We start from the raw sequence: 108199 nt of genomic DNA on the forward strand, positions 1-108199 counted from the left end.
GGATGCAGCAACTTCACCTGATGGCCGAGCGATTGCGCCAGTCGCCCCCAATAGTGCGCTGTGCCACAGGCTTCCATCACCCACTCGACCGACTCGGTCTGCTCCTGTATATATCGCCGGAACGCCTCTCGGTTCAGCCGCTTGCGCTGCACCACCTGGCCGGAACGGACACTCTCGGCAACTTGGTAAACGGACTTGGCCAGATCAACTGCAATTCGCTTCATCACGACACTCCCAATTTCAGTCACCACCGTTCTCGGTATAGAACTGTGGCGCGGAGAGAGTCCATTACAGCATTCAAACCGTTCGCTCCGCTCACTGGGACGGGCTAAAGCCCGCCCCTTAACCAAACGTTAGAGGCCACATCAATGTCAGGCGCTTACCATATCAGACTAATGTTCGAATGGGGCGGAGGTTCTTTGTGGTGTGGAAATGAAGCAGCACTAAAAGAATTTGATGTCGGCCCAGTGGAAGACAAATTACTCCTAAGCAATGCAATGCTCGAACGGTTAAATGCATTATCGCAGTGGCACGACACCGCCTTAAATTGGGAATATCCACCCGATCCAGGCCCTTGGAGCACCGATGAATATGCAAAGTTTGAGGCCGAAGCACTAAATTTCTTATCGGAGCTTCAGGCAGAGCTTGGTCCTGAATTTGAAGTAGTTTATGAACCGAGTTAAGTGGCATCTAACTAGTGATTCAAATCGCTCGCTCCGCTCACTGGGACGGGCTAAAGCCCGCCCCTTAACCAAACGTTAGGCGATCAGCATGCTCTACCTTGAATACTCAAAATTCGCCTGTCCATCTTGCGAGGGAACTATCGATGTTGCTCGAAATACTCAGCAGGATTTGATCCATCGTCTCGAAAAGCCAAAGCCTTTTCTCTGTCCTCATTGCGGAGCACAAGTTATTCTCGATCCGAAAACCACATTATTCCGTGCCGGGCTAATTGGGTTTATTTTGTTGCCATCTTTACTGCTTTTAGTTTTTGGGATGACCGTTGCTGTTTGGATAGCAATGTTTCTATCCGGGATGTTGTTGATCTACACCTTGCTATCAAATAAGCTTGTATGTGTTGAGGAAGGAAAAGAACAAAGGATGAATAAAAATTCATGGTCAATAAGTATCGAGCCAAATTGGCAGATGACTGAAGACTCAGAGTGCATCACGATTTATAACGACAATGGTGTTGGCGCGCTTCAAATAAGCTCAGCACGTAAAAGCAGTGGCATGGTTACGCAAGAAGACTTGGATTTTTATAATAAACCCGAATGGGGCGTGCCAGAGAAATGTGTTGCCGGAGAGTTTTCTGGTCAGCGATACACCTTTGCAAAAGATGGGCATTATTGGACTTGGTGGATAGTGGGAAAGAACTCTACATTGCTCCGCATAACTTACAATTGCCTTTCTGGTAATGAATCATTTGAAGATCAAAGTGTAAAATCCATGTTAAATAGTCTCAAATATGAAAGCGCCTAACAAATGGTTCAAATCGTTCGCTTCGCTCACTGGGACGGGCTAAAGCCCGCCCCTTAACCAAACGTTAGATCTACAGCCAAGTACAAAATATGGAGCCCCTAATGGAAGTTGAATACAGGACAGCAACACCTGATGATACGGCTGAATGCATCGCACTAAGAGGAAAGACGAGAGAAAACGCTTTCTCTATCGAACAACTGGAAGAGCTCGGTATTACTTTAGAGAGTTGGCAGGCAGGAATCAGCAATGGCTCCTTACGAGGTTACGTCGGCGTTAGTGAAGAAAAGATTATTGGCTATTGCTTCGGTGATAGCGAAACTGGGGAAATTGTTGTTTTGGCGCTGTTGCCAGAATATGAAAATAAAGGTGTTGGCAAAGCTCTATTAAATCAGATGGTTGAGTCTTTCAGCTCTTTAGGGTTTGAAAGACTTTTTCTTGGATGCTCATCCGATCCGAAAGCTCGGTCATATGGCTTTTATCGACACTTAGGCTGGCGTTCCACTGGCCTGTTTGATGATGCGGACGATGAGATACTTGAATATTTCCCTAAAAAATAGCGGGATCATTTGTCACCATCTAACAAGTGGTTCAAACCGTTCGCTTCGCTCACTGGAACGGGCTAAAGCCCGCCCCTTAACCATACGTTAGGTACAAGTCGTCATGCAGCTGCGCATCAAAAATAACAATGACGCTCCACTGCTAGTAATTTTAGAACCATGGGCAACAGAGCATGTGGTGGCCCCACAAGATTTCATTCAACTCAAACCGTATGGCAACATTCCTAATGGTGCATTTTTCACCTTTGAGCATCATTCGGCTTTTATCACTGTTACTCCTGAGTGGAACGGCGCCTTGGTACATGTTTACTCTTCCACAGGCAAACTCATTGATTAACCAGGATTTCTCAGAGGTACCTGAACCTAACTAGTGGTTCAAGTCGTTCGCTTCGCTCACTCGGGACGGGCTAAAGCCCGCCACTTAACCAAACGTTAGGTGCTAAACAATGGACGTAAGCAAATTACTTGAGGATGTCAAAGACATTGAAAGCTTTTTGGTCTTTGCACGGGCATTAGCAGCAGATCGTACTGCATCTGTTGTACAGGAAAAGGAAAATTCGAGTTCCCCATATGGCCCCGATGCTAATGGCTGGAAAAACACCACCATCGAGTCTTTTCTTGAAAGTGCAATAGCATGGGCTGAAGCTAGTGATTTCGGTATAACTCAAGGTCTCTCTCTGTCAAATCCGTGGAAGCAGTTTGCTGTTTTTCTTTACTGCGGGAAAATTTATGAGTAAGCACCTAACTATACGTTCAAATCGCTCACTTCGTTCGCTGGGACCGGCTAAAGCCCGCCCCTTAGCTTAATCGTTAGACACCACAGGGAAGTTATGCGCAAGACCATAAATATCGCAATCGTAGTCGCAATCTCGATAGCCCATTACTCAATCATGGGTTACTTGGGTTATGACCCTGCGCCTGAGTACGAAAACTTAATGGCTTGGTCTTTCGCACTCATGGTTGCGTTGTGGTGTCTGGATGACGCAAAGAAATACAACTTCCATCGCCCTTATGAATTTGGCGCTTTTATTTTCTTCCTCTGGCCCGTCGTATTGCCGGCGTATCTCATTCATACGCGAGGCTGGCGCGGCGCGCTCGTATTTTCGGCCTTTCTATTTATAGCGCTGTTGCCTTACATTTGCGGCTGGATTTCTTACTACGCAAGTCCTGCTTACGGCGAGTATGGCGCCTAACATATGATTCAAACCGCTAGCTTCGCTCACTGGGACTGGCTAAAGCCCCCCTCTTAACCAAGCGTCATGACTACTTAATATGGATGTTATCCCATGAAATATATTTTATTTCTCGTAGCTTTATTCTCTTTCTCCGTCCAAGCAGACGTATTTTTCGAGGCAGAATATGGCGAGCAACCGGATCACTTAACACCAGTTGATTATCCACCCGACGAATATGATCGAAAAATTATAAATAAGTTATTTCTTACGGACGGGAAGTTAGGGCGATTCATATCTCGCCCATCTTTTGGGGTAGAGAGCTGTGTTTCTGTGTATGAATATTCCCCTGAAACAGAAGAAATCGACGGAGCTTCACGTAACACTCAAAATAATGGTAAGAAATTTTTTATTACGGTTACTCGGGCTGCCGATAGTATTTGGCACTCAATGCCTCAGAGTAATAGAGAAGAAAAGGACAAACAGGTCGAGGTCATACGCACAGACCGCGAAATCAGCCTGCATCTTGCAGTCGCGATTCAACGGGCATGGGGGCGTATGTTGCAGCAAACTAAATATCCTGCCAAAGCATCATTAGGACTAGACGGAACCACTTACCAGTTTTCTGTCTGGGTTAAGGGTCTCGGTGATCTTAACGGTGAGACGTGGACACCCGATAAAGGCTTACCTGCAGAAATGGTTGCTATTGGAAATGAGCTTGCTGAATTTGCTGAAAACAAAGCAGCGAATGAAGAGCGTCTTCTTAGACGCTTAAAAGAGTTTGAAATCAAAATACCGCAGGCATAACAATTAGTTCAAATCGTTCGTTTCGCTCACTGGGACGGGCTAAAGCCCGTTCCTTAACCAACCGGTAGGCACAGCCATGGCCATAATCGAATGCGAGCTGACAATCAAATCACCTCCTGCCGAAGTCTATAAGGCATCACAAGACTATTCTGTTAGGTACCAGTGGGACCCCTTCCCTGAAAAAATTGAACTCTTAGGCGGGGCAACAGAAGCTGGTATTGGCGTGAAGACACTCGTAATAGCCAAATCAGGTCTAAGAATGGAGGTTCAATTTGTCCAAGTCGATCCTCCAACGACAGCTGCCATTATCATGACCAAAGGTCCGGCATTTATTAAAAGCTTTGGAGGTAGCTGGGTATTTAAACCTCTCAGCCAAAACTCAACAAAGGCGAAATTTCGATATTCAATAAAAACAAAGGCATGGGCAATCCCACCAGTTTCCGAATACATAGCATCTCTGTATTTCAAGAAAGTAGTCATGGCAAGGTTAATCGGCCTCAAGACATACTGTGAACGGCATGCCTAACAACTGTATATGGACTCCCCCCACAAGTAGTGAGCAAAGCTTTCCTTTGCACCTGTCATCAGCGCGGCTGCATTCGTATATCCGGCCTGTTCTGGGCTCTTTCGCTCTGGTCATTCTGTAGTTCGCACAGCGGGAGCCAAGGGTTCAATCGCCCCTGGGATCATCATTTTTATCGGCCTTGTTCGGCTGCAGGATTTGCTACCCTCCCCCAGCACTCCCTGCGAAATGGCACCATGATCGGTAGGCCTATTCCCATGTCCCAAGCGCAAGAAACCTCTCGATTCCAGGCAACCCTGCTGCGCCCTCGCCTGCCGGATGGCGAGGCGTTCTGGGCGTTCGTGGTGCTGCCCAAGGAGGCGAGCGACAAGCTGCCGAGACGCGGCAGAACCAGCGTGGACGGCAGTATCAACGGGCATCCTTTCCAGGCCAGGCTCGAGCCGGACGGCCAGTTGAGCCATTGGCTACGGGTGGATAACGACCTTCTGCAGGCGACAGGCGCAGCTATCGGCGACCTGGTAACGCTGGAGATCGCCCCGGTAGAGCAGGAGCCCGAGCCGCAAGTGCCGGTGGATCTGGCTGAGGCCTTGGTAGCCGCACCCGCAGCCCGCGGCGTCTGGGACGCGACCACGACTATCGCGCGCCTGGACTGGATCCACTGGATCGAGTCGGCCAAGCAGTCCAAGACCCGTGCCAAGCGTATCGCCGATGCCTGCAGCATGCTGGGCGAAGGGAAAAAGCGGGTTTGCTGTTTCGATCAGTCCGGCTATTACAGCAAGGCCTTGCGCGCTCCCGAGGCAACGGAGTGATCGAGCCGAATATCATATCCAGCAGGTCAGAGAGCCAAGCGCCGCAGACCGTGCATTGGGCGCATTGATGAGACAGCTCGCTATGGCTGGGCTGGTTGCGGTGCTGTCCGGCTGCAACGCCGTCATGCTTGGCAATGTTGTAACCGGCTGCGCCATGAGGCCTGCGCCCGTGCTAATGCCCGAGGAGCTACCAGTCGCCAGGGCGGGAGAGCCCTATGAAGTACGCCTGGATGTCATCAACGCCAGTACTCCCATCAGCAAGCTTCTGGTCGCCCCGTCTCAGCCCTTGCCCGATGGCCTTGAGTTGCTCCATGTCCGGCCAGAAACCCATGGCGTCATTCGGGGCGTCCCGATTCGACCAGGTCGTTATGAGGTGCGGGTGTACGGTAATACCTTCGGAACCCAGTGCACCGGCCAGGATCTCGAGCGGCTCTATCGATTGGAGGTGCGGTAGCGACCGGGGCGCCCGCCTCAGAGCCGCAACCAACCGACCTTTCAGGACGCACCGAACACCCAGTTTCAGGTACATCGGTCTGTCGCCAGAGCGTACCTGGCGCCGCCGCGATAACCGGCCGCAGTTCGCTCTGCCATATACAGAAACATTTGCGTTGGCGGCGTGGCCGGTTATGCCCTAAATATTAAATCGATGACGCCAATTCCCGGCAAAGGCCTGCCACGATGTTCACGACCCGACTGAAGCAAGAGTTAAAGGAGTTGCGCGAAGAACTGTCGCTTTTCGAGCAAGTGCGCGACAGCCTCGACAAAGAAATGATCGCCGCCTCCCTCGACCCGCAGGGGCGCTTCCTCTCGGTCAATGCCAATTTCGAGAAAGAGATGCTCTACCGTGCCGATCAGATTCTCGGCCGCCCTCTGCTGGAGCTGATACCGAATCACCTGCGTAACCAGGACTTCTTTCACCGGGTTCGTCAGGCCCTCGAACGCGGCGAGCACCTGGCCGGGGTAATCCGTATCAAACGGGGCAATGGCGAGGAGGCCTGGCTTCGCTCGATCCTGCAGCCGATACGCAACAGCCAGAATCAACTGCAGTCCTTCTCGATCTATGCCAGCGACCTGACGCGCACCATCGAGACTTCGCGCGAACATGAAAACCTGGTCAAGGCGCTGCAACGCTCCACCGCCGTGATTGAGTTCAATCTCGACGGCGAGATCGACACCGCCAATCAGCCCTTCCTCGACGCCATGGGTTACAACCTGGCGCAGATACAGGGCAAGCATCACCGCATCTTCTGTGATCCTGCAATGGCCAGCTCGCCGGAGTACCAGCGCTTCTGGGAGCAACTGCGCCGCGGCGAATTCGTCGCCGGGCGCTTCAAACGAGTCGATGCCTATGGCCGGGAAGTCTGGCTGGAAGCGTCCTACAACCCGGTCACCGACGCGCAGGGCAATCTCTACAAGGTGGTGAAGTTCGCCACCGTGATCACCGACCAAGTCAACCGCGAAACCGCCGTGGCCGAAGCGGCGGGCATCGCCTTCGAGACCTCGAAAGGCACGGACGACAGCGCCAAGAACGGCGCGGCAGTGGTGCAGCAGATGCTCGATGCCATGCGTGAACTGTCCGCGCGCATGCAGGAAGCAGCACAGGGCATTGAGGCACTGGACAAGCAGTCGCAGATCATCGGTTCCATCGTCAAGAACATCAGCAGCATTGCCGATCAGACCAATCTGCTGGCACTCAATGCCGCCATCGAGGCGGCGCGCGCCGGCGAACAGGGTCGTGGTTTCGCGGTGGTCGCCGACGAAGTCCGCCAACTGGCTTCGCGCACCAGCGCAGCGACGGAAGAAATCACCCAGGTGGTCGGGCAAAACCAGCAGTTGGCCGAGCGCGCGGTAGGGTTGATAGGCCGAGGTAAGACTCAGGCCGAGCTGGGCCTGGAGCTTTCATCCCAGGCTGGCCAGGTGATCGCCGAAATTCAGGACGGCGCCAAGCATGTGGTCAGCGCGGTGGAGCGCTTCGCGACGCAGTTGTAGCAGCGATCTCCGTTGATGGTCGCCCAAGCTGTTACCTGGGCGAACGCTCAGCTGCAACGGCTGCACTCAGTCGTATAACCGCACCCTGAAACACGCGCCGCCCAACTCGGAGTCTTCCAGGCTCAACTCGCCGTCGTAGCTCTCGACGATGTCTTCCACCACCGCCAGGCCGATGCCTTGCCCCGGGTTCTGCGCATCCAGGCGCTCACCGCGCTGCAGCACCCGTGCACGCTGCTGCTGCGGTACGCCAGGGCCGTCATCTTCGATGGTGATCAGGCAGCCGCCGGCCAGGGGTTGCAGCCTCACGCGTACGCGATGCAGGCACAAGCGGTAGGCGTTCTCCAGCAGGTTGCCGAGCAGCTCCATCAGCGCGCCACGTTCCATGGTGATCTGGCTGTGCTCGGGCACTTCCAGCGTCGCGTCGACGCGCTTGTCGCGATAGACCTTGTCCAGCGAGCGGCACAAGCCGTCAAGCACCGGCCAGACCTGCTCGCGATGGCGAACCAGGCCACTGCGGCGCAGGCTGGCACGTTGCAACTGATAACCGACCTGCTGGCTCATGCGCTCGATCTGCGCCTGCATCAGCTGCGCCTGCTCGCGATTATCCGGTTGCACGGCAAGGGTTTCGCCGATGCCCTGCAACACGCTCAGCGGCGTTTTCAGGCTGTGCGCGAGGTCTTCCAGCGAGTCACGATAACGCTCGCGCTGACGCCGCTCGCTGTCGAGCAGACGGTTGAGGGAATTGGTCAGACGCAGCAGTTCGCGCGGGTGTTCGTCACTCAGACGCTGGCGGGTGCCCGCCTCCACGCCATCGAGCTCGTCGCTTAAACCTCGCAAGCTGCGAAAGCCCCAGGTCAGGCCAAACCAGAGCAGGCCCAGCAACACCAGCAAAGCAATGCCAAGCCACAAACGCAACTGCCAGGCAAAGCCGTTGAACAGCCCCTGGTATTCGCTCGTCGGCTGCATGGTCACGATGCTCAGGGCGGTTCTGTCGCCACGCAGCAGGTCCACTTCCACGTCGTATACGAAGTATTCCTGGCCGCTGTCGTCGCGAATCCGCACGAATTCGTGGCCGCGACCGTCGTAGCGTGGCAGGTAGCGCACCAGCTCGTCGATGGAGGAGCGTGAGCGCCAGATCAACTGGCCTTCACGGTCGAAGATGAAGCCCAGCAAGTGTGAATCGAGGTTGTCGAATTCCTCGTCCGGCATCTTGTCCGGCATGTGCAACTGGCCGTCATGGATGCGTGCGGCAGAAATCAGCGCGGCCGCATCGGAGGCCAGACGTTTCTCCACGGTCTGCTCCAGGGCCATGAGAAACACGCCCTGCAGCACCGGCATCAGCAACAGCATGAACAACATTGCCAGCGCGGCACTGGCCAGCATCAAACGTAGCCGCAGGGAGGCGAAACGCATACGCAGCTTGCGTAGAACGGCGCGCGCTCGACTCACTTGCAGCGCTCGTTGAACATGTAGCCCTGGCCGCGCACGGTTTCTATCGGTTTGCCGCCCAGCACTGCCTCCAGCTTGCGCCGCAGACGACCTACCAGCACTTCTATGACGTTGGGGTCACGCTCGTCGTCGCCCGGATAGAGCTGTTCCATCAGACGCTCCTTGGCCACCACCTGCTGATGATGCAGCATGAGGTACTCGAGGATGCGGTACTCGTAGGCGGTCAGCTGCAGCGACTGCTCATCCACCGTGGCCTGCTTGCGATTGAGGTCCAGCACCAGGGAGCCCGCTTCGATGGTCGATTTGGTGAACCCGGAAGAACGTCGCAGCAGCGCGTTCAGACGTGCTTCCAGCTCCTCGAACTGGAACGGTTTGACCACGTAGTCGTCGGCACCGCAGGAAAGCCCTTCGACCTTGTCCTGCCAGTTGCCGCGCGCGGTGAGTATCAGGATCGGAAAGTTCTTGTCCTGGCTGCGCAGCTCACGGATCAGGTCGATACCGCTCATACCAGGCAGACCGAGGTCGACCAGGGCCAGGTCATGATTGAAGGACTCAGCTCGGTACAGTGCTTCTTCGGCGGTGCGCACGGCATCCACCACATGCCCGTTTTCGCTGAGGCGAGTGAACAGATGGTGACGCAGCAGCGCCTCATCCTCCACCACCAGCAATTTCATGAGACTCCCCCTATTAAGTTGTGCGAAGGCCGGGCAAATCAGTCAGCGTGAAAACTACTGCGCTCGGCCATGCTGCGTTAAAACCCGGCTCAGAATGCTCATTTACAAGTCGTAAACTGCGCTTCTTCGCCGGCTTTTACCTTGCCTGACCTTCGCTCGCTACGTTTTCACTCGGACTGATGCCCGGCCTGGTAACGCTATGCCGCCATTAGAAGGCGAAGTTGGCGCCGAGGTAGAGCTGCGAGCTGCTGTGCAGGTCCAGCGACCCGGCCTTGCCTTCACCACGCGGTGCCATTTCTGTGCTGGCGTTGGTACGCAGGTAACGATAGCCGGCTTCGATCGATGTATTGCTGTTCAGTTCCTGCAGGATACCGGCCTGCAAACCCGCGGCAAATCCGATGTCGCTGTCACGGGAGAAGCCACGGCTCTCCTGCTCGAGCTTGACCAGGCCGGCGGTTACACCACCGAACAGCTTGGTGTTGTTGCTGCCCAGCGGTACGAACATGTCATAGCTGCCGAGCAGATTCTGCTGACGCAGTTTGTAGCCATTGTGACTGTCCGAGACATTCTCGTAGGTCGCGTAGTAGCGGCCATCGGCGGTCTTCTGGCCAGCACGGATACCCCAGGTGCCCTCGCCATCGATCACCTTGTCCAGCTTGGGATTGCCGAGGTTGGCATTCAGCGCGTTGGACTTCTGGATGTTGTTGTCAGTCTGCCCCCAGGTCAGGCCGACGAAATTGTCGTTGGCCTGGGCAGCGGTTGCGCCCAGGGCCAGGCAGGTAGCGAATGCGATGCGGTTCAGGGTGATTTTCATTGAATCGTTCCTCTCGTTGCAGTTTTGATCAACTCGGCAACAAGTCTGCGAGAAGACTACTGAATCCCCGCTGAACCCTCCTTGAACCTGCACTGAACAGCCGACAAACAGCCTAAATACGCCGCACCAGAGCGCTCGCGACGATGAACAACGAAGCCAGAACGCCGAGCAATGCCAGCCAGCCGGCGTGTTCCCAGACATAACCACCGACGTAGCCCACCAGACTGGAGCCCAGGTAATAGGCACACAGATACAGTGCCGAGGCCTGCGCCTTGGCGCCCTGCGCATGGGTACCGACCTGACCGCTGGCAACCGCGTGGGCAGCGAAGAACCCCAGCGTGAACAATGCCAGCCCAACCACCGCAGCACTCAGCCAGGGCGCAGCGCATAGCGCCACGCCCAGCAGCATCAAGCCGATGCCGCCATGCAAGACCTGACGCGCGCCGAAGCGCGGGACCAGGCGCCCGGCCCAGCCAGCGCTGAGAATGCCGAGCAGATAGACGGTGAACAGCAGACCGATCACCGTCGCCGACAGATTGAATGGCGCACCGGCCAGGCGAAAGCCGACATAGTTGAACAGCGCGACGAAGCCGCCCATGAGCAGGAAGGCCAGGGCGAACAGCACGCGCAGACGCGGGTTGCTCAGGTGCAGGGCGAAGTTGCGCAGCAGCCCACGCAGGGACAGCGGCTGAGCCGTGAAATGTCGCGAGGGCGGCAACAGCCAGAGAAACAGGCCCAACGCCAGCAGCCCGAGCCCGGCAATTCCACCAAGGGCCCAGGGCCAGCCACCCAGATCACTGAGCAAACCCGCCAACAAACGCCCGAGCAGCCCACCCAGCGCCGTACCACCGATATACAGCCCCATCGCCGCCGGCAGCGCTTCGGGGTCGAACTCCTCACCGACATAGGCCATGGCCAACGCGGGCAAACCGCTCAGCGCCAGCCCCAGCAGAGCGCGCAGAATCAGCAGGCTGCTCCACTCCTCCACCAGTGCGCAGGCGATCCCCAGTATCGCCGCCAGGCCCAGCGCGGCAGCCATGACCGGCTTGCGCCCCCAGCTCTCGGCCAGCGCACCGGACACCAGCAGGCACAGCGCCAGGCTCAGAGTCGTCAGCGACAATGCCAGGCTGCTGCTGGCAGCCGATACGCGGAAGTGTGCGGCCAGCAGCGGTAGCAGCGGCTGCACGCAATAGAGCATGGCGAAGGTGGCGAAGCCGGCGCAGAACAGCGCCAGCGTGGCGCGCCGATAACCGGCGCTGCCACGGCTGAGATGGGAAGCGGACATGGGCAGAACGACTCACGAAGCATGATGCGGGCAAGCAATGGATCACAACCCGAAAGCCGATCCAGCGGCGCATGCCCGCGAATGAATTCAAGAACAAATATTAGCACGCTATCGATAATTCCGAGCACGCCTCCCCAGTCTTGAACAATCCACCCTGGCTTGATTCAGCTCAACGGACTTTGCCCTTACTAAAGCTAAGGTCTAGCCTGAGATACGGAACACAATGGAGCCGAGCGAATGGATACCACGCCCGAGGGCAGAGCCACGAAAGGCAAGGAAACCCGCCTGTTCGTCTTTCTCGTCGTCTGCCTCTTCCCCCTCCTTTCGGTCGCCCTGGTCGGCGGCTACGGATTCATCATCTGGTTCATGCAGATGCTGCTGGGACCGCCCGGACCACCCACCTGATCTTCTTTACCAGACGGAGCCAAGGAACATGGCCGCCCCCCTGCATATATCCAGCCTGCTGGTACACGTACGCCCCGAACTGCTGAGTGCGGTGAAGGCCAACCTGCGCCAACTCGAAGGCCTCGAACTGCATCAGGAGAGCCCTCAGGGCAAGCTGGTGGTGGTGCTGGAGACCGAACACGAGCGCCACATCCTCGCGCGTATCGAACAGATCAACGCGTTGCCGGGCGTGCTCAATGCCGCGCTGGTCTACCACGAACTCCTCGAAACAGAAGGAGACTCAGAATGAAGCTTTCCCGCCGTGAATTCGCCAAAGCCAACGCTGCTGCCATCGCCGCAGCGGCCGCCGGCCTGCCGTTCGTCAGCACTGCCAGCAACCTGATCACCGAGGCGGACATGACCCGCCTAGACTGGAACAAGGCGCCCTGCCGCTTCTGCGGCACCGGCTGCAGCGTGATGGTCGCCACCCGCGACAACCGCGTGGTGGCCACCCACGGTGACGTCAAGGCCGAGGTCAACCGTGGCCTCAACTGCGTCAAGGGCTACTTCCTGTCGAAGATCATGTACGGCGTCGATCGCCTGACCCAGCCGCTGCTGCGCATGAAGAACGGTGTGTACGACAAGCAGGGCGAATTCCAGCCGGTGAGCTGGGACCAGGCCTTCGACATCATGGCGCAGAAGATCAAGCAGGCCATGGCCGAGCACGGCCCTGAGGCCGTCGGCATGTTCGGCTCTGGCCAGTGGACGGTGTGGGAAGGCTATGCGGCCAACAAGCTGATGAAGGCCGGCTTTCGCAGCAACAACATCGACCCCAACGCGCGCCACTGCATGGCCTCGGCGGTGATGGGCTTCATGCGCACCTTCGGCATGGACGAGCCGATGGGCTGCTACGACGACATCGAGGCCGCAGATGCCTTCGTGCTGTGGGGCTCGAACATGGCCGAGATGCACCCGATCCTCTGGAGCCGGGTCACCGATCGCCGCCTCAGCCAGCCAAATACCAAGGTCGCCGTGCTGTCCACCTTCGAGCACCGCAGCTTCGACCTGGCCGATATCCCGCTGGTGTTCAAACCGCAGACCGATCTGCTGATCCTCAACTACATCGCCAACCACATCATCGAGAGCGGCGCGGTGAACAAGGAGTTCGTCGGCAAGCACACCAAGTTCGCCCGCGGCGCCGACGACATCGGCTACGGCCTGCGCGCCGACAACCCGCTGGAAATGCAGGCCAAGAACGCTGCCAAGGCCAACACCTGGGAAGACATGTCCTTCGAGCAGTTCGCCGCCTTCGTCAAACCCTACACCCTGGAGCGCACCGCCAGGGAAAGCGGCGTGGCCGCCGAGCGCCTCAAGGCCCTGGCCGAGCTGTACGCAGACCCCAAGCGCAAGGTCATGTCGTTCTGGACCATGGGTTTCAACCAGCACACCCGCGGCGTCTGGGCCAACAACCTGATCTACAACCTGCACCTGCTCACCGGCAAGATCAGCGAGCCGGGCAACAGCCCCTTCTCCCTCACAGGCCAACCTTCGGCCTGCGGCACCGCGCGCGAGGTGGGCACCTTCTCCCATCGCCTGCCCGCCGACATGCTGGTGGCCAATCCCAAACACCGCGAAACCGCCGAGAAGATCTGGAAGCTGCCATCGGGCACCATCCAGGAAAAGCCCGGCTTTCATGCCGTGGAACAGAGCCGCAAACTCAAGGACGGCGTGCTCAAGGTCTACTGGACCCAGGTCAGCAACAACATGCAGGCCGGCCCCAACGTGATGCAGGAGATCCTCCCGGGCTGGCGCAATCCGCAGGCCTTCGTCATCGTCTCCGACGTCTACCCCACCGTCTCGGCCCAGGCCGCCGACCTGATTCTGCCCAGCGCCATGTGGGTGGAGAAGGAAGGTGCCTATGGCAACGCCGAGCGCCGCACGCAGTTCTGGCATCAACTGGTGAAGGCGCCGGGCGAGGCCAAGTCCGACCTCTGGCAACTGGTGGAATTTTCCAAGCGCTTCACCACCGACGAGGCCTGGCCCGCCGAACTGCTGGCCAAGGCGCCTGACTACAAGGGCAAGACGCTCTATGAGGTGCTGTTCGCCAATGGCCAGGTCGACCAGTTCCCCAGCGAGCAGATCGAGGCCGGTTACGCCAACGACGAAGCCGAGGCCTTTGGCTTCTACCTGCAGAAGGGGCTGTTCGAGGAATACGCCCGGTTCGGCCGCGGTCATGCCCATGACCTGGCGCCGTTCGACAGCTATCACGCCGAACGTGGCCTGCGCTGGCCGGTGGTCGACGGCAAGGAGACGCGCTGGCGCTATCGCGAGGGCTTTGATCCCTATGTCGAAGAAGGCAGCGGCGTGCAGTTCTACGGTTACCCGGACAAGCGCGCACTGATCTTCGCCCTGCCCTACGAGCCGCCAGCCGAGGCGCCGGATGACGACTTCCCGTTCTGGCTCAGCACCGGGCGCGTGCTGGAGCACTGGCACACCGGCAGCATGACCCAGCGCGTCGAGGAACTGCACGGCGCGGTGCCTGACGCGCTCGTGTACATGCACCCGGACGACGCCAAGGCGCTCAAGGCGCGGCGTGGCAGCGAGGTGAAGGTCATCAGCAGGCGTGGCGAAATCCGTGCACGCATCGAAACCCGCGGGCGCAACAAGCCACCACCCGGCCTGGTTTTCGTGCCCTTCTTCGACGCCAACAAACTGATCAACAAGGTCACCCTGGACGCCACCGACCCGATCTCCAAGCAGACCGACTACAAGAAGTGTGCGGTGAAGATCGAACTGGTCAGCCTGGCCTGAGGAGCACCGTCATGAGCCTGCGTTTACTGCCTCTGCTACTGCTCGCCGCTTTCGGCCTGGCCATCGCCGGTGAGCTCAATTACCCACTCGACGCCCCGGCACCAGACGGTCGCCGCCCCGGCGGCACGCTCAGTCAGACACTCCCAGCACCGGTACTGGGCAACGAGGAGAACAAGGACCTGCGCCGCGAGCGCAATTACCCGGAACAGCCGCCGACCATTCCGCACAGCATTCGCGGCTACCAGGTGGACGCCAACGGCAACAAGTGCCTGACCTGTCACAGCCGCGCCGGCAGCGCCCGCAGCCAGGCGCCGATGATCAGCATCACTCATTACATGGACCGTGACGGTCAGCCGCTGGCCGCCGTGTCGCCACGGCGCTACTTCTGCACCCAGTGCCATGTCACCCAGCAGGAGGTCAAACCCCTGGTCGGCAACAACTTCCGCAACATCGACCACCTGCTCGAAGACGAAGCAGCCGCCACGGCGAAACCCTGAGGAGGCCTCATGAAGTCATTACTGGCCCTGCTCAAGGAGTACTGGGGCATCCTGCGCCGCCCGAGCGTGCATTACAGCCTGGGCTTTCTCACCCTCGGTGGCTTCATCGCCGGAATCATCTTCTGGGGTGGTTTCAACACTGCACTGGAGGCCACCAACACCGAGCAGTTCTGCATCTCCTGCCATGAGATGCGCGACAACGTCTATGTCGAACTGCAGGACACCATTCACTACAGCAACCGCTCCGGGGTACGCGCGACCTGCCCGGACTGTCACGTGCCACACCAGTGGACGGACAAGATCGCGCGCAAGATGCAGGCGTCGAAAGAAGTCTGGGGCAAGATCTTCGGCACCATCAACACCCGCGACAAGTTCCTCGCCCACCGCCGCGAGCTGGCCGAGCACGAATGGGCGCGGCTCAAGGCCAACGACTCGCTGGAGTGCCGCAACTGCCACAACTTCGATTACATGGACTTCACCAAACAGAGCCCGCGCGCCCGGCAGATGCATTCCAGCGCCCTGGCCAGCGGCGAAGCCACCTGCATCGATTGCCACAAGGGCATCGCCCACCAGTTGCCGGACATGAGCGGGGTGCCGGGTTGGTAAGACAGGCACCGCTTATTCGCGGTGCGCCGCTCTTGCGCAGACCTATTCGCCGCGCAAGCGTTCGAGATGCGCCAGCAGCCCGGCGGAGGTCTGCTCACCGACCAGACGCTCGCGCAGCTTGCCGTCAGCGTCGACGATATAGGTCACCGGTAGCACGTCGTTGCGCGGCAGCTCGAAACGCGCCGCCGGGTCCTGCGCCAGCACGGTGAAACGAATGTCGAAGCTGTCCGCTGCACGCTTGAGCTCATCGCCCTGCAGCGCATCGAAATTGACGCCGATCACCCGCGCCGACTGGGTTTTCAGCTGTTCTTCCAGGGCGTTGAGTTCGGGAATTTCCGTGCGGCACGGCGCACACCACTCAGCCCAATAATTAATGACCAGCCACTGGCCATCCAGGCTGTCAGCCGTTACCTTTCGTCCATGCTGATCAAGGCCGAAATCTTCGGCACAAGCCGTTAGCAACAGACCGGCGCAGATACCCATAACAGCCTTGCCGACCTTCCGGAGCCCTAAGCCCATGTACTCGATCCTCGTCCACCCGGGGTTGATATGACGCTGGATGCCCTGCGCCTGGAAGTACCGGACATCCGCGAGGACAACAGCGTATCACCAGCGGAAATCGCCCAGCGACTCGCGGCTGCTCGCCAACTGGAGCCGGAGAATGGCCTGCAACAAGTGCTGGGCCTGTTGTTTTCGCTCAATCGCAGCACCCTGACCTTACTGGAAAGGCAGCGTGCGCTGCAAAATCTCAGTGACGAGTACCGCCATTACACCAGTCTTGCCCATCGCCAGCATCCGCCAAGCACGCTGTTCGTGCGTTTCTGCGGCGAGTTGGCGATCGGCTTCAAACGTCTGCTGCTGCAGATCCTGCAGGGTCGCCAGCCATCGATGCCGCACCTGGCCTGGTGCCTGTACATGGCCCAGCATTTCCTTGCCCAGCAGTTGTTGCGCTCCTACCAGCTGTACCAGGAGCCACCGCCGGCACTCTGGCGCGACAGCCACTTGCTGTACTGGATCGGCGAGCATCAGCAGTGTCTGGACGAGCCGGTGGCGGCGGCCTTCGAGCCGAAACCAGCCAGCACCCTGCGCGGCCTCTATCAGCAGATGCTGCTCTTGGCCCTGAGCAACCCCTTCCACCTCGATGAGGACGAATGCCTGACCCTGTTCAGCGCGCTGGCACCTCTGGCAGCGCTGGCCAGGTTGCAAGCCTGGGACGAGGAAGACGAAGCCGAAGGCCCGATAGTCGACCTCAGCGAATCACAGGCCTGCCTGAGTTTCGAACAGCGCATAGAGGGCGAAGCCGCCAATCTGCGCCGTTTCGAGCTGGGCGCGCTGCTGATCGCACTGCATGAGCCAGCGCCGTTGCAAAGCGCGCAGGAACGCCAGTTGCTCGAACGAGTACGTCAGCACTGGCTGGGGCGCCAGCAACGTCGCCATGAACGTGCCGAACTGGACGGACAATGCAGCCTGGTGGTGGGCCTGCCGGCTATTCATGCGCAACTGCTGGACAAGCTACCGCAGCGCACCGAGGCACAGATTCTCGATGCCAGCCCTGGGGGGGCGCGCCTGCTGTGCAACGCCAACGAGGGCGGACAACTGCAGGTCGGGCAACTGGTGCTGCTGCTCACCAATGGCACGCCGACGCTGGCATTGGTGCGCTGGCGCCATCTCAATAGCGAAGGCTTGCACCTCGGACTGCGCTATCTGAAAGGCCTGCCACGGCCGGTCTGGCTACGACGGGCCCCCAATGCACAGACTCATCCGGGCGTGTTGCAGAGCACCCCGGCACCGGGCAACGGCTGGCACCACGGCCTGTGGTTGCCCAATGGCCAGTTCACCGCCGGCGAGCACCTTTGGCTGCAGCTTGCCAGCGTGCATAACCAAGCGATCCTGCCGCTCCCCGAAAGCAACCTGCAGACTTCATCGGTCACCCGTCACCCACTGCGCCTGGCCTGATAAGCGAAACTGCGACCCTTGTCACGCAGCCTGTCTGCCGAGTGCACAGTTTCGCCAGCAGGTGGCTGCTTATAATTCCAGACACTCAAGTCTCACCCAGCCTGGAATTTCACCATGTCCCAAGCGCAAGACAAGCTGATTGGCTCCGTGCCCTCGCGCATCGTCGACGTCGCTCACCTGCTGGTCACGCCCTACGAGGGTCGTGTGGCCGAATACAACGTTGCCACCTGGCTGCAATTGCCGGGGCTGGCCAACCTGCCGGTATCGCTGCTGGTGAGTTATCGCGACGGGGACAAGCGTCGCGAGGTCAATGTCGACCACGGCAAGGTCAATGCCCATGGCAAGATCCTGCTCTCCGGGATCGCTCGCATACCGGTGCGGCTGAAGATCGAGGACATGCAGGTGCGCCTGCGCTCGGCGGTGCCGGCGCAGAGCCTGGTAGTCGAGGAGTTCTTCGTTCAAGCCGTCGAATTGGCCAACAGCGAAAGCCGCCAGGCCATGGCCTGAACCAGAACGGCAACATCAAACCCCGCGCATCGACGCGGGGTTTTGCTTTCAGCCGGAGGAAACTTCGGGGCTTGGTGCGACCTGCGAACTTGAGTCGTCAGCCTTTGGCTGCAGGTTTTCGGTAGCCGCATGCTCGAGCAGCGACTCGGGCCAGCGTGCGAAGTGCAGGCCAGTGATTCGATTGAGCCGCGTCAGCGCTTCCTGCGGATCGCGTCGATGAAGGTGTATTACCCTGTTTTTACCCGTCATTACTGCCTGCGTCCTCAGCAATCCCTGCCCTGATGGCAGTTCGATAGCAACTGACCCTACAGTTGCTAGAAGCGTGCCAGTCCTTCTACAACGCATTCATTGACGCCTGCCCCAGCGCCGAGGCCACAGCACGCCTAGGCAACGCCTGAAACTGACGTTTTTTGTCACTTCCTGGAGTCCATCCTCTTAATCCTCGTTCGCAACCTCGAATACCTTGCCTCAGCCCCTCCCCGGCAACCAGTCCGCCAGGCTGGCGCCGAACTGCTCCTCACGCTCCGCCTGCAAACGCTCCAGCCCCTCGCGCAATGCCGGATACCAGGGTTCGTCGAGCTGAGCGGGCAGCTGCGACAGGCTGGGCAACGGCCAGGGGCTGCACTCGAGTAACTGATACAGAGAAAAATTATGCAGATCACGGCACAGCACCCAGCCGCCGCCACTGGCCTTGCACGCCAGGTGCTCGCGCTCGAGGAAGTCCATCACCTGGCTCCACTCGTCCTCGGGTAAACGCCAGCCAGCACGCTGCATATCGCCGTAATGCAGGGCTTCACCCTTCTGCTGGCGCTTGAGCAACAGGCGTAGCACCACCAGCAGAATCAGGCCCCTGGGGATAGGTTCGCGGCGCCAGTGCCGTGGTTGCGAGAGGCCATATACCAGCTCGGCGCCCAACAGCACGATCAACCAGGACAGATAGATCCACACCAGAAACAGCGGCACCGTAGCGAAGGCGCCGTAGATCAGGTGATAACCGGGAAACAGGCGTACGTACAGACCGAACAGCGCCTTGGCCACCTCGAACAGCACGGCGCTGAACAGGCCGCCGAGCAACGCATGGCGCAGCGGCACCCGGGTATTGGGAACCGCTGCATAGAGCAAGGTGAAGGCCGCGATGCTCGATAGCAGCGGAGTGAAGGCAAGCAGGGTCTTAGCGCCCACGACGGCATCCGGCCCGGAAATCAGTGACAGCGAGGCGATATAGGTACTCATCGCAAAGCCTGCGCCCAGCAGCAACGGCCCGAGACTGAGAATCGCCCAGTACAACAGGAAACTGGACATACCACGGCGCGGCTGGCGCACCCGCCAGATCACGTTGAAGGTCTTCTCGATGGTCACCAACATGAGGAACGCGGTGACGGCCAGCAGCCCCACACCGAACCAGGTCAGTTGCCGCGCCTGGGTGGTGAACTCACGCAGATATTCCTGCACCGTCTCGCCAGTGGACGGTACGAAATTATTGAAGATGAAACCCTGGATTTCCTCGCCCACACCCTTGAATGCCGGAATCGCCGAGAGCATGGCGAAGGTCACGGTCATCATCGGCACCACGGCGAACAAGGTGGTGTAGGTCAGCGCCGCCGCGTTGCCTGCGCCACGGTTCTCGACGAAGCGCCGGTACAGGCTTAGCCAGAATTCCAGCCAGTCCTTTAAACGAACCTGCATGACCTCTCCTTAGCCCTCAAACCTAAACAGACAGTGCGCCGCGTGAAAAGGTCGCAACAAAGCGGCCCAGCAGTTTGCGTGCATCCGCGCATCAGGCGGTTAGAATAGCCGCCACTTCAAGCCGGATGCGAGCCACCATGACCGACCTGACCCTCTACCACAACCCGCGTTGCTCGAAATCCCGCGGCGCTCTGGAGCTGCTGGAAGCCCGCGGCCTGCAACCGCAAGTAGTGCGCTATCTGGAAACGCCACCCAGCGCCAGCGAACTCAAGAGCCTGCTCGGCAAGCTGGGTATCACTGCCCGCGAACTGCTGCGCAGCGGCGAAGACGAGTACAAGGCGCTGGGCCTGAGCGATACCCGTTTGAGCGAGGCGCAGCTGATCGAGGCCATGGCCGAGCACCCCAAACTGATCGAACGCCCGATCCTGATCGCTGGCGACAAGGCCGTCATCGGCCGTCCACCGGAAAAAGTGCTGGAGCTGCTGGCATGAGCGCGCCCTATATTCTCGTGCTCTATTACAGCCGCCATGGCGCCACCGCGCAGATGGCCAAACAGATCGCCCGTGGTGTCGAGATGGCCGGCCTGGAGGCACGTCTGCGCACGGTGCCAGCGGTGTCCAGCGAATGCGAGGCCGTTGCGCCGAGCGTGCCGGAGGACGGCGCCATGTACGCCACTCTGGACGATCTGAAGAACTGCTCGGGCCTGGCGCTCGGCAGCCCGACCCGTTTCGGCAACATGGCCGCGCCGCTCAAGTACTTCATCGACGGCACCAGCAACCTGTGGCTGACCGGCGAACTGGTCGGCAAGCCAGCAGGCGTGTTCACCTCGACCGCCAGCCTGCATGGCGGCCAGGAAACCACCCTGCTGTCGATGATGATCCCACTGCTGCACCACAGCATGCTGGTCTGCGGCCTGCCCTACAGCGAATCGGCCCTGCTCGAAACCCGCGGTGGCGGTACGCCCTACGGCCCCAGCCACCATGCCGGTGGCGATGGCAAACGCGCGCTGGACGAACATGAAATCGCCCTGTGCCGCGCACTGGGTCAACGCCTGGCGCAAACCGCCAGCAAGCTGGAGCGCTGAACGTGGCCCGAGAGAAGAAACCCTTGCCCAGCCTCGAATGGCTGGAGCCACGGGTCAAGCTCAGTCGAGCGCTGAGCCTGTTCAGCTTCATTGCCCTGCTGACACTGCTGCTGGTGTGGAATCTGGCCTTCGCCGACCTGCATGGTGCGCGTGTGGGCGTGGTGCTGGCCATTCAGTTGCTGCCGCTGGCGCTGCTCGCGCCGGGCATGTTGATGGGCAACGCCCGTGCTCACGCCTGGGCCTGCTTCGTGGTCAATATCTACTTCATCCAGGGCGTGCTCGCCGCCATCGACCCGGCGCGCGCGTTGTTCGGTGCGCTGGAGGCGGTGATCAGTTTCGGCCTGTTCTGCTGCGCCCTGCTCTACACCCGCTGGCGCTTTCAGTACGATCGCAAGCTGGCCGGGGAAGCCTGATGCGCCTGGTGCTGCTGCCTGGGATGAACGGCAGCAGCGCCCTTTTCACGCCCTTGCTCGAGACTCTCGCAGGCATCGACTGCTGGCCGCTGAGCCTGCCGAAACAAGGGGCGCAGGATTATCCAAGCCTGGCCGACGCACTATTCGAGCAGCTTGGTACGACACCTTTCGTGTTGCTGGGCGAATCGTTTTCCGGCCCTCTCGCCTACCAATTGGCCCTGCGCCGGCCCACCGGGCTGCGTGGCGCGATCTTCGCCGCCTCGTTCCTGAGCCGGCCTAATCCTGCCCTTACCCTGCTCGCGCACCTGCCCATGCCCCAGGCACTGGCCACACAACCCTGGCTGCTGCGCGCCCTGTGCCTGGGTAAAACGGCAGACGAGCACATCCTGCAACGGGTGCAGAGGGAGATTCGCCGACTGGATCAAAGGCTGCTACGCGCGCGACTGACGACGCTGGCCAGCCTGCAAGCGCCTACGCAAACCGTGGACCTACCCTGCCTGCACCTCTGGCCGCAGCAGGATCGCCTGATCGCCAACAGCGCTGCACAACGACTGGCGCATATCTGCAGCGACATTCGCCAGATTCGCCTGGATGGTCCGCACTTCATCCTGCAGACACAGCCAAAGGCCTGCGCCAGAGCAATCGCTGATTTCATGGAGGGAATAGCTGCGAGCTAGAAAGTCCCCGGATTGCATCCGGGCTACGCCTGGAAATTCGCGAGCAGAGCTCGCTCCTACACATGAGTTCCCGAGGCAGTTACCAGCCCAGCGTTTCCTTGAGAAAGGGAATGGTCAGCTTGCGCTGGGCCTGTAGCGAGGCCTGATCAAGACGCTCCAGCAGCTCGAACAGCGCGCTCATGCTGCGCTCGCCACGAGTGAGGATAAAGCGGCCAACCTCGTCGCTCATCTGCAGACCACGACGCGAGGCACGCAACTGCAGGGCGCGCAGCTTGTCCTCGTCGGACAGCTCGTGCAGCTGGAAGACCAGCGCCAGGGTCAACCGCGACTTCAGGTCAGGCAGCTGAATCGGCAACTCGCGCGGCGACATGGTGCCGGCCAGCAACAGACGCCGACCGCTGTCGCGCAGGCGGTTGAACAGGTGGAACAACCCCTCTTCCCAGTCGCTGCGACCGGCCACCGCATCGAGGTCATCGAGGCAGACCAGCTCGCACAACTCAAGATTGTCGAGCAGCTCCGGGCCATGCTGTACAACCTCGCTGAGCGGCAGGTACACCACCGCTTCGCCGCGCTGCTCGAAACGCAGGCAGGCGGCCTGCAGCAAGTGGCTACGCCCTACACCTTCAGCGCCCCATAGATAGATCAGGCTTTCCGTCCAGCCGGCATCGGCCTCGCACAGACGCTCGACATAGCCCAGGGCCGCAGCATTGGCGCCGGGGTAGTAGTTGGCGAAGGTGGCGTCATCACGCAGACGCACCCCCAAAGGCAGCTGGATAGGTTTCATGCTCAGGGTCTGTTCCCGTTTCGGCGCGAGCCGCGTTGCTGCGCCAAATGGCGCCAGGCCAGGCGTGGAGCGCAGGTAATGGTCGCTCCCTTGCCAAGCTCCACAACGCAGCATGGCGCCATTTGCCGCGCAACCCGAAGGGCCGGGCCAGTTTTTGCGCGCTGCTGCGTTATTCGTCGTTCATTTGGAATAACCAAATCTCTCTCCTCATGCCTTGCCCCGCGCAAAAACTGGCTCCGGCGCGGCCGCGGCGAAACGGGAACAGACCCTACCTCGTCGGTTCGTCAGAACCGCTATTGGACTCTCCGTAAAGGCCGGAAAGTTTATACAAATCATGGGCATGGCGCAGCAGAACCATGATCACCGCAGCAACCGGCAAGGCCAGCAGCACGCCGGTGAAGCCAAACAACTGGCCGCCAGCGAGAATGGCGAAGATCACCGCGACCGGGTGTAGGCCGATGCGATCGCCCACCAGCATGGGCGTCAGCACCATGCCTTCGAGCAACTGGCCGATCATGAACACCACGCCAATGCCGATCAAGGGATAAGGGTCGAGACCGAACTGGAACAGCACAGCGGTCAACGCCGCACCGATACCGACGATGAACCCCATGTAGGGCACGATGCTCGCCAGGCCTGCCAGCACGCCGATCAACAGCCCCAGCTCCAACCCGATCAGCATCAGGCCCACGGAATAGATGACGCTCAACGCCAGCATCACCAGCAGTTGGCCGCGCAGGAAGGCGCCAAGCACTTCATGGCATTCACCGGCCAGTTTGACCACCAGCCCCTCGCGCTGACGCGGCAGCAGACGGCGCACGCGCTCGACCAGCACATCCCAGTCGCGCATCAGGTAGAAGCTCACCACCGGGATCAGCAGCAGGTTGCCCAGCCAGGCCAGCAGCGCCAGGCCCGAAGACGTCGCCTGTGCCAGCACCACCTTGAGCACATCGGTGGTCTTGCCGATGTTGTCGGTAAAGACCTGCTTGAGCTGGTCGATCTGCAGCAGATCATCCTGCAAACCCAGATGCGACTGCGACCAGGGCAAGGCCGTGCCCTGCAGCCAGTCGAGCATCTCCGGTGCTAGTTGATACAGGCGCACCAGTTGCCGCCCCAGCATGGGCACCAATACCAGCAGCAGGATCAGCAGCACCAGCGCGAACAGCGTGAATACCACGACCACACCACCGGTACGCGACAGGCGATGCCGCTCCAGACGGTCGACCAGCGGATCACCCAGGTAGGCCAGGAGGATGCCGATCAGGAAAGGGGAAAGTATCGGATGCAGCAGGTACAGCAGCCAGCCGAGCAGAAACAGCCCTGCCATCCATAGCCAACGGGTGGAATCGGTCATGCTCGCGTCCTCGATGCGAAACGGCGCCAGAAAGGCGCCGTGGAACAGGGCTGGGTTTTACCTGGCGCAATTCTACCAGCGAAAGCGCAACTGATCGGTGCGCGGCTTCACCTGCGCAGCCTCGGTTGCGCCACCTTCGGGATTCTCTACCGGCTCAGCGGCATCGAGTGGCTCACTGACTTCCTGTAGCTGTCCCAACGCCAGTTGCGCACGCAGTTGCTCCGGACTGGCGCTGACCTGATAGACCAGACGCTGACCGTCGATCTCCTGCAAACGCGCCGCGAACGGCTCCAGCAAGCGCTCCAGCGCCGCGAAACGCCCCAGATCAGCGCCTTCGATCACCAGCGTCAGGCTTTGCGCCGCACCGGGTTTGACCAGAAAGCGTGGCGCCAGGCGCTCGGCCACGGCCAGCATCACCGCATCGGCCAGCGCGGCCTGATCGGCCGCTTCAGCCTTGCCCTGTTCACGCTCGTCGCCCAGCCACAGACGCCAGGTGGCCTGCCAGTTACCACTGCTCTCGGTCGCCTGTACGGCCAGCAAGGCATCGGCGCCATAGCGCTCGGAAGCCTCGCGCAGCGCCTGCGGATCGTTGGCCAGCAGAGCATCGGCATTGCCCAGCGCCTGCTCGCTGAGGTCCGCCAGCGGTAGACGCAGCGGCAGACCGCGATGTTGAGCGGCATCGCGCAGCAGCGCCGATGCACTCTGGCTCTCGCCGACCAGTTGGCTGCCTTCCGGCGATTCGTTGAGCCACCAGGTGAGGATGGCCGGACGGTTGGCGCCCCACAGGGCCAGGCCAGCCTGGCGCAGCTGGCGATCGGTACTGGCCGGATCGAACTCGACCAGCAGTGCATCGCCTTCATAACCGTACTGGCTGACGATCTGTTGCGGGTCCTTGCGCAGGCCTTCCAGCCCGGCGCTCTGCAAAGCCTTGGCATCACCGGTCAAGCGCAGCACCAGGGTCTGCAGGGCCTTCTGCAGGGCCGCGTCGCGGCTTTCCGGCTCCTGATCCGCCACGGGTTCACGCACCTGATAAAGACCGGCAACCGGCGCGGCCAATGCCGGCAGGCTCAGAAGCGACAGACAGAAGAACAGCAGGCGGATGGGCAAACGCATTGGGGTGGACTCTCGCAAGGAATGGCCGCACGTCGGGCAGGCACAAAGGCCTATACCTTAAACAGCCGCCCTTGCCCCGGCAACCAGAGCCATTGCCTGCGACGAAGCGCATGCACGCGAGTGGCCGCTATCGGGCAAGCCTGATAAAATCGCGCGCCTTCGCCAGCCGGTACGCGCGCCGGGCTCCTTGGATGAGCCTGCGCCACGTCGGCGCCTACACGAACTCCCCATCCAAAGGCCCGGATCTATGAGCAAGCAACCCTCCATCAGCTACAAGGACGCAGGCGTCGACATCGATGCCGGTGAAGCCCTGGTCGAACGCATCAAAGGCGTCGCCAAGCGCACTGCACGTCCGGAAGTCATGGGTGGCCTGGGCGGCTTCGGCGCCCTGTGCGAGATCCCGGCCGGTTACAAACAGCCGGTGCTGGTGTCCGGTACCGATGGCGTGGGCACCAAGCTGCGCCTGGCACTGAACCTGAACAAGCATGACAGCATCGGCCAGGACCTGGTGGCCATGTGCGTCAACGACCTGGTGGTCTGTGGTGCCGAGCCGCTGTTCTTCCTCGACTACTACGCCACCGGCAAGCTCAACGTCGACGTGGCCGCGACCGTGGTCACCGGCATTGGCGCCGGCTGCGAACTGGCCGGCTGCTCCCTGGTCGGTGGTGAAACCGCCGAGATGCCGGGCATGTACGAAGGCGAAGACTACGACCTGGCCGGTTTCTGCGTCGGCGTGGTGGAAAAAAGCGAAATCATCGACGGCTCCAAGGTCGTCACCGGCGATGCCCTGATCGCCCTGCCCTCCTCCGGCCCGCACTCCAACGGCTACTCGCTGATCCGCAAGATCATCGAAGTGTCCGGCGCCGACATCGAGCAGGTACAACTGGGCGGCAAGGCCCTGGCCGATCTGCTGATGGCGCCGACTCGCATCTACGTCAAACCACTGCTCAAGCTGATCAAGGACACCGGCGCGGTCAAGGCCATGGCCCACATCACCGGTGGCGGCCTGCTGGACAACATCCCGCGCGTACTGCCGCAAGGCGCCCAGGCGGTGATCGACGTGGCCAGCTGGAATCGTCCGGCCGTGTTCGACTGGCTGCAGGAGCAAGGTAACGTCGACGAACACGAGATGCATCGCGTCCTGAACTGTGGCGTCGGCATGGTCATCTGCGTCGCTCAGAATCAGGTCGAAACCGCCCTGGCCAGCCTGCGCGCCAGCGGCGAACAACCCTGGGTCATCGGCCAGATCACCGAAGCGGCAGAAGGTGCAGCCCAGGTTCAGCTGAACAACCTGAAAGCTCACTGATGCCCTGCAATGTCGTCGTCCTGATCTCCGGGTCAGGCAGCAATCTGCAAGCGCTGATCGACAGTGTCGCCCACGACGGCAATCCGGCCCGCATCGGCGCGGTTATCTGCAACCGCGCCGATGCCTACGGCCTGGAGCGAGCGAAACAGGCCGGGATCGCCACTGAACTGCTTGACCACAAGCAGTTCGACGGCCGCGAAGCCTTCGATGCCGCCCTCATCCAGGCCATCGACGCCCACCAGCCTGATCTGGTGGTGCTGGCCGGTTTCATGCGCATCCTCACGCCGGGTTTCGTTCAGCACTACGCAGGTCGCCTGCTCAACATCCACCCTTCGCTACTGCCCAAGCACAAAGGTCTGCACACCCACCAGCGGGCTATCGAGGCCGGCGACAGCGAGCACGGCTGCAGCGTGCACTTCGTCACCGAGGAACTCGATGGTGGCCCTCTGGTCGTACAAGCTGTGTTGCCAGTCATGGCAGACGATACGGCCGAAAGCCTGGCTCGCCGCGTTCACCAGCAGGAACACCAGATCTATCCGCTGGCGGTGCGCTGGTTTGCTGAAGGCCGCTTGCGTCTTGGCGCTCAAGGCGCAATGCTGGATGGCCAGCCGCTGCCCGCCAGCGGCCACCTGATTCGAACCTAGGAGACTCTATGCGTCGTGCCCTGCTGTTCGCCCTGACACTGTTCAGCCTGCCCGCCCTTGCCGAGGATCTGCAGCCCTTCTCCGCCAGCTATACGGCGGACTGGAAGCAGCTGCCGGTCAGTGGCAGCGCCGAGCGCAGCCTCAAGCGCGAAGACAACGGCCGCTGGACCCTCAACTTCGAAGCGTCGATGCTGGTCGCCGGTCTGACCGAAGAAAGCACCTTCCGCGTCGACAACGGTGCCCTGCTGCCGCTGAGCTACCGCCTCAATCGCAGTGGGCTGGGCAAAGGCAAGAAGGTCGAGCAGGACTTCGACTGGGAACAGAAGCAGGTCATCGGCACGGATCGCGGCAATGCCGTGAGCCTGCCGCTCAACCGTGGCCTGCTGGACAAATCGACCTATCAGGTCGCCCTGCAACAGGACGTCGCGGCCGGCAAGAAGAGCGTGAGCTACCAGGTGGTCGACGGTGACGAGATCGAAACCTACGACTTCCGCGTGCTGGGCGAAGAAGTGGTACGCACCAAGGCTGGCCTGATCGACGCGATCAAGGTCGAGCGCGTACGCGACCCCACTCAGAGCACCCGCAAGACCGTGCTCTGGTTCGCCAAGGACTGGGGCCACCTGCTGGTACGCCTGCATCAGGTGGAAACCGATGGCAAGGAATACCAGATCATGCTCAAGGAAGGCAGCGTCGCCGGCAAATCGGTGGAAGGCCGCCGAGACTGATTGGCAAGCGCACAAAAAACCGGGCAAATGCCCGGTTTTTTTATGCCTGCTCCGGGCGCTGGCTGACAACGCCCCGCAGGTATCTCAATCCTGACTCACCGCACCGATCTTGTGAATCGACAGGTCGGCGCCGTTGTATTCCTCTTCCTGACTCAGGCGAATGCCCAGGGAGGTCTTGAGCAGACCATACACCGCAAAACCGCCGACCAGCGCGATCACCACACCCAGCGCCGTGCCGATCACCTGGCTGACCAGGCTCACGCCACCCAGGCCACCGAAGGCTTCGAGGCCGAAGACGCCGCAGGCGATACCGCCCCAGACACCGCACAGACCGTGCAACGGCCAGACGCCGAGTACGTCGTCGATCTTCCACTTCACCTGCGTTGCGGTGAATGCCCAGACGAACAGCGCGCCGGCAATCGCGCCCGTAACCAGGGCGCCAATCGGATGCATCAGGTCCGAGCCAGCGCAGATCGCTACCAGGCCAGCCAGCGGGCCGTTGTGCAGGAAGCCCGGGTCATTGCGCCCTACCAGCAACGCGGCAACGGTACCGCCGACCATGGCCATCAACGAGTTGACCGCCACCAGGCCACTGACACCTTCAAGGGTCTGCGCGCTCATCACATTGAAACCGAACCAGCCAATGATCAGGATCCACGAGCCCAACGCCAGGAACGGGATATTCGACGGTGCCATGGCCACCAACTTGCCGTCGCGGTAACGACCATTGCGGCGGCCAAGCAGCAGTACCGCGCCGAAGGCCAGCCAGCCACCCATGGCATGCACCACCACCGAACCGGCGAAGTCATGGAAACCCGCGCCGAAACGAGTCTCGAGCCAGGCCTGGAAACCGTAGTTGCCGTTCCAGATCATGCCTTCGAAGAAGGGATAGATGAACGCCACGATCAACGCCGTGGCGCATAGCTGCGGGCCGAACTTGGCGCGCTCGGCAATACCACCAGAGATGATCGCTGGAATTGCCGCAGCGAAGGTCAGCAGGAAGAAGAACTTCACCAGACCGTAGCCATGATTCTCCGTCAGCACCGCAGCCGGCTCCAGGAAGTTGATGCCGTAGGCGATCCAGTAACCGATGAAGAAGTACGCCAGTGCGGAAATGGCGAAATCCGAGAGAATCTTCGATAGTGCATTGACCTGGTTTTTCTGCCGCACCGTTCCCACTTCGAGGAAGGCAAACCCGGCATGCATGGCCAGAACCATGATGGCACCCAGCAGGATGAACAGGGTATTGGAGCCGTGGATCAGCGTAGCCACGGCACTGTTGATGTTTTCCATCGAGAAAGAAGAACTCCGGAGGCAGAAGAAAAAGCACCAAACAAAGGCACAAGCCCGAAATGCCGCACCACAATGCAGCCATCCTGTAGAGCGCGCCCTCGAAAAGTGCCGTCTGGCAGCCCCAAAATGGCGCCACCGAAGATCGACATATCGATGCTTATTTCTTGTTAATCAAATGGTTATACGCGAAATCGGTCATCCTGAGCCGCATCTGGAAAGCCCCATCAAGGGGCATCCTCCGACTTTCGCGCACCGGCAAAATGCAATCGCTATACCAAGCGCCAAACCAGTCACTTCCCGACTATTCTTGTGGAACCCTCGCGCCATAGCACACTCGTAAACAGTACATACCCAACGCAGAGGACTGCTCACCATGCCAAGCAAAGCCGCTACTCCAAGCACCAAGGACGCCCTGCTGGATGAATTCCAGGCTCTGGTCAGCGACACCGAGAAGCTCCTGCACCATTCCGCCAGCCTGGCTGGCGAACAGGCCGAAGCCCTGCGCGATGACATTCGCAGCAGTCTTGACCGAGCCCGTGACACCCTGCACAAAGCCGAATCCGGCCTGCGCGAGCAGGGCAAGATCGCCGTCGATGCCACCGAGGACTATGTGCACAAGCACCCGTGGCAGGCACTGGGCCTGTCCGCCGCCATCGGTCTGGTGCTCGGCCTGCTGATCAGCCGCCGTTGACAGCGCCCATGCCCAACGGACCTTCGCCACGGCGCCTGGGGGCGGCCCTTCTGGGTCTGCTCCAGGGCCACGTGGCTCTACTGGCCCACGAACTCGAAGACCAGCGCAACCAGGCACTACGTGCCCTCATGCTGGGGGGGCTGTGCCTGGCCTTCGCCCTGCTCCTGCTGATGGCTCTGTCCGCTCTGCTGCTGATCGTCTACTGGGACAGCCACCGTTTGGCAGTCGCCACCGGCCTCTGCCTGTTCTACGGTTCTGGCCTGCTCGGTTGCGGCGCCTGGCTGTTGATCAGTCTGCGCAACGCCGAAGCGCCGTTCAGCGCCAGCCTGGAAGAACTGCAACGCGACCGCGAGCAACTGCTGCCATGACCCCTACCCTGCCCCCAGGCGCCTCGCGCCGTCAGTTGCGTAAAGCCGTGCTGCGCATGCGCCTGGAGATGCACCGCCAGGAGCTGCGCCATGAAATGCTGCAGATCAGCCAACCGCTGAAACAGGTACGTGAATACGGGCAACGTCTGCGCCAGGGTAATGCACCCTTTTTGCTCACTGGTGGTGCGCTGGCCCTGGCCGGACTGCTCGGTGGCAAACGCGGTTGGCGTCGCTGGTTACGTCTGGCATTGATCATTGCGCCGCTACTTCGGCGTCGACACAGCGGCATCGACTGAAGCGGAGGTTGGTCTAGACCTGGGCTGGCCGCGATCTTGCTAGGTTGAGCAGCCCAGCCGCCACTTGGTGGCGCAACCGCTCAGCGCTAAGGACATCCCAGGTGATCGACGGACTGCCTTTTGCCGTCTTCCAACCCTTCATCGACACAGCCACCGGCCGTATTGCCGGTGTCGAGGCGTTGGCTCGGCTGCGCGATGCCAATGGCCAGGCTCACTCGGCCGGGCCGCTTTTCGCTGATCCGAAAACCCCACCCGCTGCCCTGCGCCGCCTTGACCGGCAAGTGCGCGAAGATGCGCTGCGGCGCTTCCACCAGGCCCCTGCGGACTGGTTCCTGAGCCTGAACATTTCACCACGCTGGATCAGTCGCCTGCGCCCGGCGCAGCCACTGCCCAGTCTGATTCAACTGCAGCGCAGCGGTATCGATCCCACACGCATCGTCTTCGAGATCACCGAACTCGGCGGCGCCAGCCTGCGCTTACCCGACGTGGTAGCGCGCTATCGCGATGCCGGTGCACGCATCGCCATCGACGATTTCGGCGCTGGCTATTCGCAGCTCGACCGCGTGCTGGCGCTGCAACCGGACATCCTCAAGCTGGACATGCGCCTGTTTCAGGAGGCCGCTCGCGGCGGCCCGAGCGGCGAGGTGGTCAAGGCGCTGGCACAGATGGCCGAAAAGACCGGCTGCTGGATCATCGCCGAAGGCGTGGAAACCGAAGCCGAGCTGAACTTCGCCCTGGAATGCGGCGCCCGTTACGTGCAGGGGTTCCTGTTCGCCAGACCGGAAGAGGAGCTGTTCGCCAGCGACGCCTTCGTCGGCCGTTTCGCGCGTCTGCGTGACAGCTACGTACAACAGAAACTCGCCGAGCGTGCGCGCCTGGTCAGCCTGCGCCAACAACTGACCGAGCTGATGTGCGAACTCAAGGCCTGGGCCGAGAGCGGCGCCCCGGCCAGCGGCCTGCGCTCGCCTGACAACTATCCCTGGTTGTTGCGCATCTATCAGTGCGACCGCCACGGCACCCAACTCACGCCGAATCTGGAATGGCGCCAACATGCCTGGCACGCCGATGACCGTTACCTCGGGCACAACTGGTCATGGCGTCCTTACTTTTACCAGTTGCTGGCCGAAGGCTGGGAAGAGCGGCGCCTGACCCTCTCCACCACCTACCGCGACGCCACCACCAACCAGTATTGCCTCACCGCTGGCCAGTTCATCGACAATGGCCGCCGCCTGTTGCTGGTGGATATCGACGCCGCCGGCCTGTAGCCAAGCCGGGGTTGCAGGCGGCGGCACTAACACCCAAGCTAGGAGCCTGGATCAACCTGGCGAGGATAGGCCTTGGATTGGCACACCCTGCTCACCCGTGAACGTCTCGGCAAACCCGCGCCCAGCTCAGCCGAGCTCGGCCGCAGCCCCTTTCACAAGGATCATGACCGCATCATCTTCTCCGGTGCCTTCCGCCGCCTGGGACGCAAGACCCAGGTGCATCCGGTGTCGAGCAACGACCATATCCACACCCGCCTGACCCACTCCCTGGAAGTCAGCTGCGTCGGCCGTTCGCTGGCCATGCGCGTCGGCGAGATGCTGCGTGACGAACTGCCCCACTGGTGCACGCCGAGCGATCTGGGCATGGTGGTGCAGTCCGCCTGCCTGGCCCACGATATCGGCAATCCGCCATTCGGCCACTCCGGCGAAGACGCCATTCGCCACTGGTTTCAGCAGGCCGCCGGACGCGGCTGGCTGGATGCGATGAGCGATGCCGAACGCGGCGACTTTCTCAATTTCGAAGGCAACGCTCAGGGCTTTCGCGTGCTCACCCAGCTGGAATACCACCAGTTCGACGGCGGCACACGGCTGACCTACGCCACCCTCGGCACCTACCTCAAGTACCCCTGGACGGCCCGCCATGCGGACGCACAGGGCTACAAGAAGCACAAGTTCGGCTGCTACCAGAGCGAATTGCCGCTGCTCGAACAGATCGCCGCAAAACTCGAATTGCCGCAACTGGAAACACAGCGCTGGGCGCGCCACCCACTGGTCTATCTGATGGAGGCGGCGGATGACATCTGCTACGGCCTGATCGACCTGGAAGATGGTGTAGAGATGGAGCTGCTCGACTACACCGAAGTCGAAGCGCTGCTGCTCGATCTCGTAGGTGACGACCTGCCGGAAACCTACCGCCAGCTCGGGCCGAAGGACTCGCGCCGGCGCAAGCTGGCTATCCTGCGCGGCAAGGCCATCGAACATTTGACTAACGCCGCCGCCAGCGCCTTCGTCGAGCAGCAGCAGGCGCTGCTTGGCGGTAGCCTGCAGGGTGATCTGGTCGAACACATGCACGGTGCAGCCAAGCGCTGCGTGCAGAGCGCAAAGGCGCTGGCGCGCGAGAAGATCTTCCACGACAAGCGCAAGACGCTGCATGAGATCGGCGCCTACACCACGCTGGAAATCCTTCTCAACGCCTTCTGTGGTGCAGCGCTGGAGCAGTACAGCGGGCGCGCGCTGTCGTTCAAACACCGGCGCATTCTCGATCTGCTCAGCTACTACGCCCCGGAACCGGGCTGGCCGCTGTATCGCTCGTATATGCGGGTGATCGATTTCATCGCCGGCATGACCGACAGCTACGCTACGGAAATGGCGAGGGAAATGACGGGCCGCTCGAGCCCGGTCTGACGACAAGCGCGCATGAAGAACCTGATCCGCAACAGTTTCACCTGGCATGCCGGCCCGCCGGCCTGGGGCCCGGCCGTGGTCGCCGGGCTGGGCTGCGCCTTGCCGCTGGTGCTTGGCCTGTTCACCGCTCACAGTGGTTTCCTCTGGGCGTCGGCGGGCGCCTTTCAGGCCGCCCAGGCAAACCCGCTGCACCGTTTCGGCATGTTGCGCATGCTGCTGCTCACCGGTCTCGGCGCCTGCAGCGCCGGCCTGGGTTTCTGGGCCGGCAGTCACCCACTGGTCAGCCTGGGCATTTTCGCGGCCTTCGGCCTGTTGCTGGCCTGGCTACAACGCTTCGGCAGCGAGGCCGGCAAACTGGGCATCGGTCTGTGCATCTGTCTATGCCTCGGCCAGGGGCAATTCGGCATCGGTAATCTGCACAACCCTTATGCGGTGGCCATGCTGTTCATTCTCGGCGGGCTCTGGGTGATGCTGCTGGCCTTCGGCCTGCGTGGCCTGCATGGCTTGCGCATGTGGCCGTACATGCCGCGTTTCCTGGCCATTCTCAAGGTACTCAAGCGCCACGCGCAGCGCCTGCCCCGTCAGCAATGGCGCCTGCATGCCCTGGCCTGCATGCTGGCGTTTGCCGCGTCAGGACTGATCGTCAATCTGGCCGGTCTGTCACGTGGGTACTGGCTGACCCTGACGGTCATCACCACGCTCCAACTGGAGTTCCAGGGCAGCCTGGTGCGAGCGCTGCAGGCGAGCCTGGCCAGCCTCGCTGCCGCCGGCTTGCTGATCATCTTCGGTCACAGCCTGCAAAGCCCACCAACGATGGTCATGACCTTACTGGTGCTGGTGATTCTCAGCCGTGCGCTGCAGGCCAATCACTACGGCTTGTTCGTGTTGCAGACCAGCCTGTGCTTCGTGCTCCTGGCCGAGAGCCTGGCACAGGACTGGCACCTGGCGGAGGTACGCCTGCTCAACGCGCTGATCGGCGTGGCCTTGAGCCTGACAGTGGCCCTTCTAGTCCATGGCCTGCGCCTGCACCTGAACAAACCGAGCAAGGCCGAGGACAAGTCTCAGCAGCCTTTATAACGTTTCGGCAGATTCACCCACTCTTCACTATGCTGTGGAAGCCTGTAGCGTCCGCAAGGAGTGAAGTGCGATGCTCAATACCGCCGTTCCCAGAGAACGCCGTTTTCCCCTGCACGTTCATATCAGTGTCCTGTTCACACTTCTGCTGCTATTCACCGGTGTCGTGCTGGGGTTGTTCAACTACCAGCAGACCAGCCGGCTGATCTTCTCCAGCAGCTCGACACTGTTCGAACGCATCCAGCACGACGTACAGAGGGATCTGGACAATACCTACCGCCCCATACGCCATCTGCTCAGCCTGCTGGCGCTGCACGCTGCGACCGAGACAGACACGCTCGATGAACGCCTGGAAATGTTGCCGCTGTTCGTCCAGGCCCTGCGCGACAATCCAAAACTGGCCTCGATATACCTCGGCTATGAGGATGGCGACTTCTTCATGGTCAGACCGCTGCGCAGCGACATGCTCAAGCAGCGCTTCAACGCACCGGACAAAGCCGCCTATCAGGTCTGGGTCATCGACCGCAGCGCCAGCGGCACGGCCAGCGACTACCTGTTCTATGACGGCTCCCTGAACCAGCTCAGCCGCCGGCAGAACCTCCGCGAACCCTACGATCCCAGGCAGCGCGACTGGTTCAAACGCGCTCGCGGCGATGGTGGCCAGATCACCACCGCGCCCTATCTGTTCTTCTCCACCCAGGAAATCGGCACCACACTGGCCAGGCGCAGCGGCCTGACCACCGTGATCGGCGCCGACCTGACGCTCGACGATCTCTCCGCCACATTGGCCAGCCACCGCGTTACCCCCAACAGCCAGGTGGTGCTCGCCGACAACGACGGCAACGCCGTGGCCTACCCTAACAGCAGCCGCCTGCTCAAGGAGGTCGACGGCAAGGTATCGCTGGTCAAGGTCAGCGAACTCAATCCGGCCCTGGGCGAACTGTTGTCCGGCCAACTGAACGAACGGGACGAGGGCATCGTCGAACTGGCCAAGCAGCGTTGGGCCATGGCTCACCGGCACATTCAGGAAGGCGGCCCGCAAGGGTTGCATCTGGCCCTGCTGGTGCCCGAGCAGGAGCTGCTGGCCGAGGCCTATCGCATCCGCTGGCAGGGCGCGCTGATCACTCTCACCACCCTGCTGCTGTGCCTGCCGCTGGGCTGGCTGACCTCACGCCTGGTGGTCAAACCGCTGCGCAGCCTGGTGCAGGAGGCGCAGGCCATCCGCCGTTTCGACTTCGCCCACCCGGCCAGCGGCCGCTCGCCGATTCTCGAGGTCGATCAGCTGGCGGTGTCGATGAGCAGCATGAAGGACACCCTGTCGAGCTTTCTCGACATCGCTGCCAGCCTCTCGGCGGAAACCCACTTCGACGCACTGATCAAGCGCGTGATGGACGCCACCGTCTCCATCAGCGCGGCCCAGGGCGGCCTGCTCTATCTACTGGACAACGACAGTGGCCGCTTGGAACCGCAGGGGCTGGTGATCGACGGCCAAAGCCGCAGCCTCAAGGAGCTGGGCATCCATGGGCTGGCCCATGACGATCCGACCCTGCCCACCTGGCTGCAACGACCGGCCAGCGGCGGCGACAGCGTCGCCACCTCCATCGGTTTCGATCAGGCAGGCAAATTTAAAGGGCTGCTGTCGGCCATGGACAGTCCGCGTCTGCACCTGATCGCTACCGGCTTGCACAACCGTCAGGGCGACACCGTTGGGGTACTGGTGCTGCTGCAACGCGATACCGGCGAAGACAACGAAAGTATGCTCAGTCCGGACCGTGTCGCCTTCGTCGAAGCCGTATCAGGCAGTGCCGCATTGTGTATCGAGAGCCAACGCCTGCTGGCCAGGCAGAAGCAACTGCTCGATGCCTTCATCCAGCTGATCGCCGGCGCCATCGACGCCAAGAGCCCCTATACCGGCGGCCACTGCCAACGCGTGCCGGAAATCACCCTGATGCTGGCCCGTGCTGCAGCCGAGAGCGACGCCCCCGAGTTTCATGACTACAACCCCAGCGACGAGGAGTGGGAGGCACTGCATATCGCCGCCTGGCTGCACGATTGCGGCAAGGTCACCACCCCCGAGTACGTGGTGGACAAGGCGACCAAACTGGAAACCCTGTACGACCGCATCCACGAAGTACGCATGCGCTTCGAGGTGCTCAAGCGCGATGCCTGGATCGCTTACTGGCGTGGCCGCAACGAAGGCGCTGAAGAGACTGCTCTGGCCACTCTGCGCGACCAGCTGCTGAGCGATCTGGATGACGAATTCGCCTTCATCGCGCGCATCAATCTGGGTGGCGAGGCCATGGCCGAGGCGGATCAGACGCGCCTGCAGCAGATCGCGGAACGCCGCTGGTCGCGCACCCTGGACAATCGCCTGGGCGTCTCCTGGGAGGAAGCCAAACGCCTGGAGCGCGCACAACCCACCGCTCTGCCAGTGGAAGAGCCGCTGCTCGCTGACCGCCTCGATCATCTGATCGAGCGCGCCGAGCAAGAGGTGATCGCGCCAGACAATCGCTGGGGCTTCAAGCTGGAAGTGCCGCAATACAAGTTCAACCGTGGCGAACTGCATAACCTGAGCATCGCCCGCGGTACGCTGACGGCAGAAGAGCGCTACATCATCAACCACCACATCGTGCAGACCATCCTGATGCTCGACCGCCTGCCCTTCCCGAAACACCTGCAGAGCGTCACCGAGATCGCCGGCGGGCACCACGAGAAGATGGACGGCAGCGGCTATCCCAAGCGCCTGAGGCGCGAACAAATGAGCCTGCCGGCACGCATGATGGCCATCGCCGATATCTTCGAAGCCCTGACGGCGGTGGATCGCCCCTACAAGAAGGGCAAGACGCTATCGGAGGCACTGAACATCATGGTTGGCATGTGCAAGGGCGCACACATCGATCCGCAACTGTTCGCCCTGTTCATCCGCGCAGGCATCTACCGGCGCTATGCCGAGCGTTTCATGCAGGCCGAACAGATCGATGAGGTAGACGAGCAGATGCTGCTGGAAAAGGCGGGATTGCTGTAGGAGCGAACTCCGTTCGCGAGCAGAGCGCGCTCCTACAACAATTGGCAGTGCCTGGATTAGCCAAGAACCTATCCAGGCAAGCGGCGCCGGAGAACCCGACGCCGAGTAGCGATCAAGCCTGGTTGATCGGGTTTTCCGGGTACCAGACATCCTGCAGCGGGCTGAGCTCGAACTTCTCCAGTTCGTCACGGCCTTTGAGCCAGGCTTCGACGGCAGCACGCTGCTCCTCGTTGACCGAGCCACGCTTGGCCAGGCAGACCAGACCGAAGTCTTCGCCACCGACGTAATCCAGACCATTGCCGGCGATGGCCTGGTCGAGGAACTGATCGACGAAATCGTCGAGGGTCTGGTCGCTCAGGTCGGCCTTGAAGTTCAGGGTCAGCTCGAAGCCCAGCTCCTGGAATTCATCGACACAGAGCTTCTTACGCAGACGGCGGGAACGGTTGGTCGCCATGAAACAATCCTCAAAGGTAATAACGCGCGGCACTCTAGCAGTTTCGCCGGCAGAGCGCCCGTTTTGTGTCACTGCGCCGGCCCTTCGAACATCTTGAACGCCAGCTGTTTGCAGTGATTGTTTTTAACCCGGCGAGGCCAACTGCGGGCAGATTCTTGCGGCATAATGTCGGCAACTTTTCCCCGAGTCGGACTGTCGTTTGTCTGTCTCCCTCGTTACTCCCGCCTGACTGCGGAAGGTTCTTGTCGATGATCCAGCGGTTTCGCCAACTGGCGCTGAGCGCCCTGCTTCTGCCCCTCGCCCTGTCCTGCCACGCTGCCAGCGCCGTACTCCCTGCCAAGGTCGAGCAGGCCCTCAAGGCCAACAAGATTTCCAACAATTCGCTGTCGGTGATGACCGTACCTCTGGGCGGGCAGACTGGCGGCCTGCAGTTCAATGCCGATGTCTCGGTCAACCCGGCCTCCACCATGAAGCTGGTGACCACCTACGCAGCACTGGAGTTGCTGGGGCCCAACCATCAGTGGAAGACCGAGTTCTATGCCGATGGCCCGCTGAAGGATGGCGTATTGCATGGCAACCTCTACCTCAAGGGTGGCGGCGACCCGAAGCTGAACATGGAGAAACTCTGGCTGCTGCTGCGCGACCTGCGCATCAACGGCGTGCGTCAGGTTCAGGGCGATCTGGTACTGGATCGCAGCTTCTTCGTCGCCCCGCAGTTGCCGGCCTTCAACGACGACGGTGGCGATGCCAACAAACCCTTCCTGGTCAAACCCGACTCGCTGCTGGTCAACCTCAAGGCGCAACGCTTCATCACGCGCGCCGACGGCGGCAAGGTGCATATCGCCATGGACCCGCCAATCGCTGCCGTGCGCATCGATAATCAGGTTCGCGTACTCAAGGCCGCCACCTGTCCGGCCTGGCCCGATATCCGCTACAACGCGGTGGACCAATACGACGGCACGACCCTGATCGTCAGCGGCCAATTGGCAGAGGGCTGCAGCGCACAGACCTACCTGTCGCTGCTCGACCATCCGAGCTATGCAGCCGGCGCGGTGCGCGGCATCTGGCAGGAACTGGGTGGCAAGATTCTCGGCAAGGACCGTGTAGGCCCCGTTCCGGAAAAAGCCCGCATGCTGGTGCGTGCCTTTTCCCCGGACGTGGTGGAAATCGTCCGCGACATCAACAAGTACAGCAACAACACCATGGCCCGGCAGTTGTTTCTCAGCATCGGCGCACAGTTCCGTAGTGAGGCCGACAAGGACGACGCCATGGCCGCGCAACGCGTCATCCGCAGCTGGCTGGCCCGTAAAGGCATCACTGCACCGCATCTGGTGATGGAGAATGGCTCCGGCCTGTCGCGCGCCGAACGCATCAGCGCACGGGAAATGGCGCTGATCCTCCAGGCAGCCTGGCGCAGCCCATATGCAGCCGAATTCCGCAGTTCAATGCCGCTGGTAGCGATGGACGGCACCATGCGCCGGCGCTTGCAGCGCACCCCCCTGGTGGGTGAGGCGCACATCAAGACCGGCACCCTGAACAACGTGCGGGCCATTGCCGGCTTCAGCCGCGACAGCAATGGTCAGGACTGGGCCGTGGTGGCCATCCTCAACGACCCCAAGCCCTGGGGCGCCACCTCGATCCTCGATCAGGTGCTGCTCGAAACCTACAGCCAACCCAAGCGCTGACAACACTGTAGTCCGGATGCAATCCGGGGGCTCTTTTGAACCTAAGCCCCGGATTGCACCGGGCTACGCTGTCAGCGCGCAGTGAAACGCCAGGCGCGGTGGATCTTCGGGTTACGAACGAAGTCCGGGTCCAGCGTCTGCACGCTGATCTCTTCGACCTGATAGCGCGTCACCAGGCTCTCATCCAGCTGGAACTTGCGGAAATTGTTGGAGAAATACAGCACACCGCCACGGGCCAGGCGCGCCATGGCCAGGTCGAGCAATTCGACATGGTCACGCTGCACATCGAACACCCCCTCCATGCGCTTGGAGTTGGAGAAGGTCGGCGGATCGATGAAGATCAGCTCGTACTCGCCACGATCCTCACCCAGCCAGGCCATCACATCGCCCTGCTCCAGACGGTGCTTGTCGGAAAAACCGTTGAGCGCGAGATTACGTCGCGCCCAGTCCAGATAGGTTTTCGACAGATCCACGCTGGTGGTGCTGCGCGCGCCGCCCTTGGCGGCATGCACGGTGGCCGTGGCGGTGTAGCAAAACAGGTTGAGGAAGCGCTTGCCTGCGGCCTCGCGCTGAAGGCGCAGACGCAACGGACGGTGATCGAGGAACAGCCCGGTATCCAGATAGTCGGTCAGATTGACCAGCAGCTTGACCCCGCCTTCGCTTACCTCCATGAACTCGCCCTGCGCAGCCTGACGCTGATACTGCTTGGTACCGGCCTGGCGTTCACGGCGCTTGATAACCACGCGGTTCTGCGCCACGCCCAGCGCCTGCGGGATCGCGGCCAAGGCATCGAGCAGTCGCGCCTGAGCCTTGTCCGGGTCGACCGAGCGCGGCGCGGCATATTCCTGCACGTGCACCCAATCGCGGTACAGATCGACCGCCACGGCATACTCGGGCATGTCGGCGTCGTACAGCCGATAGCACTCGACGCCTTCGCGGCGCGCCCACTTGCCCAGCTGCTTGAGGTTCTTCTGCAGGCGGTTGGCGAACATCTGCCCGCCTTCAGACAGTCGCGCCTGTTGCGGCGCTTCATTCGTCGGCTCTGCATCGTCCTCGCGCGCGCGCCGATCACCGGTGACGAACTGCTCGGTCAACACCTTGATCAGCAACAACTTGCAGGGCAGCGCACCATTCCAGAAAGCGTACTGTTTGTGGCTCCGTAGCCCCATGCGTTTGCCCAGCTCGGGTGCACCAGTGAACACCGCCGCCTCCCAACCCAGGCAGGCCTGACGCAGGCGCTCGCCCAGGTTCTGGTAGAGGTACAGCAGGCTGGCTTCATCGCCCAGGCGCTCGCCGTAAGGTGGATTGCTGATCACCAGGCCCTTCTGATTCTGATCCGGGCGTGGTTCAAAACTACCCAGCTCGCCCTGATAGATCTTCACCCAATCGGACAGGCCGGCACGCTCGACGTTATTACGCCCAGGCTGGATCAGGCGCGGGTCGGCTTCATAACCGCGAATCCACAGCGGCGGCTTGGCCAGCCCCGCCGCCGCACGCTGCTCGGCCTCGGCATGCAGCTTCTTCCAAATCGCCGGCACATGGCCGAGCCAATTGGAGAACCCCCAGCGCTCACGCTTGAGGTTCGGCGCTATGTCCGCAGCCATCAACGCCGCCTCTACCAGGAAGGTGCCCACACCGCACATCGGGTCGGCCAATGCGCCCCCCTCGGCAGCGATGCGCGGCCAACCGGCGCGAATCAGGATCGCGGCCGCCAGGTTTTCCTTCAGCGGCGCAGCGCCCTGCTGCAGGCGGTAACCGCGCTGGTGCAGGCTGTGTCCGGAAAGATCCAGAGAAAGCACCGCCTCGCCGCGATCCAGGCGCAAGTGCACGCGCAGATCCGGGTTGAGCTTGTCGATGCTGGGACGCTCGCCACCGGCCGTACGCAGCCGGTCGACAATCGCATCCTTGACCTTGAGTGCGCCGAAATGGGTGTTGTCGATCCCCGAGCCATTGCCACTGAACTCCACCGCCAGGCTGCCGAACGGCTCCAGATGATCGCGCCAGTCCACTGCCTGGACACCCTCATAGAGCTCGTCGGCGTTGTTCATGGCAAAGCGCGACAGCACCAGGAGCACGCGGTTGGCCAGCCGCGACCACAGACACAGTCGATAGGCCACCTCGATTTCAGCATGACCGCGAACAGCAGCAGTTTGTTCGCGTGCTTCTTCCAGTCCCAGTGCTCTGGCCTCTTCCAGCAACAGGCCCTCGAGCCCCTTGGGGCAGGTCAACACGACTTCGTAACGATCAGACATGGATGTTCCACTGCCTATGGCAATCAGGGAGGTGCGATAGCGCGCCTCGACTCAAAATAAGTGACAAAAGGTCACACCGCGACCCTTCGTCGGAATAAGCAAGCAGTCTCATTTGCACTAGCAAAATGAGGTCATTGGCGTGCATAGCCAGATATGGCGGCGTCTGGCTTAAAGATGCTGGACGTATCTCCAGCGTCCTTATGGCCTCACCCGCATTTAGGTTACGCCCTTATGACAAATCGATCATTCACAGGCCTCGGTGCATTCGTTAGAACACTACCTAAGGCTTTCGCTGCAACGGCGAAGGCACAGAAAGTTCGCCACGCCGGCAGCGGACTTTCGTAGGCAGATAATTTCTGCCCGGCCTTGCCACAAGGCCAACGGGACATAACAGTCAACAGTGAGGGCAACACCCTATGAGAAGACTTAAGCGTGATCCGTTAGAAAGAGCTTTTTTGCGCGGCTATCAGTACGGCATCAATGGTAAATCCCGCGAACTCTGCCCCTTTACCCTACCTTCGGTTCGTCAGGCCTGGCTCAATGGCTGGCGTGAGGGCCGTGGCGATAACTGGGATGGGCTGACCGGCACGGCCGGTATTCATCGACTCAACGAACTTCACGCTGTCGGCTGATCAGGATCACACCCGACTTCACCATGCCGACCCCCTCCGGGCGGCGGGCGCAAGCCCAGGGGCTCCTTCGGGAGCCCTATTTATTTACGCAGCTTATTTACGCAACGCAGCAATCGCATCCACGGCCTCGCGGATCAGCGCCGGCCCCTTGTAGATGAACCCCGAATAGATCTGGACTAGGCTCGCACCCGCAGCGATCTTCTCCGCCGCATGCTTGCCCTCGGTAATACCGCCAACGGCGATGATCGGCAGACGGCCCGACAACTCACCCGCCAGCACCTTGACGATGTGCGTGCTCTTGTCGCGCACCGGTGCACCCGACAAGCCGCCGGCCTCGTCGCCATGGGCCAGCCCTTCGACACCTTCGCGGCTGAGCGTGGTATTGGTGGCGATCACCGCATCCATATCGGCGCCCAGCAGCGCTGATGCCACCAGCGCGGTTTCTTCATCGCTCATGTCCGGGGCGATCTTGATCGCCAGCGGTACGCGCTTGCCATGCTCCTGGGTCAGATCTTCCTGGCGACGACGCAGCGCCTCGAGCAACTCTTTCAGCGAGTCGCCGAACTGCAGACTGCGCAGCCCCGGCGTATTGGGCGAGCTGACATTGACAGTGACATAGCTGGCGTGGGCATACACCTTGTCCAGGCAGGCCAGGTAGTCATCCACCGCCCGCTCCACCGGCGTATCGAAGTTCTTGCCGATATTGATACCCAGCACACCCTTGAACTTCGCCGCCTTGACCCGCTCGAGCAGGTGGTCGACGCCATGGTTGTTGAACCCCATACGATTGATCACCGCCTCTGCCTCGGGCAGACGAAACAGTCGTGGTTTTGGGTTGCCCGGCTGCGGCCGCGGGGTAACGGTGCCGATCTCGACGAAGCCGAAACCGAGCTGAGCGAAGCCGTCGATGGCATCACCGTTCTTGTCCAGCCCCGCAGCCAGGCCGACAGGATTGGCGAACTGCAAGCCCATGACGTTTACCGGCAAGCTGGTCGGCGCCTTGGTCAGCAGGCCATTGAGTCCCAGCCGGCCACCTGCACCGATCAGATCGATGGACAGCTCATGGGAGGTTTCCGGGGACAGTTTGAACAGCAGCTCGCGGGCCAGGGAGTACATGGTCAGGCTCAGCTCGACAGATAGAGGGTTGGCAGCCAGCGATTATAGCCGCGCAGGCATCTTCGGCGCGAGGCAAGCGCGCCAGATCAGTCCAAAGGGCGTAAACTCAGCAATTCGCCGGAACTACTGAATTCCAGCACGAATGAACCAAAGATACCGGCGTGAGTCAGATACGGCCGCAAATGGTGGGCCGGCAAACTGACGCGGCGCCCGTCACGGCTTTGCGCCATAATCCGGTTAGCCTGGCCACGATAGATGGCCTGCAATCGTTCGGCCGATAACGCAATATCCAGCACCAAGCTGGGCATGGAGGCACCCTCGCAAATGAATGCGGCTATTTTGCCACAGACCTGCACCGCGACAGGCACTCCCGCGCCGCGCTACGCTATATGGGCAATAGCCATCCGCGTCTGCCACACTGCAGCAGACGCTTCAGGAGCGATCTGCCGGCCATGAGCCTGTCCGAATCCTCAACCCTAGGTAGCCGCCTGGCAGCCCTGGCTCAACGCATGGGACTGCTCGGCCGCAGTTCACGGCAGATTTTTGCCAGGGCGAGCGTTTTGCGCCTGCCATTCAAACCGCTGCCTGCTGCGGTCGAAAGTATTGGCTGGAATGACGGTCCGCAATTGCAACTGCTGCTCAACCTGCCTCGAGGCGCACTATCCGGCCCTGTGCAGGAAGACAAAGCACAGGCACATTCGGCACTGACTCAGGTCGTGGAAGCCCAGACGCAGCAACTGCAGTCTTTCGATCTGCGCCTGATCGATGGCTTCGCCTACCCTTGCCCTGCGCCAGGCTACGTGAGTTTCGAAGACTACGCGGCGAGCGAACATTGCAAGCAGGTGCGCATCATCAGCTACAAGGATTTCGTCAAAACCATCAGCCAGGCGTTGCCGCGTTTTCTCGCCGGCGAGCCGATCGAGTTACGTCAGGCCAACTGGCGCGGCTCACGCACCTTTTGGTCAGGGGAGATGCACGGTGAAGCCTTCGCTGGAGCCATCGCCTATGCGCGCAGGCGCGAACTGGAAGTGCTGCTGCCAGCCAACCTGGTCCGCTATCGCTTGAATGAAGCAGGACTGGACAACCTGCAGAATCGCTATCACGTACTGGCCATGCCAGAGGCTGCCTGGAGCGATCCCGGCTTCATGGGGCTACTACTGGACAACGGCATTCCCTATGCACGCCTGTCGCTACTGAAGAAAGCCGGCACCCCCGAGTTCCTCCTCCTCCCCAAAGAGCATCAGGAAGCCACTGCACTGGGCGAGGGATTACGTCTGGCCGGCGCACCAGACGTGCCGAGCCATCTACGTCAGCTGGCCGTTCAGCCAGCCTGAGCAGAGTGACGAGCTATTCGTCGCAACCGCGCAACAGACGTCCGATCATATCCAGCGAATAACCACGGTAGGCCAGGAACCGGCCTTGCTGAGCACGCTCACGAGCATCCGCCGGCAACCGCCCGGCAAACTTGCGCTGCCAGGTTTCACGCAACTGCTCGAACCAGTCGATGCCACTCTCACGCAGCGCCTGATCGACATCGCCACGCGCCAATCCACGCTGGCCAAGCTCCTCGCGAATACGCAGCGGGCCATAGCCAGCACGCGCACGATATGCGACGAAGCTTTCCAGATAGCGGGCCTCGGATAGCAAGCCCTCCTCTGACAGACGCTGCAGAGCAGCGTCGATCATGTCCTCGGGTGCGCCACGCTTGCGCAACTTGCGCGTCAGCTCGACACGCCCATGCTCACGTCGCGCCAGCAGATCCATGGCCGCTCGCCTGACGGCGAGCGGGTTATCCAGTACGACAGTCATGCTCTAGCGACTTAGAAGTCGACTTCTGCGTCAGCCAGATCGGCAGCCGGCGCCTTGGCCGGAGCACTGCTGACCAGCAGTTTCTCGCGAATCAGGCCTTCGATCTCGCGCGCCACTTCCTGGTTTTCTTCCAGGTACTTGGCCGCATTGGCCTTGCCCTGACCGATCTTGTTGCCCTTATAGCTGTACCAGGCACCCGACTTCTCAACCAGGCCCTGCTGCACACCGAGGTCGATGACCTCGCCATTACGGTAGATGCCCTTGCCATAGAGAATCTGGAATTCGGCCTGACGGAACGGCGGCGCGACCTTGTTCTTGACGACTTTCACACGGGTTTCGCTGCCCACGACTTCCTCGCCTTCCTTCACCGCGCCAGTACGGCGGATGTCCAGACGAACCGAGGCATAGAACTTCAGCGCATTACCACCGGTGGTGGTTTCCGGGCTGCCGAACATCACGCCGATCTTCATACGAATCTGGTTGATGAAGATCACCAGGCAATTGGCGTTCTTGATGTTGCCGGTGATCTTGCGCAGCGCCTGGCTCATCAGACGCGCCTGCAGACCGACGTGCATGTCACCCATTTCGCCTTCGATTTCCGCCTTGGGCACCAGGGCTGCCACGGAGTCGACGATGATCACGTCGATGGCATTGGAACGCACCAGCATGTCGGTGATTTCCAGCGCTTGCTCACCGGTGTCCGGCTGCGATACCAGCAGATCATCGACGTTGACGCCGAGCTTGCCGGCATAGTCGGGATCCAACGCGTGCTCGGCATCGACGAACGCGCAAGTCGCGCCAAGCTTCTGCGCTTCGGCGATCACCGACAGGGTCAGTGTGGTCTTACCAGAGGATTCCGGGCCGTAGATCTCGACGATACGCCCCTTCGGCAGACCGCCGATGCCCAGGGCGATATCCAGACCCAGCGAACCGGTGGAGATGGCCGGAATGGCCTGACGCTCATGGTCGCCCATGCGCATGACCGCGCCCTTGCCGAACTGCTTTTCGATCTGACCCAGGGCAGCCGCCAAAGCGCGCTTCTTGTTCTCGTCCATTACCATCCTCACGTATTAACAAGGGCCTCGAGGGCCGCCAAGAACTGTATAAGTAGCCAGTATTATTCCACAGGGCAAGTCGCCCGCCTACCCCATAAACGGATTTTCCTCTGCCAGCAGGCGCAGAAGCCCGGCCAGCGCGGTCTCGACCGTTTGTCGGCGCACCTCGTCACGGCTTCCAGGAAACTGCTTGCGCACACTGAAAAGGCGCTCGCCATCCCCCCAGGCCAACCACACGGTACCAACCGGTTTTTTCGCAGAACCACCATCCGGCCCCGCCACCCCACTGACCGCCACTGCATAGCGCGCACCGCTATTGGCCTGCGCGCCACGCACCATCGCTTCGACCACCTCCTGGCTCACGGCGCCCACACTGGCGAAAAAGTCGGCGCATACAGCCAGCTGCTTGGTTTTCTGGGCGTTGGAGTACGTCACATATCCGGCCTCGAACCAGGCCGAACTGCCTGGTATGCGAGTGATCGCCTCGGCGATACCGCCGCCGGTGCAGGATTCTGCAGTGGTCACCTGGGCAGCTTGCGCCTTCAATGCTGCACCCAGTTGTTCGGCCAGTTGGCTGATTCTGTCCATATCCGTTCCTCACTCATCGAACGGCAAACCCTACACAGCTTGACCTGCCAGTGGAAACGGCAAATTTCGTCTACTGTTATCACGGGCTAGGTGCAAGAGGGGCACTGCAATGTGGCTGTCACGGAATAAGAAGCACAGGGATGCAGCGGACCCGACAACGGCCGAGCTGCAGGCAATCCGTCAATCGATGGCGATGATCGAGTTCACCCCGGATGGAATCATCCTCGATGCCAACCCTGCCTTTCTCGGCGTAGTGCACTACCGCCTAGAAGAGATCGTCGGCCAGCACCATCGCCTGTTCTGCTCTCGCAGCCTCAGTGAAAGCCTCGCCTATCAACAGTTCTGGCAGCGCCTGCGTCAGGGCGAACATTTCAGCGATCGCTTCCCCCGGCTGACGAGAGACGGCCAAGAGGTCTGGCTCGAGGCGACCTACATGCCGATCCGGGATGATCAGGGCGCAGTGGTCAAGGTGATGAAGATCGCCACCGACATCACCCGCCAGGTAGCGGCCGAACACATGCACGAGAGCTACATCAAGGCTATCGACCGCTCCATGGCGGTGATCGAGTTCAACCTCGAGGGTGAAGTGGTGAGTGCCAACCAGAACTTCCTCGACCTGATGGGCTATCGCCGCGAAGAAGTGATCGGCCAGCATCACCGACTCTTCTGCCTGCCAGAGGATAGCCACAGCGATGACTACCGTCAGTTCTGGGCCCGCTTGAACAAGGGCGAGTTCATGTCCGATCGTTTTCGCCGCGTCACCAAGCAAGGTCAACAGGTCTGGCTGCGCGCCACCTACAACCCGTTGTATGACGCCAACGGCCGTGTCTATGGCGTAGTGAAATTCGCCAGCAACATCACCGCCCAGGTCGAGCGCCGCGATTCGGAGGCTGCTGCCGCCCAACTGGCTCATGACATCGCCAGGGAGACAGACGTTTCCGCCGACCACGGCACGCGCACAGTGGCACAGACCGTCGCGGTGGTCGCCGACATTGCCAGCGACCTGGCTGACGTGGCCGAACAGATAGAAGGCCTTAACAAGCAATCCGAGCAGATCACCAGCATCGTGCAGGTGATCCGCAGTATCGCCGACCAGACCAATTTGCTGGCACTCAATGCGGCCATCGAAGCGGCACGCGCCGGCGAACAGGGCCGCGGCTTCGCAGTGGTGGCCGATGAAGTACGTCAACTGGCCTCACGAACCAGCCAGGCCACCCAGGAGATCAACGGCGTCGTTCAGCAGAACCAGAACCTTACGCGCAACGCAGTGGCCAGCATGGCCACCACGCGAGAGCGTGCGCGCACGGGCGTAGACCTGGCCAACCAGGCCGGCGAGGTGATCCGCGAGATACGCAGCGAATCGCAGCGCGTGGTCGAGGCTGTGGCCCATTTCTCGGTGACCTTTACTGACTGAAGGGCACCTTTTAAAAACTACCTGCGTGGTCATCACGGCGTTAAAACAGGCTCAAATGCTCATCTACAGCTCGTGAACTCCGTTTTATCGCCTGTTTTTGCCTTGTGCTGACTGCCTCGGCTCCGTTTTCAAGGGCGCCCTGAAGGGTAATTGCGTCAGATTCGCAGCCCACGTGAGGGACGAAGTATGGGAAAATTCCCGGCTTCGTCACACCCACCGCACGTAAGGCCCGGCATGACCGATCTCTCCGCACACACACCGATTGTGCCGGGATATCTGACCGTTTTGCATGCCAAGCGCGCATTTACTGGCCTACGCAGGGTGTTTCGCTAAAGTCGTCCATGTCTATATCGGCATCGGGGGTCATAGAGTGGCGTATGGTTTGCCCCAAATTTGCCCCAGCCAAATCGCAGACACAAAAAAACCCGGTACCGCAGGGACTCCCCACGGCACCGGGCCTTTCACCATCATCTAACCTCCCACAACGCCTGCAGGTCGGTTGTAAAGCTCCGACTCATCATCTCCCGCTTCATCCCCCACCCTGGCGTCGGCGGTACCAATGCCGGCCGCAGCGTCCCCCTCCCCCACTTCGCATTCACGGCATCCAGCACCGCCATCACCTGGCGGGATGCTTCAGGCTGGGTCGGGGCGAACAGGTCGTCGGTGTACTCGCCGCGCTGGCAGAGATCGAGCAGCAGCACCTCGGCCTTGCTGAAGGCGAAGCCCGGGCGATACACCTGCTCCAGGCCGGCCAGGGCGGCTTGGGTGATCAGTCGGGTGTCGTCGCTTGGGTACGGCAACTCGCACAGCACGCCGCGGGCGAACTTGGGTTCATCTGGATTGAACATGCCGGTGCGGATGCTCACCCGTACCCGCTTGCACACCGAGCCCTGCCCCCGCAGCTTCTCGCTGGCCCGGGCGGCGTATGTGGCCACCGCTTCGCGGATCGGCGGTAGTTCGTGCAGGCGTTTGCCGAACATACGGCTGCAACAGATCTCCTGCTTCGGCGGTGCCTCGCCGTCCAGCTCCAGGCAGGGTATGCCGCGCAGCTCCCGCGCGGTCTTCTCCAGCACCACGCTGAACTGCTTACGCAGGGTCCATGCGTCCGCCGCGGCCAGGTCGGCAGCTGTCTTGATGTTCAGTTCACCCAGGCGAGCAGTCAGCCGGCGGCCAACGCCCCACACTTCACCGACCGGCGTGGCAGCCAGCAGCTTGGCGCGGCGCTCCGGGTCGCGGATATCGACTACACCGCCCGTCTGCTTCTGCCAGCGCTTCGCCGCATAGTTGGCCAGCTTCGCCAGCGTCTTGCTCGGGCCAATGCCAACACCGGTCGGGATACCGGTGCACGCCAGCACCTGGGCGCGTATCTCCCGGCCCAACGCATCGAGATCACCCAGCACCCCGGTCAGCTCGGCGAAGGCTTCGTCGATGCTGTACACCTCCAGCGCCGGCACCAGCCCCTCGATCACGGTCATCACTCGCTCGCTCATGTCGCCGTACAGCGCATAGTTGGAGCTGAACGCCATCCCGCCGGCCGCTTCGAACGCCTTGCGGATCTGGAACCACGGCTCGCCCATTTTGATGCCCAGCGCTTTGGCCTCGCTGGTGCGGCTGACCACACAGCCATCGTTGTTCGACAGCACGACGATCGGCACCCGAGCCAGGTCCGGCCGGAACACCCGCTCGCAGCTGCAGTAGAACGCATTGCAATCGACCAGCGCGAACACCCGGTCAGCCACAGTGCCGCCCCTGCCGGCACAGGCCAACGTAAACACCCCACACCTGAAAATCTTCGGCCTCAAGCACGTAGCGCGGCGGGTACTTGGGATTTGCCGAGAGCAGGATGACCTGGTGCTGGTCACCGCCCAGGATCTTGAGCAGCGGTTCGCCGTTGACGCACGCGATCAGCACGTCGCCACGCTTGGCCTTGGCCGCTTTGTCGATCAGCACCAGGTCACCATCGAGGATGCCCACGCCCTGCAGGCTGTCACCGCCCACGCGCGCCAGGTAGATCTGCGGGCGATGCAGGCCGAACAGTTCGTCGAGGGAGATACGTTGCTCAATGTGATCCTGGGCCGGGCTGGGGAAGCCGGCCGGCACACTGGGGAGGAAGTAAGGAATTTCGGCGCCGCCAGGAGCGACAGGGCCGAGGATACTGACGCTGGCCAAGGGCATTACCTAAACTGACACTGTATAGATAAACAGTATTTGCATTGACACGCGCGGCGTCAATGCCATGCTGATGGCGAGCGACAGGAGGACGAGAGAATGTGCGGAAGGTTTGCCCAGTATCGAAGCATGCGCGACTACCTGCGCGGACTCGACAGCGAGCAGGACGTCATGAGCGGCTGGGAGGGTGAGCCGATTCAGCGCTACAACGTCGCGCCCAGCACCCAAGTGCAGGTGCTGCACAGCACGGGCGGCCACCTGGTGGTGGCCGAGGTGAGATGGGGATGGGCGCCCAACTGGGCGCGAGGGAAGATGCCGCCGCCGATCAACGCCAGGCTAGAGAAGGTGGCCACCGGCAATTTCTTCAGGCAGATATGGCAACACCGCGCACTGGTCGCGGCAGATGGCTGGTTTGAATGGGTGCAGGACGAAGACAACCCGAAGATCAAGCAGCCCTATTACATACGGCTGCGCAGTGGCGACCCGCTGTTCTTCGCTGCGATCGGCAAATTCCCACCGGCCGGTGGCGAGGCTGAGGAAGGTGACGGCTTCGTGATCATCACCGCCGACGCCGAGGGCGGGATGATCGACGTGCACGACCGCCGCCCGGTCGTGCTCAGCCCCGAGCTGGCCCGCGAATGGATCGACCCGGACACCACGGCGCACCGCGCTGAGCAGATCCTTCTGCACCAAGGCACGCCCAGTTGGGAGTTCGAGTGGTTCCCGGTCGACCGGGCGGTGGGTAATGTGCGGAATCAGGGGCCGGAGCTGATAAAGCCTCAGCAGTCGGACTCGTAGGAGGCGACACCCTCGCCGAACGCGATCTACCCCACCCGCTACCAAGCACCGGACACAAAAAGGGCAGCCGTTAGGCGCCGCCCATTCAATTGCCGACGAACGGCAAGCTTTACTTATTGCATTGTTCGCAATCGCGAACAATAATAACACCACGCTTACGAAATAGTTCGAAGCGCCCCTACTGAGGACTACCGAAATGACCACTATCTCCATCGCCTACGAAGTACCCGCCTCCACTGTCGAAGCCATCCGAGCCATGCTCGATGAGACCGCGCTCCGCGACGTGAACTGGAACGGCGCAGACTTCAAGATCGTCCGCGACGACTTCACCTGCATTGAAGGCAACGAAAGCCACGAGGCCGTCGCCCTGCTCAACCAGATTCAAGACATCATCAGCGGCCAGTAATCGACCAGGCCCCGCCAACTTAGGGGCCTTTGCTTTGGAGCACGCCATGCGCGACGCAATCACACCGATGAACAACCTAGAACTGCAGGCCGCCCGCAAACTGCTCATGATGGACGTAAGCGAGGCAGCAGAATCGATTGGCAGCGTCACCCCTCGTACCTGGCAATACTGGGAAGCAGGACGAAGCACGGTGCCGACAGACGTCGCACTCGAAATAGAAGCACTCCTTGAAATGCGAATGGCGCGCATGAGCGACATTGATGCCAAGCTGGCTGACCTGCCCCAAGGTGGACGACTGGAATTGCCGTACCACATCAGCTTCGAGAGCTACATCGCCGCCAACCCAGGCGCGAACAAAAAGCTCTGGCGCATAGATCAGAGCATCGCAGCCATGTACTACACCGAAGGCCACGCTGATCTGATCTGATGCATCGTAGGCAGAACATGCTCTAGCTGCCCTTCACTCCGTCGTAGGTTCGCTCGCAGGTGAGGCCTTTAATCCTGCGTCCGTCAGCTTCTGCCGCCAGCCATCGACCTTCTGATTCCATCTCTCCAAGCAGCTCGGCGAGCAAGGCGGCGGCGTCTTCCCTTGCCGTGCGCTCGCCGGCAGTTCCGGCATTACAGGTAGCGAGCTGGGTGGCCAAGCTGCTGGCTTGCTTACGCAGCCCGTCAGCAGCAGCCCCAGCATCAGCAGCGCGGCGCTGCAATTCTTCAAGTTGGTCATGACCTATTTGCCCCTCAGCGTCTGCGACGCTCTGTTGTTGCCGCTCGACAACGCGAACGATGGTGACGGCATCGAGCTGGCTCTGGGCGATCCCCTCGCCCAGCCGCCAGCCGTTGACCTTCCAGCCGGCCAGGAAGGCCATCGCCGCGATGATGCCCAGCAGCGTCGCCCGGTCTGCCAGCGCGGCGATCACGCAACCACCCCGCCACAAACCGTGAACATCGCCAGCAGATCCTGCTCGTCGCACGGCTCGGCAGCGCGTTCGTCTGCGTAGATCTCCAACAGGTTTGCCAGGGCGTGCTCGCGCTGGCCGTAGCCAGCTCCGGGCAGGCTTGCCCAAATCGGCGCAGCCAGGGCGATGGCATCCGCAATGCGGCCGGCCTTGATCGCCGGCAGCGCCTTGCACTCGGTCAGTAGCTTCACGGCAGCCAAGTCCTGGGCTTCTGGAATAAAGCGGCCCTTGAAGCCATAGACCCGAACGATTGCCCGCCAGGTGCGGTGCAGGAACTGGTAGCGGCCAGCTGCGGTCGACGCGATGCCATAGCGCGGCAGTTGAATCAGACGGTTCGGGTGCTGGGCGTAGTCATTGAATGTGATCAGGCGCCCCGGTAGTGAGCCAACGATGACGTTATAACCGTCGTCGGACTGCGCCAGGATCTTCTCGCCCAGCTCAGACCAGGCGAGCATATCCAGGAACGCGAGCACGTTCGCACCGCCCACCTGGGCGGCAGAGATTCGAGCCATTGGTTTTCTCCAGACACAAAAAAGCCCGCTCGGGGCGGGCTTGGGTTATGAGGTGCTTCAGTTCAGTTCGGCGGCGCTTCGCACACCGTGCCGATCATTGCAGCAGCGGCGTCGAAACCTTCGTGGTAGCCGAGGTAGGTGCCGACCATCAGGCATAGGCCACCAATGGTGAACAGTTCGAGAACGACGCGGGGGCGGATACGCAGTGTGGGCATGTGGATCTCCTTATCCAGTTCAGTGAACCCAAAGCCTAGATCAGCGCGGCAGCGTGCGCCAGGCCGCGCCGCTCTTCCAGCCATCCGCACAGCTCGCCAATCGTCCGCGGGCTGTAGCTGGCTGGGCTGGGCAGGCCGAGGGCGGCGGCGCACCATTCGCTGCAGAATGCGGCGTGCTCTACCTGGCGATTGCGGTTGAATATCTGGCTCATGATCAGTGATGGCCAGCCGTAGCGGTCTTGGTCGGTGCGTTCGAAATGCTCGAGCACGGCGGCGGCATCAGCCCAGGGCAGTTCGATCAGGTCCCAGTGATCGGCGCCAGGGCCGATGCGCTTGCGGCGCACGCCTTTGTCCATCACCGAACTGCTGTAGCAGTAGTCACCCACCACCAGCTCGCAGTGGCTGTACTGGCTGCGCGTCCACCAGCGGATAAGGGCGTTGCCGAGCTGGCCGGGGCCTTTGTAGAGCGCCAGTTTCACGGTCGTCATGCCAAGGCTTCCTTGAGTTGCTCGGTAGGCGTGCCCATCACCGTTTGCTGCAAGGCGGCGAGTTCCTGCCATACCTCGGGCGGGAGTTGGTAGTCGAGCTGTGGGTTGCCGCCGCCGCGGATTGCATCCTCATAACCCTGTCGCCGGCCGGTGAGCCATGCGGACATGATCACGAACTGCCGCGCTTTCAGCAGGGTGCGGCGCAGATACTCGTCGCGCTCGATGCCGCGCACCGCAGCTGCGCGGTCGATCCATGGCGTGGGCGCTGCAGGGTTATCCAGCCATGTGCGGGACTCCTGATCTTGAGTCGGCCAGGTGTCTTTCTCCATCTGCGGATAGTCCGCCGTCAGCGCGCGGGTGGCGGTTTCATAAGCACCGTTGTTCAGCGCCAACCGCAGCGCCTTGACCTCAGCCGGCGTTGGTTCCGGCTCGGGTTCCGGCTCAGGTTCCGGCAGCGGACCAACGACGAACTGGCCGTCAACGATCTGCACGTGCTCACCGGCCAGCATGCCTGCCAGCCCCTGCTGATACTGCTGCTCGGTAATTTCGATCCCACCCTCAATAGGGTCATGACTGAGGCGGCCCTCTGCGGCGTATGGCATTAGCGAATCCTCTTGTAATAGTCCCGGCCAAGGCTTTTGATGCGGGTTTCGTTTGCTGTACGCGCTACGCGCGAAGCGTCGAAATCAACTGTAATTCCGTCGATCTGCGCGCCCGTCCCGGAGCGGCTCATAATCGAAGTAGTAACTCCGCTTTTACCGATGGCCCCAGCTACCCCTGTGGGGATGGCTGTAATTTGCTGCTGATTTGTGATCGATCCCGTGATGTTCTGCAGCGCATCCGCCTCCACCGTCCCGCTACTACCCGGCCGAATAGATCGCCGCTCAGTATTGATCAGCCGCACCGTCTGCCCATTCATCGGGCTGCCGGCATCGTTGATCACCGCCGTGGCCTGTACCAACGGCGCTGAGCCGCTCACGCTCTCAGACGTCAACACGCCCGTGTTGTAGCTGTCAGAAGCGGTCAGCTTGATATAGCGATAGTTCGGGTTGTCGGTCGGCGGGATAGCAACGCCTGTGGTAGTGGCGTCGATTGGGAATTCGGCGCCAATCGGGATGAACTCCCACACGTCTATCGAGCGATTCAACGGGTACGCGACGATAGTCCCCGAACTGTTCGTGACGTAGATATCGAAGCCAGAACCCGCACGCACGTAGTAGATCGAATTGGCTTCCAGTGTGCCGGGCAGCGAGGCGACGTACTTGTGATGCTTGATCACCGCCATAGGATCACCAGTTGTTCGTGGCCCAGCGAGTAGTAACGCCCTGGCCGTTGTAGGTCAGCCCGTCAGTGTCGGCACCCAGCAGGTCTAGCGTGGCCTTGTTCGAGTGGCTGTGCGCCTGGCTTACAGAGCTATCGATCTGCGCTGGCGTGGAGCTTGGCCCGTCAACGATATCCGCCCAGTTGAGCACCACGTCCATGGACTCGTACTCGGCAACCTTGTAGGTCTCTTCGGCCGTGGCGTCATAGGCATACAGCGCCGAGCCGACGTCGACGGTCGGATCACCCGATGCATCGATCACCAAGATCATCGCGTTGGCGTCAAGTGTGGCGATCAGCGCATCACGGGCGGCGATGTCCGCGACAATCTGCACCGTGCTGGCAGCGCCCGACCAGTTGGCCAGGGCCTCGCTGATCAGCGCATTGATCATCGCCGAGTTACCAACCGCGCGCGCCACGCCGGTACTGTTGGTCAGGTAGCTCTCGGCATAGCTGCCGTTTTCGACGTAATAGAACGAGTCAGGCTGCAGGGTGCCCGGCAGTGTGGTGACCTTGAAGAAACGAACTTGAGCCATAGGGCCTCCTGATTACCATTCGGTACCGCCCCACTCAGTGGGCGGCACGTAGAGCCCGTTCGGGCGGTTCTGAATCTGGTTGTTTGGGTCGGGGCTGATGGTCGCGCCATCAACCCCGTTACGCCCCGGCGGCCCTTGCGTCCCAACCGCGACCACAATGGCCGGCGCGGCCACTGGCTCGCGCACCAGCACAAACGGCGCGCCGAGCACGAGCACATCAGGTGCAGCAGCCATGGCCACCCCCTCGGCGAACGGTCACCGGGCCGTCGAGCCAGCGGTCTACGTCGCCGTTCTGCCATGTGATGTCGAGCGTGTAGGTCACGCCATCGAGTGGGATGGCCGTGCTCTGCTCTGGCGTGAGCACGATGTTCACTCGACCCACGCCCAGCACCAGCAATCCGCCGTTTGCGGTGGTCAGTTGCAGGCTGTAGCCGGGGCCGGTGAGCGTGAGCGCTGCGGTGGCATCGGCGAGGTCGACACCAGGCTGATACACCAGCCAGCCGCCGCGGGCGTTCTGCTCAGCACCGTTGAGCGCGTTGATTTCCACCGTGTAGGCATCCACCACGCCGACCATCCACGGCGCCTGCTGTGGTGGTTGGCGGTTGAGCGCAGTGAAGCCACTCACACCCTCCACCCAGCATGGCCACTCGGCCGGCAGGTCGTGCCCAGGCACGGCCAGTAACAGCGATGGAGTTTTCTGCACCTCGCTGATGGCGCGGCGTTCCCAGCGCGGCTGCAGCAGGTACAGCGGTTTGCGATTCGTTGCGCCCGGGATGATGGGCAGGTCTAGGCAGGCCGGCTGCATCGCTGGCTACTCCAAAATGTCGATAGGGTTTACTCAGCTGGTACTAGCGCCAGTTCCTGCCATGCCCAGGTTTCATCGTTCGGGCGCACGGTGATCCACACGCGCGGCGGGCCGCCATACATAGAAGTGCAAATAACCGGGCGCTCTGGCACTGTTTCTGGCGGCTCGCTGTTGGTGGTGATGTAGCCCAAGTTTCCGACAATGAGCCACTGCCCATCCAGGGAACAGAGGTGATGATTGCCGGCATTGTCGATCCAGTGAGAGCCCGGGGCCGCATCCTCGGGCGGCATGCTGGTTTGATACGTGTGCTGTACTGTTTCCATCTGTCATGCTCCCGTTACAAGATAATTTTCGGCACCGTCAACCAGGGCCAGGCCTTCGCCGTCAACCAGGGCGCCGTCAGGCAAGCCGCCCGCTTCAAGGGCCGACACCCGCTCGAGCAGGTCGTTGACGTGATCAACCAGCGTTGGCACCTGCGCGGCTTGCGCCTGCAGGCCGGCCAGCAGCGCAGCAGTCACACCACAGTGCACAACCGAGCCACTGGGCCATACCTGCGCTGCCGTGCCCTGCTCGCCGCGCAACAGCTCATAGCCGGAATCAAGGCCAACCAGCCGCACCACCTCCAGCGCGGGACCGCTCAGCGGATCGAGCGCGCTGACGATGCACAGCGCATACTCGTCGCCCTCGGCCAAGGCCAGGCGGGTAATAGCCTCGCCCGGGATCGGCAGTTCAGTACCGCCGGACGGCAGCTCATCGGTGAGCGCGTAGCACCAGTTATCGATGAATCTCATGGTCACCTCATATGAGCCCGAGCAGCGCCTGGCCGCGCAGGTCACCGCTGAAATTGGTCAATTGTTGGTCGAGCGGGTTGTAGGCCGTGAACTGGGCGTAGACGCGGCGCGACTGCCGGCTAATGCCGATCGGCGAATCGGTCAGAAAAAACTGGTTGTCGCCCCGCAGCCCCGCTGGCGTGTAGCAGGGCCAGCGCTTGCACTGCACTTCTGTTCGCGCTTCGTTGAAGCGCGTGCGGGCCAGGGTCGCTAAGCTCCATCCGAATTGCTCGGGGTAGATTGCGCCGGCGCTATCCGTGGCCGTGCCGACCACCACGCCCAGCAACACAGGGTGCGTCGGCGAGAGCGCTGGAGCGGTAGGCGGAGTGATCGGGAAGTCATATGTGAAGGTTAAGGTGATGCCGTCCTGATTGAGCTCATTCAGCGTGGTGATCGACCATGTTGGCGGCAGGCTTGACGGCTCGATAGTGCTGCCGGTCATGGTCCAACGGATCGAGCCGGTAGCGCTGAGCGAGCCAACGGTGATGGTCTCGCGAATCTCGCTCACATCGCTGAGTGAGGCGCCCAGGAGGATGGTGTCTGTAGTCGTGCTGCCGGTCGGGTTGCATTCATTGTCATAGGTGACGATGCGCAGATACTCACCCGTCGACTCATCTGTCAGGGTTGCCGTTCGCTCCCACTCATAGCGGTAGTTGTATCGCACCAGCTCTACACCACCGCCGGCTGTAAACCACGCGGTGAGCAGTCGCCCCGTCACGCCCACCTCGGCAGCGCCAGAGCCCACGGTCGCCGCAGGAGATGGGTTTGACGGGGATGGCGGGCCAGGGGTCAGTGTTCTCGCACCAGGTCGGTAATCCCGAGTAATGCCGCACGCACCGGACTCCTGTTCATTTGGCGGCGTTGGCAGGTGCATTGTGCTGAACGTGCCGCTATCGCCGGTCATGTAGTACGTGCCGAGAGCGTCGGTACGCGACGAGATCAGCGAGAGCGTCAGCGTAGGCGCCTCTGGCGTGCCGCCGATATCGAGCCGCAACAACCCCAACAGTACCTGACCAACGCCGGAAATTACCGGCGTAACCCCGAGCAGCATCGAACGCCCATCCGGCGTTACGTCCATTGCTGAGTACGTATCGATTGTCGTGGGCGGCGTCCAGCCGCTAACCGGCGGCTGGCCAGCGCCCTGGCCAATGCTGGCGTTTGTGAAGCTACCGGTATTGACGGTTACAGCCGGCAATAGCTGGCCGGTGGCGGGGTCGTAGCCGCGCAGGGTGAGCACAAACCCAGCGATCGGGTCACGAATGATTCGCGCGCGACACACAACGCCGGCGAGCAGCAGCGGGCGCCAGTTCACCAGGTCGCAGGGCTGCAGGGATCGCCCGAGAAACTGCCCGCCCTGGGCCGCGATCTCGGCAGGGGTTTCGACATCCGGCCGGCCAATGTCCCACAGCGCGGCTGGGCGATAGCGTGCGCCGAGCCAGGCTCGGTCAAGGGCTCCGCTACTGCCAAGCGGCCGCAGCCTGGTGCCAGCGCCGCCAGCGCTGAAAACCGCCCCGTGCCAGGGCGTGCCGAACCACAGTGGGCGGCCCAAGAATGGGTAATTACTATCCATCAACGATCTCTGCGTAATTGAACACCGCCGGGGCGCCGTTGGCGTCGGTCATGGTCACCACCGCTGGCATCCGCACAGCCATGAACGTCGAACCGTCCGTGCTCTGAATGATCACAGTGTTCTCGTGATACGTGCGGGTGCCTGGTGTCTCAGTGAACGGGCTGGCGACACCGCCGCCACCACCGCCTCCCGCCGCCTGGTACTCACCGCGCCCAACCTGTGGCGCCACGCTGCCGCGCGGGGCCAGATCCGGCAGCGGCTTGCGCTGCCGGGGCTGGGTGACCAGGGCATTGATGTCATCGACCTCTGCCCTGCCCGTCCGCCGCTCGATCATCGCCTGGCCACCAGCACGGCGGGCAACCTCGCTGGTGCCCTGGCGGCTCTCGCGCATGCGCCGCGCAATATCGGCGCGCTGTTCTGCAAGGGTGGTCATGGCTACAGCTCCAGCAAGTCGTTCGGGATGCCTACGCGGTAATGCACGGTGACAGCGCCGGTTCGCTCGTCGCGGTAGATCTCGGGAATCTCCGATGCCTCAACGTCGAAGCGCCGCGGGAATTTCGGCGCCGTCAGGTCGTCGGCGACATCCCAGTTGCCGGAGAATCCGAGTCGGTTGTCGTTGTATGGCTCGATGGGCGCACCCGAAATTGGGTCGTTCAATCTGCCGCCCAGTTGCGTCGGCACCCCGCCACCGCCAATCGGCAAAGGCGCAAGGCTGGTGTCCGGCCGCGCCGGGGTGGTCAGCGCATCGCTCACGCCACCGCCGCGGCTGATGGCCACACTCAGCGTGGTCACCGCCGTGCCGGCCTCGATGTCGATACGGTGCTGGATACGCCTGCACTTACCCTGCGCCAGGGCGCGATCCTCGAGACGCAGCGTGTGCACCAGGTCTACGCCCAGGGCGAGATCGGTGGGCACTTGCCAACTCAACGTCGTGCCGCGATGCGCGCTCAGCAGCTCAACGGCGCCACTGCGCAGCAGGGTTTGCAGCGCGGCAACACGGCGCGGTTCCTCTGCGAGGTCGGTCGAGCCGGTGCCGTCAGGCTTGCCGCTCTCCCACTCATCCGCTGCGCTGTTCTCGATTGCCACATTGCCGGAGTCGCGGGCAATCACGCGCGTGGCCTCGCTCTCCCCACCCGGGGCGGTCAGCACCAGCTTGTAGTTCTCGGTGACCTGCTGCGTCCAGCGCCGCCCGCCAGAGGCGATAGCGCTTAGCCAGAGGTTGTCGAACTGGTTGATCCACGCCACGCCATCGCCGCAGGGGTTGCCCAGGCTCAGCGGCAACTTGAAGCCGCCCACCCGGCCGACCATCGTCAGCCCGGCACCGGTGACAGCGCCCTCGATCATATCGGTGGTGGGTAGCTCGCTGGTCCAGGTGCGCCACTGGCAGAACCCTGGAATGCCGGAACTGCCGTATTCAGGGTGGGACCAGGTGAACAGCTGCACGTGCTGCCAGAGGCGCGGGTAGCGGTAACTGGCATCTACCTCCAGGCGGTTGGTGGCCGCGCCAAGCGGCTGCAGGTCGATCTGCACCGTCTCGAACAGCGTGCTGCCGAGGCCGAACACGAAGTGCGGCGTGGTAGCGGCGCCCCATGGCGTCACTCGCGGCACGCCGTCAACCGAGCAATCCAGGCTCGCGGCGCGGCTCTCCATACGCTCCTGCGCATAGTCCCAGCGACTGCGCCCCGTGGTGGGCTCGAACAGGTCAGCGGACCACACGCCGCCGGTCAGCGCGTCGATGGCAGCGATGCTCATGCCCTCGATACGCTGCTGCAGCTGGTCGCTGCAATCGCAGGCCAACAGTCGCCACGTAGGGTCCCACTCCGGCATTTCGAGGCGGCCGGTGAACAGGCGCGCTTCGGTGATCACCCCGTCGCGGTCGCGGCTGATGAAATCCAGCTGTACCGGTTTGCCCTTCCAGTCATCCGGCACAACAGGGCCAGGCGGCTGGTAGAGCACGAACCCCGCCACGGCGGCGGCGCCCTCTTCCCGGTCCACGTCGAGCGTGCCAGTTACCTGGCCGGTGAGGTCCATCCCGTCCACCAAAAGACGCACACGCCAGTTGAACGCCTGGCCGCGCACCACATACACGGGCTCGTAGGTAGAACCCAGGGCGACAGCAAGCGGACCGCTGGCGAGCGGTTGAGCTCCGATCAGCATTTTTCAGGCCTCTTGCCAGGTGGTTTGCCAGCTGTGGGTATTGCCGCTGGAATCCTGGTTCTCGCTGGGGCGCTCGCAGAACACCGAAAACACCGGCAACCAGCAGGCGCGGTACTGCGTTGCGCCAGCGAGGGCGGTCAGCGTGGCAACGCCATCGTCAACGCTGCAGGTGGTAGGCACCCAGTCACGGCCAACCAGGGCCAGGCCCCACGGCGCGAAGTCAGGGCGCGGGGTGCTGGTGAGCGTGTAGACCAGGCCAGCGCCGCCGATGGCTTCGACCTTGGTGCTGCGTAGCTCCAGCGGCAGGCTGTAATCCAGCCCAACCAAACCCGGTGGCATCCAACCCTGGCCGCTGATCGTGCCTTGCATCTTCGTCCAGTGCGTTTGCTTCACGGCCGCACCGTCACTCATGCGCAGCACGTTGCTGCCGGCGCCGAGCGGCTCCAGCGTTTCGACTGGCGCGCCCGAGTGCAGCACGAGCTCGACACCGCCGAGCATGATCCGTGGTAGAGACATTCAAGGGCTCCAGATAAAACGAAGCCCGCGCGGGGCGGGCTATTTGCGGCGGCTGCTGCCACCGAATTTCGCGGCGAGGCGACGGAAGTCCTGAACGGCCTGGCGGCTGCCCTCCAGCTGAATGACCTGATCGCCGCCGAACGTGAGGTCTACGCCAATACGCTCGCCAACACCGCCTTCCAGTTGCTGCTGAAGCGCAGGCGCTAGCGAGGGGATGGAGGGCATGGCACGTGGGGCGACGATGCCGCCCATGTCGTAACCGCGCAGGCCGCGACGCATGGCCTCGACCACGGCAACGCCGCCGGCGCGAGCAATGTCCAATTGCGACCACACCACCTCGCCACGGTGCACTACGCCTGCGGGCTCCAGCCGACCACCTGGGCCGGTGTAACCGCCGCCGGCGAAGCCTGGGACAGTTGGCGCAGCGACCGGCGTTCCAGGGATGTCAGGCATAGCGACACGCACCGGAATCACCACTTCTTTCTGGCTCAACTGCGCAACCAGAGATTCGATGGTAGAGCGCACCTGCTCAATAGTGGCTTCGTCGGTCTTCACCGAAACCGGCATATCCTTCAACTGTGCCGCCTGGTCTTTGAGCTGCTGCATCTCGGAGCGGATGCTTTTCAGCTTGTCCTCGGCATTGCTCTGCTCCAGATCGTTGGCAGCCAGCTCGATTTGCTGCAGCTCCTGAATAAAGCCACGGAAGCCATATGTGTTCTCACCGGCCGCCGCCAGGTCCTGCAGCATCTTCAGCGCCTGCTGCGCCAGGCGCTGCGCGCCTTCCACATCACCATTGGCCAGGGCATTGCGGGCGCCGATTTTCAGGTTCTGCGCGGAGCTGTAGCTGGCTTCACCGGTACCACCCAGGCCGGCCAGCGCCTCCTGATACCGCTGCTCGATCTTCAGCCGCTCATCCCGAACTTTCTGCAGGTCTGCGGTGGCCTTTTTCTCAGCCGCCACCAACTTCTTGGCGCCATCCTGAGCTGCCTTGATTTGCCCTTGCCTCAGGGTTTCAAGCTCGCCGATGTACTTCCTGTAGTCACCCAAAGCAGCGTTGTTCTGCCGCTCCGACTCCGCCCGACGTTCCTCCTCGATCTGCCGCTGCTCATCACTCATGCCCGAAAGCTCAGTGACCAACAAAGCGCGCATCGCGACCAGGGCCTGGCGTTGCGCCTGCAACTCCTCTTTCGAATACCAGAGGCCAGACAGGGTGCGGTTAAAGCCGGTACCAGCCAGGCTGCGATCAATATCCTTGATCTGTTGATCGAGCTTATCCAGCTCGGCAACGGAGCCGGTAGCATTCGCGGCGATAAAGCCAATCCGCTTGCCCAGATCGACGAACTCTGAACCACCCTCTGCTGCGGTAGCCGCAAGGGTGACCAGAGCGCTCGCCAGCGCAACCAGGTTATCGACAACCACCGGGTCAGAGATGACCTTGGTAAGCTCCTCAATAGCGCGAATCAGCGGCTTGGTATCAGCGCTGCCAATTGCCTCTTCCCAGGCGTTGTTCAAGCGAGTCAGAGCGTCGCCAACTGTCACTTGCATGCTATCGACAGCCTCACCGAGGCTATCGACCTGGCTGATAAGCGCAGGCACCCAGACGTCCGTGGTCAACTCACCATCCTTGGCCAGGCCGGCCAGCTGCTCACGCGTCACCCCAAGCGAACGGGCCAAGGCATCCGCGAGTGCTGGCGTGTTGCGGATCACAGCGTTGAACGCGTCGCCCTTCAACTCGCCGTCTTGCAAGGCCTTGTTGATTTGGTCGATAACCGTGGCGGCGCGCTCTCCTTTTGCGGCGCTGGCTACCAGGCCAAGCCCGAGGGCCTCGGTAAGATTCAATGCGTCCGCATTGGTGAAGCCACGCTCACGTAGCACCGACAACGACCCGATATACAGCTCGGCGTTGTTCTTCATGTCGGTATAGGTGCGGTCGCTGATCTCGCGCAAACGTTCCATGCCTTGCGCGTGCTCGGCCTGCGACTCGGAGGCCAGCCGGATACGATCGTTGATCTCTACCCATTGGTCAGCGGTATTGGTAACGCCTCGCAGGCCACGACCGGCGGCATACAACCCGGCAAGCACGCCAATACCCGAAAGTGCGCCCGCTCCACGACGCTGCTCAGCGTTCATGTCGCGCAGGGCCTGCTGCGTCTCCCGCACGCGCGTTGTCAGGCTGCGCTGCGCGACGGCCAGCTCCCGCGCTGTCAGGTTCCCTGACGAGCGCAGCAGCTGGTACTGCCCACGCAGGCGCCCAATCTCAGCCTGCAGGTCCCGATAGCGGCTCACTCCCAGATTCTGCCGAGCGCCCTCGAGGTTGGAGGCGCGTTGCTCGCGGGTCAACTGCGCCAATGCTGCCGCCTGGGCGCGGATTCCGCTCACCGCCTGCTCGCTGCGGCCAGCGCCAAGCGCGCCTTGCAGCTCTTTGCTAAGGCGCTGCTGCTCGGTGACCAGGTTACGGGTATCAATGCCCGCGGCTTGCAACTCGCGGCGACGTCGGGCCAGCTGCTGCTGGGCCGTGCCCTCGGCGCGCTCCAGGCGCCGCAGCTCATTTACGGCATCGCGGTACTGCGCCGTAAGCTGTTTGCTCGGTTCGGCAGTGCGCGCCAGTTCATCACCCAGCTCACGCACGCGGTCACGCGCCGAGCGCGTTTGCCGCTCAGCACCCTCCAGGCTGCTTTCCAATTCACGGAAGGCGTTCACCTGCTTCAGCGGCTTGGCCAACTGATTAACCAGCCCCTGATATTCCTTGCTCAGGCTGCCAATGCCCTTAACAGCATTGTCGACGTCCGCAACCAGCCGCAGCTCAACATCAGCCATACATCACCCCTTGATTGCGTGCAGGAACAGGGTCCACGGATAGGCCCAAACGCCATGATGACCAAGCCGCACCAGCTGGCAGGCCAGCTTATCCAGGTCTCTCAGGCTTGCTTCAGCGGGCTGGCTACCTTGGCCAGCATGCGAAAAAAACTGGGGTTGGCCTCCTTGCAGCCTTCCACCAGCACCTCCAGGTCACTGGGCAGCATTTGCTCAAGGTCGACCAGCTTCAGGCCTGTGAATAACGGCAGGTCCGGCAAGCGCACATCCTCGAGCAACAGCTCATCGATTAGGTCATTACCTGGCGTGGCTTGCAGCAGCCCGCGCACCTGAGCAACGGTCAGCTCCATGCAGCAAACGCGCGTACCGTCGCCGAGGGTTTTGATAACAGACTTACCGGTAGTGCCTTCGCTCATCTCAATCCCCGGGCAATAAAAAACCCGCCGAAGCGGGTTGTGTGTTGATTTGGGCCTAGCCTTTCAGCCTGATCAGCTTATTAACTGCTCGACCAGTACACAGCAGTCGAACCTTGTTGCCATCGACGAAGGCCACTTCTGCTGCGTTGTGTTTCTCCGAAACGAAGCCGCCAAGCGCACCGATCAGCAGGCCAGCTACCAACCCAACGCCGCCTAGAAAAGCGGTCAGAATCAGCCCCAGCAGCAATGCGCCGATCAGCGCACTACCCACGCTAAAGCGCTTTTCGTTCACCTGGTCGACTTCGACGCTTTGAATCTGCGCCGGTGTATAGCTGGCCTTCTTGGACGACTCGATATGCAGCTTGCCGCCGCCAATGAAGGCCGAGCCCTTTATGCCGAATGTCCCTGCAATGATCTTCATGTTTCCTCCTATCGACTGGAGGGAATCTAGCCCATCATGCTGGACACGAAAAGCGGCCATCCCTGGCCACTACCTCAAGCCGGCAGCGGCTTCTCCTTCATGATCTTCATGTAAGGCGACACACCGACGCCGGAGCGGGAGGTATCGCCAAGCACCTCGCAGGTTACCTCCATACCCATGAAGTCTTCGACGTTGATCCAGCTCAGCGCTGCCACCAGGTCGAACTTGCAGATGTAGTAGAGGTTGTTGGTGCGTTTCTGCGTACCGACTGCGTTCACGCCTTCGAACAGGATCTCCAACTCGACCTGGCTGCCGGCCAGCGGCTGGATATCGTCGATGGGAGCGCTGACGTAGTCGACCTCCAGCTGGTATTCCTCGTCTGCAGCCTCAGCTGCCGCGATTGCAGTGGCCAGCGCACCGCCTGGCAGCGGCTCGATACCGGAGCCAGTGAGGCGGAAGTCGATGTCTTCGTCGTACTCCACCAGGCCGGTCTCGGCGTCGACCACAGCCGTGATGCTGAGCGGCATCTTGCTGAGCATGCTGACCATGTTGACGCCAACCGTGACCACCTCACCGGTTACCGGCTCCGATGGCAGATCATTCACCGTGGCCCACAGGAAGCGGGCGAAGTTCGCGGTGAAAAACTCACGGAAGTTGAAGGCCAGGGTCATGGCCGTCACGCGACTGTAGGTGTCGTAGTTACCGCCAGACGGGATCATGGTGTTGGCCAAGGTGATTTTGTTCACCTCGTGGTTCTGGGTCATGGTGGAACCAAGGCCCATCGGGGCGAAGGGCTTGCCGGTGCCCGACGGGCGACAAAGGATGCGACCCGCGACAATGAACGTCTCTTTTACCCAGGCCATTACTTGCCCCCCTCTTCAGCCGTTTTGGCGACTTTGCCCAGCTGCTGCAGCCAGGCCTTCTGGTGTGGCAGCACGCTGATTTTGCTGCCGGCTTTGCACGGCTTGCCGCCGTGTTCGTGATCCGCGACCAGCTCGACCTCTTCGCGCTTGGCTTTCTCTTTCTCGCCGCCCGCCGGGGCCGCTTCTTGCTTGCGTCCGCTCATGGTGTTCTACCTGCGTTGATGTGGATGTGAAGTTGGAGTGGGAACAACACGGTGCCGGCCGCAAGGCCTTCACCAGGCGGGAACATCTGGCCAGGCTCCAGCGTTACCTGACGCGGCCCCTTTGGTCCCCATGGGTTGGGGATGCCTTCCGGCACCTGCAGGCAGGCCACCAGATCGCAATACAGCTCTTCAAGCTGCTCGAGGTAGTCATCGCGACTACCGTCCACGGCACCAACAATGCGCCGGCCTACCCGGGTCAGAACCGCCCCCTGCCCCCAACTGCCCGGAACGTAGAGGCCTGGCTGCTTCGCGATGAAGGGGAACACCAGGTCATCGCTCTGCATCAGGTCGCTGAGCCAGCCTTCCTTGATGCGCGTACCGGCGTCGGTCAGGTAGCCATTGGCAGGCGTGATCTGCCCAAGGCGGTCGACCAGGGCCTGGTCCGCCTGCTTGATGGGGTTGGTCATAGGTCAATCCGCCTCAGCTGGCGTTCGGTCTCTGCCTCGAGCTTGCGCTCGGCGTCGGCACCGATGTCTTCGAGCTTGGTGTTGAGTACCTGCGAGGGTGACGGGCCGTGCAGCACTTCCAGCGGCAACCGGGGCTTGCCGATACGCTCGGCAATCAACCCGCCTTTGGGGCCAATGGGGGCGATGAAGGCGCCCTCGTTCAGCTCCGTCCAGCCTTTGCCGACATCCACCCGCACGCCGGCCGCTACGCGCTTGCCGTTCTTCCCTTGCCGCCACAGCTGGCGGTGTGGGAACTGGCTGAGCGTTACGCCGCGAGAGCGCGCGTAGATGATCACGCGCAGGTCTTCCGGCGTGGCGGGTATGAAGTTGACTTCCCTCTGGATGTAGCTGGGCTTGAGGTTGATCTCGTCGCGGATCTCGCGCCAACTCTGGGTGCGCGTGCTGCGGCCTACGGTGTTGAGTGCCAGCTGGATGGCGCGCCGGAGCTTGTCCGGCGCGGCATCGAAGCGGGTAGCATCACCACGGAACTCGACCCGCACGCTGTCATAGCCAGCCATCAGGTCACCTCCAGCACCGACCACCGCTCGACAAGGCCATCGGTGTCGATGAAGTCATCGAGCTTGAACCGCCCCTCGGCCAGATCCAGCAGCCCGCCGCGCTTGCCGCGCACCTGGTGGGTACGCAATGAGGCGACGATCTTCACTGAGCGGAACATGCCGTCGGCGCCGGTCACCGCCACGTCGCGCCCCAGCATCACCTCGCAGCATTGCGGGGCGCCGTTGGGTGGCGTGTAGGTAGGCTTGCCTTGGCAGCGATCCTCCCCGAACACGCGGAAGAGGCTGTCGTCAGCTCGCCGCATGAGTCGGTCGAAGTCGCTGCTCATGGTCAGTCGCCCGAGTTGTCGTCGCCGGTGCCATCCTGCTGAGTGTTGTCAGCATCGGGCTTGGCTTTCGCGGTGACGCCGGCCTCCTCGATCACACCACGGTCGAGCAGCTCCTTTACCAGCGCCGCCGGCACGTCCTGCGGCTCGGGCGAGCTTTTGATAACGACCTTCTTGCCACCCGCCTTGGGGATGCCATGGATGGTGGTTTTCACGATGTATTGCTTTGCCATGTGCTTTCTCCTGCAGGCGCGCCGCAGCGCGCCTCAGTGGCTGAAGCCTGATCAGGCGACCAGGACGAAGGTGAACTCGTCGGCGTCGAACAGCACCGGCACCGGGGCGGTCTGCGTTTGCAGCCACTCGACACTGGGGTTGTCGGTGAACCAGTTGGACGGGTAGCGCTCAGCAGCCGCGATGCCGTTGGCGTTGGCCTTGGCATCCTGAATGCCGCCGTAGGCCATCACGTTGTCTGCCATGGCGGGCGCCACAAGCACACCGTACTCGGGCATGAAGTTGACCTTCTGCCCTTCGTCGTTGGTGTACTTGCCGGTGTAGACGATGATTTCGTACTCACCGAAGAAGCCCTTGCGCATGACTTCCTTCTCCAGCTGCGGGCCGAGCTCCAACTGGCTGGTGCTGCCACGGCGGGTGTCGAGCTTCTCCTTCACCGCCTTGAAGCGGGAGAACAGACGCCAGGCACCTTTACCCATCATCAGCACACCAGCAGAACCGGTGGTGAGCGCCGCCCAGTCTTCGATATCGTCGGTGGGGTCGTAGGTTTCCGGGTCTACGGTGTCCCACTTCGCGGCACCAGCCAGGACAATCTGGTTGTCCGGGTTGCGACCGTAGTCCACCTCGACCGGCGGGTGGTCGGGGCCTTCCATGGTGACCTTGCCGTAGAGGATGGCCTCCACCGCCATCCACTCTTCGCGGGCGACGATGTTCTCCTCCTGCTCGACGAGGATGTCCGCCACGACCGCGTCATGACGCTGTGCCGGGCTCATTTCGCCATTCAGCGCTTCGCCCAGGCGACGCTTGAGCAGGCGGGTCGGGCGCACCACATCGGTTTCCTTGATGTAGGCCGGCTTCATGGTGGTGAGGAAGCCGCCACGCTCGCGCCGCGCGCGGCCGGAGACCAGTGGGGAAACGAAGGGAGCCAGGCGGCGATCCTTCTTGATTTTGTCGAAGGCCACTTCTTCGGTGTCGAAGGTGGCGGCAGTTGGGAAGAACATCTGCAGGAACAGCGGGGTGAACTTCGGCAGAAGTTCCTTCACACCCAACAGGGTGGTCGTATCGTAGCCAGCGGCCATGTTCAGTCTCCTGAAATGATAAAGGCCGCTGTTGCGGCCCTGATGAGGTTGGGTAGTTGCCGTTAAACCGGCAGCTGCAGGCTGATCGGCGTGCCGACGAAGGCGCCCAGCTTCTGCGCGTCAGTGGTACCAACAGGCCAAGCAACCTGCTCGGGGTTGAAGGTGCCGGTTTTGATCACCTGCGCCTGCTGGTCGCCGCCAGTGGCATCGACCGCGTAGGCGGTGATGTAAACGGCCACTTCACGGCCGTCATCGCCGGCTGGGTCCCAGGCAACGACTTTGCCGCTGGCGGATACCACGCCCAGTGGCTTCTTCTCAGGCAGGTTCTGGCCAGAGAGGATCGTCACCAACGTGGTCTGGTACGAGTCGGAACCGGTCACCCAGTTATCGACGGGCTGCTGTACGGTGGCCATCAGACTTTCGCTCCCGTGGCTTTGGCCCAGTTGCCGACGATGGCTTGGGCCTGGTTGGGTTTTGCGTCACCGCCACCAGAGGTGAGGTTCGGCTGTTCTTCGTTGGCCATCATCTTGTCCAGCGCGGTGCTGGCATCGAGGGTGGCGCCCTGCTCTTTCTCAGCTGCTGCCAACATGGTGCCGGCTTCATCCACGCTCATCGAGGTGTTGAAGGCCAGGTGGTTGGCGAGCTTGCCGCGGCCTTCGGCTTCGGCGTGCTGCAGGATGCCCTGCACGCGCGTGCGCTCGGCACTGGCGGTTGCAGCGGCGTCGATGGTGGCCGGGGCCGGGCTGGCCGCCTGGGCAGGCGGTGCAGCTTCGGCAGTCGGCGCGGGGTTATCTCCAGCCATGCGTTTGACTCCTAGGGTTGTCACCCTGCCCGGGGTGGACAGGTATTCAGAAAACTCGGCGACGGCCTCATGACCGTTGACCAAGGCATCGGCAAAGCCGACATCAATTGCCGCCTGGCCGCGGAACACCGCAGCTTCGGTGGCCAGCACCGCCTCACTGGAAATACCCAGGTTGCGGGCAACCAGCTCGGCGAACTGTTGGCGTAGCGCGTCGGTGTCGGTCTGGAAGCGGCTCAGCACTTCCTCGGGCAGATCCTCGTAGGGGTTGCCGTCGACCTTGCGCGCCCCGGAGTGAATGAGCGTGACCTTGATGCCCTCCTGCTCCAGGTAGTTTTCGTAGCTGGCGTGAGCCATCACCACGCCGACCGAACCGACATAGCCGGTTTGGGTGATCAGCCGTCGGTCGGCCGCGCTTGCCAGTGCCATGCCAGCAGAGCAGGCCGAGTCGCAGGCCATGGCCCAAAGTGGCTTGCCAGCCTGCTGGGCCAGTTGCCGCAGGCGGTCGGCGGTGTCGAAGCAGCCGGACACCTCGCCGCCTGGCGTGTGCATGTCCATCAGCACGCCTTTGACGTCGCTCTCGGCCAGCATCATCGCGAAGCGATTGATGATGCCGTCATAGCCAGTCATGCCGCTGTAAGGCTTGAGGTAACCGGACTTGTGCGCCAGGGTGCCCTTCACATCCAGCAGGGCAATGCCGTCAACAACCTGGAACAGGATCTCTTCGAAGCCCCAGCTGTTGGTGCGCGTTTTGTTGTAGGTGCGGGCATCCACACGCAGCTTCTGGCCCATGTCGATGGCGCCCTGCTCGTCCTTCAGCTCGGTGATGTTCAGCCGGCTGCCGAGCGCGCTGAAGAACACGCGCGCATAGGCCGGCTCCAGCAACAGGGGTGTGTTCAACACCCGGCTGGCGATTTGCGGATAGTTCATGGGGCGTCCTATTCGGTGGGCTCGGGTTGTTCCGGCGCCAATGCCTGGGCTTGCATCCAGCTGGGTGGCGGCAGGCCTGCCTCGCGGCGCTCGTTCATCTCACGCACTTGCTGCGCGAAGGTTTCCTGGTAGTCCTCACCCAGCAGGGCGAGCTCCTTCTCGTAGGTGCTCAGGCCGGACTCGATGCGTAACACCGCCTCCTTCACTTCCTTGAGCCCGTCGATGGCCAAGCGGCCGGCGCCGATCCATTCGCAGTTGCACCACGACGCGCGCGCCTCGTAGAAGCCACGGGTGGCTTTACGTGGCAGCGTCAGCAGGCGCCGCTGCAGGGCCTCCTCGAACGCCAGCACGAACAGGTGCGTGGCAAAGCGCGCGGCGATGACCTTGCGGCGCCCCATGTAGTAACGCCAACCCTCCATCATCGAGGCGCGGGCGCTGCTGTAGGTGCTCTGCCGGTAGTCGCGGGCGAAAGGTTCATACGGCAGGTTCAAACCCGCCGCCATCCAGCGCAGGATGCTCGACTCGAAGTCGGCGAAGCCGTTGTCCACGTTGCCGCTGGTCTGCAGGTGCAGCTTTTCCCCCGGCCACAGGTGCGGGATCTTCACCCCGTTCATGGAGAGCTTGCTGCCGCTGTTGAAGCTGTTCACCGCCATCATGTACTTGGCGATTTTCTCGACGCTCTCATCGCCAGCGCCGATCAGCTCCAGGGCGGCATCGTTGCCCAGTTCGCTCTCGATGGTCGCCGCATACATGGCGTTAACGATGGCGTTCTGCAACTTGGTGTGCTGCAGCTTGGGCAGCATGTGGCTCTGCTCCAGCACTGTGAGGAACTGGTTGGCACCACGGGCCTGGCCGTCCTCGCTGGGCTCGAACACGTGGATGAACTTGATGCGCCCGTTGGCCGCCTCGCGTTCTACGCGCCGCCACTCCCCGCCGAAGCCAGTGCCAAGGCCCAGACCGCCCGATGCCAGCTGGCGGATGTGATAGGCGATCGCCACACCGTTGCGGTCGAACTCGACACCCGCACGCATGTTGGCAGTGTCGCCACGGTCGCCAGGGTTGCCGATGCGCTTGGGGCTGACCATCCGCACGGCGGTACGCATCGGCGTGCCCCGACGCTCGACCCATTCAGCAGCGGCAGATACCTCGCCAAGTTTCGTGTGGGTACCGACAGCCTCGCGCACCATCATGGTCGCGGTGCGCTTGCGCTCCACATCGAGCCAGCAACCAACTGGATCTTCAGCGTACTCGTACCACCAGGCCTCGACATCCTGCGCGAATGCGCGGGCGTCAGCATCGCTGATGCCGAGCAAACGCCAGCGGGGCTTGTAGCTGAGGCGGAACAGGTGGCCGACGATGTTATCGATGTGCATCTGCACGCCGTTGGCGGCAAAAGCGTTGTTACGGGTGACATCCTCGGCACGTGCATTGCCCAGCTTGAGGTTGGGCAGCAATGCGGCGTCTATCGTCTGCAGGCGCGGCTGCCAGCGCTCCAGCTGGCCACCAAAACCAACACCCGCCCCCTGCCATGTGCTGAGCTGCTCGCGGGCTGGCAACCCGTTGGGCGCCAGGATCTGAACCTTACTCATGCGATCACACGTGCCGGCCGGCGGCGGGCTTGCGCGCCGACGCCCAGCTGGCCCTCCAGTTGGGTGATGTAGTTTTCAAGGTCGCGCCGGTTGGCCGGAGTGAACTCGACCATCTTGCCGTCACGCTGCACGCGCACCGTGCTCTGCCCAGTGATGAGCAGGTGCAGCGCTTCGCGTGCCTCATTGAGTTGCTGCAGGGTGGCCATCAGTCGTCTCCGTTCATCATCCGGCCGAGGTCGGCCAGGCTGACTGCCGGCTTGGCAGCAGCGGGTTGAATTGCACCTGGCTCTGCAGTCACTGGCACCTGTTCGTCCGCCTCGGCCAGCAGGTCGGCCTGCATCAAGCGAGCCTCGATGTCGTCCCAGTCCTGAGGCTTCTTCAGGTGCAAGCGCATGTAGCGCGCCAGGTGAATCTGGTACTGCTCGCAGTCCAGTGCTTCGTTGGCCGCGCCGGCCTTCTTCTGGTAGACCTTCTTGCCGCCATGCTTGCGGCTGGGCGCCTTGACCTCGGCCAGTAGCTGGTCGAAGTAGTCCGCGCGAACACCCTTGTAGGCATGCATGCGGCCTGGGCCACTGCCCGCAAGCTTCAGGCGCTCGAAGAGCAGGTCTTTCGCTTTGGTGCCGCCGACCATGTACACCTGCAAGCCGTAGCGCGAGGCTTTGGTACTGGTGGTGTTCAGGTCGATCTTGCGCGGCGCCGTGAGGATCTCGGCATCGACATTGGTGCTGCCCTTGATGGCCAGCAGCTTGGCGAAGCGCTTCTTGCGCGTACGCACGTAGTGATACACGGCGTCGTTGGTTTGCCCGTCCGACGAGTCGATGCTGGCCGCACTGACATGCAGTCGGTAACCCTTGGCGTGCGCGTAGGTGCCGAACAGAATGCGGTCAAGCTCCGTCCATACCGGGTCGGTTTTGTCGGAGGTGCCGCTTTGCGCAGCGATCTCCGTCCACAGCACCAGCCAACTTTCCTCGCCACGCCCCCAGGCCCGAAGGATCAAGGCAATCCGGTCATGCTGAACGTCGACGGTGAGGAACAGTATCAAGCCGCCGCCGGGCACAACCAGTTCGCGGTACTCCTCGCAGCGCTCCCGCAGTTTGTCGGCCTCGGGCAGATCGCTGCGGTACTCGTAAGGCCGCCCCTGCTTCTGGTTGACGAACTTGATCAGCTGCTTCGGGTCGCCGGCATCGGCCAGCTTTTCAGCGGCAAGCTGTTCGCGCACCAGGTCAGCCAGCGAGGTGCCCGGCAGGCAGGCGTAGAGCTCGCTGAGCTCCATGAACCCGGCTTTGCCATAGAACGGCGCCGTAGCAACCCAACCGCACATCGGGTCACCCCGTTCGACAGCCTCATAGACCGTACGGCGGATGTTCTCTTTGCGCTGGTTGTCGTCCCACATCTCCCCGCAGTGGGGGCAGCCGTACTTCGCCGTTTCCGGCTTGGCGTAGCCGTAGACCTCATGCGGCACGTCGCCTTTATCCGGGTCACCGCTGAGGTACGTGATGTGCTCGAAGTCCAGCACGTGCGCTTCGCCACAGCCGTGGCAATAGATCGGCAGCACACGTTGATCAGTCTGTTTGAGGCGTTGCTCGGTTTTCGAGAGGCCCTTGAGCGAAGGCGTACCGCCGACAACCGTTTTCGATCCTGGGTAGCGCTTGACGCGCTCCTCGAGCAGGCCGATGGCATCGCCCTGACCCTTCACGTCGTCGCTGGTGTCGTCCGGCTCCTCCACCACGGCCAGGCCGACGCTCGACGTCGACTTCACGTTACCGGGCGAGTTGGACGCAACCAGTTTGAGGAAGCCGCCCGGGAATCCCTTGTGGTTCCAACGGTTGCCGGACTTCTTCGCGGTCTCCACGTCGACCAGCCGGCCAACCGCTTCGTTCGCGCGAATGGCCGGTACCAGCTTCTCGTCGTGGAATGCCTTGCCGTCGCCCTCTTTGGCGAACAGCACCATGATCGGCATTGGCCGACCAGTGATGCGCTTGAACAGCACGGCGATCATGAAGTACGTCCAGCCGATCTGGGCTGCCTTCATGAGGTCGATTTCTTTGACGTCGGGATGGTCGAGAGCCGCGGCTACGCCCAGGAAGTACGGGGTGTAGTAGAACTCGTAGAGACCGTGCAGCACGCCGGCTTCGGCCGGCAGGTAGAACTCGTTCTCGATGTACTCAGCCGTCGGCTGATCCTTGGGGGGATTGAATTGCTGGGCCGCGTCCAGCAATACGACGGCCAAGTTTATCCGCATAGCCGCCAATTCGGCTGATTGTAGATCCAGCAATGCGGTTCACCCCGTCGCGGTCGACCGTCACCTGGTGCTCAGCCTCGATCTGCTGGACGATCTTTTCGACACCGCCCTGATACTCACGGTTGGCGAAGCCTGCCCAGTCCTTCAAAGCCGACGCAGCGTCTGCGGCCGGTACCAGCGTTCCCAGTTTCTCGTGGTAGGTCAGCCGCCCATTGGCAGCCTTGACCGTGGATTCTTCGATGCGTGCGTGGTTGAGCTGCTCGACCTGGCTGCCACCACGCCCTGCGGCCTTCTCGCGCAGGTCGCGGATGTAGGCGGTTCGGATCTCGTCGAGGCTCGACTCGCTCCAGTCGATGCCCAGCGCCTTGAGCACGTCGCGGCAGTTGCGCTCGCTCATGTCCAAGTGCTGGGCAATCTCTTTCTGTGAAGGCATGAGCAACTCCAAAGGCCCGGAATAGACAGGCCCGGAAGCGGAACCCCCTATGCACCCGTCTATCTGCAAAAAGATCGCGGTCTACGCCTCCGCATGGCGAAGGGGTGCCAGGAAGGACCCGCACTCACCGGCCCCCATCCCGACGCCGCTCAACCCCTGACCACACAGGTTCATCAGCGCGCAGCACGCCGGCGAGGTTGCCGCCCGCTCGCCAGATGGCCCAGGCGAACACCGCCACCAGAACCACCAGCGGCCACGCTGCTGGCTCCAGCACAAGATCACCCCGCAGGATGTGGATCACCGCAACCCCGGCGCAGACCATCACCAGCCAAGCACCACACGACTTGAGCCGGCTGAAGCGCAGCGCGCCCCGCCGGAACGTGAACAGCCGAACAAAGATGGCGCCGCACAGCATCAGCAGCGCATGGGTCAGGATCACACTAGCCATCGATTCCCCCAGGGGCCGACGGCGCGACGCGCTTTCTGATCGCAGCCATCGTCAGGCCGACGACCAGCGCAGCAGCGGCGAACGCAGCAGGCCCGGAATAGGTGAATGGGCGGATGCCCCACAGCTCAAGCTCACCGAGTGCCGGGCTGAACTGGTAGCCCATCACCAGGCTGACCAGAAACAACAGCACTCGTGGAATGACCTTCAGGTCGGGTCGGGCGATCACGAACACCAACGCCCCGCACAGTGCGCCGGTGGCCGCATTGCCATCCACACCAGCCATGAAACCAGCAGCGAGCCAGCTGGCCAGCAGGCCGCCAGCCACCACACCACTCGGCTCGCTCATAAACCCTCCCAGGCGGCCAAGGGCCAGAATAAAAAACCCGCGTGCCGCGGGAACGGCTGCCGCCCCCTGCCAGGTAGCGTCAGCCAGAAAAGACAAAGCCCCGCAAGGCGGGGCTCTGAATCCGAGTCGGGTCTCGGCTTGTGACACAGCACGTCACACTGTTGCTCGCTAGGCGTACCTATCGAATCGTGGTGACTTTTTACCCCCCGAGTGACAAACCGAAAAGCCCCGATTATGGGTTATTCCAGCCGGCGCCCTTCGGAACCTTGCCGGCGCCTTATGGCGCCGAGTCACCCGACGAGCGGTCAGCTTCCACAGCCTTGGCAGCAGCCTTGCGCGCCTTGTGAGCAGCGATTGCACCCTGCCCGTCCTGCGCCGCCTCGAACTCCCGCCCACGCCCACGGTGCGCCGCACCAGCCTGTTGCGACGAAGCCTTACGCATCCGCTCGCCATCGCGACGTGCCTCCCGCCGCATCACCGCCAGCTTGCCCTGGCGTTCCAGCAGTCCAGTCTGCAGGCGCTCATGCAGCACACCTACCTGCCGGTAGTACGCCCGCCTCCCAGCCTCACCCCGCCCCAACTCCAGCGCATCCACCTGTTCGGCGATGGTCAGCCGGGGTTCGTTGCGGTACCGCGCATAGGCCAGTCGCACCAGCGCGGCACCGGCCTCCTGCCGCTCGATGGCGAACAGCACCTGGTTCACCTCAGCTGCCGCGTAATCCGGCCCGGCGCCGGCCACCAGCAGCTTGGCACCGTACACGCCACCACGCGGCGCACAGCCGGCGAACTCGACGATAGTGCCCATGGCGCTGGGCAATCCGCCCCCCAGGCCGTTCTGGGCCAGCTGCTCGCCCCAATGCATCAACAGCGTCTCGATAGCCTCGATCATTGCCCGTCCCTCGCGCCAAAACCGCAACCCAACACAAAAACCGCCAACCCTACACACACCCAACACACAAAAACTCCAATAAAAACAAAGGCTTTAGAGCATCTGTGTAAGGTGTGTAGGGTGTGTAAGGTTTTCAAAGCCTCGCGTAAGGAAAATTTTGAAAGGTTCAGGGCAGTCAGATAGGTGATACAGCGTGCATTTTTTTTTCGCACACGCGCGCGCACGCGCTTAAACCTTACACACCTTACACACTCGCCTAGAACCCGCGTCGTTACTGGGCTGAAAGTGTGTAAGGTTGCGAAATCAACCCTACACAGCGCCAACACACCCAACACACTTTTAGGCGTACTCATGCTGCAGCCGCCTTGACGTGGTCCCACGCCTCCACATTCCAGCCCGCCTTCAACGCATTGGCCCGCCAGGCCTCGACATGCTTGCCCAGCACGGCCGCATTCACGGATGGTGGCAGGAAGGATGCTTCGTCACGCGGCAGCAGAAACGCCGCAAAACGCCGCGTGTTTCGATCCGTCCAGGGGATCGCCCGCGTCTTGTCCACGCCCAGCGTTTCAATGAACAGGCTGAACTTCGTCTGGCTCATGCGGTGCTCGCCGTTGCGCTGGCACCACTCCACGAACATCGCGTACAGGTCCGAACTCAAGCACCCGCCCCACAGCCCCTCGCCCAGCTCGCCCAGGCGCCACAGGTTGGCGAACGTCTGCCAAGGCGCACGGCTCAATGCCACCAGGCGTTCACGCGCCGGCGTCACGGGCGGCTTGGTCTGCTCGTCGAAATCACCCAGGTCATACGCCAGCAGCCAGGCATACAGCGCCTCGACGCCCCCGTTGGCCAGCTCCTGCTTGATCGCCATCTGCCGCTTCGCCGGCAGCTTCTCCTCTGGCCACATCACCAGAAACCGGCGGTCGCTGTCGCTGATCGGCCAGGGCACGATCTCGTTCGAGAGAAACACCGCATTCATGTGGCTGGCTTCCTCCCAACCGTTCACGAACTTGCTCTCGATGCGCACCGTCTGCCCGGTGATCAGCTGCTTGATCTTTCCCACCTGGTTGTACTTCTGATCGCGGCTCACAACCTCCTCGAACACCGCCCACAGCTTGCCGCTCTGCCAGGCGTTGAACGAACCTTCCAGCTGCGTCTGCCCGACCGTCGCCGAGTACTGCCCGTACAGCATCCCCATCACCACCGAGAACAACAGACTCTTGCCTGAGCCCTCTGTGGTCGAGTGCATCAGCACCGCGGTGTCCATTTTTGCCCCGCTGTGCTGCAACGGGTACGCCAGCCAGCGGCACAGCCAGTCCGTCGCATCCTCAGCGTGGTTACACAGAAAGCCGATCAGCCAGATCAGGTTCTCGCACTTCGCATCATCGCGCTCAGGCTTCAGCGGCAGACCCTCATAGGTGTTGATGTACACCTCAGGGTCATGACTCATCGTCGGGTCGAAGACGATATGGTTCATATCCACCACGCGCCGCTCCGGGCTGTTCAGCCACAGGCTGTAGGCATCGCCCAGGGCCATCTTCACCGCGCCCTCAGCCACGCGCCGCTTTTTCGCGTAGTCCCACACGTCTTTGGTGCCGTCGATGTACACGTAGCGCGTCAGCATCGGCATTTTCAGATCGCCAACCGCCTTGCCCGCCAGCGCCTGGGCGCGCTCGATATCCTTGACCCAATCCTCACCAACCGTCTTCTTGCGCTTCGGGTCCGTCTCGGCATCCCACTGCTTGAACAGATCCTTGCCGATCAGCGCCTGGAATGCGGCCTTCTTGATGCGCCTGCCGTTATCCAGATCCCACGCCTGCGTGGTGCCGACGATCAGCGCGTAGCGCCGGAGCAGCCCCTGGATATGGAAAGCACCCCCCGCCCCCCCTGTAGTGGTGCTGCCGGCCGGCGCGGCGCTATCCGACTCAGATGGGGCGGGGGGAAGGTCGCCCGACTCATTGGCCGAGCTGCCGCCATCATCACCAGGCGCAGGCTGGCTACCCGCCTCGCCCTTGGCATTCGGCGGCGTGCCGACGTTGTTCTTTTTGCGCTGGCTCGCATGGTCGATGCCCAGCGCCTTGGCGGCCGCCTTGGTCGCCGCCTTCTGATCACCGTCATGCTCGAGCAGGCAGAACACGTCAAAGGCGTCGTTCATATGCCCGTTCGCCAGCGGGTCGGCACCGTGGTGCGAATACACCTTGCCGTCCACCACCGTCACACCCGCCAGCCCCGTGGTGCTGCCCGGGTAGAGCCACTTCTTGCCGCGCCGCTTGTAACCGTGCGCCGCCAGCAGCTGCTCGACGTCGTTCGCGTCGTTATAGGCGCCCACCACATCCGTGCTACCGCTTGCGCCAGTAGTCGCCGGCCGGTTCGTCTTCGCCTTGGGTGCCGGCCGCTCTTTCGGTGCGGGCGCCCACTCGCAGGCACCCTGCCCCAGCGGCTTGAAGATCTCCCAGTTGTTCCAGATGCTCAGCAGTTCGCGCGGAAGCTCCGGCAGGCCATCTGCTGACGGCTTGGTGCGCCAGAAATATGGCTTGCCGGTGTCCGGGTGGATCGAGGGCGGCAACACGTCCTGCACCAGGCCGCCGCGCAGCTCGAACACCGTCACCGGTGCCAGTTCCTTCTGCCGCTCGCGCATCGTCGCGGTCAGCTCGGCATTGCCGGTCGCCTCAGCCTGTTTCAATGCCGCCGTGGCCAGCTTGTGCTTGCTGCCGTCCGGATCAAGCGGGTTGGGCCATACCAGGGAATGCCGGCTCAGCTCCACGCCATCCGGCACGCGGAACATCAGGCGGAAGCGCGCCGGGTTGCCCACCAGCGTCGGGTACACCGCCGCCAAGTCATCAAGGTGCAGGTCGAGCACGTGCAGCAGCACGTGCCGCGTGTACTCGACGTGGTCGACGTCCAGCGAACAAACGCGGCTCGGCCCGAGCACCACGCCCATGTTGTGATTGGGGTTCTTCGTCCAGAAGTCTTCGGCCTTGTCGGCATCGGTGAAGTAGCCACCCGGCTTGTTCCAACCGTTGCCCTTTGGCGCCTTCTGGCCGGGCTCGATCTTCACCAGGGCCAGCCCGAAGGCCTCGATATAGCGGCGCGCCCAGGCGGCGATATTGCTTGGGGTGTTCGCTTGCGTCATGCGCTCTGCTCCACCCGCTTGAACTCGACGACCCAGACCCAGGGGTTGGCGTGCCAGGACTCATTGCCGTTGATCGATGCCCACAGGCCAGCGAAACCATGAATCACCGCCTCTTTGCACTCGAACCGGCTAGGCGAGGTTTCGAGGAACTGCCTGCACATGGCGGCGTCAACGCCCTCTGCCTCTGCCTGGTCGCCGCTGATGTCCTGCAGGCGCTCGACGCGCACGGCGGTGATCTCCAGCAGGATGCGGGAAACCCAGCGAGGCATATGGATGCTTGGCCTCCACCGCCCCTCGGTTCCGGCGAGCAGATCTTCTGACCAGCATGCGAAGTGGTATGGCTTGCAGCGGGGATCGTCGTAGTTGAATGCACCGCGCTCATCCAGAAAGCTCTTGTCTTCCATCAAATCGCGGACTTCATCATCAGCACGATAGGCAATGCCCGGCGCACCCTGCAGATTTACATCAGACCAGGTCTCGCGCACCCATAGTCGTTCGCCTGGCTCACCATATGGACAGGCATGCCCAGCGAGGCCAGTCCACTGCTGCAACTCTTCCTGCACATGCAGCATGGTTTGATGCTCGCGACTTGGCCACAAGTGCCCACCACGCTGGTCATCCGCATCGCAGGGCGATGGCTGAGGCTTCATCAACCGCCGCGTCACCGTCTTACGGCCCTCAAGAATCGCGTGCACCATCGGCGCGCTGAACAGAATCGGACGCTCCTTCACAGTACCGCCCTCCATGCGTTGGCGGCCTGCCAGTAGGCCTGCAGGGCGACCTTGATGCCCTCCCAGTCGCGCATCGCGTGCAGTTCACGCAGGCGCTGGGCGGCACGATTCACTTTGGCGCGCAGATGGGCGCGCAGGGCTGGGCGGTTCACGCTTCACCCCCTGCCAATGCAGCTTCGAGTGCATCGTTGACGGTGTAATCGAGGCGCCCATGGTCGCTTGGGAAATCAACCTCAACGCCCTGAGCGTTGTAGAGTTCAACCCCACCGCCATCACGCTCGATGTGCAGCTCTATCCTCCAGCCCTCTGGCAGCTTTCCGCAGGCAGCCTGCAAGGCCTCGTTTAGCGGCACGTAGTCTTTCGGGGCCGCAGCCAGATCAGCCTTGATCCCCTTAACCCGATCCAGCAGCAGGCTCCAGGCAAAACCGCGATCAGCGGTCGGCGTCAGCCCGAGCGCCCGTGCAACGTCGTCGCGGCACTGCTTATCCAGGGCGATCAGAGCCGGGTGGCTGGAGGCCTGAACACCCCGCGCATCAACGGCCAGCTCGTAACTCAACAGCAGCTCACTGAGCCGGCGCAGCACAGGGTCAATTCCAGGGTAGGTTTGGAAGCCCAGCATGGCGACGATGGTTGCCATGTCGTACTTGAGCGCATCGAAAGATGCCTTGTAGTCATGGTTATTCACCGCGCACCTCCCTTACCCCTCGGCAGCAGACGCAAAAACGGCAACCCGGCACTGCAAGGCGCCGGGCTTCGGGAATGTCGTCACCACAGCTCTTGCACTCGGTCGCGCTCTCGCCCTGGTACACCACACGGTTGTCGATGGCCTGCTGCAGGCGCTCTTGCTGCGCCGCCTCAGCCATTTCAAGTACGCGTTCATCCATCGCGGCGATCCTCCCCGGCCAGCATTGCCTGCTCGGCGCCGGCGATGATCCCCAAAATCTTGCGGATCACCTCATACCCGTGGTGCTTCAGCAGCTCCACCTCATGCGCCTGCCAGCGGTTGTCTGCCGCGCCGTCGTGCACGCCGCCCACAAACTCACCCTGGCGCCGCATCAGCTTCTCCATCGCCTTCAAGGCATCGTTGGTCGCCGTCACCGCCACCGGCTTGAACCACACCACCCCGGCCGGGCGCATCAGCGCATCCAGCAGGCGCGGGTCTTGGGTCAGGCGGATGATGTCTTCGAGCTCGTCCGGGTTCGGCCAGCGGCGTTCCTCGGTTGGGTTGAGCTTCTTCTGGAGGGTGTCGTAGCCCGTCGCCGGGTCCAACAACATATCGATGGCCAGGGCGCCAATGCCGCCCCGATGGTCACGCCCGGCGCGGTAAAGCGCGTGGCGCAGGGAGAGTACCGGGCCAGCGCCCGGCAGCAGATCTTGTCGGCTCATACCTACCCCAAGCCGCCCCCAGGTGGGGCCGGCTGTTGTGTGCTGTGTCTGCCGAGCTGGGCAGTCAGAGTTGCCCCGCTCGACCCCGTCCGCGCCAGGGGTCAGAGTCCCCGGCGCGGTGTACTACCTAAAACCGCCGTTTAACGACATAGCCAGAGCACCAGGGCATCCCCTACTATTCCGGCTACGGCGACTCAATGTTTCCACGTGCTGTGTCGGCATCGAGCGTCGTGCGCCTGGCGAGGGGTCAGAGCCTCGCCAGGCACCGGTGCAAGGGGTCAGAGCCTTGCACCACCCCGCCCGCCAGTGTGTCAGAGCTCAGGCGAGCACCCCGCCAGCCCCTTCGGGGGCTGGCACCTTTATGCTGCAGCGCTTCGGCCGCGCAGATAGCTCCAATCAATGTCTTCGCGGATATCCTCGCAGCTGACGTCGCCATGGCTAGCGATATCAATCCGGATAGCCAATTCAGCGCTCGCTCGGCGCCCATACGCGACTTGCTTGATTTGCCCGACAGTAGAGCCACACCCGGAAGCGAACTCTTCCAGCTGCTCCTTCGTCAGCGGCTTTATGTAGTCCAGCAGTTTCATAAGTGCTCTCGGAGAAGTACCAAGGTCGGCTGGATTATTTACCGTTTGGTAAAAGCGGTCAACACCTTACGGTAATTTACTTTTAAGTAACAGCCGGGAATCATCGCACCATGGATATACAAGCTATCAGGCGAGCCAACCTCGCCACCCTGGTGCAAAGCCGATTCGGCGGCAGTCAGAACGCCCTTGCAATCGCCGTCGACCGTCAAGCCAGCTACATCAGCAGGTGCCTGTCTGAATCAGGCAAGCATGCAAAGCCAATCGGTGAAAAGTTCGCGCGGCACATAGAGGCCTCTCTCGGCCTCTCCCCGGGCTCCCTCGACACTGCACCAGGCCACGACACACCGGCTAGAAGGAATCTTCTTGAAGCCGGTGCTCCGGAGCGCTCACCGCATGTATTCCCAATAGAGGTATGGGACGATGAAACCCCACTCGGCCCCGACGAGGTCGAGCTGCCCTTCTACAAGGAAGTCGAGCTGTCTGCAGGCAAGGGATCGGAAGTAATGCTGGAAACAAGCGGTAGGAAGCTGCGATTCGGTCGCCGGAGCCTGCAACGCAAAGGCGTAGAGCCAGCGGCCGCTGCGTGCGCAGCCGTCACCGGTAACAGTATGGAGCCCGTATTGCCAGACGGCTCCACAGTCGGCATCGATACCGGCGTGCAGCAGGTTCAAGACGGCAAGATGTACGCCATCGACCATGCCGGGCAGCTGCGCGTTAAGCTGCTGTATCGCCTCCCCGGTGGCGGACTGCGCGTACGCAGCTATAACGAAGCCGAGCACCCAGACGAGCGCTATGAAGGCGACTATGTGGCCGACCACATACGCATCATCGGCAAAGTCTTCTGGTACTCAGTCCTACTCTGAAGGTAATTTTTTACCCTGTATTTACCAAAAGGTATTGACCAGAATATTTACCATTAGGTAACTTAATCGCGTACCCACACTCTGACCTCTGGAGTACGCGATGCAACAGACACAGCACACATCCGCCCAGGTGCTCCTGCACCCGGCATGCACCACCAACCCTGCCGCCGTCCGCGCTGTTCAGCAGGCCACTGGCCGCTTTGTGGTGCTCGAAGGTGGCCGCCCAACGCTCAAGCAGCCCCAAACCCTGCCCGCCTTTGAGGACTTCGGCCCTTGGGGAGGTGCAGCGTGAGCCCGGCCATCCAACTGCTACTCATCCAGATCATGCAGACGGTCGCCCGCCTGCACGGTAACCCCGACTATCAGGTGTTCTGCACCAGCTTCGGTAACTGCGGCCTGTTCAAGGTCGAGATCTACCCCCGCAACGCTGACTGGCATACCCCTGGCTACCTCCCGACCAAACTGGCTTACGCATCGGCTCGCTGGAGCCAACTGCAATGGCCCACCGGAGCAGACGAACTGCTGAAGGCACCGGAAGAGCGCTTTATTCGCGAGCTGGCCTTCATGCGCGCCGCCTTGATGGCCTATCTGCCAGCCGAGGCAATCGAAGCGGAGGTGGCAGCATGACCTACTCCCTCACTCAGCATTCCCTCCACGGGCTTCGCCGCGCTCTCACCACGCCCATGGATCAGCGCGCCACGCTCCACCTTGAGCGCCCCGCCTCACGCGTTGCGGTCATGCTCGAGCTTGAGCAGGTCGCGGACAAGCTGGCAGTCAGCATCGTGCTTGGCCATCACCGCTCGACTATCCGCCTGCAAGCCAACGACCCGGCCAATACCGCCCACATCTGCGAACAGATCGAAGCCATCGCCAACGGCACAGCCGACACTGCCGAAACCGGCGCGATCGGCACCCCGACCGCCCCAGCTCGCGAGCCCTTCGCCCTTGATGCAGAGGACGAAGCCAGTCTGCGCCACCTGGTGCGCATCGGCGGCACCCGGCATTTGCAGTGCGGCGTATCGGTCACCGTGCATTACGCCGGCATCCTGACGCCGTACCGCCACGCATTGGTTTCCACGCCATACGCCACCGAGCACCTGCAGGCCGGCACGCCAGGCGAGCTTTACGTGGTCGCCGCCCAGCACATCGAAACCGCGCTCAACGCAGCCTGAGGGCCACCGCCATGCGCCAACCGACACTGCTGCTACCGCCAGTCACGCTGAGCATCCGCTTCGCGGATCTGCTGGGCGACAAGATGCTGACCATTCCCGCAGCCGAGCGCCGCAGCCGCTGGGCAGATTGGCTGCGACTGTCGCGCACCACCGGTCGCGCCGGGGCTCGCTACTGGAGCGACAACAGCCAATGCAGAGGCTGCAAACACCTGCGTGGCACCTGGTGCCAGCTGCAGGAGCTGCCCTGCACGGTCAACCCGATTCTCACCTACCGCACCGGAGAAGTCGGGATGGCCTGCATGGGCGCGGGCCGGGAGGAACGCGCATGAACCGCACCGTAAAAGAGGCCGCCCAGGTACTGGGCATCGCCGAGAGCCAGCTGCGCGCGCACCTGCGCAGCATCAACGCCCTCAACCGCGACGGCACCCTGGCAGCGCGCCACATCGGCGGCGGCAAGCTGTTCATGGACCCGCGCGTAACCGAGCCGAAGCGCCTCGGCATCCGCAAGCACTACGCCGTGCTGATGGTCACCGAGGCCGGTATCGACTGGCTGGCCAAACAGCTCGGCATCGCCATCACCGAAGTACCCGCAAAGGACAGCGCCGCATGAACAAGCCCAACCCAATCGCCGACGCTATCGGCGTCGTCAAGCTGGTCAGCATGCACCACGCCAACCCGGGCGCCGTCAGCGCCGCCACCGCCATCGGCAAGAGCGTCGAAGGCGTCACCGCGATCATCGCCGCCAAGCTCAGCCGCCCCATGGCGGGGTGCGGGGAGGTGGCGCAGTGACCACTACGCTCGCCCTGCTCCAGCACCGCCACAAGGCCAACAGCTTGCCCCTGGATCAAGTGCGCGCCGAGTACTTCTCCCACATCAAGACCGAGAAGCGCCTGCGCCACCTCATTCGCACCGGTGAGGTGCAGCTGGCCACCTTCAGGATTTCCGATTCGCGCCTGGCGCCGCTGCACGTGCGCCTGGCCGACCTCGCCGCCTACCTCGACGCCCGCGCCGAGCAAGCGGCATAACCCGCGCCCGGCGGCACCGGGCAACTCTCTGACAAACGAGGCACAGCACATGAAACCCACTGACAGCTCCGATTTTCTCCAGTCCCTCAACTCCGGTGTATTCGCCAGCCAGCTCGGCCGCGCCCTCTCCGACGTCGCCGCGGGCTGCATCGATCACGGCAAGGAAGGCCAGGTAATCATCACCCTCAAGCTCAAGCAGATCGCGCAGACCAACCAGGTGAACATCACCCACAAGCTCGACTTCGTGCAGCCCACCAAGCGTGGCAAGAAGCGCGAAGACACCACCCTCGACACCCCGATGTACGTCACCCCGGATGGCCTGCAGCTGTTCCAGACCAACCCGACCGACCAGCTCTTCCGCAAGGAAGACACGCCCGTACCGGAGCGCAGCTGATCACCCGTAACCCGCAACACCGCACCACCTAACCATCCTTACTCTGACAAGGACTACAACGATGTTCGATCACAAAGCACTGGATACCCTCAACGCCCAAGCCGTCGCAGCCGCCCAGGTAAGCATTCAAACCAGTGGCAACCAACTGGCGGTCCTGCCAGCCAACTGCACCACCCTGAATCTGGAGCAGTTCCAATCCCACCGCGACCGCTTCCGCGGCTCGCTGCACACGCACGCGCTGAAAGCCTTCTCGGCCTACGTCGAGCGCCATATCGGTGGCGAGGAAGATACCGGCGCAGCCGGCTTCGTCGACCAGGACGCCATGAGCGCGACCGTCATCTTCAACCTCGGCACCCCGGATGACGCAGGCCACGGCGACGACCGCGCCACCCTCACCCTCAAACCCACCGCTGCCTACAAGGCGCTGAACGAAGTGGTTGGCCGTTCGCTCAGCCAGCAGCAACTGGCCGAGTTCCTCGAGGACTGGGCGCCGCACCTGGTAGCCAGCGCCGGCGACCAGAAGCTGGGCACCCCTTCAGCTATCAACGCCATCCGCCGCATGTCCATCAAGGCCATTGCCGAGGTGAACACCGAAGTGGGCGACCTGAACAACCGCCGCAGCGCCATGGAGGAGATCGAAGCCAAAAGCCTCGAAACCCTGCCGACTGCGTTCGTGTTCAGCGCCAAGCCCTACGACCCACTCAGCGTCGCCGATATCACCCTGCGCCTGTCGGTGATCACTGGCGATAAGAGCCCAGTGCTCAAGCTGCGCTGGGTCGGACAGGAAGCCCAGCAAGAAGCCTTCGCCGAAGAGTTCCAGCAGGTGCTCGACGGTGAAATCGGCGGCCTGTTGCCGCTGACCATTGGCACCTACTCGCAAGGCAAATAAGCCCCACCACCACCCGCCGCCAGGGCCTCTGACCCCTGGCAGCGGGCTCACTCGGAGACACAACACATGACCATTTCCCTGATCACCGCCGGCGTCATCGCCGCGCTGGCAATCATCGCCCTGCTCGGCCTGGCCGCCTGGGCTCGCATCAGCGCGGAAACCGCCCGCACCAATGGCTATGACCAAGGCTACGGCGACGCCAAGAAAGCAGCCGCCGACTACACCACCAGCCTCGAAGGCCAGCTCGCCAACGCCGTAGGCCGCCTGGCAAAGGCCAACCGTGAGCATGACCAGCAGCTGCAGGACGCCGACCGCCGTATCGCCATCTACGCCGGCCGCAGCTACACCCGCGACGAACTGGCCGCCATTCTCCGCGCAGCCAAGCACCTCAAGGTCGCCGCCCGCACCTACGACCAGCTGAAAATGGCCCAGGTGCTCGACCTGAGCGACCAGGCGCAGCGCCACCTCACCGTATGCGGCGAACTGGAGCAGATCGCCCAGCGCATCGAGGATCAACTCGAAGGCAACGCCCCGGCCGCACTTCCAAACAGCCAGTCCCAGGCGGAAGTCGCCCTGCTCGAAGCGGCAGCCTTCGCCGCTGGCGTACCCAACGGCAAAAGCTGGCTCGTCTACGGCCCCGAAGGCTGCGGCAAAACCACGAACGCCCGGGCCATCGCCGACGCCCTTGGCCTGACGGAGATCGTTGACGACTGGCAACCAGGCGACCCCGCGCCGATCACCAAGGCACTGGTGCTGACCAACCACCTCGGCCCCGACCACCCGCCCTTCTACCGCCGCGTGCTGAGCTACGACCAAGCTATGTCGCTGGTTGCAGCCTCCAAGGCCAAGCAGGGAGCTGCAGCATGAAAACCCTTTGCATCTACCACGCCAATTGCGCCGATGGCTTCGGCGCCGCCTGGGTCGTTCGCCAAGCGCTCGGTGCCGATAACGTCGAGTTCCACGCAGGCCACTACGGTATGCCTGCACCGGACGTCGAAGGCCGCGACGTGATCATCGTGGACTTCTCCTACCCCTATGAACTGCTGTTGCTACTCGGCCATCAGGCCCGCTCGATCCTGATCATCGACCACCACAAGACGGCAGCCGAAGCGCTGGCCCAACTGCCGCAGGCCCCGTCCTGCTTCGCAGAGTGGGCGCCCTCTACCCAGCGCGTCGGCACCGTGTTCGATATGAATCGCAGCGGCGCCGGCCTCACCTGGGACTACTTCAACCCAGCCGAGCCACGCCCAGCCCTGATCAACCACATCGAGGATCGCGACCTCTGGCGCTTCAAGCTGGAAGGCACGCGAGAAGTCATGGCTAGCGTCTTCAGCTACCCGCATGACTTCGACGTGTGGGACGCCATCATGGAAATATCCACCCATCAGCACTGGGTCGCCGGCAAAGCCATCGACCGCAAGCATCACAAAGACCTGGCCGAGCTGATCGGCAGCAACACCCGGCTCACCAACATTTCCGGCTACAGCGTACCGACCATCAACCTGCCACCCACCATGGCTAGCGATGCCGGGCACCTGATGAGCGAAGGCCAACCCTTCGCCGCTATCTACTGGGACACCGACGAGCACCGCAAGTATTCCTTGCGCAGCCGGCCGGAAGGCCTCGACGTTTCCGAAATCGCCAAGCAGTTCGGCGGCGGTGGCCACCGCGGCGCCGCAGGCTTCACCGTGCCGTTCGATCATGAACTGGTGACAGGCCATGTGCAGGCGACGCTGGAGAGCACCAGCGGCCAGGACATCGTGCTCAACCCTGAAGCGCAGAGCATTTTGGCGCAGTGCATTTCGGCACACGGCTATGTCGTCGCAGCCTTGACTAACGGCCGGCCAGACCTGGCGCTGGCGGAAGCTCGCCTATGGGTTGAGTCCTTCACCGAGGCTGCCCGGCAACTGACCGCAGCGCCGCTTCCAATGCCAGTAACTCGCGATGAACTGGGGCACTGGACTCACCCAGCCTGGCCACAAGACGGTGACGAGGACGCCATCCCGAAAGCTTGGTTTGCCAACAACGGCCTTGAACCTTTCATTGTCGAGTTCGAGAACGACGCGCCCGAAACCCTGAGCGATGCCTACTTCGAACAGGGCAACCCCGACTGCAGCGCATGGCAACCCAGCACACCACCAGGTGAAGGCTGGTTCGTCTTCTCCATCCACTACACCGAAGACGGCCCCGTCTGCGTTTGGGTGCGCCCAGTTCAGGAGGGCACCACTCATGCCTCAGTCTGAAATCTGCCTGCGCCAGAAGCGCGCAATGCCCCTGCAGAACATCATCGCCACCAGCGGCAAATCCTTCGTCTGCGTTGGCTACAACCACCCCGATGACCGCACCGTGGCGGGCGACCGTTTCTGCCACTGCTGGAAGAACAGCCACGTCGACGAGCACGGGCATTGGGATCGCCGCGACATCACCGACACCCTGTCGGTGATGGCAGCCGCCCTCAGCATCGACGAGAACATCCGCGTCGCTGAGGGCATGACCGACGATGAAATGAATGAAGCGGATCTGACCGCTGAAGAGGAGCCGCAGCCATGACCTGGATTCTCACCAACCAAGGCATTCGCTTCGAACTGCTCGCACCGACTGCCGAAATGATCCACCCGGCAGACATTGCTCACAGCCTGGCCCATGTGTGCCGCTTCAATGGCCATACCGGCACGCACTACTCGGTGGCGCAGCACTGCTACCTCGCCTCTGAGCTGGTCGCCCCGGAGCACCAGCTGGCCGCCCTACTCCACGACGCGCCAGAAGCCTACATCGGCGACATGGTGAGCCCACTCAAGCAAGCACTGCGCTGGATGGGTGGAACACTCGAAGCCCGGGGCGGCCGCGACGTTTATGGCGAAGCAGAACATCGTGTCTGGCTTGCCATCTGCGACCGCTTCGACCTTGATCCAGAGCTGCCACGTGAGATCCACGATGTGGACATGTACATGCTGGCCGTCGAGCGCCGTGACCTGATGCCAGCGCACCCTGATGCATGGGAGTGCATCCAGGGCATCGAACTGCCTGCTTGGCGCATCAAACCCTGGAGCGCAGCAGAAGCCCGAGACCGCTACTTCCAGCGCCTGCTTTCGCTGCTGAGCACCACCCACCGCGCGAGGGCTACAGCATGAGCACGGTTCACGACCCTATGAAGGCGCCGATCAGCCTGCACGGCCTCGGCTTCATTCAGGTACAGCTGCAGGGCGGCCAGCGCCTGCACGTTTGGCACCCAGACCTGCCGCGCCGCAGTTGCTTCGAGCACTCGGCTATTCACAGCCACCGCTTTAGCTTTGATTCGCGGGTGCTTGTGGGCCTGCAGATCAACATCAACTACCGCGCAACCAACGCCGAAGACGGAGAGGCTACACACCGCCTCTACCTGCACGAAGGCGCACGCAGCCCCAACGGCGGCCGCCCGTGGGTGCCCAATGCGCCGGTGATCATGACGCCGATGCAACGCTGGGAGATTCCTGCGGGCGTGTCCTACCACATCGACGCTTACGACTTTCATCGCACCGAGCCAGGTGGCGATGGTCGCGTCGCCACCCTGATGACGAAGTACTCCGAAGGCAGGGCAGGCGCAATGAGCAGTTGCGCTATCGGCATCGACCCCGACACCGACTTCGACCGTTTCCAGCTCAGCCCGGCCGAGCTGTGGGCTTATGTGATCGACGTCCTGGGCAGCAACGGAGGCGCCCAACCATGACCGCAACCACCTACCGCATCCACCCACAACCCAGCTTCAACTTCGGCGGCCTGGTCATCGACAACTTCGCTGGCGGCGGCGGCGCATCCACCGGCATCGAAATGGCCCTCGGCCGGCCGGTCGATATCGCCATCAACCACGACCCCGAAGCCATCGCCATGCACGAGATCAACCACCCGCACACCAAGCACTACTGCGAGAGCGTGTGGGAGGTCGACCCGCGCGAGATCACTGGCGGGCGCCCCGTCGACCTCTGCTGGTTCAGCCCGGATTGCAAACACTTCAGCAAGGCCAAGGGCGGCAAGCCGGTCAAGAAAGAGATTCGCGGCCTCGCCTGGGTGGCCATCCGCTACGCCGCCACCGTGCGACCGCGCGTCATCATGCTGGAGAACGTCGAGGAGTTCGTTACTTGGGGGCCGCTTGCCGAGGGTCGCCCATGCCCGAAGAACAAGGGCCGCACCTTCAACAGCTTCGTCAACGCCCTGCGCCGCCACGGCTACCAGGTGGAATGGCGCGAACTGCGCGCCAACCAGTTCGGCGCCGCCACCATCCGCAAGCGCCTGTTCCTGATCGCACGTTGCGACGGCCTGCCCATCGTCTGGCCCGAGCCGACACACCTGCCGGCCGGCAGCCCCGAGGTCAAAGCCAAACAGGCCAAGCCCCAGCGACTGGCGGCGGACATCATCGACTGGTCGCTCCCATGCCCGTCGATCTTCCTCACCCCCGAGGAAGGCAAAGCGCTCAAGGTACGCCGCCCGCTGGCCGAGAACACCCTGCGCCGCATCGCACGCGGCATCCAGCGCTACGTGATCGACAACGCCGACCCGTTCCTGGTCAAAGTCAACCACGGCTATGACTACTTCCGGGGCCAGCCGCTGAACGAGCCCATGCAGACCATCACCAGCAAGCTCGGTACCGGCGTGGTTGTGCCGACCCTGGCGCCGCTGATGGTCGTCAACACCACCGGGCACCCCGGGGCCGCAGTAGACGACCCGCTGCGCACCGTAACCACTGGCGGGCACCATGCCCTAATCGCCCCCACCTTGGCACCGTTCATCGCCAACACTCGCAATGGCGAGCGCGCCGGCCAACACCCGCGCGTCGCCAGCACCGAGCAACCACTATGGACGGTGACCGCACAGGGCTCGCAACAAGCGATCATAGCTCCGGTGCTCACCAAGTTCCGCACCAACGACAGCGGCACATCGGTGCTGGAGCCGGTCCCCACCATCACCGCCAACAGCTACATCAAGAAGCCAGGCGGCGCAGCACCGATCGGCGTGGTGGCAGCCTTCCTGGCCAAGCACTACGGCGGCAACTACAAAGGCCCAGGCTCGGCGATGACCGACCCAGCGCCCACCGTCACAACCCGCGACCACAACGCCCTGGTCACCAGCCACATGATCAAGCTGCGCGGCACCAGCCGTGACGGCCAACCCGTGGCCGAGCCGCTGCACACCGTCACCGCATCCGGCAACCACCTGGGCGAAGTGCGCGCCTTCCTGCTCAAGTACTACGAGCACGGTACCGGCCAATCACTGGCCGACCCACTGCACACCATCACGACCAAGGATCGCCTCGGCCTGGTGATGGTCAAGGGCGAGCCGTACCAGATCGTCGATATCGGCATGCGCATGCTCGAGCCACACGAGCTCTACGCCGCCCAGGGCTTCCCAGCCGACTACATCCACAACCGCACCCTCACCAACCCCAAGCTGCCGAAGGACGCCCAGGTGCGGATGTGCGGCAACAGCGTCTGCCCACCCGTCGCCGCCGCCCTCGTGCGCGCCAACCTGGTGGGCATGCAGCGGAGCGAGGTGGCGGCATGACCAACAGTCATCTACCCCAGCAACTGGCGCTGCTCAGCGTCTCCGGCTTGTTGCCCTGCCCGTTCTGCGGCATGGCCAAGCTCGCTCGCGTAACCCGAACGCCACCGGAAGGCGAGCCGGAACCGATCTGCATCCAGTGCGAAACCTGCGGCGCCACCGGCCCGACCGCAACCACACACGACCACCTGAGCGCCCTATGGGACGTTCGAGCAAGCACAGAGAGGCCGGCATGAGCACACCACGCTGGGTCCTGATCCCCAAAGCTGCCGAAATGTTCGGCTACAGCGTCAACGCCATCGAGCACAAAGTTAAAAGCGGCATGTGGGCGCAAGGCCGCATGTGGCGCAAAGCGCGCGACGGGCGAATTTTCATCAACATTGAGGAGGTAGATAAGTGGGTCGAGCAGTCACCCCAGGAAGCGGCGTAGAGGCCGAGCTGGCGAAGCACACCGGGGTCGAGATCCACGGCAACAGCATCCGCATCGTATTCATGTGGAAGCGCCGCCGCTGCCGCGAAACCCTGGGCCTACCGGTCACCAAAGCCAATATCAAGCACGCCGCCCAGCTCCGGGCGGCGGTGCTTCATGCCATCAAGACCGGCACCTTCGACTATGCCCAGCATTTCCCCGAGTCCCGCCAAGCCGGCAACTACAGCACCAACCGCGACGAGCGCTTGCACTTGCTGCTGGCCCGTTACAAGCCGCTCAAGGCCGTAGACATCACCGAGGAAACAGAACGCCGCTATGGCCTGGCACTCGACATCTGCATCGAGCTGCTGGGCAAGGACCGGCTTGCCAGCGTGCTGATGCCCGAGGACATCCAAAACCTACGCGTGACGCTGATCACCACGCGCACCACGTCCACGGTGAATCACTACCTGGCCGTCCTCGCCGGCTTCCTCGGCTGGTGCGAGGCAAACGGCTACTGCCGGCCGGGCCTGGCGAATGCTTGCACCCGCTTCGAGATGACTGATCGTGACCCGGACCCATTCACCAAGGCCGAGCTGGCCGAGCTGCTGAACAAAGGGTGCCTACACCCTATGGACCGCGCAGCCGTGACCCTGGCCGTATACACCGGCCTGCGCCCCGGCGAACTCGGCGCGCTGGCCAGGGAGGACATCGACCTGGCGAAAGGGCAGATCCACGTAAACCGCGCCATCACGAGCAAAGGCACGTTCAAGCTGCCCAAGACCGGCAAGCGCCGCACCGTGCTGTTGTTCCCGCCCGCCCTCGAAGCCTGCCGCGAGCTGCTGGCCATTGATCACGGCATCGAGCCGCAGACCATCGACGTAAAGCTGAACCGGCACGAAGCCAAGCAGGAAACTGTTACCCCACTGATGTCGCCCGTCGTCCAGGCACGCAAGAAGCACGTCAACCCTTGGTTCATCCCGTCGTCGTGGAACAGCAAGTGGGCGAACATCCAGCGCCGCGCGAAGACCCGCCCGCGCCCGCCGTATCAAACTCGGCACACCTACGCCTGCTGGTGCCTAGTCGCCCGTGGTAACCTCGCGTTCATCGCCAAGCAGATGGGGCACAAGGACTTCACCATGCTGGTTCAGGTGTACGCCAAATGGATGGACGACGAGTCCCCTAACGAGCTGCAACACATCTGGTCAGGCATGCAAAGCACCAGTTGATTTGCCCCAATCCTGCCCCACAAAAATTAGCGCTTAACTCTAAGTTACTGATGAATAAAGCAATTTCCGATTTGTCACAGCACACCCCGATGATGCAGCAGTACTGGAAGCTGAAGAACCAGCACCCGGATCAGTTGATGTTCTATCGCATGGGTGACTTCTACGAAATTTTCTACGAAGACGCGAAGAAGGCAGCCAAGCTGCTGGATATCACCCTGACCGCACGCGGCCAGTCGGCCGGCCAATCGATCCCCATGTGCGGCATTCCTTTCCATTCGCTCGAAGGCTACCTGGCCAAGCTGGTCAAGCTCGGCGAGTCGGTGGTGATCTGCGAACAGATCGGCGACCCAGCCACCAGCAAAGGCCCGGTGGAGCGCCAGGTGGTGCGCATCATCACCCCCGGCACCATCAGCGACGAAGCCCTGCTCGATGAACACCGCGACAACCTGCTGGCCGCCGTGCTCGGTGACGAACGCCTGTTCGGCCTCGCCGTGCTGGACATCACCAGCGGCCGTTTCAGCGTGCAGGAGATCAAGGGCTGGGAAAACCTGCTGGCCGAACTGGAGCGCCTGAGCCCCGCCGAGCTGCTGATCCCGGACGACTGGCCGCAGGGCCTACCCGCCGAGAAGCGCAAAGGCTCACGCCGCCGCGCACCCTGGGATTTCGACCGCGACAGCGCCTTCAAGAGTCTGTGCCAGCAATTCAGCACCCAGGATCTGAAAGGCTTCGGCTGCGAGAACCTGACCCTGGCCATCGGCGCCGCCGGCTGCCTGCTCACCTATGCCAAGGAAACCCAGCGCACCGCCCTGCCCCACCTGCGTAGCCTGCGTCACGAGCGCCTGGATGATACGGTGATCCTCGATGGTGCCAGCCGCCGCAACCTGGAGCTGGACATCAACCTCTCAGGCGGCCGCGACAACACCCTGCAATCGGTGATGGATCGCTGCCAGACCGCCATGGCTAGCCGCCTGCTGGGCCGCTGGCTGAACCGCCCGCTGCGTGATCGCGCGGTGCTCGAGGCACGCCAGGACGCCATCACCCGCCTGCTCGATGGCTATCGCTTTGAATCGCTGCAGCCACAGCTCAAGGAAATCGGCGATCTGGAGCGCATCCTCGCCCGCATTGGTCTGCGCAATGCCCGCCCGCGTGACCTCGCTCGCCTGCGCGACGCCCTGGCCGCGCTGCCCGAACTGCAGCAGGCGATGACCACCCTGGACACCCCACACCTGCAACAACTGGCCAGCAGCATCGCCACCTACCCGGAGCTGGCCGACCTGCTGGCCCGCGCCATCATCGACAACCCGCCAGCGGTGATCCGCGACGGCGGCGTGCTGAAGACCGGCTACGACGCCGAGCTGGACGAGCTGCAGGCGATGAGCGAGAACGCCGGCCAGTTCCTCATGGATCTGGAAGCGCGGGAGAAGGAACGTACCGGCCTGGCCAACCTCAAGGTCGGCTACAACCGAGTGCACGGCTACTTCATCGAACTGCCGACCAAGCAGGCCGAATCCGCACCTGCCGACTACATCCGCCGGCAGACGCTCAAGGGCGCCGAGCGCTTCATCACCCCGGAACTGAAGGAATTCGAAGACAAGGCGTTGTCGGCCAAGAGCCGCGCCCTGGCCCGCGAAAAGATGCTCTACGACGAGCTGCTTGAGCGCCTGATTGGCCATCTGGCGCCACTGCAGGACAGTGCCGCAGCCCTCGCCGAACTGGACGTACTGAGCAACCTTGCAGAACGCGCGCTGAATCTCGACCTGAATCGCCCGCGCTTCGTCGACGAGCCGTGCATGCGCATCGACCAGGGCCGTCACCCGGTGGTCGAGCAGGTGCTGACCACGCCTTTCGTGGCCAATGATCTGGATCTGGACGACAACCGGCGCATGCTGATCATCACCGGGCCGAACATGGGTGGTAAATCCACCTACATGCGCCAGACCGCACTGATCGTGCTGCTGGCCCATATCGGCAGCTTCGTCCCGGCTGCGGCTTGCGAACTGTCGCTGGTCGACCGCATCTTCACCCGTATCGGCTCCAGCGATGACCTGGCCGGCGGCCGCTCCACCTTCATGGTGGAGATGAGCGAAACCGCCAATATCCTGCACAACGCCAGCGAGCGCAGCCTGGTGCTGATGGATGAAGTCGGACGTGGCACCAGCACCTTCGACGGCCTGTCGCTGGCCTGGTCGGCCGCCGAACACCTGGCCCGCCTGCGCGCCTTCACCCTGTTCGCCACCCACTATTTCGAGCTGACCGTGCTGCCGGAAAGCGAGCCGGTGGTAGCCAACGTGCACCTCTCGGCCACCGAGCACAACGAGCGCATCGTCTTCCTCCACCACGTTCAGCCAGGCCCCGCGAGCCAGAGCTACGGCCTGGCCGTGGCGCAGCTGGCTGGCGTGCCGGGCACGGTAATCAGCCGCGCGCGCGAGCACCTGGCGCGCCTGGAAGCCACCAGCCTGCCTCACGACCTGCCACGCCAGGAACCCGGCCAAGCGCAAACGCCGATGCAGAGCGATCTGTTCGCCAGCGCGCCGCACCCACTGCTGGAGCAATTGACCAAGATCAATCCGGATGATCTGACTCCGCGTAAGGCGCTGGAGCTGTTATATACATGGAAGACGCAGATCTAACGCTCAATACAACAAACTGCTAGAATCGCGCGCAATTTTACGACCGCCCGGTTTACAGCCTGAGCCGCGGCCACAGACAGAGCGCCTGGCAGCCCTTCACAGAAAGGGCCCAGGCCGCCGCCCGAGGAGAGAATCAGACATGACCTTCGTCGTCACCGACAACTGCATCAAGTGCAAATACACCGACTGCGTGGAGGTCTGCCCGGTCGACTGCTTCTACGAAGGCCCGAACTTCCTGGTCATTCACCCGGACGAGTGCATCGACTGTGCCCTGTGCGAGCCGGAGTGCCCCGCGCAAGCGATTTTCTCGGAAGACGAGGTACCGGAGGATCAGCAGGAGTTCATCGAGCTGAACGCCGACCTGGCCGAAGTGTGGCCGAACATCACCGAGAAGAAAGATGCACTGCCGGACGCCGAAGAGTGGGATGGCGTGAAGGACAAGCTGCAGCACCTGGAGCGCTGAGTTCGCTCAGAAACACGAAGACCCGCCAAGTGCGGGTCTTTTACTTTCAGGGCCCGGGCCGTGAACAGCATCGCGGTCCATTAACAGCGCCAAGCAAGGTTGCCGTCAGGAATGGCGAGCAAAAAAAGGGGCGGCTTGCGCCGCCCACTTTTATTCCCTAATCCCTTTGTTTCCCAACTCATCATCCTGATGAATCGCTTCTTGCGATGTTCCTGATCATCATCCTGATGATCTGTGCTTGTCCCTGAGCACGGGTGTGATATTAGCCGTTCCAGGCAGCCGCACAACCCGACCAAAACTCATCCAGCCTGTTCAGGAAATCTCTAAAACCATTAAAAAACAATGAGTTATAAATAAAGCCGGTAAAAAAACAGGCTTTTTAGCACAAATACTGACAGCACCTGTAAGCGATGACTTACATCGGTGCGCATAAAAAACCCGGCCGGAGCCGGGTTCGTGATCGTAGCGAAACCTCACTGGAACAAGGCGTCGCTGGACAAGCCGTTCTTCTCCAGGATTTCCCGCAGACGCTTGAGCGCCTCGACCTGAATCTGCCGCACCCGCTCACGAGTCAGGCCGATCTCCTGGCCCACTTCCTCCAGGGTACAGCTTTCATGGCCACGCAGACCGAAGCGGCGCACAACGACTTCCCGTTGTTTGTCGGTCAGGTCGGAAAGCCACTGATCGATGCTCTGTGACAGATCGTCGTCCTGCAACAGCTCACAGGGATCGGTCGGGCGATCATCGGTCAGGGTGTCGAGCAGCGTCTTGTCCGAGTCCGGACCGAGCGAGACGTCCACCGAGGACACTCGTTCGTTGAGGCCGAGCATGCGCTTGACCTCGCCCACTGGTTTTTCCAGCAGGTTGGCAATTTCTTCCGCGGAAGGCTCGTGGTCGAGCTTCTGGGTCAGTTCACGAGCCGCACGCAGGTATACGTTGAGCTCCTTGACCACATGAATCGGCAAACGGATGGTTCGCGTCTGGTTCATGATGGCGCGTTCGATGGTCTGGCGGATCCACCAGGTTGCATAAGTCGAGAAACGGAACCCCCGCTCCGGATCGAACTTTTCCACAGCGCGAATCAAGCCGAGGTTGCCCTCCTCGATCAGATCGAGCAGAGAGAGACCACGATTGACGTAACGCCGAGCGATCTTCACGACCAGGCGCAGGTTGCTCTCGATCATGCGCTTTCGCCCGGCAGGATCGCCCTTCTGCGCCAGGCGCGCGAAGTGCACTTCCTCTTCGGGAGTGAGCAAGGGAGAGAAACCGATTTCGTTGAGGTAAAGCTGAGTGGCGTCTAGCGCCCGGGTGTAGTCGATGTATTTATGTTGCTTGGAAGGGGTGGCGTTCTTGGTCTTGGTACGTGCGACCGGTGCTTCCACCTCATCGCCCTGAACCTCGCCGAAAACGATGCCTGGCTCCATGAGGAGTAGCTCATCGTCGACGTCAAACTCCGGCGCTTCTTTTTTGATGAGAGCCATTGTTGTTGTCCCTAGCTGAGTTCGACAACAGACTCTGGCGGTACCGTCCTGGCCACACCTGAGCCCGTCCCTCCTACGTGATGGAACGGGTCAGCGACGGATCAACGACGTGGCAGATATTGCAGCGGATCGACAGGTTTACCTTGGCGGCGAATCTCGAAGTGCAGCTTCACCCGGTCGGCCCCTGTGGACCCCATTTCGGCAATACTTTGCCCGGCTTTGACCTGCTGCCCCTCCCGTACCAACAACCTGCGGTTATGACCGTAAGCACTTACGTAGGTATCACTGTGTTTGATGATGATCAACTCGCCGTAGCCCCGCAAACCACTCCCGGCGTACACAACTGAACCATCAGACGCAGCTAAAACAGGCTGGCCTAATTGCCCTGCGATATCAATGCCTTTATTCAAACTACCGTTTGAGGAAAAACGACTGATTACAGTGCCCTCGGTTGGCCAGGACCAGCCACTGGCAGAGCGACTCACCGGGGTTACTGGCGTAGTCGCTGGCGTGTTGGCTACAGGCGGCCGGGCGGGCTGCGTTGCAGGCGGTGCAGTCACGGCAACCGGCGGGCGGCTCGGCACTGGCTGGGTGACAGCGGGCGAGGTGGCTGGAGGCGGTGTCGAAGCGACCGGCTGACTGCTGCCTAACGGGCGGTTGTCGAAACGGATCGTCTGACCCACGCGGATCAGATAGGGATCGCGCAGGCCGTTATGGGCAGCCAGTGCCTTCCAATCCCAGCCGAAACGAAAGGCAATGGAATAAAGAGTATCGCCGCGCTGCACCACGTAGTGGCCGTTGCGCACGGGCTGACGCTGCACCACCGGAGCCCGCCCCTGGTTCTGCCCCCGGTCGACCACCTGCACGCCACCGGGAGGCGAACTGACGCAACCGGCCAACGCCGAGGCGGCAAGCAAGGCGAGCGGCAGGCGAAAGACTGCGACTGCGCGGACTAGCACGTGAAGGACGGTGCAACTCACCCAACTGCTCCCTGAAGGATTCCGAGTACGGCGCCTATTGTGCCGTATTTATTCGGTGCGGCCAGTATCGACCGCCTGACGACCAGCCAGCCATTCCAGGCCCAGCACCAAGGCGATACCGCCGATTGCCAATACCACGGCCAGCAAGAGCTGTGGGTCCTGACCACTGATTTCCGCAAAATGCCCCGGCAGCAGATTGTTTTGCAGCAGCGGCACCTGCTCACCTTTGCTGTCGACGCGCCAACTCAGGGTCTCCTTCCAGGGCCAGACCTTGTTCAGCGAACCCAGCATCAGGCCGACCAGAAACGCCAGACTGAGGTCACGCCAACGCGCCAGCAGCCAGCTGAGCAGGCGAGCGAAACTGAGGATACCAACCAGGCAGCCGCTGGCGAACACCGCCATGACCTGCAGATCGAGATCCTTCACCGCCCCCAGCACCACCGAGTAGAGCCCGAGCAGAAGCAGGATGAAGCTGCCCGAGATACCCGGCAGGATCATCGCGCAGATGGCGATGGCGCCGGCCAGGAACAGGGTTGGCAGATCACTGCCCCACTGCATTGGGGCGGCAACGGTGATCCAGTAGGCGAAAGCCAGGCCGAGCAGAAAACACACCGCCCTGCTCCAGTTCCAGCGAGTGATCTCTCGCCCCACCAGATAGGTAGACACCAGAATCAGACCAAAAAAGAACGACCACACCGGAATCGGATGATGCTGCAGCAAATAGGTGATCAGGCGTGCAAGCGTAAGAATGCTGGTCAGGATGCCGCACAACAGCACCAGCAGGAAGGTCGCGTTGGCCATCTGCCAGGCGTCCTTGATACGGCCACGCAGCAGCAACAGAAGCGCTTCGGGAATGCTGGCGATGGAGCGCAGCAGTTCGTCGTAGATACCGCTGATAAACGCGATGGTGCCGCCAGAAACGCCTGGCACCACATCGGCAGCGCCCATGGCCATGCCCTTGGCATAGAGCAGGAAATGTTTCTTCATGGATCCTTCCAGAGCAATAGAGCGGTCAGGCCAGCGGCCCGTTGAGTAGCGGCACGAAGCGCACCGCATCGAGCACGTGACGGGAAAAACCACCCTCTTCACGCATGATCAGCAGCAGTTGCTGCACGTCGCCGCTGCCGACCGGGATGACCAGACGTCCGCCTGGGGCTAGTTGATCGAGCAAGGCCTGCGGCACTTGCGCGGCGGCGGCGGTGACGATGATGCCGTTGTACGGACCGAGCGCGTTCCAGCCTTCCCAACCATCACCCCAGCGAAAGACCACGTTGCGCAGCTTGAGTTCGGCCAAACGCTCCTTGGCGCGATCCTGCAGCACCTGAATACGCTCGACCGAAAACACTCGCTCGACCAATTGCGCCAGCACGGCGGTCTGGTAACCAGAACCGGTACCGATCTCCAGCACCTTGTCCAGCGGGCCAGCGGCCAACAGCAACTCAGTCATGCGCCCAACCATATAAGGCTGGGAAATGGTCTGGTTATGGCCGATGGGCAGCGCGGTATCTTCATAGGCGCGGTGCGCCAGGGCCTCGTCGACGAACAGATGGCGCGGCGTACGGCGGATCACTTCCAGTACCCGCGCGTTGGACAGCCCCTCCTCATAGAGACGCTGGATCAATCGTTCGCGGGTGCGCTGCGAGGTCATGCCGATCCCGCTGCGCTGCATCTCGTCCTGTCCACGCATCAGAAGATGCCCTCCAGCCAGCCATCCATAGTTTCGAGGGCTTCATTGAACGTGCGATCGAGCCGTAGCGGCGTGATCGATACATAACCTTGCATCACCGCATGGAAATCGGTGCCCGGGCTGCCGTCCTCGACATCACCGGCGGCAGCGATCCAGTAACCTTCCTTGCCGCGCGGGTTGACCACCTTGACCGGCGCCGCCGCGCGCGCGCGATGACCGAGACGGGTCAGTTGCACGCCTCGGATATGTTCCAGCGGCAGGTTCGGCACGTTGACGTTGAGCACAGTGCGCGGCGGCAGTTCGAGTCGCTCGTGCGCCTCCACCAGCTTGCGGGCGAAATAGGCCGCAGTCGGCAGATTGTCGGGCAGGCGCGAGAGCAACGAAAAGGCGAACGCCGGCTTGCTCAGGAAGCGCCCTTCCAGGGCAGCAGCGACGGTGCCGGAATAGAGCACGTCATCACCCAGGTTAGCGCCCAGGTTGATGCCGGAGACGACCATATCCGGCGTCTGCTCGAGCAGACCGTTGAGCCCCAGGTGCACGCAATCGGTCGGTGTGCCATTGAGGCTGATGTAGCCATTGGCCAAGGCCATGGGATGCAGCGGACGGTCGAGCGTCAGCGCACTGCTGGCACCACTCCTGTCTTCGGCAGGCGCGATCACCACGCAATCGGCATAGTCGGCCAGCGCTTGGTGCAACGCAGCGATACCGGGCGCGCTCACCCCGTCGTCGTTGGAAATCAGAATTCGCATGGGGTATCCGTCTGCCCTGCTGGCACCAGATCGAGCAATTCGCGCACCACCACGGTGGCGAAACACCCGGCCGGCAGGACGAATGCAAGTTGCAGAATATCGGGTTCGGGATAATGCCATGACAGGCCGCCGATGGGGAGGCGCAGAATTCGCCGTTCGTGCGCCATGTCCGCCTTGATCAGCCATTGCACCAGTTGCGCAGCCTCATCGGCCACACTTTGCTCCAGCTGCTGCGCAGCGCCGCCGGTCGGCAGAGTGCCATCACCCCACAGCGGGCCGGTTGGATGCAGATCGAGAATGGCCAGGCGCGGGTCAACGCACTCGGCCTCGCCGGCCATGAAGAAACTGCGGCTGGTGGTAAAGGCCAGCAGGTCACCGATCTGCGCCTGGTTCCAGGTGCCGGTAGCCACGCGCTTGGCCAACACTTGATTGAACAGATAGCTGCGTGCCGAAGAGAGCAGTCGCGAGCGCAGATTGCGCTGCACCGGCAACTCCAGGCGCGCGGCAAAATCGCGGGCCTGCTCGACATTGCCGCCATCGAAACCAAAACGCTGCAAGCCGAAGTAATTGGGCACGCCTTGCTCGGCGATACGTTGCAGACGCTGCTCCAGCGCATCGCGATCCGCCTCCAGGGCAGTCAGGCGCAAGGTGAAACCATTGGCGGCATGGGCGCCACGCTGCAATTTGCGGTTGTGCCGCTGGCTGCGCAGGATGACCAGATCATCGCCCTGCGCGGCCGCCAGATCGGGATCGGCCTTGCCCGGCAGGTGCAGGCTGAACCACTGGCGGGTCAACGCCTGACGATCCTTGAGCCCTGCGTAACTGACCACCTTGAGCGGCAGGCCGGCAGCGCGGGCGATACGACGGGCGGCCTCCTCGGTATTCAAGCCACGCTTTTCCACCCATAGCCACAGGTGCTCGCCCTGGCCCGTAAGCGGGATATCCAGCACCTCGTCGACCTGGAAGTCCTCGGCCGTGGCCTTGAGCACCGCACGCCCACAGGCCTCACCGTGGGCACGCGGCCCGAGCAGTTGCAGCTCGTTCATGCCTTGACCAGCAGGGCCACGGCGTGCACCGCGATACCTTCCTCACGCCCGGTGAAACCCAGCTTCTCGGTGGTGGTGGCCTTGACGTTGACCTGATCCAGCTCGATGCCCAGGTCCTCAGCGATACGCTCGCGCATGCTCTGGATGTGCGGCGCCATCTTCGGCGCCTGGGCGATGATGGTGGCGTCGACATTGCCCACCGCGTAGCCCTTGCCCCGCACCAGCCCCATCACATGACGCAGCAGAACTCGGCTGTCGGCGCCCTTGAAGGTCGGATCGGTATCGGGGAAGTGCTTGCCGATATCGCCCAGCGCCACCGCACCAAGCAAGGCATCGCTCAGGGCGTGCAGCAGCACGTCACCGTCGGAATGAGCGACAAGACCGAATTTATGGGGAATCTGCACGCCGCCGAGGGTGATGAAATCGCCTTCGCCGAAGCGGTGTACGTCATAGCCATGACCGATACGCATAAAGAACAACGCCCTGAAAAAGTCAGGGCGTGATTCTAACCGCATTGCCCCGTAGCCCGGATGAAATCCGGGAAATTCGCACCCCGGATTTCATCCGGGCTACGCCTGGTGCAGAGCGGCTGCGTGGTGACGCAGATGGTCGTCGATAAAGCTGGCGATGAAGTAATAGCTGTGGTCATAGCCTGGCTGCATGCGCAGTGTCAGCGGATGACCGGCGGCCTTGGCGGCAGCCTGCAGAGCCTGTGGCTTGAGCTGGCCTTCGAGGAAATCGTCACGATCGCCCTGATCGACCAGGATCGGCAGTTGCTCGCTGGCCTCGGCGATAAGCACGCTGGCATCCCATTCGCGCCAGCGCGAACGCTCCTCGCCCAGGTACAGGGAAAAGGCCTTCTCGCCCCAAGGGCAGTTCATCGGGTTGCCGATCGGTGAGAACGCCGACACCGACTGATAACGCCCCGGATTCTTCAGCGCGCAGATCAGCGCACCATGGCCCCCCATCGAATGACCGGCGATGCCGCGCTTGTCCGAGACGGGGAAGTTGGCCTCGATCAACGTCGGCAACTCCTGCACCACGTAATCGTACATGCGGTAGTGCCGCGCGAAGGGCTCCTGGGTGGCATTGAGGTAGAAGCCAGCTCCCAGGCCGAAGTCGTAGGCGCCGTTGGCGTCATCGGCCACGCCTTCGCCACGCGGACTGGTATCCGGCGCGACGATGATCAACCCCAGTTCAGCAGCCATGCGCTGGGCGCCGGCTTTCTGCATGAAGTTCTCGTCCGTGCAGGTCAGGCCGCTGAGCCAATACAGCACTGGCAGCTTGGCACCCTGCTCTGCCTGCGGCGGCAGGTAGACGGCGAACACCATGTCGCAGTTGAGGCTGCTGGAGCGATGGCGATAGCGCTTGTGCCAGCCACCGAAGCTCTTGTTGCTGGAAACGATTTCGAGGGTCATGGACATCTCCGTAGGGTGCGCCGTGCGCACCACTGTGATCCTGGTGCGCATGGCGCACCCTACAGTCAGGTCACTCTGAACTCAGAAATGAATGACGGTACGAATGCTCTTGCCTTCGTGCATCAGCTCGAACGCTTCGTTGATCTGATCCAGCGGCAGGTTGTGGGTGATGAAGGTGTCCAGCGGGATTTCACCACTCTGCGACTTCTCGACGTAGCTGGGCAGCTCGGTACGCCCCTTGACGCCACCAAAGGCGCTGCCGCGCCAGACGCGGCCGGTCACAAGCTGGAATGGTCGGGTGCTGATCTCGGCACCAGCCGGTGCGACGCCGATGATGGTCGACTCGCCCCAACCCTTGTGGCAGCACTCCAGCGCGGCGCGCATCAGCTGCACGTTGCCGATGCACTCGAAGCTGTAGTCGACGCCACCGTCGGTCATCTCGACGATGACCTCCTGAATCGGCTTGCTGTGCTCCTTCGGGTTGACGAAGTCGGTGATGCCCAGCTCACGTGCCACCGCCTCCTTGGCCGGATTGATGTCGATGCCGATGATGCGCGAAGCCTTGGCCATCTTGGCGCCGATGATGGCCGCCAGGCCGATACCGCCCAGGCCGAAGATGGCCACGGTGGAGCCCTCGGTGACCTTGGCGGTATTGAGTACGGCGCCGATACCGGTGGTCACGCCGCAGCCGAGCAGGCAGACCTTCTCCAGCGGCGCCTCCTTGGGGATCTTGGCTAGGGAGACTTCCGGCAGCACGGTGTACTCGGAGAAGGTCGAGCAGCCCATGTAGTGGTAGACCGGCTCGCCGTTGTAGGAGAAGCGGCTGGTGCCGTCAGGCATCACACCCTTGCCCTGAGTGGCACGCACCGAGCTGCACAGGTTGGTCTTGTTGGATTTGCAGAATTTGCACTCGCCGCATTCGGCGGTGTACAGCGGAATCACATGATCGCCGACCGCCAGCGAGGTGACGCCCTCGCCCACCGCCTCGACGATACCGCCACCTTCATGACCGAGAATGCAGGGGAACACGCCCTCGCTGTCCTGGCCGGACAGGGTGTAGGCATCGGTGTGGCAAACGCCGGTCGCGACGATACGCACCAGCACTTCGCCGGCCTGAGGCGGCGCCACATCGACCTCGACGATTTGCAGGGGTTCGTTCGGGGCGAAGGCGACGGCGGCACGAGACTTGATCATGGCAGTTCTCTCAGAGGGAGCGTGGACAATGGTCGGCAGTCTAGTTCATGCCCCAAACGAGATAATCAGCAGAGGAGCAAAACATTATTGCTGTACAGGGATAATATTGAACCTACTTACATCGCCCGCAAGCGGGCTCCTACAGGCGCAGCCGGATGCAACCGGGAGCACAGGAGAAGAAGCATCGATGAATCGCTGGGAAGGACTCGACGAATTCGTCGCCGTCGCCGAATGTGGGCAGTTCAGTGCCGCCGCCGAGCGCCTGGGATTGTCCACTTCGCAGGTCAGCCGCCAGGTCGCACGCCTAGAAGAACGCCTGCAGAGCCGCCTGTTCTATCGCAGCACCAGGCGAGTGGCGCTGACCGAAGCCGGGCAGTTGTTCCTGCAACACTGTCAGCGCTTGCAGGATGCGCGCGAAGAAGCCCTGCGAGCAGTCGGCGATCTCGGCGCTGAACCCAAGGGACTGTTACGCATGACCTGCGCAGTGGCTTATGGCGAGCGCTTCATCGTGCCGCTGGTCAACGACTTCATGGCGCGGCATCCACAATTGCGCGTGGAGATCGAACTGTCCAACCGCCAGCTCGATATGCTGCACGAAGGCCTGGACCTGGCCATCCGCCTGGGGCGCCTGCAGGACTCGCGCCTGATGGCCGCGCGCCTCGCGCCTCGCGAAATGTATCTGTGCGCTGCTCCCGGCTATCTGCAGCGCTACGGGCGCCCGCACTCATTGTCCGAGCTGGCCCGCCACAATTGCCTGGTGGGTAGCAGCGATCACTGGAGCTTCGTCGACAACGGCAGGGAGACGCAGATGCGCGTACAGGGCAACTGGCGCTGCAACAGCGGCCAGGCGGTACTCGACGCAGCGCTGCACGGCTTCGGCCTGTGTCAGCTACCGGATTACTACGTGCTGGAACATCTGAGCAGCGGCGCGCTTGTGTCTCTGCTGGAACAGCACCGACCGCCTAATACCGCAGTCTGGGCGCTCTATCCGCAGCAACGACACCTCTCGCCGAAGGTGCGCCAGTTGGTTGACCATCTCAAGGCGGGGCTCAGCGAGCGCATCGAGTACCGCCCGCAACAGAATGTCACAGCCAACGGTTGAACCGTGAGGTATCAGCGAGGCCATACTGAGAGCAGGATTCTTTCAGCGGCCCTTGTGCCGCTTCCCCCTGGCAACAGAAGGAAAACCTCATGCAAGTCATGGTCAATAGCGATAACCACATCCACGGTTCTGCCGCCCTGGAAGACCGGGTACGTGGCCGGGTAACCGACAAGCTCAAGCGTTTCGAGGATTACCTGACCCGCATCGAAGTCCATTTCAACGATGAGAATAGCCACAAGAGCGGCAGCCAGGACAAACGCTGCCAGCTGGAGGCGCGCCTGAAAGGCCGTGACCCGGTTTCGGTCAGCCATAACGCCGACCAACTGGAGCAGGCGCTGGAAGGCGCCATCGACAAGCTCGGCACGGTGCTGGAGCGCAACATCGACAAGCAGCGCCCCAACTGACCGTTAGCGCTGCCGATTGCGCTCGGCCCAGGCCTGCTTCAACCAGGCCAGGTCCTCGGGGCGGGTGATCTTGAGATTGTCCGCCCTTCCTTCCACCAGACGCGGCGCCTGCCCGCGCCACTCCAGTGCCGAAGCCTCATCGGTGATTTGCGCGCCCGCCGCCAGTGCGCCACGCAGCGCCTGGCTCAGCGCCGCAAGACGAAACATCTGCGGCGTATAGGCCTGCCAGATCAGGTTGCGGTCGACGGTTTCCGCCACCCGCCCATCCGCGCCAGCACGCTTGAGGGTATCGCGCACCGGCACCGCCAGCAGGCCACCGACCGGATCGTCCGCCAGAACAGCCAGCAAACGGTCCAGGTCTTCACGCGCCAGATTGGGCCGCGCCGCGTCGTGCACCAGCACCCAGTCTTCGGCACCTGCCCCGACAGCCTGTAGCAGATCAAGACCCGCCAGTACCGAGTCGCCACGCTCGCGTCCGCCAGGTGCGCGGCGTACGCGTGGATCACTGGCCATGGCCAACTGCGGCCAGTAAGGATCGTCCACGGCCAGGCACACCACAGCGCCCAAAAGGTCAGGGTGATCGAGAAAACAGTCCAGGGTGTGTTCGACGATGCAGCGCCCGGCGACTTGCAGGTACTGCTTGGGTCGGTCGGCGGCCATTCGCGAACCGACACCAGCGGCCGGAACCACCAGCCAGAATTTACCGCTCATTCGGTCAACAGATAGAGGGTTTCACCCTCTTTGAGCATGCCCAGCTCCTGACGCGCCCGTTCTTCCACGGTTTCCATGCCACGCTTGAGCTCCATCACCTCAGCCTCGAGGATACGGTTGCGCTCCAGCA

131 protein-coding genes and 1 pseudogene (1 of these 132 cut by a window edge) are annotated in these 108199 nt (G+C 62.1%); 60 read left to right on the forward strand and 72 right to left on the reverse strand.

Translation table 11 applies throughout. The features are described from left to right. A pseudogene (locus BLR77_RS21235) lies at positions 1-224 on the reverse strand (IS110 family transposase); the annotation flags it as partial. 144 nt (positions 225-368) lie between these two features. On the opposite strand from BLR77_RS21235, the gene BLR77_RS21240 reads away from it, so the two are divergent. From BLR77_RS21240 to BLR77_RS25860, 10 genes are all read left to right on the forward strand, one after another. Beyond that, complete coding sequence (locus tag BLR77_RS21240; RefSeq protein WP_074681553.1) at positions 369-683, forward strand: hypothetical protein; 315 nt, start codon at positions 369-371, stop codon at positions 681-683. An 88-nt stretch (positions 684-771) separates the two neighbouring features. Then, the gene (locus tag BLR77_RS25270) at positions 772-1482 is read left to right on the forward strand and encodes a hypothetical protein (RefSeq protein WP_139203065.1); all 711 of its coding nucleotides are present in this window, start codon (positions 772-774) and stop codon (positions 1480-1482) included. A 101-nt stretch (positions 1483-1583) separates the two neighbouring features. Beyond that, positions 1584-2039 carry a GNAT family N-acetyltransferase gene (locus tag BLR77_RS21245; RefSeq protein WP_074681555.1) on the forward strand — a complete coding sequence of 152 codons (456 nt, stop codon included), beginning with the start codon at positions 1584-1586 and terminating at the stop codon, positions 2037-2039. Between the two features lie 103 nt (positions 2040-2142). Beyond that, positions 2143-2376: a hypothetical protein gene (locus BLR77_RS25275; RefSeq protein ID WP_139203066.1), complete on the forward strand. Its 234-nt coding sequence runs from the start codon at positions 2143-2145 to the stop codon at positions 2374-2376. A 109-nt stretch (positions 2377-2485) separates the two neighbouring features. Continuing rightward, the gene (locus tag BLR77_RS21250; RefSeq protein WP_074681557.1) at positions 2486-2776 is read left to right on the forward strand and encodes a DUF7660 family protein; all 291 of its coding nucleotides are present in this window, start codon (positions 2486-2488) and stop codon (positions 2774-2776) included. 93 nt (positions 2777-2869) lie between these two features. Beyond that, positions 2870-3232 (forward strand): hypothetical protein, encoded by a 363-nt coding sequence (locus tag BLR77_RS21255; RefSeq protein ID WP_074681559.1) that lies wholly within the window; start codon positions 2870-2872, stop codon positions 3230-3232. A 93-nt stretch (positions 3233-3325) separates the two neighbouring features. Next, positions 3326-4018, forward strand: coding sequence for a hypothetical protein (locus tag BLR77_RS25280; protein WP_139203067.1), 693 nt, complete (start codon positions 3326-3328; stop codon positions 4016-4018). 76 nt (positions 4019-4094) lie between these two features. After that, on the forward strand, positions 4095-4544 hold the full coding sequence (locus BLR77_RS25285; RefSeq protein ID WP_074681561.1) for an SRPBCC family protein: 450 nt from the start codon (positions 4095-4097) through the stop codon (positions 4542-4544). A 254-nt stretch (positions 4545-4798) separates the two neighbouring features. Then, the gene (locus BLR77_RS21265) at positions 4799-5350 is read left to right on the forward strand and encodes a YdeI/OmpD-associated family protein (RefSeq protein ID WP_074681563.1); all 552 of its coding nucleotides are present in this window, start codon (positions 4799-4801) and stop codon (positions 5348-5350) included. A gap of 678 nt (positions 5351-6028) precedes the next feature. Next, the gene (locus BLR77_RS25860; protein ID WP_074681567.1) at positions 6029-7339 is read left to right on the forward strand and encodes a methyl-accepting chemotaxis protein; all 1311 of its coding nucleotides are present in this window, start codon (positions 6029-6031) and stop codon (positions 7337-7339) included. A gap of 66 nt (positions 7340-7405) precedes the next feature. Here BLR77_RS25860 and BLR77_RS21280 read toward each other — a convergent pair whose 3' ends face one another. From BLR77_RS21280 to BLR77_RS21295, 4 genes are all read right to left on the reverse strand, one after another. After that, positions 7406-8788, reverse strand: a complete 1383-nt coding sequence (locus tag BLR77_RS21280) for an ATP-binding protein (RefSeq protein WP_074681569.1) — start codon at positions 8786-8788, stop codon at positions 7406-7408. Further along, complete coding sequence (locus BLR77_RS21285) at positions 8785-9462, reverse strand: response regulator transcription factor (RefSeq protein WP_017679011.1); 678 nt, start codon at positions 9460-9462, stop codon at positions 8785-8787. Before BLR77_RS21285 ends, BLR77_RS21280 begins: the two co-directional genes overlap by 4 nt. Before the next feature lie 208 nt (positions 9463-9670). Then, on the reverse strand, positions 9671-10276 hold the full coding sequence (locus BLR77_RS21290) for an outer membrane beta-barrel protein (protein WP_021489763.1): 606 nt from the start codon (positions 10274-10276) through the stop codon (positions 9671-9673). Positions 10277-10388: 112 nt separating this feature from the next. Continuing rightward, on the reverse strand, positions 10389-11561 hold the full coding sequence (locus BLR77_RS21295; protein WP_074681571.1) for an MFS transporter: 1173 nt from the start codon (positions 11559-11561) through the stop codon (positions 10389-10391). A 237-nt stretch (positions 11562-11798) separates the two neighbouring features. On the opposite strand from BLR77_RS21295, the gene napE reads away from it, so the two are divergent. The 5 genes from napE to BLR77_RS21320 are packed head-to-tail and all read left to right on the forward strand — an operon-like array spanning position 11799 to position 15859. Then, complete coding sequence (gene napE, locus BLR77_RS21300) at positions 11799-11966, forward strand: periplasmic nitrate reductase, NapE protein (protein ID WP_074681573.1); 168 nt, start codon at positions 11799-11801, stop codon at positions 11964-11966. 28 nt (positions 11967-11994) lie between these two features. Continuing rightward, positions 11995-12255: a chaperone NapD gene (locus BLR77_RS21305; protein WP_074681575.1), complete on the forward strand. Its 261-nt coding sequence runs from the start codon at positions 11995-11997 to the stop codon at positions 12253-12255. Beyond that, positions 12252-14756 (forward strand): nitrate reductase catalytic subunit NapA, encoded by a 2505-nt coding sequence (gene napA / locus BLR77_RS21310; RefSeq protein WP_074681577.1) that lies wholly within the window; start codon positions 12252-12254, stop codon positions 14754-14756. The genes BLR77_RS21305 and napA overlap by 4 nt, the downstream gene beginning before the upstream one ends. A gap of 11 nt (positions 14757-14767) precedes the next feature. After that, a complete protein-coding gene (locus BLR77_RS21315; RefSeq protein WP_074681579.1) occupies positions 14768-15253 on the forward strand; it encodes a nitrate reductase cytochrome c-type subunit in 486 nt (161 codons plus the stop codon). 9 nt (positions 15254-15262) lie between these two features. Beyond that, on the forward strand, positions 15263-15859 hold the full coding sequence (locus tag BLR77_RS21320; protein WP_074681581.1) for a cytochrome c3 family protein: 597 nt from the start codon (positions 15263-15265) through the stop codon (positions 15857-15859). Between the two features lie 42 nt (positions 15860-15901). On the opposite strand, the gene BLR77_RS21325 is transcribed toward BLR77_RS21320, so the two are convergent. Beyond that, positions 15902-16378, reverse strand: coding sequence for a TlpA disulfide reductase family protein (locus BLR77_RS21325; RefSeq protein ID WP_074681583.1), 477 nt, complete (start codon positions 16376-16378; stop codon positions 15902-15904). 30 nt (positions 16379-16408) lie between these two features. On the opposite strand from BLR77_RS21325, the gene BLR77_RS21330 reads away from it, so the two are divergent. Both BLR77_RS21330 and BLR77_RS21335 read left to right on the forward strand, forming a co-directional pair. Next, complete coding sequence (locus BLR77_RS21330; RefSeq protein WP_074681585.1) at positions 16409-17815, forward strand: pilus assembly protein PilZ; 1407 nt, start codon at positions 16409-16411, stop codon at positions 17813-17815. A gap of 114 nt (positions 17816-17929) precedes the next feature. Then, the gene (locus tag BLR77_RS21335) at positions 17930-18322 is read left to right on the forward strand and encodes a hypothetical protein (protein ID WP_074681587.1); all 393 of its coding nucleotides are present in this window, start codon (positions 17930-17932) and stop codon (positions 18320-18322) included. Positions 18323-18790: 468 nt separating this feature from the next. On the opposite strand, the gene BLR77_RS21345 is transcribed toward BLR77_RS21335, so the two are convergent. Next, positions 18791-20008: a YihY family inner membrane protein gene (locus BLR77_RS21345; protein ID WP_074681591.1), complete on the reverse strand. Its 1218-nt coding sequence runs from the start codon at positions 20006-20008 to the stop codon at positions 18791-18793. Positions 20009-20145: 137 nt separating this feature from the next. On the opposite strand from BLR77_RS21345, the gene arsC reads away from it, so the two are divergent. The 4 genes from arsC to BLR77_RS21365 are packed head-to-tail and all read left to right on the forward strand — an operon-like array spanning position 20146 to position 22182. Next, positions 20146-20499: an arsenate reductase (glutaredoxin) gene (arsC, locus tag BLR77_RS21350; protein WP_074681593.1), complete on the forward strand. Its 354-nt coding sequence runs from the start codon at positions 20146-20148 to the stop codon at positions 20497-20499. Continuing rightward, positions 20496-21092, forward strand: a complete 597-nt coding sequence (gene wrbA / locus BLR77_RS21355; RefSeq protein ID WP_074681595.1) for an NAD(P)H:quinone oxidoreductase — start codon at positions 20496-20498, stop codon at positions 21090-21092. The genes arsC and wrbA overlap by 4 nt, the downstream gene beginning before the upstream one ends. A 2-nt stretch (positions 21093-21094) precedes the next feature. Further along, positions 21095-21505, forward strand: coding sequence for a DUF2069 domain-containing protein (locus BLR77_RS21360; protein WP_074681597.1), 411 nt, complete (start codon positions 21095-21097; stop codon positions 21503-21505). Beyond that, a complete protein-coding gene (locus BLR77_RS21365) occupies positions 21505-22182 on the forward strand; it encodes an alpha/beta fold hydrolase (protein WP_074681599.1) in 678 nt (225 codons plus the stop codon). Before BLR77_RS21360 ends, BLR77_RS21365 begins: the two co-directional genes overlap by 1 nt. Before the next feature lie 79 nt (positions 22183-22261). Here BLR77_RS21365 and hda read toward each other — a convergent pair whose 3' ends face one another. The 3 genes from hda to BLR77_RS21380 all read right to left on the reverse strand — a co-directional run bounded on the left by hda (position 22262) and on the right by BLR77_RS21380 (position 25433). Next, complete coding sequence (gene hda, locus BLR77_RS21370; RefSeq protein WP_017678995.1) at positions 22262-22966, reverse strand: DnaA regulatory inactivator Hda; 705 nt, start codon at positions 22964-22966, stop codon at positions 22262-22264. A gap of 268 nt (positions 22967-23234) precedes the next feature. Continuing rightward, positions 23235-24320 (reverse strand): AI-2E family transporter, encoded by a 1086-nt coding sequence (locus BLR77_RS21375; RefSeq protein WP_074681600.1) that lies wholly within the window; start codon positions 24318-24320, stop codon positions 23235-23237. Positions 24321-24392: 72 nt separating this feature from the next. Then, positions 24393-25433: a DUF2066 domain-containing protein gene (locus BLR77_RS21380; protein ID WP_074681601.1), complete on the reverse strand. Its 1041-nt coding sequence runs from the start codon at positions 25431-25433 to the stop codon at positions 24393-24395. Positions 25434-25680: 247 nt separating this feature from the next. Here BLR77_RS21380 and purM point away from each other — a divergent pair, with 247 nt between their 5' ends. Genes purM through BLR77_RS21395 form a run of 3 tightly spaced genes read left to right on the forward strand, consistent with a single transcriptional unit; the run spans position 25681 to position 28108 of the window. After that, entirely contained in the window at positions 25681-26739 is a 1059-nt protein-coding gene (gene purM / locus BLR77_RS21385; protein WP_074681602.1) for a phosphoribosylformylglycinamidine cyclo-ligase, read from the forward strand. Further along, positions 26739-27383, forward strand: coding sequence for a phosphoribosylglycinamide formyltransferase (gene purN, locus BLR77_RS21390; protein ID WP_074681603.1), 645 nt, complete (start codon positions 26739-26741; stop codon positions 27381-27383). The genes purM and purN overlap by 1 nt, the downstream gene beginning before the upstream one ends. An 8-nt stretch (positions 27384-27391) precedes the next feature. After that, entirely contained in the window at positions 27392-28108 is a 717-nt protein-coding gene (locus BLR77_RS21395) for a DUF3108 domain-containing protein (protein ID WP_074681605.1), read from the forward strand. An 84-nt stretch (positions 28109-28192) separates the two neighbouring features. On the opposite strand, the gene BLR77_RS21400 is transcribed toward BLR77_RS21395, so the two are convergent. Next, complete coding sequence (locus tag BLR77_RS21400) at positions 28193-29401, reverse strand: ammonium transporter (RefSeq protein ID WP_074681607.1); 1209 nt, start codon at positions 29399-29401, stop codon at positions 28193-28195. Positions 29402-29774: 373 nt separating this feature from the next. Between BLR77_RS21400 and BLR77_RS21405 the strand changes: the two genes are divergently transcribed. The 7 genes from BLR77_RS21405 (at position 29775) to BLR77_RS21435 (ending at position 37524) form a co-directional block, all read left to right on the forward strand. Then, positions 29775-30092 (forward strand): ElaB/YgaM/YqjD family protein, encoded by a 318-nt coding sequence (locus BLR77_RS21405; RefSeq protein WP_074681609.1) that lies wholly within the window; start codon positions 29775-29777, stop codon positions 30090-30092. A gap of 8 nt (positions 30093-30100) precedes the next feature. Continuing rightward, positions 30101-30460 carry a phage holin family protein gene (locus BLR77_RS21410; RefSeq protein ID WP_074681611.1) on the forward strand — a complete coding sequence of 120 codons (360 nt, stop codon included), beginning with the start codon at positions 30101-30103 and terminating at the stop codon, positions 30458-30460. Beyond that, positions 30457-30756, forward strand: a complete 300-nt coding sequence (locus BLR77_RS21415; protein ID WP_074681613.1) for a hypothetical protein — start codon at positions 30457-30459, stop codon at positions 30754-30756. The genes BLR77_RS21410 and BLR77_RS21415 overlap by 4 nt, the downstream gene beginning before the upstream one ends. Before the next feature lie 101 nt (positions 30757-30857). Then, entirely contained in the window at positions 30858-32021 is a 1164-nt protein-coding gene (locus BLR77_RS21420) for an EAL domain-containing protein (RefSeq protein ID WP_074681615.1), read from the forward strand. A gap of 72 nt (positions 32022-32093) precedes the next feature. Next, positions 32094-33425: a deoxyguanosinetriphosphate triphosphohydrolase gene (locus BLR77_RS21425; protein WP_074681617.1), complete on the forward strand. Its 1332-nt coding sequence runs from the start codon at positions 32094-32096 to the stop codon at positions 33423-33425. A 12-nt stretch (positions 33426-33437) separates the two neighbouring features. Continuing rightward, positions 33438-34502 (forward strand): FUSC family protein, encoded by a 1065-nt coding sequence (locus tag BLR77_RS21430; RefSeq protein WP_074681619.1) that lies wholly within the window; start codon positions 33438-33440, stop codon positions 34500-34502. Positions 34503-34572: 70 nt separating this feature from the next. Then, the gene (locus tag BLR77_RS21435; RefSeq protein ID WP_074681621.1) at positions 34573-37524 is read left to right on the forward strand and encodes an HD domain-containing phosphohydrolase; all 2952 of its coding nucleotides are present in this window, start codon (positions 34573-34575) and stop codon (positions 37522-37524) included. A 112-nt stretch (positions 37525-37636) separates the two neighbouring features. Here the strand turns inward: BLR77_RS21435 and BLR77_RS21440 are convergent, their stop codons facing one another. Then, positions 37637-37978: a YggL family protein gene (locus tag BLR77_RS21440; protein ID WP_045735171.1), complete on the reverse strand. Its 342-nt coding sequence runs from the start codon at positions 37976-37978 to the stop codon at positions 37637-37639. A gap of 248 nt (positions 37979-38226) precedes the next feature. Here BLR77_RS21440 and dacB point away from each other — a divergent pair, with 248 nt between their 5' ends. After that, complete coding sequence (gene dacB / locus BLR77_RS21445) at positions 38227-39663, forward strand: D-alanyl-D-alanine carboxypeptidase/D-alanyl-D-alanine endopeptidase (RefSeq protein ID WP_074681623.1); 1437 nt, start codon at positions 38227-38229, stop codon at positions 39661-39663. Positions 39664-39734: 71 nt separating this feature from the next. Here dacB and rlmKL read toward each other — a convergent pair whose 3' ends face one another. Then, complete coding sequence (rlmKL, locus tag BLR77_RS21450; protein WP_074681625.1) at positions 39735-41915, reverse strand: bifunctional 23S rRNA (guanine(2069)-N(7))-methyltransferase RlmK/23S rRNA (guanine(2445)-N(2))-methyltransferase RlmL; 2181 nt, start codon at positions 41913-41915, stop codon at positions 39735-39737. Between the two features lie 416 nt (positions 41916-42331). Here rlmKL and rmf point away from each other — a divergent pair, with 416 nt between their 5' ends. Beyond that, a complete protein-coding gene (gene rmf, locus BLR77_RS21455; protein WP_003244273.1) occupies positions 42332-42547 on the forward strand; it encodes a ribosome modulation factor in 216 nt (71 codons plus the stop codon). Positions 42548-42640: 93 nt separating this feature from the next. Here the strand turns inward: rmf and BLR77_RS21460 are convergent, their stop codons facing one another. Together BLR77_RS21460 and BLR77_RS21465 are read right to left on the reverse strand one after the other, a co-directional pair. Then, positions 42641-43663, reverse strand: a complete 1023-nt coding sequence (locus BLR77_RS21460) for a quinone-dependent dihydroorotate dehydrogenase (RefSeq protein WP_074681627.1) — start codon at positions 43661-43663, stop codon at positions 42641-42643. A gap of 86 nt (positions 43664-43749) precedes the next feature. Continuing rightward, positions 43750-43971, reverse strand: a complete 222-nt coding sequence (locus tag BLR77_RS21465; RefSeq protein WP_072425434.1) for a DUF2835 domain-containing protein — start codon at positions 43969-43971, stop codon at positions 43750-43752. 144 nt (positions 43972-44115) lie between these two features. Between BLR77_RS21465 and BLR77_RS21470 the strand changes: the two genes are divergently transcribed. Next, positions 44116-44997: a DUF6685 family protein gene (locus tag BLR77_RS21470; protein WP_074681629.1), complete on the forward strand. Its 882-nt coding sequence runs from the start codon at positions 44116-44118 to the stop codon at positions 44995-44997. A gap of 13 nt (positions 44998-45010) precedes the next feature. On the opposite strand, the gene recX is transcribed toward BLR77_RS21470, so the two are convergent. From recX to BLR77_RS21485, 3 genes are all read right to left on the reverse strand, one after another. Continuing rightward, positions 45011-45472, reverse strand: coding sequence for a recombination regulator RecX (gene recX, locus BLR77_RS21475; RefSeq protein ID WP_074681631.1), 462 nt, complete (start codon positions 45470-45472; stop codon positions 45011-45013). An 11-nt stretch (positions 45473-45483) separates the two neighbouring features. Beyond that, on the reverse strand, positions 45484-46527 hold the full coding sequence (gene recA / locus BLR77_RS21480; protein WP_074681633.1) for a recombinase RecA: 1044 nt from the start codon (positions 46525-46527) through the stop codon (positions 45484-45486). 87 nt (positions 46528-46614) lie between these two features. Beyond that, on the reverse strand, positions 46615-47115 hold the full coding sequence (locus tag BLR77_RS21485) for a CinA family protein (RefSeq protein WP_074681635.1): 501 nt from the start codon (positions 47113-47115) through the stop codon (positions 46615-46617). A gap of 109 nt (positions 47116-47224) precedes the next feature. Between BLR77_RS21485 and BLR77_RS25865 the strand changes: the two genes are divergently transcribed. Then, positions 47225-48529, forward strand: a complete 1305-nt coding sequence (locus BLR77_RS25865) for a methyl-accepting chemotaxis protein (protein WP_074681637.1) — start codon at positions 47225-47227, stop codon at positions 48527-48529. A gap of 467 nt (positions 48530-48996) precedes the next feature. Here the strand turns inward: BLR77_RS25865 and umuC are convergent, their stop codons facing one another. Both umuC and BLR77_RS21500 read right to left on the reverse strand, forming a co-directional pair. Beyond that, complete coding sequence (umuC, locus tag BLR77_RS21495; RefSeq protein WP_074681639.1) at positions 48997-50268, reverse strand: translesion error-prone DNA polymerase V subunit UmuC; 1272 nt, start codon at positions 50266-50268, stop codon at positions 48997-48999. Further along, on the reverse strand, positions 50261-50698 hold the full coding sequence (locus BLR77_RS21500) for a LexA family protein (RefSeq protein WP_394328070.1): 438 nt from the start codon (positions 50696-50698) through the stop codon (positions 50261-50263). The genes umuC and BLR77_RS21500 overlap by 8 nt, the downstream gene beginning before the upstream one ends. 99 nt (positions 50699-50797) lie before the next feature. Here BLR77_RS21500 and BLR77_RS21505 point away from each other — a divergent pair, with 99 nt between their 5' ends. The 3 genes from BLR77_RS21505 to BLR77_RS21515 all read left to right on the forward strand — a co-directional run bounded on the left by BLR77_RS21505 (position 50798) and on the right by BLR77_RS21515 (position 52329). Continuing rightward, the gene (locus tag BLR77_RS21505; RefSeq protein WP_074681643.1) at positions 50798-51496 is read left to right on the forward strand and encodes an SOS response-associated peptidase family protein; all 699 of its coding nucleotides are present in this window, start codon (positions 50798-50800) and stop codon (positions 51494-51496) included. A 196-nt stretch (positions 51497-51692) separates the two neighbouring features. Continuing rightward, a complete protein-coding gene (locus BLR77_RS21510; RefSeq protein ID WP_074681645.1) occupies positions 51693-51902 on the forward strand; it encodes a hypothetical protein in 210 nt (69 codons plus the stop codon). Between the two features lie 46 nt (positions 51903-51948). Then, positions 51949-52329, forward strand: a complete 381-nt coding sequence (locus BLR77_RS21515) for an Aca2/YdiL-like domain-containing protein (protein ID WP_202907456.1) — start codon at positions 51949-51951, stop codon at positions 52327-52329. A gap of 22 nt (positions 52330-52351) precedes the next feature. Here the strand turns inward: BLR77_RS21515 and BLR77_RS21520 are convergent, their stop codons facing one another. From BLR77_RS21520 to BLR77_RS21710, 41 genes are all read right to left on the reverse strand, one after another. Then, on the reverse strand, positions 52352-52819 hold the full coding sequence (locus tag BLR77_RS21520; RefSeq protein WP_074681647.1) for a DUF2514 family protein: 468 nt from the start codon (positions 52817-52819) through the stop codon (positions 52352-52354). After that, positions 52816-53370 carry a glycoside hydrolase family 24 protein gene (locus BLR77_RS21525; RefSeq protein ID WP_074681649.1) on the reverse strand — a complete coding sequence of 185 codons (555 nt, stop codon included), beginning with the start codon at positions 53368-53370 and terminating at the stop codon, positions 52816-52818. The genes BLR77_RS21520 and BLR77_RS21525 overlap by 4 nt, the downstream gene beginning before the upstream one ends. A 62-nt stretch (positions 53371-53432) precedes the next feature. Then, positions 53433-53585: a hypothetical protein gene (locus BLR77_RS25510; protein WP_156085553.1), complete on the reverse strand. Its 153-nt coding sequence runs from the start codon at positions 53583-53585 to the stop codon at positions 53433-53435. Between the two features lie 35 nt (positions 53586-53620). Next, a complete protein-coding gene (locus BLR77_RS21530; protein ID WP_074681651.1) occupies positions 53621-54073 on the reverse strand; it encodes a hypothetical protein in 453 nt (150 codons plus the stop codon). Beyond that, on the reverse strand, positions 54070-54675 hold the full coding sequence (locus BLR77_RS21535) for a hypothetical protein (RefSeq protein WP_074681653.1): 606 nt from the start codon (positions 54673-54675) through the stop codon (positions 54070-54072). The genes BLR77_RS21530 and BLR77_RS21535 overlap by 4 nt, the downstream gene beginning before the upstream one ends. Continuing rightward, a complete protein-coding gene (locus tag BLR77_RS21540) occupies positions 54675-55358 on the reverse strand; it encodes a hypothetical protein (protein ID WP_074681655.1) in 684 nt (227 codons plus the stop codon). The genes BLR77_RS21535 and BLR77_RS21540 overlap by 1 nt, the downstream gene beginning before the upstream one ends. A gap of 4 nt (positions 55359-55362) precedes the next feature. Continuing rightward, the gene (locus BLR77_RS21545) at positions 55363-55929 is read right to left on the reverse strand and encodes a hypothetical protein (RefSeq protein WP_074681657.1); all 567 of its coding nucleotides are present in this window, start codon (positions 55927-55929) and stop codon (positions 55363-55365) included. A 12-nt stretch (positions 55930-55941) separates the two neighbouring features. After that, on the reverse strand, positions 55942-56163 hold the full coding sequence (locus BLR77_RS21550; RefSeq protein ID WP_074681659.1) for a hypothetical protein: 222 nt from the start codon (positions 56161-56163) through the stop codon (positions 55942-55944). Next, the gene (locus tag BLR77_RS21555; RefSeq protein ID WP_074681661.1) at positions 56147-56734 is read right to left on the reverse strand and encodes a hypothetical protein; all 588 of its coding nucleotides are present in this window, start codon (positions 56732-56734) and stop codon (positions 56147-56149) included. Before BLR77_RS21555 ends, BLR77_RS21550 begins: the two co-directional genes overlap by 17 nt. 29 nt (positions 56735-56763) lie before the next feature. Then, the gene (locus BLR77_RS21560; RefSeq protein ID WP_074681663.1) at positions 56764-57057 is read right to left on the reverse strand and encodes a hypothetical protein; all 294 of its coding nucleotides are present in this window, start codon (positions 57055-57057) and stop codon (positions 56764-56766) included. 3 nt (positions 57058-57060) lie between these two features. Next, positions 57061-57525 carry a hypothetical protein gene (locus BLR77_RS21565; protein WP_074681665.1) on the reverse strand — a complete coding sequence of 155 codons (465 nt, stop codon included), beginning with the start codon at positions 57523-57525 and terminating at the stop codon, positions 57061-57063. A 7-nt stretch (positions 57526-57532) separates the two neighbouring features. Next, positions 57533-59134, reverse strand: a complete 1602-nt coding sequence (locus tag BLR77_RS21570; protein ID WP_074681667.1) for a hypothetical protein — start codon at positions 59132-59134, stop codon at positions 57533-57535. Beyond that, a complete protein-coding gene (locus BLR77_RS21575; RefSeq protein WP_074681669.1) occupies positions 59127-59567 on the reverse strand; it encodes a hypothetical protein in 441 nt (146 codons plus the stop codon). The genes BLR77_RS21570 and BLR77_RS21575 overlap by 8 nt, the downstream gene beginning before the upstream one ends. Positions 59568-59569: 2 nt before the next feature. Then, complete coding sequence (locus tag BLR77_RS21580; protein WP_074681671.1) at positions 59570-61291, reverse strand: hypothetical protein; 1722 nt, start codon at positions 61289-61291, stop codon at positions 59570-59572. A gap of 3 nt (positions 61292-61294) precedes the next feature. Continuing rightward, positions 61295-61807 (reverse strand): hypothetical protein, encoded by a 513-nt coding sequence (locus tag BLR77_RS21585; RefSeq protein WP_074681673.1) that lies wholly within the window; start codon positions 61805-61807, stop codon positions 61295-61297. Between the two features lie 39 nt (positions 61808-61846). After that, positions 61847-64528 carry a tape measure protein gene (locus BLR77_RS21590; RefSeq protein ID WP_162275024.1) on the reverse strand — a complete coding sequence of 894 codons (2682 nt, stop codon included), beginning with the start codon at positions 64526-64528 and terminating at the stop codon, positions 61847-61849. A 197-nt stretch (positions 64529-64725) separates the two neighbouring features. Next, a complete protein-coding gene (locus BLR77_RS21595; protein ID WP_074681677.1) occupies positions 64726-65037 on the reverse strand; it encodes a hypothetical protein in 312 nt (103 codons plus the stop codon). Positions 65038-65092: 55 nt separating this feature from the next. Continuing rightward, positions 65093-65458, reverse strand: coding sequence for a hypothetical protein (locus BLR77_RS21600; protein WP_074681679.1), 366 nt, complete (start codon positions 65456-65458; stop codon positions 65093-65095). A gap of 74 nt (positions 65459-65532) precedes the next feature. After that, entirely contained in the window at positions 65533-66222 is a 690-nt protein-coding gene (locus tag BLR77_RS21605; protein ID WP_238380606.1) for a hypothetical protein, read from the reverse strand. Positions 66223-66320: 98 nt separating this feature from the next. Beyond that, positions 66321-66524 carry a DUF7210 family protein gene (locus tag BLR77_RS21610; RefSeq protein ID WP_074681683.1) on the reverse strand — a complete coding sequence of 68 codons (204 nt, stop codon included), beginning with the start codon at positions 66522-66524 and terminating at the stop codon, positions 66321-66323. Beyond that, on the reverse strand, positions 66521-66991 hold the full coding sequence (locus BLR77_RS21615; protein WP_074681685.1) for a hypothetical protein: 471 nt from the start codon (positions 66989-66991) through the stop codon (positions 66521-66523). The genes BLR77_RS21610 and BLR77_RS21615 overlap by 4 nt, the downstream gene beginning before the upstream one ends. Further along, positions 66988-67548: a phage tail protein gene (locus BLR77_RS21620; RefSeq protein WP_074681687.1), complete on the reverse strand. Its 561-nt coding sequence runs from the start codon at positions 67546-67548 to the stop codon at positions 66988-66990. The genes BLR77_RS21615 and BLR77_RS21620 overlap by 4 nt, the downstream gene beginning before the upstream one ends. Beyond that, a complete protein-coding gene (locus tag BLR77_RS21625; RefSeq protein WP_074681689.1) occupies positions 67548-67874 on the reverse strand; it encodes a hypothetical protein in 327 nt (108 codons plus the stop codon). The genes BLR77_RS21620 and BLR77_RS21625 overlap by 1 nt, the downstream gene beginning before the upstream one ends. A gap of 2 nt (positions 67875-67876) precedes the next feature. Next, complete coding sequence (locus tag BLR77_RS21630; RefSeq protein WP_074681691.1) at positions 67877-68104, reverse strand: hypothetical protein; 228 nt, start codon at positions 68102-68104, stop codon at positions 67877-67879. A gap of 51 nt (positions 68105-68155) precedes the next feature. Further along, positions 68156-69181 (reverse strand): major capsid protein, encoded by a 1026-nt coding sequence (locus BLR77_RS21635; protein WP_074681693.1) that lies wholly within the window; start codon positions 69179-69181, stop codon positions 68156-68158. 62 nt (positions 69182-69243) lie between these two features. Further along, complete coding sequence (locus BLR77_RS21640; protein ID WP_074681695.1) at positions 69244-69594, reverse strand: head decoration protein; 351 nt, start codon at positions 69592-69594, stop codon at positions 69244-69246. After that, positions 69594-70910 (reverse strand): S49 family peptidase, encoded by a 1317-nt coding sequence (locus BLR77_RS21645; RefSeq protein ID WP_074681697.1) that lies wholly within the window; start codon positions 70908-70910, stop codon positions 69594-69596. The genes BLR77_RS21640 and BLR77_RS21645 overlap by 1 nt, the downstream gene beginning before the upstream one ends. An 8-nt stretch (positions 70911-70918) precedes the next feature. After that, positions 70919-72499: a phage portal protein gene (locus BLR77_RS21650; RefSeq protein WP_074681699.1), complete on the reverse strand. Its 1581-nt coding sequence runs from the start codon at positions 72497-72499 to the stop codon at positions 70919-70921. Then, a complete protein-coding gene (gpW, locus tag BLR77_RS21655; RefSeq protein WP_074681701.1) occupies positions 72496-72705 on the reverse strand; it encodes a gpW family head-tail joining protein in 210 nt (69 codons plus the stop codon). The genes BLR77_RS21650 and gpW overlap by 4 nt, the downstream gene beginning before the upstream one ends. Beyond that, complete coding sequence (locus BLR77_RS21660; RefSeq protein ID WP_202907457.1) at positions 72705-74729, reverse strand: phage terminase large subunit family protein; 2025 nt, start codon at positions 74727-74729, stop codon at positions 72705-72707. The genes gpW and BLR77_RS21660 overlap by 1 nt, the downstream gene beginning before the upstream one ends. Beyond that, positions 74665-75174, reverse strand: coding sequence for a hypothetical protein (locus tag BLR77_RS21665; protein ID WP_074681703.1), 510 nt, complete (start codon positions 75172-75174; stop codon positions 74665-74667). The genes BLR77_RS21660 and BLR77_RS21665 overlap by 65 nt, the downstream gene beginning before the upstream one ends. A gap of 124 nt (positions 75175-75298) precedes the next feature. After that, positions 75299-75622, reverse strand: coding sequence for a phage holin family protein (locus BLR77_RS21670; RefSeq protein ID WP_074681705.1), 324 nt, complete (start codon positions 75620-75622; stop codon positions 75299-75301). Continuing rightward, positions 75615-75968 (reverse strand): putative holin, encoded by a 354-nt coding sequence (locus BLR77_RS21675; protein WP_074681707.1) that lies wholly within the window; start codon positions 75966-75968, stop codon positions 75615-75617. Before BLR77_RS21675 ends, BLR77_RS21670 begins: the two co-directional genes overlap by 8 nt. A gap of 277 nt (positions 75969-76245) precedes the next feature. After that, positions 76246-76857 carry a hypothetical protein gene (locus BLR77_RS21680; RefSeq protein WP_074681709.1) on the reverse strand — a complete coding sequence of 204 codons (612 nt, stop codon included), beginning with the start codon at positions 76855-76857 and terminating at the stop codon, positions 76246-76248. A 349-nt stretch (positions 76858-77206) separates the two neighbouring features. After that, on the reverse strand, positions 77207-79987 hold the full coding sequence (locus BLR77_RS21685) for a bifunctional DNA primase/polymerase (protein ID WP_074681711.1): 2781 nt from the start codon (positions 79985-79987) through the stop codon (positions 77207-77209). After that, complete coding sequence (locus BLR77_RS21690) at positions 79984-80733, reverse strand: ASCH domain-containing protein (protein ID WP_202907458.1); 750 nt, start codon at positions 80731-80733, stop codon at positions 79984-79986. Before BLR77_RS21690 ends, BLR77_RS21685 begins: the two co-directional genes overlap by 4 nt. Continuing rightward, complete coding sequence (locus BLR77_RS25515; protein ID WP_156085554.1) at positions 80715-80870, reverse strand: hypothetical protein; 156 nt, start codon at positions 80868-80870, stop codon at positions 80715-80717. Before BLR77_RS25515 ends, BLR77_RS21690 begins: the two co-directional genes overlap by 19 nt. After that, the gene (locus tag BLR77_RS21695; protein ID WP_074681715.1) at positions 80867-81403 is read right to left on the reverse strand and encodes a hypothetical protein; all 537 of its coding nucleotides are present in this window, start codon (positions 81401-81403) and stop codon (positions 80867-80869) included. Before BLR77_RS21695 ends, BLR77_RS25515 begins: the two co-directional genes overlap by 4 nt. Next, entirely contained in the window at positions 81396-81602 is a 207-nt protein-coding gene (locus tag BLR77_RS21700) for a TraR/DksA C4-type zinc finger protein (protein ID WP_139203068.1), read from the reverse strand. Before BLR77_RS21700 ends, BLR77_RS21695 begins: the two co-directional genes overlap by 8 nt. Then, entirely contained in the window at positions 81595-82104 is a 510-nt protein-coding gene (locus BLR77_RS21705) for a phage regulatory CII family protein (RefSeq protein ID WP_074681717.1), read from the reverse strand. The genes BLR77_RS21700 and BLR77_RS21705 overlap by 8 nt, the downstream gene beginning before the upstream one ends. A gap of 359 nt (positions 82105-82463) precedes the next feature. Then, positions 82464-82691, reverse strand: coding sequence for a helix-turn-helix domain-containing protein (locus tag BLR77_RS21710; RefSeq protein ID WP_074681719.1), 228 nt, complete (start codon positions 82689-82691; stop codon positions 82464-82466). 110 nt (positions 82692-82801) lie between these two features. Between BLR77_RS21710 and BLR77_RS25870 the strand changes: the two genes are divergently transcribed. The 20 genes from BLR77_RS25870 (at position 82802) to fdxA (ending at position 97297) form a co-directional block, all read left to right on the forward strand. After that, positions 82802-83554 carry a S24 family peptidase gene (locus BLR77_RS25870; protein ID WP_074681721.1) on the forward strand — a complete coding sequence of 251 codons (753 nt, stop codon included), beginning with the start codon at positions 82802-82804 and terminating at the stop codon, positions 83552-83554. A 288-nt stretch (positions 83555-83842) separates the two neighbouring features. Next, positions 83843-84181 (forward strand): hypothetical protein, encoded by a 339-nt coding sequence (locus BLR77_RS21725; RefSeq protein WP_074681725.1) that lies wholly within the window; start codon positions 83843-83845, stop codon positions 84179-84181. After that, positions 84178-84726 (forward strand): hypothetical protein, encoded by a 549-nt coding sequence (locus BLR77_RS21730; RefSeq protein ID WP_139203069.1) that lies wholly within the window; start codon positions 84178-84180, stop codon positions 84724-84726. Before BLR77_RS21725 ends, BLR77_RS21730 begins: the two co-directional genes overlap by 4 nt. An 11-nt stretch (positions 84727-84737) precedes the next feature. After that, the gene (locus BLR77_RS21735; RefSeq protein ID WP_074681729.1) at positions 84738-85055 is read left to right on the forward strand and encodes a hypothetical protein; all 318 of its coding nucleotides are present in this window, start codon (positions 84738-84740) and stop codon (positions 85053-85055) included. Next, positions 85052-85336: a hypothetical protein gene (locus BLR77_RS21740; RefSeq protein ID WP_074681731.1), complete on the forward strand. Its 285-nt coding sequence runs from the start codon at positions 85052-85054 to the stop codon at positions 85334-85336. Before BLR77_RS21735 ends, BLR77_RS21740 begins: the two co-directional genes overlap by 4 nt. Next, the gene (locus BLR77_RS21745; RefSeq protein WP_074681733.1) at positions 85333-85515 is read left to right on the forward strand and encodes a hypothetical protein; all 183 of its coding nucleotides are present in this window, start codon (positions 85333-85335) and stop codon (positions 85513-85515) included. The genes BLR77_RS21740 and BLR77_RS21745 overlap by 4 nt, the downstream gene beginning before the upstream one ends. Further along, a complete protein-coding gene (locus tag BLR77_RS21750) occupies positions 85512-85751 on the forward strand; it encodes a pyocin activator PrtN family protein (RefSeq protein WP_074681735.1) in 240 nt (79 codons plus the stop codon). Before BLR77_RS21745 ends, BLR77_RS21750 begins: the two co-directional genes overlap by 4 nt. A gap of 49 nt (positions 85752-85800) precedes the next feature. Continuing rightward, the gene (locus BLR77_RS21755; protein ID WP_074681737.1) at positions 85801-86145 is read left to right on the forward strand and encodes a hypothetical protein; all 345 of its coding nucleotides are present in this window, start codon (positions 85801-85803) and stop codon (positions 86143-86145) included. Positions 86146-86206: 61 nt separating this feature from the next. Next, on the forward strand, positions 86207-87034 hold the full coding sequence (locus BLR77_RS21760; RefSeq protein ID WP_074681739.1) for a DUF2303 family protein: 828 nt from the start codon (positions 86207-86209) through the stop codon (positions 87032-87034). A gap of 66 nt (positions 87035-87100) precedes the next feature. Continuing rightward, the gene (locus tag BLR77_RS25745; protein WP_238380607.1) at positions 87101-87901 is read left to right on the forward strand and encodes an ATP-binding protein; all 801 of its coding nucleotides are present in this window, start codon (positions 87101-87103) and stop codon (positions 87899-87901) included. Further along, positions 87898-89277, forward strand: coding sequence for a DHHA1 domain-containing protein (locus BLR77_RS25750; protein ID WP_074681741.1), 1380 nt, complete (start codon positions 87898-87900; stop codon positions 89275-89277). Before BLR77_RS25745 ends, BLR77_RS25750 begins: the two co-directional genes overlap by 4 nt. Next, complete coding sequence (locus tag BLR77_RS21775; RefSeq protein WP_074681743.1) at positions 89264-89584, forward strand: hypothetical protein; 321 nt, start codon at positions 89264-89266, stop codon at positions 89582-89584. Before BLR77_RS25750 ends, BLR77_RS21775 begins: the two co-directional genes overlap by 14 nt. Continuing rightward, positions 89581-90165, forward strand: coding sequence for an HD domain-containing protein (locus BLR77_RS21780; RefSeq protein ID WP_074681745.1), 585 nt, complete (start codon positions 89581-89583; stop codon positions 90163-90165). Before BLR77_RS21775 ends, BLR77_RS21780 begins: the two co-directional genes overlap by 4 nt. Next, positions 90162-90740: a hypothetical protein gene (locus tag BLR77_RS21785; protein ID WP_074681747.1), complete on the forward strand. Its 579-nt coding sequence runs from the start codon at positions 90162-90164 to the stop codon at positions 90738-90740. The genes BLR77_RS21780 and BLR77_RS21785 overlap by 4 nt, the downstream gene beginning before the upstream one ends. Then, positions 90737-92569 carry a DNA cytosine methyltransferase gene (locus tag BLR77_RS21790; protein WP_074681749.1) on the forward strand — a complete coding sequence of 611 codons (1833 nt, stop codon included), beginning with the start codon at positions 90737-90739 and terminating at the stop codon, positions 92567-92569. Before BLR77_RS21785 ends, BLR77_RS21790 begins: the two co-directional genes overlap by 4 nt. Further along, a complete protein-coding gene (locus BLR77_RS25295) occupies positions 92566-92802 on the forward strand; it encodes a Lar family restriction alleviation protein (protein ID WP_074681751.1) in 237 nt (78 codons plus the stop codon). The genes BLR77_RS21790 and BLR77_RS25295 overlap by 4 nt, the downstream gene beginning before the upstream one ends. Then, positions 92799-92996 carry an excisionase gene (locus tag BLR77_RS21800; RefSeq protein WP_074681753.1) on the forward strand — a complete coding sequence of 66 codons (198 nt, stop codon included), beginning with the start codon at positions 92799-92801 and terminating at the stop codon, positions 92994-92996. The genes BLR77_RS25295 and BLR77_RS21800 overlap by 4 nt, the downstream gene beginning before the upstream one ends. After that, positions 92963-94204, forward strand: a complete 1242-nt coding sequence (locus BLR77_RS21805; RefSeq protein ID WP_074681755.1) for a site-specific integrase — start codon at positions 92963-92965, stop codon at positions 94202-94204. The genes BLR77_RS21800 and BLR77_RS21805 overlap by 34 nt, the downstream gene beginning before the upstream one ends. A gap of 50 nt (positions 94205-94254) precedes the next feature. Further along, complete coding sequence (mutS, locus tag BLR77_RS21810) at positions 94255-96834, forward strand: DNA mismatch repair protein MutS (RefSeq protein WP_074681757.1); 2580 nt, start codon at positions 94255-94257, stop codon at positions 96832-96834. A 139-nt stretch (positions 96835-96973) separates the two neighbouring features. After that, positions 96974-97297: a ferredoxin FdxA gene (gene fdxA, locus BLR77_RS21815; RefSeq protein ID WP_013716392.1), complete on the forward strand. Its 324-nt coding sequence runs from the start codon at positions 96974-96976 to the stop codon at positions 97295-97297. Between the two features lie 473 nt (positions 97298-97770). Here the strand turns inward: fdxA and rpoS are convergent, their stop codons facing one another. From rpoS to BLR77_RS21860, 9 genes are all read right to left on the reverse strand, one after another. Beyond that, positions 97771-98778 (reverse strand): RNA polymerase sigma factor RpoS, encoded by a 1008-nt coding sequence (rpoS, locus tag BLR77_RS21820; protein ID WP_074681759.1) that lies wholly within the window; start codon positions 98776-98778, stop codon positions 97771-97773. A 101-nt stretch (positions 98779-98879) separates the two neighbouring features. After that, positions 98880-99758, reverse strand: coding sequence for a peptidoglycan DD-metalloendopeptidase family protein (locus BLR77_RS21825; protein ID WP_083366109.1), 879 nt, complete (start codon positions 99756-99758; stop codon positions 98880-98882). A 48-nt stretch (positions 99759-99806) separates the two neighbouring features. Next, a complete protein-coding gene (locus tag BLR77_RS21830) occupies positions 99807-100745 on the reverse strand; it encodes a polyprenyl-phosphate transporter (protein WP_074681761.1) in 939 nt (312 codons plus the stop codon). A gap of 25 nt (positions 100746-100770) precedes the next feature. Further along, positions 100771-101445, reverse strand: coding sequence for a protein-L-isoaspartate(D-aspartate) O-methyltransferase (locus BLR77_RS21835; protein WP_074681763.1), 675 nt, complete (start codon positions 101443-101445; stop codon positions 100771-100773). Continuing rightward, on the reverse strand, positions 101445-102194 hold the full coding sequence (gene surE, locus BLR77_RS21840) for a 5'/3'-nucleotidase SurE (RefSeq protein WP_074681765.1): 750 nt from the start codon (positions 102192-102194) through the stop codon (positions 101445-101447). The genes BLR77_RS21835 and surE overlap by 1 nt, the downstream gene beginning before the upstream one ends. Continuing rightward, positions 102182-103240: a tRNA pseudouridine(13) synthase TruD gene (gene truD, locus BLR77_RS21845; RefSeq protein WP_074681767.1), complete on the reverse strand. Its 1059-nt coding sequence runs from the start codon at positions 103238-103240 to the stop codon at positions 102182-102184. The genes surE and truD overlap by 13 nt, the downstream gene beginning before the upstream one ends. Further along, positions 103237-103710 (reverse strand): 2-C-methyl-D-erythritol 2,4-cyclodiphosphate synthase, encoded by a 474-nt coding sequence (ispF, locus tag BLR77_RS21850; RefSeq protein ID WP_074681769.1) that lies wholly within the window; start codon positions 103708-103710, stop codon positions 103237-103239. Before ispF ends, truD begins: the two co-directional genes overlap by 4 nt. 99 nt (positions 103711-103809) lie before the next feature. After that, positions 103810-104658, reverse strand: coding sequence for an S-formylglutathione hydrolase (fghA, locus tag BLR77_RS21855; protein ID WP_074681771.1), 849 nt, complete (start codon positions 104656-104658; stop codon positions 103810-103812). A gap of 81 nt (positions 104659-104739) precedes the next feature. Continuing rightward, positions 104740-105852, reverse strand: coding sequence for an S-(hydroxymethyl)glutathione dehydrogenase/class III alcohol dehydrogenase (locus tag BLR77_RS21860; protein ID WP_074681773.1), 1113 nt, complete (start codon positions 105850-105852; stop codon positions 104740-104742). Between the two features lie 187 nt (positions 105853-106039). Here BLR77_RS21860 and BLR77_RS21865 point away from each other — a divergent pair, with 187 nt between their 5' ends. After that, positions 106040-106954: a LysR substrate-binding domain-containing protein gene (locus BLR77_RS21865; protein ID WP_074681775.1), complete on the forward strand. Its 915-nt coding sequence runs from the start codon at positions 106040-106042 to the stop codon at positions 106952-106954. Between the two features lie 89 nt (positions 106955-107043). Further along, positions 107044-107358: an HPF/RaiA family ribosome-associated protein gene (locus BLR77_RS21870; protein WP_074681777.1), complete on the forward strand. Its 315-nt coding sequence runs from the start codon at positions 107044-107046 to the stop codon at positions 107356-107358. 3 nt (positions 107359-107361) lie between these two features. On the opposite strand, the gene ispD is transcribed toward BLR77_RS21870, so the two are convergent. Continuing rightward, positions 107362-108069, reverse strand: a complete 708-nt coding sequence (gene ispD / locus BLR77_RS21875) for a 2-C-methyl-D-erythritol 4-phosphate cytidylyltransferase (RefSeq protein ID WP_074681779.1) — start codon at positions 108067-108069, stop codon at positions 107362-107364. After that, positions 108066-108199: the 3' portion of a septum formation initiator family protein gene (locus BLR77_RS21880; protein ID WP_074681781.1), read on the reverse strand. Its footprint extends 145 nt past the window's final position; the window shows 134 of its 279 coding nt (coding positions 146-279); its start codon lies beyond the right edge, outside the window; the stop codon is at positions 108066-108068. Before BLR77_RS21880 ends, ispD begins: the two co-directional genes overlap by 4 nt.

The organism is Ectopseudomonas alcaliphila (assembly GCF_900101755.1).
Taxonomy (GTDB): domain Bacteria; phylum Pseudomonadota; class Gammaproteobacteria; order Pseudomonadales; family Pseudomonadaceae; genus Aquipseudomonas; species Aquipseudomonas alcaliphila.

What these genes read in the sequence shown, in the direction of transcription:
- BLR77_RS21400 (WP_074681607.1), bottom strand. Translation starts at nt 29,401, where the DNA reads ATGGAAAACATCAACAGTGCCGTGGCTACGCTGATCCACGGCTCCAAT.
- BLR77_RS25865 (WP_074681637.1), top strand. Translation starts at nt 47,225, where the DNA reads ATGTGGCTGTCACGGAATAAGAAGCACAGGGATGCAGCGGACCCGACA.
- BLR77_RS21790 (WP_074681749.1), top strand. Translation starts at nt 90,737, where the DNA reads ATGACCGCAACCACCTACCGCATCCACCCACAACCCAGCTTCAACTTC.
- BLR77_RS21335 (WP_074681587.1), top strand. Translation starts at nt 17,930, where the DNA reads ATGTCCCAAGCGCAAGACAAGCTGATTGGCTCCGTGCCCTCGCGCATC.
- surE (WP_074681765.1), bottom strand. Translation starts at nt 102,194, where the DNA reads ATGCGAATTCTGATTTCCAACGACGACGGGGTGAGCGCGCCCGGTATC.
- BLR77_RS21705 (WP_074681717.1), bottom strand. Translation starts at nt 82,104, where the DNA reads ATGAGCCGACAAGATCTGCTGCCGGGCGCTGGCCCGGTACTCTCCCTG.
- BLR77_RS21560 (WP_074681663.1), bottom strand. Translation starts at nt 57,057, where the DNA reads ATGGAAACAGTACAGCACACGTATCAAACCAGCATGCCGCCCGAGGAT.
- BLR77_RS21760 (WP_074681739.1), top strand. Translation starts at nt 86,207, where the DNA reads ATGTTCGATCACAAAGCACTGGATACCCTCAACGCCCAAGCCGTCGCA.
- dacB (WP_074681623.1), top strand. Translation starts at nt 38,227, where the DNA reads ATGATCCAGCGGTTTCGCCAACTGGCGCTGAGCGCCCTGCTTCTGCCC.
- BLR77_RS21395 (WP_074681605.1), top strand. Translation starts at nt 27,392, where the DNA reads ATGCGTCGTGCCCTGCTGTTCGCCCTGACACTGTTCAGCCTGCCCGCC.
- BLR77_RS21515 (WP_202907456.1), top strand. Translation starts at nt 51,949, where the DNA reads ATGCGCGACGCAATCACACCGATGAACAACCTAGAACTGCAGGCCGCC.
- BLR77_RS21645 (WP_074681697.1), bottom strand. Translation starts at nt 70,910, where the DNA reads ATGAACTATCCGCAAATCGCCAGCCGGGTGTTGAACACACCCCTGTTG.
- BLR77_RS21550 (WP_074681659.1), bottom strand. Translation starts at nt 56,163, where the DNA reads ATGGCTGCTGCACCTGATGTGCTCGTGCTCGGCGCGCCGTTTGTGCTG.
- BLR77_RS21440 (WP_045735171.1), bottom strand. Translation starts at nt 37,978, where the DNA reads ATGGCGACCAACCGTTCCCGCCGTCTGCGTAAGAAGCTCTGTGTCGAT.
- arsC (WP_074681593.1), top strand. Translation starts at nt 20,146, where the DNA reads ATGACCGACCTGACCCTCTACCACAACCCGCGTTGCTCGAAATCCCGC.
- BLR77_RS25285 (WP_074681561.1), top strand. Translation starts at nt 4,095, where the DNA reads ATGGCCATAATCGAATGCGAGCTGACAATCAAATCACCTCCTGCCGAA.
- fdxA (WP_013716392.1), top strand. Translation starts at nt 96,974, where the DNA reads ATGACCTTCGTCGTCACCGACAACTGCATCAAGTGCAAATACACCGAC.
- BLR77_RS25510 (WP_156085553.1), bottom strand. Translation starts at nt 53,585, where the DNA reads ATGCCCACACTGCGTATCCGCCCCCGCGTCGTTCTCGAACTGTTCACC.
- BLR77_RS21485 (WP_074681635.1), bottom strand. Translation starts at nt 47,115, where the DNA reads ATGGACAGAATCAGCCAACTGGCCGAACAACTGGGTGCAGCATTGAAG.
- BLR77_RS21375 (WP_074681600.1), bottom strand. Translation starts at nt 24,320, where the DNA reads ATGACCGATTCCACCCGTTGGCTATGGATGGCAGGGCTGTTTCTGCTC.
- BLR77_RS21575 (WP_074681669.1), bottom strand. Translation starts at nt 59,567, where the DNA reads ATGACCACCCTTGCAGAACAGCGCGCCGATATTGCGCGGCGCATGCGC.
- BLR77_RS21295 (WP_074681571.1), bottom strand. Translation starts at nt 11,561, where the DNA reads ATGTCCGCTTCCCATCTCAGCCGTGGCAGCGCCGGTTATCGGCGCGCC.
- BLR77_RS21545 (WP_074681657.1), bottom strand. Translation starts at nt 55,929, where the DNA reads ATGGCTCAAGTTCGTTTCTTCAAGGTCACCACACTGCCGGGCACCCTG.
- BLR77_RS21305 (WP_074681575.1), top strand. Translation starts at nt 11,995, where the DNA reads ATGGCCGCCCCCCTGCATATATCCAGCCTGCTGGTACACGTACGCCCC.
- purN (WP_074681603.1), top strand. Translation starts at nt 26,739, where the DNA reads ATGCCCTGCAATGTCGTCGTCCTGATCTCCGGGTCAGGCAGCAATCTG.
- BLR77_RS25750 (WP_074681741.1), top strand. Translation starts at nt 87,898, where the DNA reads ATGAAAACCCTTTGCATCTACCACGCCAATTGCGCCGATGGCTTCGGC.
- BLR77_RS21860 (WP_074681773.1), bottom strand. Translation starts at nt 105,852, where the DNA reads ATGATCAAGTCTCGTGCCGCCGTCGCCTTCGCCCCGAACGAACCCCTG.
- BLR77_RS21610 (WP_074681683.1), bottom strand. Translation starts at nt 66,524, where the DNA reads ATGAGCGGACGCAAGCAAGAAGCGGCCCCGGCGGGCGGCGAGAAAGAG.
- fghA (WP_074681771.1), bottom strand. Translation starts at nt 104,658, where the DNA reads ATGACCCTCGAAATCGTTTCCAGCAACAAGAGCTTCGGTGGCTGGCAC.
- BLR77_RS21755 (WP_074681737.1), top strand. Translation starts at nt 85,801, where the DNA reads ATGAAACCCACTGACAGCTCCGATTTTCTCCAGTCCCTCAACTCCGGT.
- BLR77_RS21685 (WP_074681711.1), bottom strand. Translation starts at nt 79,987, where the DNA reads ATGACGCAAGCGAACACCCCAAGCAATATCGCCGCCTGGGCGCGCCGC.
- BLR77_RS25275 (WP_139203066.1), top strand. Translation starts at nt 2,143, where the DNA reads ATGCAGCTGCGCATCAAAAATAACAATGACGCTCCACTGCTAGTAATT.
- BLR77_RS21650 (WP_074681699.1), bottom strand. Translation starts at nt 72,499, where the DNA reads ATGAGTAAGGTTCAGATCCTGGCGCCCAACGGGTTGCCAGCCCGCGAG.
- BLR77_RS21315 (WP_074681579.1), top strand. Translation starts at nt 14,768, where the DNA reads ATGAGCCTGCGTTTACTGCCTCTGCTACTGCTCGCCGCTTTCGGCCTG.
- BLR77_RS21740 (WP_074681731.1), top strand. Translation starts at nt 85,052, where the DNA reads ATGAACCGCACCGTAAAAGAGGCCGCCCAGGTACTGGGCATCGCCGAG.
- BLR77_RS21430 (WP_074681619.1), top strand. Translation starts at nt 33,438, where the DNA reads ATGAAGAACCTGATCCGCAACAGTTTCACCTGGCATGCCGGCCCGCCG.
- BLR77_RS25270 (WP_139203065.1), top strand. Translation starts at nt 772, where the DNA reads ATGCTCTACCTTGAATACTCAAAATTCGCCTGTCCATCTTGCGAGGGA.
- BLR77_RS21775 (WP_074681743.1), top strand. Translation starts at nt 89,264, where the DNA reads ATGCCTCAGTCTGAAATCTGCCTGCGCCAGAAGCGCGCAATGCCCCTG.
- BLR77_RS21620 (WP_074681687.1), bottom strand. Translation starts at nt 67,548, where the DNA reads ATGGCTGGCTATGACAGCGTGCGGGTCGAGTTCCGTGGTGATGCTACC.
- BLR77_RS21530 (WP_074681651.1), bottom strand. Translation starts at nt 54,073, where the DNA reads ATGACGACCGTGAAACTGGCGCTCTACAAAGGCCCCGGCCAGCTCGGC.
- BLR77_RS25860 (WP_074681567.1), top strand. Translation starts at nt 6,029, where the DNA reads ATGTTCACGACCCGACTGAAGCAAGAGTTAAAGGAGTTGCGCGAAGAA.
- ispD (WP_074681779.1), bottom strand. Translation starts at nt 108,069, where the DNA reads ATGAGCGGTAAATTCTGGCTGGTGGTTCCGGCCGCTGGTGTCGGTTCG.
- BLR77_RS21745 (WP_074681733.1), top strand. Translation starts at nt 85,333, where the DNA reads ATGAACAAGCCCAACCCAATCGCCGACGCTATCGGCGTCGTCAAGCTG.
- BLR77_RS21540 (WP_074681655.1), bottom strand. Translation starts at nt 55,358, where the DNA reads ATGGCGGTGATCAAGCATCACAAGTACGTCGCCTCGCTGCCCGGCACA.
- BLR77_RS21250 (WP_074681557.1), top strand. Translation starts at nt 2,486, where the DNA reads ATGGACGTAAGCAAATTACTTGAGGATGTCAAAGACATTGAAAGCTTT.
- BLR77_RS21290 (WP_021489763.1), bottom strand. Translation starts at nt 10,276, where the DNA reads ATGAAAATCACCCTGAACCGCATCGCATTCGCTACCTGCCTGGCCCTG.
- BLR77_RS21605 (WP_238380606.1), bottom strand. Translation starts at nt 66,222, where the DNA reads ATGACCCAGAACCACGAGGTGAACAAAATCACCTTGGCCAACACCATG.
- BLR77_RS21665 (WP_074681703.1), bottom strand. Translation starts at nt 75,174, where the DNA reads ATGCCTTCACAGAAAGAGATTGCCCAGCACTTGGACATGAGCGAGCGC.
- BLR77_RS21240 (WP_074681553.1), top strand. Translation starts at nt 369, where the DNA reads ATGTCAGGCGCTTACCATATCAGACTAATGTTCGAATGGGGCGGAGGT.
- BLR77_RS21325 (WP_074681583.1), bottom strand. Translation starts at nt 16,378, where the DNA reads ATGGGCTTAGGGCTCCGGAAGGTCGGCAAGGCTGTTATGGGTATCTGC.
- mutS (WP_074681757.1), top strand. Translation starts at nt 94,255, where the DNA reads ATGAATAAAGCAATTTCCGATTTGTCACAGCACACCCCGATGATGCAG.
- BLR77_RS21625 (WP_074681689.1), bottom strand. Translation starts at nt 67,874, where the DNA reads ATGAGCAGCGACTTCGACCGACTCATGCGGCGAGCTGACGACAGCCTC.
- recA (WP_074681633.1), bottom strand. Translation starts at nt 46,527, where the DNA reads ATGGACGAGAACAAGAAGCGCGCTTTGGCGGCTGCCCTGGGTCAGATC.
- BLR77_RS21465 (WP_072425434.1), bottom strand. Translation starts at nt 43,971, where the DNA reads ATGCCCAGCTTGGTGCTGGATATTGCGTTATCGGCCGAACGATTGCAG.
- BLR77_RS21330 (WP_074681585.1), top strand. Translation starts at nt 16,409, where the DNA reads ATGACGCTGGATGCCCTGCGCCTGGAAGTACCGGACATCCGCGAGGAC.
- purM (WP_074681602.1), top strand. Translation starts at nt 25,681, where the DNA reads ATGAGCAAGCAACCCTCCATCAGCTACAAGGACGCAGGCGTCGACATC.
- BLR77_RS21835 (WP_074681763.1), bottom strand. Translation starts at nt 101,445, where the DNA reads ATGCGTGGACAGGACGAGATGCAGCGCAGCGGGATCGGCATGACCTCG.
- BLR77_RS21635 (WP_074681693.1), bottom strand. Translation starts at nt 69,181, where the DNA reads ATGGCCGCTGGCTACGATACGACCACCCTGTTGGGTGTGAAGGAACTT.
- BLR77_RS21780 (WP_074681745.1), top strand. Translation starts at nt 89,581, where the DNA reads ATGACCTGGATTCTCACCAACCAAGGCATTCGCTTCGAACTGCTCGCA.
- BLR77_RS25295 (WP_074681751.1), top strand. Translation starts at nt 92,566, where the DNA reads ATGACCAACAGTCATCTACCCCAGCAACTGGCGCTGCTCAGCGTCTCC.
- BLR77_RS21865 (WP_074681775.1), top strand. Translation starts at nt 106,040, where the DNA reads ATGAATCGCTGGGAAGGACTCGACGAATTCGTCGCCGTCGCCGAATGT.
- BLR77_RS21595 (WP_074681677.1), bottom strand. Translation starts at nt 65,037, where the DNA reads ATGAGCGAAGGCACTACCGGTAAGTCTGTTATCAAAACCCTCGGCGAC.
- BLR77_RS21525 (WP_074681649.1), bottom strand. Translation starts at nt 53,370, where the DNA reads ATGGCTCGAATCTCTGCCGCCCAGGTGGGCGGTGCGAACGTGCTCGCG.
- BLR77_RS21380 (WP_074681601.1), bottom strand. Translation starts at nt 25,433, where the DNA reads ATGCGTTTGCCCATCCGCCTGCTGTTCTTCTGTCTGTCGCTTCTGAGC.
- ispF (WP_074681769.1), bottom strand. Translation starts at nt 103,710, where the DNA reads ATGCGTATCGGTCATGGCTATGACGTACACCGCTTCGGCGAAGGCGAT.
- hda (WP_017678995.1), bottom strand. Translation starts at nt 22,966, where the DNA reads ATGAAACCTATCCAGCTGCCTTTGGGGGTGCGTCTGCGTGATGACGCC.
- BLR77_RS21680 (WP_074681709.1), bottom strand. Translation starts at nt 76,857, where the DNA reads ATGATCGAGGCTATCGAGACGCTGTTGATGCATTGGGGCGAGCAGCTG.
- BLR77_RS21615 (WP_074681685.1), bottom strand. Translation starts at nt 66,991, where the DNA reads ATGACCAACCCCATCAAGCAGGCGGACCAGGCCCTGGTCGACCGCCTT.
- BLR77_RS21830 (WP_074681761.1), bottom strand. Translation starts at nt 100,745, where the DNA reads ATGAAGAAACATTTCCTGCTCTATGCCAAGGGCATGGCCATGGGCGCT.
- BLR77_RS21580 (WP_074681671.1), bottom strand. Translation starts at nt 61,291, where the DNA reads ATGCTGATCGGAGCTCAACCGCTCGCCAGCGGTCCGCTTGCTGTCGCC.
- truD (WP_074681767.1), bottom strand. Translation starts at nt 103,240, where the DNA reads ATGAACGAGCTGCAACTGCTCGGGCCGCGTGCCCACGGTGAGGCCTGT.
- BLR77_RS21870 (WP_074681777.1), top strand. Translation starts at nt 107,044, where the DNA reads ATGCAAGTCATGGTCAATAGCGATAACCACATCCACGGTTCTGCCGCC.
- napA (WP_074681577.1), top strand. Translation starts at nt 12,252, where the DNA reads ATGAAGCTTTCCCGCCGTGAATTCGCCAAAGCCAACGCTGCTGCCATC.
- rmf (WP_003244273.1), top strand. Translation starts at nt 42,332, where the DNA reads ATGAGAAGACTTAAGCGTGATCCGTTAGAAAGAGCTTTTTTGCGCGGC.
- BLR77_RS21285 (WP_017679011.1), bottom strand. Translation starts at nt 9,462, where the DNA reads ATGAAATTGCTGGTGGTGGAGGATGAGGCGCTGCTGCGTCACCATCTG.
- BLR77_RS21565 (WP_074681665.1), bottom strand. Translation starts at nt 57,525, where the DNA reads ATGAGATTCATCGATAACTGGTGCTACGCGCTCACCGATGAGCTGCCG.
- BLR77_RS21245 (WP_074681555.1), top strand. Translation starts at nt 1,584, where the DNA reads ATGGAAGTTGAATACAGGACAGCAACACCTGATGATACGGCTGAATGC.
- BLR77_RS21570 (WP_074681667.1), bottom strand. Translation starts at nt 59,134, where the DNA reads ATGGATAGTAATTACCCATTCTTGGGCCGCCCACTGTGGTTCGGCACG.
- BLR77_RS21265 (WP_074681563.1), top strand. Translation starts at nt 4,799, where the DNA reads ATGTCCCAAGCGCAAGAAACCTCTCGATTCCAGGCAACCCTGCTGCGC.
- BLR77_RS21405 (WP_074681609.1), top strand. Translation starts at nt 29,775, where the DNA reads ATGCCAAGCAAAGCCGCTACTCCAAGCACCAAGGACGCCCTGCTGGAT.
- BLR77_RS21470 (WP_074681629.1), top strand. Translation starts at nt 44,116, where the DNA reads ATGAGCCTGTCCGAATCCTCAACCCTAGGTAGCCGCCTGGCAGCCCTG.
- BLR77_RS21255 (WP_074681559.1), top strand. Translation starts at nt 2,870, where the DNA reads ATGCGCAAGACCATAAATATCGCAATCGTAGTCGCAATCTCGATAGCC.
- BLR77_RS21630 (WP_074681691.1), bottom strand. Translation starts at nt 68,104, where the DNA reads ATGGCAAAGCAATACATCGTGAAAACCACCATCCATGGCATCCCCAAG.
- gpW (WP_074681701.1), bottom strand. Translation starts at nt 72,705, where the DNA reads ATGGCCACCCTGCAGCAACTCAATGAGGCACGCGAAGCGCTGCACCTG.
- BLR77_RS21640 (WP_074681695.1), bottom strand. Translation starts at nt 69,594, where the DNA reads ATGGCCACCGTACAGCAGCCCGTCGATAACTGGGTGACCGGTTCCGAC.
- BLR77_RS21345 (WP_074681591.1), bottom strand. Translation starts at nt 20,008, where the DNA reads ATGCAGGTTCGTTTAAAGGACTGGCTGGAATTCTGGCTAAGCCTGTAC.
- BLR77_RS21415 (WP_074681613.1), top strand. Translation starts at nt 30,457, where the DNA reads ATGACCCCTACCCTGCCCCCAGGCGCCTCGCGCCGTCAGTTGCGTAAA.
- rpoS (WP_074681759.1), bottom strand. Translation starts at nt 98,778, where the DNA reads ATGGCTCTCATCAAAAAAGAAGCGCCGGAGTTTGACGTCGACGATGAG.
- BLR77_RS21585 (WP_074681673.1), bottom strand. Translation starts at nt 61,807, where the DNA reads ATGTCTCTACCACGGATCATGCTCGGCGGTGTCGAGCTCGTGCTGCAC.
- BLR77_RS21730 (WP_139203069.1), top strand. Translation starts at nt 84,178, where the DNA reads ATGACCTACTCCCTCACTCAGCATTCCCTCCACGGGCTTCGCCGCGCT.
- BLR77_RS21785 (WP_074681747.1), top strand. Translation starts at nt 90,162, where the DNA reads ATGAGCACGGTTCACGACCCTATGAAGGCGCCGATCAGCCTGCACGGC.
- BLR77_RS21410 (WP_074681611.1), top strand. Translation starts at nt 30,101, where the DNA reads ATGCCCAACGGACCTTCGCCACGGCGCCTGGGGGCGGCCCTTCTGGGT.
- BLR77_RS21735 (WP_074681729.1), top strand. Translation starts at nt 84,738, where the DNA reads ATGCGCCAACCGACACTGCTGCTACCGCCAGTCACGCTGAGCATCCGC.
- BLR77_RS21690 (WP_202907458.1), bottom strand. Translation starts at nt 80,733, where the DNA reads ATGGAGGGCGGTACTGTGAAGGAGCGTCCGATTCTGTTCAGCGCGCCG.
- wrbA (WP_074681595.1), top strand. Translation starts at nt 20,496, where the DNA reads ATGAGCGCGCCCTATATTCTCGTGCTCTATTACAGCCGCCATGGCGCC.
- recX (WP_074681631.1), bottom strand. Translation starts at nt 45,472, where the DNA reads ATGACTGTCGTACTGGATAACCCGCTCGCCGTCAGGCGAGCGGCCATG.
- BLR77_RS21800 (WP_074681753.1), top strand. Translation starts at nt 92,799, where the DNA reads ATGAGCACACCACGCTGGGTCCTGATCCCCAAAGCTGCCGAAATGTTC.
- rlmKL (WP_074681625.1), bottom strand. Translation starts at nt 41,915, where the DNA reads ATGTCTGATCGTTACGAAGTCGTGTTGACCTGCCCCAAGGGGCTCGAG.
- BLR77_RS21710 (WP_074681719.1), bottom strand. Translation starts at nt 82,691, where the DNA reads ATGAAACTGCTGGACTACATAAAGCCGCTGACGAAGGAGCAGCTGGAA.
- BLR77_RS21600 (WP_074681679.1), bottom strand. Translation starts at nt 65,458, where the DNA reads ATGAAGATCATTGCAGGGACATTCGGCATAAAGGGCTCGGCCTTCATT.
- BLR77_RS21670 (WP_074681705.1), bottom strand. Translation starts at nt 75,622, where the DNA reads ATGGCTAGTGTGATCCTGACCCATGCGCTGCTGATGCTGTGCGGCGCC.
- BLR77_RS25870 (WP_074681721.1), top strand. Translation starts at nt 82,802, where the DNA reads ATGGATATACAAGCTATCAGGCGAGCCAACCTCGCCACCCTGGTGCAA.
- BLR77_RS21535 (WP_074681653.1), bottom strand. Translation starts at nt 54,675, where the DNA reads ATGCCATACGCCGCAGAGGGCCGCCTCAGTCATGACCCTATTGAGGGT.
- BLR77_RS21505 (WP_074681643.1), top strand. Translation starts at nt 50,798, where the DNA reads ATGTGCGGAAGGTTTGCCCAGTATCGAAGCATGCGCGACTACCTGCGC.
- BLR77_RS21510 (WP_074681645.1), top strand. Translation starts at nt 51,693, where the DNA reads ATGACCACTATCTCCATCGCCTACGAAGTACCCGCCTCCACTGTCGAA.
- BLR77_RS21435 (WP_074681621.1), top strand. Translation starts at nt 34,573, where the DNA reads ATGCTCAATACCGCCGTTCCCAGAGAACGCCGTTTTCCCCTGCACGTT.
- BLR77_RS21700 (WP_139203068.1), bottom strand. Translation starts at nt 81,602, where the DNA reads ATGGATGAACGCGTACTTGAAATGGCTGAGGCGGCGCAGCAAGAGCGC.
- BLR77_RS25280 (WP_139203067.1), top strand. Translation starts at nt 3,326, where the DNA reads ATGAAATATATTTTATTTCTCGTAGCTTTATTCTCTTTCTCCGTCCAA.
- BLR77_RS21555 (WP_074681661.1), bottom strand. Translation starts at nt 56,734, where the DNA reads ATGCAGCCGGCCTGCCTAGACCTGCCCATCATCCCGGGCGCAACGAAT.
- BLR77_RS25745 (WP_238380607.1), top strand. Translation starts at nt 87,101, where the DNA reads ATGACCATTTCCCTGATCACCGCCGGCGTCATCGCCGCGCTGGCAATC.
- BLR77_RS21320 (WP_074681581.1), top strand. Translation starts at nt 15,263, where the DNA reads ATGAAGTCATTACTGGCCCTGCTCAAGGAGTACTGGGGCATCCTGCGC.
- BLR77_RS21365 (WP_074681599.1), top strand. Translation starts at nt 21,505, where the DNA reads ATGCGCCTGGTGCTGCTGCCTGGGATGAACGGCAGCAGCGCCCTTTTC.
- BLR77_RS21675 (WP_074681707.1), bottom strand. Translation starts at nt 75,968, where the DNA reads ATGAGCGAGCCGAGTGGTGTGGTGGCTGGCGGCCTGCTGGCCAGCTGG.
- BLR77_RS21460 (WP_074681627.1), bottom strand. Translation starts at nt 43,663, where the DNA reads ATGTACTCCCTGGCCCGCGAGCTGCTGTTCAAACTGTCCCCGGAAACC.
- napE (WP_074681573.1), top strand. Translation starts at nt 11,799, where the DNA reads ATGGATACCACGCCCGAGGGCAGAGCCACGAAAGGCAAGGAAACCCGC.